At 42.2% G+C, this 115343-nt stretch carries 97 protein-coding genes and 2 pseudogenes (1 of these 99 running past the window's edge); 6 read left to right on the top strand and 93 right to left on the bottom strand.

Annotation, left to right across the window (positions count from 1 at the left end):
• From HGJ98_RS05845 to HGJ98_RS05740, 22 genes are all read right to left on the bottom strand, one after another.
• Positions 1–753, bottom strand: partial view of a thiolase family protein gene (locus tag HGJ98_RS05845; protein WP_291350122.1) — the 5' portion only. The gene continues 444 nt to the left of window position 1, outside the view; 753 of the gene's 1197 nt are visible here — the first part of the coding sequence; the start codon lies at positions 751–753; its stop codon lies off the left edge, out of view.
• Positions 754–789: 36 nt separating this feature from the next.
• Entirely contained in the window at positions 790–2613 is a 1824-nt protein-coding gene (locus HGJ98_RS05840; protein ID WP_291350121.1) for an acyl-CoA dehydrogenase, read from the bottom strand.
• 130 nt (positions 2614–2743) lie between these two features.
• Complete coding sequence (locus tag HGJ98_RS05835; protein ID WP_291350120.1) at positions 2744–3937, bottom strand: thiolase family protein; 1194 nt, start codon at positions 3935–3937, stop codon at positions 2744–2746.
• Positions 3938–3957: 20 nt separating this feature from the next.
• Positions 3958–5106, bottom strand: coding sequence for an acyl-CoA dehydrogenase family protein (locus tag HGJ98_RS05830; protein WP_291350119.1), 1149 nt, complete (start codon positions 5104–5106; stop codon positions 3958–3960).
• A 60-nt stretch (positions 5107–5166) separates the two neighbouring features.
• Complete coding sequence (locus tag HGJ98_RS05825; RefSeq protein WP_291350118.1) at positions 5167–6033, bottom strand: 3-hydroxyacyl-CoA dehydrogenase family protein; 867 nt, start codon at positions 6031–6033, stop codon at positions 5167–5169.
• A gap of 22 nt (positions 6034–6055) precedes the next feature.
• Positions 6056–6835 (bottom strand): enoyl-CoA hydratase-related protein, encoded by a 780-nt coding sequence (locus HGJ98_RS05820; RefSeq protein ID WP_291350117.1) that lies wholly within the window; start codon positions 6833–6835, stop codon positions 6056–6058.
• A 354-nt stretch (positions 6836–7189) separates the two neighbouring features.
• A complete protein-coding gene (locus HGJ98_RS05815) occupies positions 7190–7636 on the bottom strand; it encodes an ACT domain-containing protein (protein WP_291350116.1) in 447 nt (148 codons plus the stop codon).
• A 135-nt stretch (positions 7637–7771) separates the two neighbouring features.
• Positions 7772–8644: an enoyl-CoA hydratase-related protein gene (locus tag HGJ98_RS05810; RefSeq protein WP_291350115.1), complete on the bottom strand. Its 873-nt coding sequence runs from the start codon at positions 8642–8644 to the stop codon at positions 7772–7774.
• Between the two features lie 301 nt (positions 8645–8945).
• Positions 8946–9347: a hypothetical protein gene (locus tag HGJ98_RS05805; protein ID WP_291350114.1), complete on the bottom strand. Its 402-nt coding sequence runs from the start codon at positions 9345–9347 to the stop codon at positions 8946–8948.
• Between the two features lie 83 nt (positions 9348–9430).
• Complete coding sequence (locus HGJ98_RS05800) at positions 9431–11215, bottom strand: acyl-CoA carboxylase subunit beta (protein WP_367142673.1); 1785 nt, start codon at positions 11213–11215, stop codon at positions 9431–9433.
• Between the two features lie 60 nt (positions 11216–11275).
• Positions 11276–11488 carry an acetyl-CoA carboxylase biotin carboxyl carrier protein subunit gene (locus HGJ98_RS05795; protein WP_291350113.1) on the bottom strand — a complete coding sequence of 71 codons (213 nt, stop codon included), beginning with the start codon at positions 11486–11488 and terminating at the stop codon, positions 11276–11278.
• Positions 11489–11667: 179 nt separating this feature from the next.
• Positions 11668–12780, bottom strand: coding sequence for a sodium ion-translocating decarboxylase subunit beta (locus tag HGJ98_RS05790; protein ID WP_291350112.1), 1113 nt, complete (start codon positions 12778–12780; stop codon positions 11668–11670).
• A 16-nt stretch (positions 12781–12796) separates the two neighbouring features.
• Positions 12797–12943 carry an oxaloacetate decarboxylase subunit gamma gene (locus HGJ98_RS05785; protein ID WP_291350111.1) on the bottom strand — a complete coding sequence of 49 codons (147 nt, stop codon included), beginning with the start codon at positions 12941–12943 and terminating at the stop codon, positions 12797–12799.
• A 452-nt stretch (positions 12944–13395) separates the two neighbouring features.
• Positions 13396–14160 (bottom strand): CoA-transferase subunit beta, encoded by a 765-nt coding sequence (locus HGJ98_RS05780; RefSeq protein ID WP_291350110.1) that lies wholly within the window; start codon positions 14158–14160, stop codon positions 13396–13398.
• Positions 14161–14166: 6 nt separating this feature from the next.
• The gene (locus tag HGJ98_RS05775; RefSeq protein WP_367142672.1) at positions 14167–15126 is read right to left on the bottom strand and encodes a CoA transferase subunit A; all 960 of its coding nucleotides are present in this window, start codon (positions 15124–15126) and stop codon (positions 14167–14169) included.
• A gap of 113 nt (positions 15127–15239) precedes the next feature.
• Positions 15240–16418, bottom strand: coding sequence for an acetyl-CoA C-acetyltransferase (locus HGJ98_RS05770; RefSeq protein WP_291350109.1), 1179 nt, complete (start codon positions 16416–16418; stop codon positions 15240–15242).
• Between the two features lie 82 nt (positions 16419–16500).
• Positions 16501–17346 (bottom strand): 3-hydroxybutyryl-CoA dehydrogenase, encoded by an 846-nt coding sequence (locus HGJ98_RS05765; RefSeq protein WP_291350108.1) that lies wholly within the window; start codon positions 17344–17346, stop codon positions 16501–16503.
• Between the two features lie 149 nt (positions 17347–17495).
• The gene (locus HGJ98_RS05760; protein WP_291350107.1) at positions 17496–18653 is read right to left on the bottom strand and encodes an acyl-CoA dehydrogenase family protein; all 1158 of its coding nucleotides are present in this window, start codon (positions 18651–18653) and stop codon (positions 17496–17498) included.
• A 526-nt stretch (positions 18654–19179) separates the two neighbouring features.
• Positions 19180–21297 (bottom strand): acetate--CoA ligase family protein, encoded by a 2118-nt coding sequence (locus tag HGJ98_RS05755; RefSeq protein ID WP_291350106.1) that lies wholly within the window; start codon positions 21295–21297, stop codon positions 19180–19182.
• 85 nt (positions 21298–21382) lie between these two features.
• Positions 21383–23380: a TRAP transporter permease gene (locus HGJ98_RS05750; RefSeq protein ID WP_291350105.1), complete on the bottom strand. Its 1998-nt coding sequence runs from the start codon at positions 23378–23380 to the stop codon at positions 21383–21385.
• Between the two features lie 15 nt (positions 23381–23395).
• On the bottom strand, positions 23396–24397 hold the full coding sequence (locus tag HGJ98_RS05745) for a TAXI family TRAP transporter solute-binding subunit (protein ID WP_291350104.1): 1002 nt from the start codon (positions 24395–24397) through the stop codon (positions 23396–23398).
• A 230-nt stretch (positions 24398–24627) separates the two neighbouring features.
• Positions 24628–25785: an acyl-CoA dehydrogenase family protein gene (locus tag HGJ98_RS05740; RefSeq protein ID WP_291350103.1), complete on the bottom strand. Its 1158-nt coding sequence runs from the start codon at positions 25783–25785 to the stop codon at positions 24628–24630.
• 476 nt (positions 25786–26261) lie between these two features.
• Here HGJ98_RS05740 and HGJ98_RS05735 point away from each other — a divergent pair, with 476 nt between their 5' ends.
• Together HGJ98_RS05735 and HGJ98_RS05730 are read left to right on the top strand one after the other, a co-directional pair.
• Positions 26262–27068 (top strand): biotin--[acetyl-CoA-carboxylase] ligase, encoded by an 807-nt coding sequence (locus HGJ98_RS05735; RefSeq protein WP_291350102.1) that lies wholly within the window; start codon positions 26262–26264, stop codon positions 27066–27068.
• A 128-nt stretch (positions 27069–27196) separates the two neighbouring features.
• Complete coding sequence (locus HGJ98_RS05730; protein ID WP_291350101.1) at positions 27197–29296, top strand: sigma-54-dependent Fis family transcriptional regulator; 2100 nt, start codon at positions 27197–27199, stop codon at positions 29294–29296.
• 85 nt (positions 29297–29381) lie between these two features.
• Here HGJ98_RS05730 and HGJ98_RS05725 read toward each other — a convergent pair whose 3' ends face one another.
• From HGJ98_RS05725 to HGJ98_RS05615, 23 genes are all read right to left on the bottom strand, one after another.
• Positions 29382–30158: an energy-coupling factor transporter transmembrane protein EcfT gene (locus HGJ98_RS05725; RefSeq protein WP_291350100.1), complete on the bottom strand. Its 777-nt coding sequence runs from the start codon at positions 30156–30158 to the stop codon at positions 29382–29384.
• Positions 30151–31026, bottom strand: coding sequence for an energy-coupling factor transporter ATPase (locus tag HGJ98_RS05720; protein WP_291350099.1), 876 nt, complete (start codon positions 31024–31026; stop codon positions 30151–30153). The genes HGJ98_RS05725 and HGJ98_RS05720 overlap by 8 nt, the downstream gene beginning before the upstream one ends.
• A complete protein-coding gene (locus HGJ98_RS05715; RefSeq protein WP_291350098.1) occupies positions 31010–31579 on the bottom strand; it encodes a biotin transporter BioY in 570 nt (189 codons plus the stop codon). Before HGJ98_RS05715 ends, HGJ98_RS05720 begins: the two co-directional genes overlap by 17 nt.
• Before the next feature lie 227 nt (positions 31580–31806).
• Entirely contained in the window at positions 31807–32820 is a 1014-nt protein-coding gene (locus HGJ98_RS05710) for a biotin--[acetyl-CoA-carboxylase] ligase (protein ID WP_291350097.1), read from the bottom strand.
• A 35-nt stretch (positions 32821–32855) separates the two neighbouring features.
• Positions 32856–33254: a PaaI family thioesterase gene (locus tag HGJ98_RS05705; protein ID WP_291350096.1), complete on the bottom strand. Its 399-nt coding sequence runs from the start codon at positions 33252–33254 to the stop codon at positions 32856–32858.
• Between the two features lie 83 nt (positions 33255–33337).
• Complete coding sequence (locus HGJ98_RS05700) at positions 33338–34156, bottom strand: EFR1 family ferrodoxin (RefSeq protein ID WP_291350095.1); 819 nt, start codon at positions 34154–34156, stop codon at positions 33338–33340.
• Positions 34157–34191: 35 nt separating this feature from the next.
• Positions 34192–34716 carry a carboxymuconolactone decarboxylase family protein gene (locus HGJ98_RS05695; RefSeq protein ID WP_291350094.1) on the bottom strand — a complete coding sequence of 175 codons (525 nt, stop codon included), beginning with the start codon at positions 34714–34716 and terminating at the stop codon, positions 34192–34194.
• A 535-nt stretch (positions 34717–35251) separates the two neighbouring features.
• Positions 35252–36073 carry a methyl-accepting chemotaxis protein gene (locus tag HGJ98_RS05690; protein WP_291350093.1) on the bottom strand — a complete coding sequence of 274 codons (822 nt, stop codon included), beginning with the start codon at positions 36071–36073 and terminating at the stop codon, positions 35252–35254.
• 435 nt (positions 36074–36508) lie between these two features.
• Positions 36509–38206: an aldehyde ferredoxin oxidoreductase family protein gene (locus tag HGJ98_RS05685; RefSeq protein WP_291350092.1), complete on the bottom strand. Its 1698-nt coding sequence runs from the start codon at positions 38204–38206 to the stop codon at positions 36509–36511.
• A gap of 73 nt (positions 38207–38279) precedes the next feature.
• Positions 38280–39431 carry an iron-containing alcohol dehydrogenase gene (locus HGJ98_RS05680; protein WP_291350091.1) on the bottom strand — a complete coding sequence of 384 codons (1152 nt, stop codon included), beginning with the start codon at positions 39429–39431 and terminating at the stop codon, positions 38280–38282.
• 23 nt (positions 39432–39454) lie between these two features.
• On the bottom strand, positions 39455–40858 hold the full coding sequence (locus HGJ98_RS05675) for a hypothetical protein (protein WP_291350090.1): 1404 nt from the start codon (positions 40856–40858) through the stop codon (positions 39455–39457).
• Positions 40859–41190: 332 nt separating this feature from the next.
• Positions 41191–42606 carry a sigma 54-interacting transcriptional regulator gene (locus HGJ98_RS05670; RefSeq protein WP_291350089.1) on the bottom strand — a complete coding sequence of 472 codons (1416 nt, stop codon included), beginning with the start codon at positions 42604–42606 and terminating at the stop codon, positions 41191–41193.
• Between the two features lie 211 nt (positions 42607–42817).
• Entirely contained in the window at positions 42818–44302 is a 1485-nt protein-coding gene (gene spoIVA, locus HGJ98_RS05665; protein ID WP_291350088.1) for a stage IV sporulation protein A, read from the bottom strand.
• Between the two features lie 232 nt (positions 44303–44534).
• Positions 44535–45548, bottom strand: a complete 1014-nt coding sequence (locus HGJ98_RS05660) for an NAD(P)H-dependent glycerol-3-phosphate dehydrogenase (RefSeq protein WP_291350087.1) — start codon at positions 45546–45548, stop codon at positions 44535–44537.
• A 110-nt stretch (positions 45549–45658) separates the two neighbouring features.
• Positions 45659–46252 carry a glycerol-3-phosphate 1-O-acyltransferase PlsY gene (gene plsY / locus HGJ98_RS05655; protein WP_291350086.1) on the bottom strand — a complete coding sequence of 198 codons (594 nt, stop codon included), beginning with the start codon at positions 46250–46252 and terminating at the stop codon, positions 45659–45661.
• Between the two features lie 3 nt (positions 46253–46255).
• Positions 46256–47587 (bottom strand): ribosome biogenesis GTPase Der, encoded by a 1332-nt coding sequence (gene der / locus HGJ98_RS05650; RefSeq protein WP_291350085.1) that lies wholly within the window; start codon positions 47585–47587, stop codon positions 46256–46258.
• Positions 47580–48911 (bottom strand): DUF512 domain-containing protein, encoded by a 1332-nt coding sequence (locus HGJ98_RS05645; protein WP_291350084.1) that lies wholly within the window; start codon positions 48909–48911, stop codon positions 47580–47582. The genes der and HGJ98_RS05645 overlap by 8 nt, the downstream gene beginning before the upstream one ends.
• Positions 48912–49022: 111 nt before the next feature.
• Positions 49023–49652, bottom strand: coding sequence for a hypothetical protein (locus HGJ98_RS05640; RefSeq protein ID WP_291350083.1), 630 nt, complete (start codon positions 49650–49652; stop codon positions 49023–49025).
• A 56-nt stretch (positions 49653–49708) separates the two neighbouring features.
• A complete protein-coding gene (gene ftsW, locus HGJ98_RS05635) occupies positions 49709–50863 on the bottom strand; it encodes a putative lipid II flippase FtsW (protein WP_291350082.1) in 1155 nt (384 codons plus the stop codon).
• Positions 50864–51098: 235 nt separating this feature from the next.
• Positions 51099–53081 (bottom strand): bifunctional 4-hydroxy-3-methylbut-2-enyl diphosphate reductase/30S ribosomal protein S1, encoded by a 1983-nt coding sequence (locus tag HGJ98_RS05630; RefSeq protein WP_291350081.1) that lies wholly within the window; start codon positions 53079–53081, stop codon positions 51099–51101.
• 131 nt (positions 53082–53212) lie between these two features.
• Entirely contained in the window at positions 53213–53809 is a 597-nt protein-coding gene (locus HGJ98_RS05625) for a 1-acyl-sn-glycerol-3-phosphate acyltransferase (RefSeq protein ID WP_291350080.1), read from the bottom strand.
• Complete coding sequence (gene cmk, locus HGJ98_RS05620; RefSeq protein ID WP_291350079.1) at positions 53796–54491, bottom strand: (d)CMP kinase; 696 nt, start codon at positions 54489–54491, stop codon at positions 53796–53798. Before cmk ends, HGJ98_RS05625 begins: the two co-directional genes overlap by 14 nt.
• A 15-nt stretch (positions 54492–54506) precedes the next feature.
• On the bottom strand, positions 54507–55232 hold the full coding sequence (locus tag HGJ98_RS05615) for a type II CAAX endopeptidase family protein (RefSeq protein WP_291350127.1): 726 nt from the start codon (positions 55230–55232) through the stop codon (positions 54507–54509).
• A 79-nt stretch (positions 55233–55311) separates the two neighbouring features.
• On the opposite strand from HGJ98_RS05615, the gene HGJ98_RS05610 reads away from it, so the two are divergent.
• Positions 55312–55569 carry a hypothetical protein gene (locus HGJ98_RS05610; protein ID WP_291350078.1) on the top strand — a complete coding sequence of 86 codons (258 nt, stop codon included), beginning with the start codon at positions 55312–55314 and terminating at the stop codon, positions 55567–55569.
• A gap of 171 nt (positions 55570–55740) precedes the next feature.
• On the opposite strand, the gene HGJ98_RS05605 is transcribed toward HGJ98_RS05610, so the two are convergent.
• A complete protein-coding gene (locus HGJ98_RS05605) occupies positions 55741–56394 on the bottom strand; it encodes an HAD hydrolase-like protein (protein ID WP_291350077.1) in 654 nt (217 codons plus the stop codon).
• A gap of 90 nt (positions 56395–56484) precedes the next feature.
• On the opposite strand from HGJ98_RS05605, the gene HGJ98_RS05600 reads away from it, so the two are divergent.
• Positions 56485–56679, top strand: a complete 195-nt coding sequence (locus HGJ98_RS05600; protein WP_291350076.1) for a hypothetical protein — start codon at positions 56485–56487, stop codon at positions 56677–56679.
• Between the two features lie 116 nt (positions 56680–56795).
• On the opposite strand, the gene HGJ98_RS05595 is transcribed toward HGJ98_RS05600, so the two are convergent.
• The 23 genes and pseudogenes from HGJ98_RS05595 to HGJ98_RS05485 form a co-directional block, all read right to left on the bottom strand.
• Positions 56796–57773 carry a zinc dependent phospholipase C family protein gene (locus tag HGJ98_RS05595; protein ID WP_291350075.1) on the bottom strand — a complete coding sequence of 326 codons (978 nt, stop codon included), beginning with the start codon at positions 57771–57773 and terminating at the stop codon, positions 56796–56798.
• Between the two features lie 70 nt (positions 57774–57843).
• Entirely contained in the window at positions 57844–58236 is a 393-nt protein-coding gene (locus tag HGJ98_RS05590; RefSeq protein ID WP_291350074.1) for a PaaI family thioesterase, read from the bottom strand.
• A gap of 198 nt (positions 58237–58434) precedes the next feature.
• Positions 58435–60003: a BCCT family transporter gene (locus HGJ98_RS05585; RefSeq protein ID WP_291350073.1), complete on the bottom strand. Its 1569-nt coding sequence runs from the start codon at positions 60001–60003 to the stop codon at positions 58435–58437.
• A 281-nt stretch (positions 60004–60284) separates the two neighbouring features.
• Positions 60285–61088, bottom strand: a complete 804-nt coding sequence (locus HGJ98_RS05580; RefSeq protein WP_291350072.1) for a methyltetrahydrofolate cobalamin methyltransferase — start codon at positions 61086–61088, stop codon at positions 60285–60287.
• 48 nt (positions 61089–61136) lie between these two features.
• Positions 61137–61769 carry a B12-binding domain-containing protein gene (locus tag HGJ98_RS05575; RefSeq protein ID WP_291350071.1) on the bottom strand — a complete coding sequence of 211 codons (633 nt, stop codon included), beginning with the start codon at positions 61767–61769 and terminating at the stop codon, positions 61137–61139.
• Positions 61770–61820: 51 nt separating this feature from the next.
• Entirely contained in the window at positions 61821–63242 is a 1422-nt protein-coding gene (locus HGJ98_RS05570; RefSeq protein ID WP_291350070.1) for a trimethylamine methyltransferase family protein, read from the bottom strand.
• Positions 63243–63270: 28 nt separating this feature from the next.
• A complete protein-coding gene (locus tag HGJ98_RS05565; RefSeq protein WP_291350069.1) occupies positions 63271–64695 on the bottom strand; it encodes a trimethylamine methyltransferase family protein in 1425 nt (474 codons plus the stop codon).
• An 18-nt stretch (positions 64696–64713) separates the two neighbouring features.
• A complete protein-coding gene (locus HGJ98_RS05560) occupies positions 64714–65361 on the bottom strand; it encodes a corrinoid protein (RefSeq protein WP_291350068.1) in 648 nt (215 codons plus the stop codon).
• 73 nt (positions 65362–65434) lie between these two features.
• Positions 65435–66856 (bottom strand): annotated as a pseudogene (locus HGJ98_RS05555) (trimethylamine methyltransferase family protein).
• Positions 66857–66948: 92 nt separating this feature from the next.
• A complete protein-coding gene (locus HGJ98_RS05550; protein ID WP_291350067.1) occupies positions 66949–67599 on the bottom strand; it encodes a methyltransferase cognate corrinoid protein in 651 nt (216 codons plus the stop codon).
• Between the two features lie 37 nt (positions 67600–67636).
• Positions 67637–69028: pseudogene (gene mtbB / locus HGJ98_RS05545) on the bottom strand ([dimethylamine--corrinoid protein] Co-methyltransferase).
• A 397-nt stretch (positions 69029–69425) separates the two neighbouring features.
• The gene (pylSn, locus tag HGJ98_RS05540) at positions 69426–69749 is read right to left on the bottom strand and encodes a pyrrolysine--tRNA(Pyl) ligase small subunit (RefSeq protein WP_291350066.1); all 324 of its coding nucleotides are present in this window, start codon (positions 69747–69749) and stop codon (positions 69426–69428) included.
• A 58-nt stretch (positions 69750–69807) separates the two neighbouring features.
• On the bottom strand, positions 69808–70638 hold the full coding sequence (pylD, locus tag HGJ98_RS05535; protein ID WP_291350065.1) for a 3-methylornithyl-N6-L-lysine dehydrogenase PylD: 831 nt from the start codon (positions 70636–70638) through the stop codon (positions 69808–69810).
• A gap of 41 nt (positions 70639–70679) precedes the next feature.
• Positions 70680–71825 (bottom strand): 3-methylornithine--L-lysine ligase PylC, encoded by a 1146-nt coding sequence (gene pylC, locus HGJ98_RS05530; protein WP_291350064.1) that lies wholly within the window; start codon positions 71823–71825, stop codon positions 70680–70682.
• Positions 71826–71844: 19 nt separating this feature from the next.
• The gene (pylB, locus tag HGJ98_RS05525; RefSeq protein WP_291350063.1) at positions 71845–72906 is read right to left on the bottom strand and encodes a methylornithine synthase PylB; all 1062 of its coding nucleotides are present in this window, start codon (positions 72904–72906) and stop codon (positions 71845–71847) included.
• A 373-nt stretch (positions 72907–73279) separates the two neighbouring features.
• Entirely contained in the window at positions 73280–75040 is a 1761-nt protein-coding gene (locus tag HGJ98_RS05520; protein ID WP_291350062.1) for an aldehyde ferredoxin oxidoreductase family protein, read from the bottom strand.
• Between the two features lie 94 nt (positions 75041–75134).
• Complete coding sequence (locus HGJ98_RS05515; RefSeq protein WP_291350061.1) at positions 75135–75851, bottom strand: ABC transporter ATP-binding protein; 717 nt, start codon at positions 75849–75851, stop codon at positions 75135–75137.
• Positions 75851–76597, bottom strand: coding sequence for an ABC transporter ATP-binding protein (locus HGJ98_RS05510; protein WP_291350060.1), 747 nt, complete (start codon positions 76595–76597; stop codon positions 75851–75853). Before HGJ98_RS05510 ends, HGJ98_RS05515 begins: the two co-directional genes overlap by 1 nt.
• Before the next feature lie 40 nt (positions 76598–76637).
• The gene (locus HGJ98_RS05505; RefSeq protein WP_291350059.1) at positions 76638–77621 is read right to left on the bottom strand and encodes a branched-chain amino acid ABC transporter permease; all 984 of its coding nucleotides are present in this window, start codon (positions 77619–77621) and stop codon (positions 76638–76640) included.
• A gap of 15 nt (positions 77622–77636) precedes the next feature.
• Entirely contained in the window at positions 77637–78509 is an 873-nt protein-coding gene (locus HGJ98_RS05500; protein WP_291350058.1) for a branched-chain amino acid ABC transporter permease, read from the bottom strand.
• Positions 78510–78578: 69 nt separating this feature from the next.
• Positions 78579–79871: an amino acid ABC transporter substrate-binding protein gene (locus tag HGJ98_RS05495; RefSeq protein ID WP_291350057.1), complete on the bottom strand. Its 1293-nt coding sequence runs from the start codon at positions 79869–79871 to the stop codon at positions 78579–78581.
• A 189-nt stretch (positions 79872–80060) separates the two neighbouring features.
• Entirely contained in the window at positions 80061–81803 is a 1743-nt protein-coding gene (locus HGJ98_RS05490; RefSeq protein WP_291350056.1) for a sigma 54-interacting transcriptional regulator, read from the bottom strand.
• Positions 81804–82139: 336 nt separating this feature from the next.
• Entirely contained in the window at positions 82140–83906 is a 1767-nt protein-coding gene (locus HGJ98_RS05485) for a sigma 54-interacting transcriptional regulator (protein WP_291350055.1), read from the bottom strand.
• A 468-nt stretch (positions 83907–84374) separates the two neighbouring features.
• Between HGJ98_RS05485 and ald the strand changes: the two genes are divergently transcribed.
• The gene (gene ald, locus HGJ98_RS05480; RefSeq protein WP_291350054.1) at positions 84375–85487 is read left to right on the top strand and encodes an alanine dehydrogenase; all 1113 of its coding nucleotides are present in this window, start codon (positions 84375–84377) and stop codon (positions 85485–85487) included.
• Between the two features lie 33 nt (positions 85488–85520).
• Complete coding sequence (locus HGJ98_RS05475) at positions 85521–86900, top strand: aspartate aminotransferase family protein (protein WP_291350053.1); 1380 nt, start codon at positions 85521–85523, stop codon at positions 86898–86900.
• A gap of 74 nt (positions 86901–86974) precedes the next feature.
• Here the strand turns inward: HGJ98_RS05475 and gabT are convergent, their stop codons facing one another.
• The 24 genes from gabT to HGJ98_RS05355 all read right to left on the bottom strand — a co-directional run.
• Positions 86975–88309: a 4-aminobutyrate--2-oxoglutarate transaminase gene (gene gabT / locus HGJ98_RS05470; RefSeq protein ID WP_291350052.1), complete on the bottom strand. Its 1335-nt coding sequence runs from the start codon at positions 88307–88309 to the stop codon at positions 86975–86977.
• 515 nt (positions 88310–88824) lie between these two features.
• Positions 88825–90018, bottom strand: a complete 1194-nt coding sequence (locus HGJ98_RS05465; RefSeq protein WP_291350126.1) for a (Fe-S)-binding protein — start codon at positions 90016–90018, stop codon at positions 88825–88827.
• Positions 90019–90060: 42 nt separating this feature from the next.
• The gene (locus tag HGJ98_RS05460) at positions 90061–91470 is read right to left on the bottom strand and encodes an FAD-linked oxidase C-terminal domain-containing protein (RefSeq protein ID WP_291350051.1); all 1410 of its coding nucleotides are present in this window, start codon (positions 91468–91470) and stop codon (positions 90061–90063) included.
• 202 nt (positions 91471–91672) lie between these two features.
• A complete protein-coding gene (locus HGJ98_RS05455) occupies positions 91673–91993 on the bottom strand; it encodes an AzlD domain-containing protein (protein ID WP_291350050.1) in 321 nt (106 codons plus the stop codon).
• Positions 91994–92024: 31 nt separating this feature from the next.
• A complete protein-coding gene (locus HGJ98_RS05450; RefSeq protein WP_291350049.1) occupies positions 92025–92777 on the bottom strand; it encodes an AzlC family ABC transporter permease in 753 nt (250 codons plus the stop codon).
• 4 nt (positions 92778–92781) lie between these two features.
• Positions 92782–94068 (bottom strand): 3-phosphoshikimate 1-carboxyvinyltransferase, encoded by a 1287-nt coding sequence (gene aroA, locus HGJ98_RS05445; RefSeq protein ID WP_291350048.1) that lies wholly within the window; start codon positions 94066–94068, stop codon positions 92782–92784.
• A 53-nt stretch (positions 94069–94121) separates the two neighbouring features.
• Positions 94122–95039, bottom strand: a complete 918-nt coding sequence (locus HGJ98_RS05440; RefSeq protein WP_291350047.1) for a prephenate dehydrogenase/arogenate dehydrogenase family protein — start codon at positions 95037–95039, stop codon at positions 94122–94124.
• Positions 95029–96066, bottom strand: a complete 1038-nt coding sequence (aroF, locus tag HGJ98_RS05435) for a 3-deoxy-7-phosphoheptulonate synthase (RefSeq protein ID WP_291350046.1) — start codon at positions 96064–96066, stop codon at positions 95029–95031. Before aroF ends, HGJ98_RS05440 begins: the two co-directional genes overlap by 11 nt.
• Positions 96067–96553: 487 nt before the next feature.
• The gene (locus HGJ98_RS05430) at positions 96554–97045 is read right to left on the bottom strand and encodes an L-2-amino-thiazoline-4-carboxylic acid hydrolase (protein ID WP_291350045.1); all 492 of its coding nucleotides are present in this window, start codon (positions 97043–97045) and stop codon (positions 96554–96556) included.
• Positions 97046–97073: 28 nt separating this feature from the next.
• Entirely contained in the window at positions 97074–97952 is an 879-nt protein-coding gene (gene nrfD, locus HGJ98_RS05425; RefSeq protein ID WP_291350044.1) for an NrfD/PsrC family molybdoenzyme membrane anchor subunit, read from the bottom strand.
• A 12-nt stretch (positions 97953–97964) separates the two neighbouring features.
• On the bottom strand, positions 97965–98573 hold the full coding sequence (locus tag HGJ98_RS05420) for a 4Fe-4S dicluster domain-containing protein (RefSeq protein WP_291350043.1): 609 nt from the start codon (positions 98571–98573) through the stop codon (positions 97965–97967).
• 16 nt (positions 98574–98589) lie between these two features.
• Entirely contained in the window at positions 98590–101088 is a 2499-nt protein-coding gene (locus HGJ98_RS05415; protein WP_291350042.1) for a molybdopterin-dependent oxidoreductase, read from the bottom strand.
• Between the two features lie 295 nt (positions 101089–101383).
• Positions 101384–102724, bottom strand: coding sequence for an amidohydrolase family protein (locus tag HGJ98_RS05410; RefSeq protein WP_291350041.1), 1341 nt, complete (start codon positions 102722–102724; stop codon positions 101384–101386).
• A 129-nt stretch (positions 102725–102853) separates the two neighbouring features.
• Positions 102854–103723, bottom strand: a complete 870-nt coding sequence (locus HGJ98_RS05405) for a thiamine pyrophosphate-dependent enzyme (protein ID WP_291350040.1) — start codon at positions 103721–103723, stop codon at positions 102854–102856.
• A 7-nt stretch (positions 103724–103730) separates the two neighbouring features.
• Positions 103731–104888 (bottom strand): transketolase C-terminal domain-containing protein, encoded by a 1158-nt coding sequence (locus HGJ98_RS05400; protein WP_291350039.1) that lies wholly within the window; start codon positions 104886–104888, stop codon positions 103731–103733.
• The gene (locus HGJ98_RS05395) at positions 104885–106564 is read right to left on the bottom strand and encodes an NAD(P)-binding protein (RefSeq protein ID WP_291350038.1); all 1680 of its coding nucleotides are present in this window, start codon (positions 106562–106564) and stop codon (positions 104885–104887) included. The genes HGJ98_RS05400 and HGJ98_RS05395 overlap by 4 nt, the downstream gene beginning before the upstream one ends.
• Positions 106561–107106, bottom strand: coding sequence for a 2-oxoacid:acceptor oxidoreductase family protein (locus HGJ98_RS05390; RefSeq protein ID WP_291350037.1), 546 nt, complete (start codon positions 107104–107106; stop codon positions 106561–106563). Before HGJ98_RS05390 ends, HGJ98_RS05395 begins: the two co-directional genes overlap by 4 nt.
• A gap of 454 nt (positions 107107–107560) precedes the next feature.
• The gene (locus HGJ98_RS05385; protein WP_291350036.1) at positions 107561–109858 is read right to left on the bottom strand and encodes a molybdopterin cofactor-binding domain-containing protein; all 2298 of its coding nucleotides are present in this window, start codon (positions 109856–109858) and stop codon (positions 107561–107563) included.
• A gap of 20 nt (positions 109859–109878) precedes the next feature.
• The gene (locus tag HGJ98_RS05380; protein ID WP_291350035.1) at positions 109879–110340 is read right to left on the bottom strand and encodes a (2Fe-2S)-binding protein; all 462 of its coding nucleotides are present in this window, start codon (positions 110338–110340) and stop codon (positions 109879–109881) included.
• Entirely contained in the window at positions 110337–111203 is an 867-nt protein-coding gene (locus HGJ98_RS05375; protein WP_291350034.1) for a xanthine dehydrogenase family protein subunit M, read from the bottom strand. Before HGJ98_RS05375 ends, HGJ98_RS05380 begins: the two co-directional genes overlap by 4 nt.
• Before the next feature lie 284 nt (positions 111204–111487).
• Positions 111488–111640 (bottom strand): hypothetical protein, encoded by a 153-nt coding sequence (locus HGJ98_RS05370; protein ID WP_291350033.1) that lies wholly within the window; start codon positions 111638–111640, stop codon positions 111488–111490.
• Positions 111641–111707: 67 nt separating this feature from the next.
• The gene (locus HGJ98_RS05365; RefSeq protein WP_291350032.1) at positions 111708–113441 is read right to left on the bottom strand and encodes a sigma 54-interacting transcriptional regulator; all 1734 of its coding nucleotides are present in this window, start codon (positions 113439–113441) and stop codon (positions 111708–111710) included.
• Between the two features lie 158 nt (positions 113442–113599).
• A complete protein-coding gene (locus HGJ98_RS05360; protein ID WP_291350031.1) occupies positions 113600–114790 on the bottom strand; it encodes a thiolase family protein in 1191 nt (396 codons plus the stop codon).
• 116 nt (positions 114791–114906) lie between these two features.
• The coding region (locus tag HGJ98_RS05355) for an SDR family oxidoreductase (protein ID WP_291350030.1) at positions 114907–115343 on the bottom strand (437 nt) is incomplete at its 5' end.

Raw genomic sequence — 115343 nt, 5'->3', positions numbered from 1 at the left:
ATCGTTCATCTGACTGGAGTTACCCGCTGTTACAGTCGCCAACTCATCGTTCAAAAAGACTGGTTCCAGTTTAGCTAGTGATTCCAAGGTCGTCTCTGGTCTAATTCCTTGATCCCTATCAACCACTATTTTCTTCGTAGACCCATCCTTCTGAGGGGCTTCTACTTCGATAGGAAGAATCTCATCCTTAAACAAGCCCTCCATTGTTGCTTTATGGGCCTTGGCATGGCTTTCATAAGCCATTAAATCTTGCTTTTCACGGCTAACTCCATACTTGCGGGCCACCATTTCAGCGGTCCAGCCCATGCTGCTTGCATTCTTATCTGTAAACTCATTGAAACGCGGGTTGGGAAGGTTTCCTGTTCCCATTGGCACATGAGTCATGTGTTGAACCCCACCGGCAATAATCAGCTCTGATCCCCAACCCATGTTAATTTCAGCAACGGCGTTGAAAATTGTTTGTACACCTGATGAACAGAAGCGATCAACGGTACAGCCCGGTACACTGTAAGGAAACCCCGCCATAATCGTGGCATAGCGACCAATATTTCCCGCCATGTCATTGATAAGTGCTGTTCCGCCCATTATAACCCCGTCGAGTTCTTCTTTTTTGTCCTCCAGCCCGGCTCTAAGCATCAATTCATTCATCACTAATGCAGCCATATCATCTGCTCTTAAGTTAGTAAACCAAGAGGATTTACCCGCCTTGGCTATGCCAGTTCGAACACTTTCGACCAAATAGATTTCTCTCATCTAATTCCCTCCGGATCCTATTTCTTCTAAATTAAATCAACCGACAATCAAGACTTCTTCTGGAACTTCAAGGACAGTATCATCGGCATTTTTGATGATTTCAGCGATAGTGAACACATTGGGTAACGTGTTGTTAATATAGTAACGGGCGCTGGCCACTTTACCTTTGTAAAAGTTAAAATCAAAATGGTCTTCACTTAATCCGGCCAGGTTCTTACTCGCCACAACTGCCTGGTCCATCAAACACATAGCCACGAATAATTGGGCAAAAACGAACAAGGTTCTCAGAGCATATAAATTGATCAATTCACGTTTTTCTTCCTTTTCTGCTTGCCAGGATCCGATAGTCTGCCAAACTTCTTCCGCAGCTTGGTAGGCTCTTGCGAGAGTTCCAAATTCCTTTTCAAGCCCTGCAGCGTTTTTATTTGAGTCTATGAAATCCTTGATACTTCCCATCCACTTCTTGAAAGGTTCGCCGTTCTTCATGGTCATTTTTCGCCCTACAAGATCGTTAGCATGAATAAAAGAGGTACCTTCCCAGATGGTCAATATCTTTGAGTCTCTCATATATTGCTCAACAGGATACTCCTTAGTGTAGCCAACACCACCTAAGCATTGAATAGCCTCAGCAGTCATCAAAGCTGCAGTTTCACTACCATAGCATTTAATCAGAGGAGTCAATATGGCAGCTATATCTGCACACTCCTTGGCTTTTTCCTTATCCTTAGAGTTATTGGTCACATCCAGGTAATAAAATCCTTTATAAATCATAGCTCTTATACCTTCGGTATGAGCTTTCATGTCCATAAGCATCCTTCTTACATCCGCATGCTTAATGATGGGTACTCTCTCACCTTTGATATAGCCCTGAATGCGGTCGGAGGTGTATTGAGATGCTAAAGCATAGGCCTCAGACGCTTGATTATTGGCATTATGCCCGGTGCCAATACGGGATTCGTTCATCATGTTAAACATCATGGCCAATCCTTTGGATCGACCCATTTCATCAGGTGCTGATCCCAACATAATTCCATAGCATTCGTCATTTTCCCCAAAATTCAACATACAAGTTGCTGAACCATTAAGTCCCATCTTATGTTCGACTGCAATGGTGGTAACATCGTTGGGCTTTCCAAGACTGCCATCTTCATTAACCCAGATCTTAGGTACAATATAGAGACCCAAGCCGGCAGAGCCTTTTGTTCCCTGGGGCGGGCGTGCAAGTACCATATGAATGGTGTTCTCACAGATTGAACCGTCTCCGGCAGTAATAAACATTTTAGTCCCTTTAATTTTCCAAATTCTTGGGTCTTCAGTTGGATATGATTTTGTCAACGCATCTCCCACATCCGAGCCGGCTGAGGGTTCTGTTAAATTCATAGTTCCCTGCCAATCCCCACTAAACATCTTAGGCAAAAATCTTGATTTATCAGCCTCGGTTCCGAAATCAATGATAAGATTAGCTGCGCCGGTAGTAAGCTTGACGTTTGAGCCCATAGCGGGACAAGCTGCCACCATTGGTTCATTAGCAGCTTTGAACAACATTAATGGCATTCCGCCCTCGATTTCGGTGCACTCGCTGCTGGAACCCCAACCATTTTTCTGGATAAATTGAAAGACTTCTTTATATCCCGGAGGACTGGTAACCACTCCGTTTTCGAACTTAACCGGATTCTTGTCTCCTTGGGCATTAATAGGGCTTACGACCTCACGGGCCACTTTATAAGCTTCGGTTAGAATCGAATCAACATCATCGATACTGTATAAATCTTTGAAGCGGTCAAAATTTAACACTTCTTCAGTAGGCAGCCACTCTTTTAAAATAAACTTCAAGTCACGCATATTGTATCTATATTCCAATTTAAACTCCTCCCAATTTACCCGTACATCTATTTCAATTTAAACTATATTCATTTAATTAATAATGTTCAGAAATTGTAACGTGGACTTTTTGGATTCAAGGACTCAGGCGTGAGTTCTCTCCTTGTATCTAGAAAGCCAAGTTCTCAACAATGGTTGAAATGCCTTGACCACCACCGATACACATGGTTGCTAAACCATATCTCTTTCCAGTGCGCCTCAATTCATTGATTAACTTGATTAAAATAATCGCGCCGGTTGCACCCAAAGGATGTCCCAGAGCTATAGCGCCTCCATTAACGTTGGTTTTTGCTAGATCAAGTCCTAGCTCTTTGACCACAGCTAAAGACTGAGCTGCGAAGGCCTCATTCAACTCAATCAAATCAATCTGATCTAGAGTTAATCCAGCCATTTTAAGCGCTGCTTGCGTTGCCGGAACAGGTCCGATGCCCATGTATTGAGGAGGTACGCCTTTGGCTCCTATACCAATAATTTTAGCAATAGGTTTCACCCCAAATGTTTGTGCTTTTTCAGGGGTTGTTATCATCACAACTGCAGCTCCATCATTGCGCCCGCTTGAATTGCCCGCCGTCACCGTTCCGCCTTCTTTGAAGACAGGGGCCAATTCTTCTAACTGTGCCATACTGGTTGAACGTGGATGCTCATCGGTATCGAATAATTTAACCGTCTTTTTCTCTTTTACTTCGTAAGGGACAATTTCGCTTTTGAACAACCCTGTCTCAATAGCGTGCAAAGCCCGTTCTTGACTCTGTAATGAAAATTCATCTTGTTCTTGGCGACTAATATTATACTTTACCGCCAAGTTCTCTGCCGTCATTCCCATGGTTAAATGTCCATACTGTTCAATAGGCTGGCAACGAGGTTGACTCTCCGTATTAGAATCAAGAATTTCTGCATTTCCCATCCTATATCCGTAACGTGCGTTCCTCAGGTAGTACGGAGCAGTACTCATGCTTTCTGCGCCACCTGCCAAAATTAGTTCTGAAATCCCCGACCAAATTGACGCAACAGCATTATTAACGGCAGTTAGCGCGGATCCACACTGACGATGTACTGTGTAAGCTGGTACGTCTTCAGGCATTCCTGCTCTCAATAATGATAAACGGGCTACATTAGGATTGTCGGAACTTTGTTTGGTATGACCTAAGATAACCTCGTCTACCGTCTGACCCGGAATACCACTGCGACTAAGTACTTCTCGGATCACCTTTGCCGCCAAAAAATCTACTTCAACTTGTTTTAACGTACCACCTACTCTTCCAATAGCAGTACGTACGCCCTCAACAATAACTGCCTCTTGCATCAGCCTTACCCTCCTTAAATTTATAATGCGAATTCTTTTCTCAATTGACCAGCAATAATATTGCGTTGAATTTCTGAAGTTCCTTCATAAATACGAGCAATTCGTGCATCGCGATAGTATCGTTCCACTTCGCACTCTCGCATATATCCCATACCGCCATGGATCTGAACCGCTAAATCAGCTACCCGGCCATACACTTCCGAACCAAAGGCTTTCACGATAGCCGCCTCTTTGATCACTTTCTCTCCCCGATCAATTTTGCGAGCTACATCATAGGTTAAGCTTTTCAATGCTTCGATTTCAATCGCCATATTTGCTAAATAGTGTTGAATAATCTGGTTTTCAAAGATTGGTTTGCCAAATTGTATACGTTGTAATGAATATCTCATACTTATTTCCAATAGTTTCTCACAAGAACCTAGATTTCTAGCTGCCAGACCAGCCCTTCCATTGGCCAGAATTCTAAGAGCATTGACATATCCCTGCCCCAGCTCACCAAGGACGTTCTCTACAGGCACCTCACAGTCTTCAAAGATAAGCTCTGCCGTTTGAGAACCGTGTAATCCCATTTTCCTCTCGTTTTTGCCTACTGTAAAACCTTTAAAGTTACGTTCAACGAGGAACGACGTAATTCCCTTACTTCCCTTGCTCTTATCCGTCACAGCCATTACTGTAAATATGCCTGCAATATCACCGTTTGTAATGAACTGTTTAGTACCATTTAGGATATACTTGTTTCCCTTTAATACAGCTGTTGTCTTCAAACCACCAGGGTCTGAACCGGCAGACGCCTCTGTCAGGGCAAATGCCCCAATTAATCTTCCTGAAGCTATTTTCGGCAAGTAGCGCTGTTTTTGCTCTTCATTGCCACACTCCACAATTCCTACGCTGCCAATCCCATTGTGACAACCGATGACTGATGTAAAGCAATTCGGGCCACGACCTAATTCTTCATAAATCATCACTTTACCGACCATTCCCGCACCCAAGCCGTCATACTCTTGAGGTGTGCTCAGTCCAAACAAGCCAATTTCTGCAGCCTTGTCGAGCAAGCTCTGTGGGATTTTGTCCTCTTCTTCCATCTGTTCGGCTAAGGGCTCAACTTCCTTAGCCATGAAGGTGCGTACCGTTTGTTTGATAATGTTAAGCTCTTCTTGAGTTACTTCCACCAAATCACCTCCTACCTTGTTTTCGACTAAAGATTTAGCTAACCAGTAAGATCATACGTTTTATTCGTAGGAGTAAAAGCCTTTTTTTGTTTTCTTGCCCCATTCTCCCTTTATAAATTTCTCAATTACCAAGGGTGAAGGCTTAAGTTTTGGATCACCACTATTTTGGTAACGTTCCATAGTACGGTAGTAGGTAAGATCAATGCCGGTTAAATCCATTAAACGGAAGGGGCCCATGGGATGACCCAGAGCATTTGTTACGGCAATATCAATCTCTTCTGGGGTGGCAATACCCATTTCGGCTAGAAACAATGCTTCTTGAGAAAGTGCAGACAATATCCTGTTAACTAGGAAACCATAAATTTCTTTCTTGAGCCAAACTGCAATTTTACCAAGTTTAGCACTCAATTCCATGGTTATTTGGGCAGTTTCTTCAGAAGTATGAGGTCCTTGCACGACTTCAACCAATTTCATGACCAAAGCCGGGTTAAAGAAGTGCATGTTGCAAACCTTATCCGGACGCTTCGTAGCATCAGCTACTTGTGAGCTAACAATATAGGAGCTGTTAGTGGCTAAGATTGCATGGGGAGGTGCAATTCTATCTAAATCAGCAAAGAGCTTTCGCTTAATAGCCATTTTCTCAACGGCAGCCTCGATTATATAATCAGCTCTTCCAGCTGCTTCCTCTAAGCTCGGAGTAAAACGAAGATTGCCTAACGCCATGTCTGCCTGTTCCTGGGTCAGTTTCCCTTTAGTAACCCGCTCAGGCAAATAGGATTTTGCAAAGGCTTCTGCTTTATCCAACATTTCTTGGCTAATATCTGTGCAGGTCACTGTATATCCAGCCAAGGCACAACATACAGCTATTTGGTGCCCCATGTTGCCAGCACCTACAATGCAAATATTTTTTATATCTTCTATGTTCATTTTTTTACCTCCTCATTTGGCCCTATTTACCTTTAAAATTTGGTCTGCGTTTTTCAATAAAGGCTGTCATACCTTCTTTTTGATCCTCTGTTGCAAACAATAATGAAAAGCATTTGTGCTCATAATTCAAGCCCTTTTCCAACTCCATCTGTAGTCCTTCATTGATACAGGCTTTTGCTAACTGCAAAGCGATAGCTCCACGGGCTGCAAACTTCTTTGCCAATTTTTTAGCTTCCGACATTAAGTCAGAAACAGGCACGACCTTATTGACAAGACCAATTCTCCATGCTTCCTCTGCACTAATAATATCCCCACTGAAAATGAGTTCCTTTGCCTTTGCGGGACCTATAAGTCTTGGAAGACGCTGGGTTCCGCCTCCTCCCGGCAATATACCCAGCTTTATTTCTGGAAAGCCAAATTGCGAAGTGTCAGCAGCAATTCGCACGTCCGCCGTCAACGTTAGTTCACATCCGCCCCCCAAGGCATAGCCAGCAATGGCAGCGATGACCGGCTTTTTCATATTTTCTAACAGATGGAAGGCTTTTCTTGAGGGTCTGATACTTGTAGCTACATCTACTGCACTTAGGGTGGCAAGCTGTTTTACGTCTGCCCCTGCAGCAAATACCTTTTCACCCCCCGTTATAATTACAGCACGAACTGAATCATCATTTTCTAAAGTTGATGTCACCTCGGCTAATTCCAAAAAAACTTGAGAATTCAGGGCATTAAGTATTTCCGGACGGTTGAGAGTGACTATAGCGATTCCATCTTCAATCTCTACAATAACTGTTTCGTAGTTCAATTCCATTCACTCCTATCAGCTATTTACTTAACCAGGATCCGTTTCACCTCCGCCCCTTCACAATTGTTTAAATTAAAAAAATAGTTAGAATATACTAGTGCAATATTCATGCCAATTGGCAGCTACTAGTTTTAGGGGGATTTCCATACTCTACCGTTGTAATGTTTAAAAAAGAGTTGAAACTTACTAACGACAACTTTTAATAAAATTAAAAAAAGCATCTCCTTAGGAGGTGCTTTTTACTTTTAAAGTAAAGTTAATTCATTTAGTTAGTTCATTTCTTATAACTTATTACAAAGTTCTTTGCATATTTCCCACTGCTCTCTTTTTTTAATTAGACGTAAAATTAGGACCCTAAGTTTGACCAATTACTTCAATCTTACGTACTCCAATTATTTCCCCAAGCCCAGCCAAGAGGTTCTCTGGTGTGTCTGCCATTCCAGCGGTTTCAATAGATATCGAGACGTTGGCAACTCCTTGGAGAGGAATCCCTTGATTGATGGTCAGAACATTCCCTTTGAGCGAGGCGATGAAGTTAAGTACGTGAGAAAGCACTCCTGCTTTGTTCTCTAGAATTAAGGAAATCGTAATGATCCTCTCATGGCTAGCCTCGTAAAAAGGAAACACGCCATCCTTATATTTGTAATAGGCGCTTCGGCTAAGCCCTACACGCTCCACAGCATCATTAATCGTATTGGTATCCCCTTTTGCAAGGAGTTCTTTTACCAGGGCAGTTTTTAAAATAGCCTCGGGCAAAATACTCTTACTGACAATTAGAAAATCATTGGTCTTGCCAGCCACCAAATCGCTCCTATCTATTTCTAGATTAATCCTCTTCCTGTTTCATTATATGATGATTTAGTTGAGTATTGCAAGAATGACACCCGTTGTCACACTGTTGTTGATGTTTTTAGTTGAACCCTCTTATAAACGAGTTTACTGGCCTGTAAATATTGGTTTGCGTTTTTCCTTTAGCGCATTTATTCCTTCTTTATGATCTGACATTTCGGAAACAATCGCCATTTGAGAAGAAATAAGATCTAACGCTGTCCGTAAGTCATTCGTTCGTTGTGCAGAATAAACGGCTCTTTTAATCATTTGTACGCATACTGGAGGAGAGTCGGCAATTTTTTTAGCCATCTCCAAAGTAGCTTGTTCTAATTCTAAAGCTGGAACTACTTTGTTAACCATACCTATCTTTTCTGCTACAGAAGCTGAGATAAAGTCTCCCGTCCATAAGATTTCTAAAGCTTTAGCGACTCCAACTAAACGTGGCAGATAAAAGGCTCCGCCATCCCCCGGAACAATGCCTGCGTTGACATAACCGGCGGAAAGCTGAGCATCGTCTGCTGCTACTCTGATATCGCACATTAAAGCCATATCAAGGCCTGCACCGATAGCCATTCCATTGATGCCACAAATTACTGGTTTATCCATCGCTTCAAGGGTTAGAGCAATTTTATGAATATGATTTGTCAGAGATCGTTTACGATCGATGGCTTTATCTCCCCAGGTCTCACTATGATCGTCGCCCCCGATGAACCCTTTTCCTTCAATCATAGCGTCGATATCCCCACCAGCAGAAAAGGCCTTGCCATTAGCAGTTAGTACGATTACCCGAATGGATGGATCCTCTTGTGCATCTTGCAGCGCTTCAGACCATTTACGGATCATCGGCAAAGAAAATGCATTATATTTCTCTGGTCTATTCAAGATAATCCTTGCTATAAAACCTTCTTTCTGATAAAGCAAGTGACTATTCTGTTCTTTTCCAGGGGTTACGGACTTCAAACAAACCCGTCTTTCCATTGATTTACATCTCCGTTCATGTGCACTTAATATACAAATTACTTCCGCTCATTGACTTAGAATATATTAACCATTTGAATAAATCAAGCATTTGTGCCTCAACACTGCCCTGGAAATAAGTCTAGGTTAATGTCATCCTTGCGAAGGATCTAGATCCTTCAGTCGTTCCTCCTTCAGGATGACATGGCGCTTAAGTTGCTTTTATATCAATGATAAAAAAGACGCTAGATACTCACAAAGTGCGTTCTAACGTCTATAATTCATAACTAAGTTAATTCCATCAACTTAATAAACCAACAACTTACTTAAGTTGTAGATGCGAGCTCATAGATATTGCTGGTATTTTACGAAACTTTCTACTTATTTTCCCCTCTTCACCGACTAAGGTGTTAAAGGGACCGAGCTGTTCATCCCTCTGAAAAGGAAACCATCCTTGATTGCAGTCCAAACAGATACATTCAGTTCTGTTATAACCGACAAAACCAAAGACAGGACCAAGTGGACCGCAAACACAGGTGGCTAATAACGCCCGCATAAAGGCATAACCATATTTATGATAGACATAGTTTTCCGTCTTACAGGTTGGACATCGGCTATAAATTCCTGGAGCCCCAACCCCACAGTGCGAACAATGGTAGGCATTCTCTAAGACGGTGTTACCACAAGCCCTGCAATTTAGTTCTTTGCTTGTCACTTGGTACATACCAAACAACTCCTTTTTCACTCGATCCCCGCCAAAAAGATTTGAGTACGCGCAAAATTCTGTTTATCTCGAGTACTAAAATCTTAAGTTTCTCTTACGGTACATTTATTTACATAGACATCCATATGATCCTTTATGACTCTTGGAGTTATTAATTGATGTACTGGGCAAATCGATTTGGGATTTTGATATACTCCCCCTACGAAGGCCTTTATATAGTTACGTAAGGCAGACATTTTGACAATCTCATCCACAAAACCCTTCTTAGCACAGTAGGCTGGTCTAGATTTCTCACTGTAAGCCTTAATTAAGTCATTCATCTTAGCAATGGTACCATCCAACGATTTACCACTATCCTGGTCTTTTACCAATCTACGTGAATACATTGCCGCAGCAGCAGTTTCACCGTGCATGACATTGATCTCAGTTGCTGCAGTACCAATACTGAAAGCATTGGTTTTACCCCCTTGGGGTCCACCTAGTACATAGTGAGCAGCAGCGGTACCCTTTCTGAGGGTGATTTCCATTTGAGGAACATCCGTGTTTTGGATGGAGTAAATTAGTGACTGTCCTAAGCCTAACAATTCGGCGGATTCTGCAATATCCCCAACATCGATACCCGTAGTATCCTGAATCCAAACAATAGGCAATTTATCTCGGTTACAGAGGGTAACAAATTCACTCATTTTGATTAAACCCTGGTGATAGAGCTTACCGCCAATCCCAATATACTCTTTAGTGTATTCTGGATAATTCTTTAAAACCCCCTGTTTGTTAGCAACGAAACCGCAAAGCAAACCATCGATTTTGGCGATACCAGTATACATTTCTAAACCATAGTCTGGCTTATATTCGGAGTGCTCACTGTTATCAAAGAGGCGAGCTAATACGTCATATATTTCGTATCCTCTTCTTTGATTTGCAGGAACGATACTATAGAGGTCTTCGCCAGCAAATTTAGGTTCGGCCGGATCAGCCACTCTAAAGAACTCCGGATTGTAGGCAGGCAGAGCTCCAACGTATTTTTTGATCTTGTCCAGAACACCTTCTTCAGTTTCAGCTACTTCACGAAAAAAGCCTGTAACGCCATGGTGAATTTCAACTCTCCCTGGGGGCGCAGATTTAAATTGACGGGTAGCATCAATCAATGACTGGGCCGCTTCTTCATCGATATATCCCTTTGGACTCATGCCACCGACGATACCAGCGCCACCGACAGCCATGTTAGCTTTTTGATGAGCGATCAAAATGGTGGGGCTGATGCTGTGATATCCGCCGCCAGCTGGATTGGTTCCGTAGATGCCGACGATAATCGGCAGGCCTAACTGTTCCAGCTCATTATGTCTATAGAAGGGAGTTCCTCCTCCGATACGATTGGCGTAGACTTCTTCCTGGTGACTCAGTTTTACACCACTACAGTTTAATATCCATACTAAGGGAAGATTCATTCTCTTAGCTATGTCGGTCACTCTTGTAATATTATCAGCCTGTCCGGGAATCCAAGCACCTGCCAAGTATTTATTATCCGAAGCGATAACCACTACCCATTTGCCGTTCACTTTGCCGAGTCCGTCGATAACCCCAGTCGTACCCTCTTCGTTGGAGGTAGGATCATAAATGGTATGGAGCGGGCACCAAGTGCCGGGTTCGACTAAGTATTCAATACGCTGCCAGGCAGTCCATTCTCCACCGGCGTTAACCTTTTCGCTTGGTTTTCCACCAGCCTTAATCCGATCCACCTCAGCATCTATTTCAGCTTCAACTGCCAATAGTTCCTCGGAGTTTTTTGTATTGACCTTTTTCAATGCCTTACCCAGATCATCCATCTTTTTGAAATATCTAGGCATGGAATATTCGAATTCACTCACCACCAACCACTCCTTCGTTTAACTTCCCAAGTCCCTGTTCTACTTTACATTTTATTGAAACTATTCTAATGAAACTAATATATCCCCTTCCTCGACTTGCTGACCTTCTTTAACTAGGATTTCTTTTACTACGCCATCTTCGGGTGCAAATACGGGATTTTCCATCTTCAAAGCTTCGAGAATAATTACTTCATCATCTTCAGCAATAGCGTCCCCCACCTTAACCAGAACCTTCCAAACCTTACCTGCCATTGGACTTTCAATGTTAGCCATTTAAAATTCCTCCTTAAAAAATAATTTCATTTTTTATACTAAAGTTAAGAAATTACCCTCTGCACCCAATTATCTTTATCCTATTTGCCTATCGGCTTTAGATGCAGTTACCTCGCTTGTTAAACATATAAAATGTTTGAACTTTTGGATAACCTTAACCTCAGGAACAACGATTAAGTTCACTTCAATACACTGAGGAACATACCTGCTGCTACGGCAGTACCAATAACACCAGCGACGTTAGGACCCATAGCATGCATCAAGAGATAGTTCTTCTTATCTGCTTCCGAACCCACTTTATGAACTACTCGGGCTGCCATAGGAACAGCTGAAACACCTGCTGCACCAATTAATGGATTGATTTTTTCTTTTAGGAACAGGTTCAATAGGTGTGCTAACCCTACGCCACAAGCAGCGGCGCAAGCAAAGGCGACCATACCGAGGGCAAATACACCAATAACCTTAGTTGTCAAAAACACTTCTGCTGGCATAGTTGCACCCACGGATATTCCTAAAAATATGGTGACTATATTCATCAATTCATTCTGAGCTGTAAGACTTAGACGTTCAACCACACCAGATTCTCTCATTAGATTACCGAAACAAAACATACCCATCAGGGCTGCGGCATCCGGGACAATTAGGATAATGACTATCACAGTAATAATAGGGAAGAATATCTTTTCAAGTTTGGATACTTTACGTAAGGATTTCATGCGGATCTTCCGCTGTTCTTCCGTGGTAAGTAATTTCATCACCGGTGGTAGAATTACCGGTACCAGAGCCATGTAGGAATAGGCAGCTACTGCGCAGATACCCATTATTTCTGGAGCAAGCTTAGACGCTAGAAAAATAGTGGTCGGTCCGTCTGCGCCCCCGATAATTCCGATGACCGCCGCCTGATCAATATTGAAGCCCAAAGCCAGAGCCCCAAAGAAGGTAACATATACTCCACCCTGAGCGCCTGCACCCAGAAGCAAGGTCTTGGGATTGGCGATAACCGGGCCAAAATCCGTCATTGCTCCAATGCCCAAGAAGATCAGGGGAGGAATGATTGCCCACTCTTCGCCATAATGGTAGAAACGCCAGAGTAGTCCTTGATTTGGCGTCATGATATCCGAGGGAAGGTTAACCAAAAGAATACCAAAGGCTATTGGTAATAAAAGCAGGGGTTCAAAACCCTTTTTAATAGCTAGAAAAATAAATATAAAGGCTATGGCCCACATGACAAAATTACCCCAGTAGAGGTTATCGAAGGCCATTGATGTCCACATGCTTTGAAATAACTCCATGTTCGATACTCCTCCTTCAAGATAAATTCTGTTTAGTAGGTTCCTTTTTCTTCTCTATGGCAATTGCAAGTTTTGAGCCCAAGATGACCATTATTAGTAAAAAGGTCATAACTAGAAAAACTCCTGATAATCCCGAAATAAAGACGACTAACGGTAATGACATATTCTCCTCCTCACCTCTCTTGTTCCATTTCTTTACTAACTTTTAGTTATTTAGACAGCAGTCTATTGTAAAACATATTACAGTCTGAATTTTAGCAAGCTGAAATACCCTCTATTCACCTCCTGAATTAAATCATCATTCGAAGGTCTTCAAATTTCCCACACATACGTTTTATAATGCAATATGCATGCCAATTTCCCTATAATCCGCACCATATATCGGACACGTATTTAATTGACTTATGAAACGCCGTGACACCAAGAGTTAACTGTACATTATAATTTTTGATAATTTTATAATCAATTCTTAAGTGCAACTTGTTAAACCTTTTAAGACAATAAAAACCATTAGCTGTTGTTTTTTCTGTACACCTTTCTACAAGACAATTGACGTTTTGTTTAGTCACAACTAGCAGGGCCAAGCGGGCCGATATGCTCAGCTTTCAGCCTTAATTAAACCATTAGACGTTGAGGGTCGACTTTATTTAGAAGAATATTGAGGATCTCTTGACTTGGAGGTTCAGCTTCCACAGCTCTGCTTATATCCATTTCAAAACCCGTATTTTCTTGAATCTTCTGCGGCGTAATTCCTGGGAAGTATTCAGCCAAATACATACGTTTCGTCTTATCGTCAAAACGCATGATCCCTAGTTCAGTAACCACGGCTTGCGGTCCTACTTCGGGCAGACCAGTCTTTTTACGACCATCCGGCCCATCGATCCAACCAGGGCTTGTTAAATAATCCACTTTTTCACAAAAACGACATTTCTGATGTTTCATCAAAATAATCGTATTACAATTCGTAGCAATTCCATTGGCTCCGCCACTACCGGTAAATCGGGTCTTAGGATGCCAATAATCCCCAATGCAAGTGGAGTTTAGATTACCAAAAGCATCTATCTGAGCACCACCTAGAAACCCAATATTAATCTTATTTTTCTTATATGCATTAGCCTGAAAACCAATGTATCGAACTTGGGACCATAGAGCGGAAGCAGTGTAGGATATTCTCATATCACTTACACTGGTAGGTACCTCGATAGGACCTCCATCAATCATTCCAGTTTCGAAGCAAAGACATACATTAGGAGCAGTACTGTTCTTAGCCAGACTGGCAGCTACCAGAGGTAGTCCCGTCCCAACAATAATGGTCGATCCATCTATTACCTGGCGTGCCATAGCTACCACCATCATTTGACTACTAGTATACTCTGCCACAACTTATCATCTCCTCTTTAGTCCAGGTACATAGTTAAATCCATTCTTAACTTTTAGTCCCATTAGACGGCTGGCCCCAAGTTTATTTAAATATTCATTATGGTCTTTAGTGCCATGGATCCACTCGTTTAGAAATTCTTCAAAGAGTTCATCATCGGCACTAACCTTATCATACATACGTAAGTACATAGCATCATAATCATAATAGTTTGTACACTGACTAGGATGAGCACCATAGGGTACTTCGACCACTGCATCAGGTATTACATGAGGTAATTGATTTCTCCAAGGTTCTCCCCGCAGTTCATCTGGATGCACGATTTGTTCGCAAGTGACTATACAATGGGTAGCAGCCATAGCCACATCCGTATCCAGGAAGATAGGGCCATCAATTCTACAGGTTCCGTCAGGAGCAGCTTGTTGGACATGAATAATACCGACGTCAATTTTAGGTGCAGGCAATAAACAAACTTTTTCGTTGGGATTAAATGGGTTGTCTATCACTTTCAACTTAAAGGGCGGAAGTTTAGGATCACTCTTATAAACCTCTTCCGGAATACCCCAATGATCTATCAAGCTCGATCCGAGCATGTTTTTAACAGGGACAAAGGGCAGCCCCAGTGCTGCTGCATGGTACATCATTGGCTGTACGTCTAATGTGTAGTCTTCCCAAAGGATCTTACCTTGTTCAACATACCTGCGGAAACGACGACTCACCTGGGTAAAGCCAGAATTAGCCATATAGGAATTAAAGAGCACTTTGACGCAGCCCGCCCCAATAAGCATGTCAGTGTCTCCTCCCCCAGGCCCGCCTTCTAAATACAGATCTTTAATACCTTGTCGAATAATCTCATGCACCGCTGCATACGGTTTTTTATTAGTTACGAATCCGCCCAGTACTATGTGATCTCCATCGTGAATATACTTGCTGACAGCTTCTTGCATTGTCATCACTTTGCTAATCACGGAACCCACTCCAATCTAAGTAAGTTGCTTTCATAAATAAAACAAAGGGTCTTTGCAAGCAAAGGTTCCCCTCATTTTAAAACTTATTCTATTGATGATAATGCTTATAACACCTAACGTTCTAAAATCAAGGCGATGCCTTGTCCTCCACCAATACATAGGGTGGCCAGTCCACGATGAGCATTTTTACGTTTCATTTCATGCAATAATGTGACGAGAATTCGCGTTCCTGAAGCACCAACAGGATGACCGATGGCAATTGCTCCACCGTTAACATTCGTTTTAGCCATATCAAGTTGTAACCCTTTAGCGACGCTTAGAGTTTGAGCGGCAAAGGCTTCGTTAGCCTCAACGATATCGATGTCTTCAATTTTAAGCCCGGCTTTTTCTAATGCCTTACGGCTGGCTGGGATGGGGCCTGTTCCCATAACTAACGGATCTACACCTGCTGAACCCCATGAGGTAATAGTAGCAAGAGGGGTTAAGCCTAGTTCAACAGCTTTCTCTTTGGACATAACTACTACGGCAGCAGCTCCATCATTGATTCCGGAAGCATTCCCAGCAGTAACGGTTCCATCCTTTTTGAAAGCACCTTTCAGTTTAGCAAGAGCTTCATAGGTTGCACCAAAGCGTGGAAACTCATCCTGAGAGACAACAACGGAATCTCCTTTACGTTGGGGAATGGAAACGGATACAATTTCCTCTTCGAACTTACCAGCTTTAATAGCAGCCTCTGCACGGTTTTGACTTGACACCGAATATCGATCTTGTTCTTCCCGTGAAAAACCAAACTGTTCTGCGATGTTTTCAGCTGTTATACCCATATGAATATTGTTCATAGCATCGGTTAATCCGTCATTAATCATAGTATCAATGATGTTGCTATTGCCCATCCGATAACCTGTACGAGCTTTAGGAAGTGCATAAGGTGCCAGAGACATGTTTTCCATCCCGCCTGCAACAACAATATCGGCATCCTCCGCTATAATAGCCTGGGCGGCACAAACTACAGACTTAATTCCAGATCCGCATACTTTATTAAGGGTCCAGGAAGGAACTTCCTGAGGTATTCCTGCTTTAAGAGATGCTTGGCGGGCAGTATTTTGACCTAGCCCAGCCTGTATCACATTTCCCATGATAACCTCATCAACTTGATCTGGTGTAATACCGGCTCTTATTATAGCCTCCTTGATGACAATTGCCCCTAAATCAGCAGCCGATATTTGACCTAAAGCACCTAAAAAGGAACCAACAGGTGTACGAACAGCACTTACGATTACAACTTCTCTCACTATGGTCATCTCCTTCATCGATATTAAATGCCTTCACGAACTCGAGTTATAGTTGCTAACTGTTCTATCAAAGACGCGTGAATTAGGCTTGATAGTTATAGAAACCACGGCCAGATTTCCGTCCTAGCCAGCCTGCTTTAACGTATTTACGAAGTAATGGGCATGGACGATATTTATCGCCTAGACCCTCATGAAGAACTTCCATAATGGATAAAACAGTATCCAGCCCGATGAGATCCGCTAACGCTAGGGGACCCATGGGGTGATTCATACCTAACTTCATAACATTATCGATTGCTTCTACAGTAGCTATGCCCTCATTAAGTGTACAAATGGCTTCATTGAGCATGGGGATGAGGACCCGGTTGGCGACAAATCCTGGGGCATCATTGACTTCTACAGGAGTTTTGCCCATGTCTATGCTTAAGGTTTCGATTGTTTTGTAGACTTCGTCGCTGGTTGCTAAGCCGCGAATAACTTCGACAAGCTTCATAACCGGAACGGGATTCATGAAATGCATTCCAATGACCCGATCCGGACGTTTGGTGAATGCTGCAATCTCAGTGATCGGTAATGAGGATGTATTGGTCGAAAGGATCGTATGTTCTGGACAAATGACGTCGAGTTGAGAGAATACTTGGGATTTTATAGCCATTTTTTCCACAGCAGCTTCGATAACTAAGTCTGCAGATACTGCATCTTGCAAAGAAATCGATTTAGTGATACGACCCAGAATAGCTCCTTTGTCTTCAGCTGTTAGTTTACCTTTTTCAACATTGCGGCTGAGGTTTTTATCAATAATACCGAGGCCCCTTATTACAAATTCGTCCTTAATATCATTTAGAATAACAGAATAGCCTGCTTGAGCAGCTACTTGAGCTATTCCGCCCCCCATTTGTCCAGCCCCTATGACCATGATTGTTTTCATAATTATCCCTCCATTTACCTTTTAAGTCTTGAATTGTTAGATAATTTTATTAATATATTAGTCAGACTTTATTTAATAATTAATTGCAAGCCTTGCTCTGCAAAGGCTTGCAATTTTCTTGCCAACTCGAGATAAACTATTACCAAGTTTTATCGGTTAGGTTGGTAACCGAGTTCAATACCCGAGATAATCTGCATATGAATGTTGGAAGTCCCTTCGAGAGTTTCAAACTGCTTGGCATCACGGAGCCATCTTCCACAAGGATATTCCGTCGAATATCCATAGGAACCATATATTTTCATAGCCATGTTGGCACCATGAACAGCTGCCATACAACCATATAGCTTAGCAATTGATGTTGCTTGCTGACTGGGCAAATTATTATCTTTTAGCCACGCTGCGTGATAAACTAGATATTTAGCCGCTTCATCTTCTAGCTTCATTTCAGCAAGTTGTGCCTGGATCATTTGATACTTACCAATGGGTTTACCAAACTGTGTTCGTTCATTGGCATATTGTACTGAGCCCTCTAAACAAGCTGCTGCAAGTGCTGCTGAACCAGTAGCGCAACCCATGCGTGTGTTGTTTAACATCCACATGCAAATTTGGAAACCTTTATTTAGGGGGCCTAAGAGATTTTCCTTCGGAATTACGGCGTTTTCAAACACTAGTTCCGAAGTTGGTGCAGGCCACATTCCAACTTTCGTGTGAATAGGAATTCTGGTAACCCCAGGGGTGTTATTGTAGTCAACAATAAAGCAGGATATCCCTTTAGTGCCTGCGCCCTTTTCAGTGACGGCATAGAGAAGCCCGACGTCACAAGTATGTCCTCCGGAAATCCACATTTTAGAACCATTGATCAACCAGTGATCTCCTTTATCTTCAGCAAAGGTCTTCATGCTAGCTACATCAGAACCGGTATTGGCTTCGGTTATAGCAAAACTGCCTACTGAAGTACCAGCGACCAGTCCGGGGATATACTTTTGCTTTTGCTCTTCAGTACCATATTGATTGATTGTCATAGCAGGACCCCAGCAGTTGCCGCTCACGCTCAATCTCCAGGAAGTATGCACCTTGGATATTTCATACAGAGCTAGAACCGCTTCCATCCAGCCCATGCCGTTTCCGCCGTACTCCTCAGGTATACTCCAGCCTAACAGGCCTAAATCGCCTAGTTTGGTTAGGATTTCCCTACGATAATAGTGGTTTTCTTCATCCTGTTCAACGAAAGGAGCTATTTCCTTTAGAGCGAAGTTACGAGCCATATCTTGTATCATTTGTTGATCTTCGGTCAATCCAAAATGCATTATTTTCCACTCCTTAGTTTTATGATAGTTATTATCTTCATTTAGTAAGACTTTCGACGTAACACAAAAAATAGAAGTACCCAAGGACTATACTTAGCTTCGGTTTCACCTCCATCGATTTGCTAATTTGCTGTTAACCGTAAGTATAACTGTTTCAAATACATCCATAATGATACCTGCACCACCGAGCGCATGTTTGGGTATTAACAATACCCAACAATCAACCTACTATATTATTAATGCAATACGCGTGCCAACTTTTGGATTACCTTTATCCGAAGCCCCCATGACCTTTATTCATGTAGAAAGTTCATATACTTATAAATTATTTTGGTTGGGTGGACTCATAATGTGCTAATTAATTGTGTGGTTTAACGTACAATTTCCGGTTTTGTGAACAATTGCTTAATAGTAAAAGGAAATATAAATACAATTATCTTAAGAATAAAAGGCCAAAAACGTCCTGATTATGGGACGTTTTTGGCCTTTATGTTACTATAACCAAGGATTAACCCTTCGTAACTTATCACCAGTGGTCCGATAGGCTTACTAACACTCCATCTAAGATTTTCGCACCTTTTCCTTGGGGCAGTACCGTTACTGGGTTTATATCAAGGCTTAAGAGGTCTTCACCAGCCTCTACAGCTAATTGACTGACTCCTAGCAGTATTTCCACTAAGGCTTCTTTGTCTACTGCCGGCCTGCCTCTGACGCCATTTAATAGCGCTGCCCCTTTGATCTCCTTCAACATTTCTTGAGAATCCTCACGACTTAATGGTACTGGTTTTAGAACAACGTCTTTGAGAACTTCTACAAAAATTCCACCCAAGCCGAACATAATCTGTGTACCTAACACCGGATCTCTTTGTAAACCTATGATTACCTCTACACCTTGCGGCACTTGTTCTTGCATCAAGATTCCATTAATCTTGGCTTGAGGATTGTAAATAATGCCTTTTTCCATAATTTCCTTAAACTTTGCTTCTACTTCTTGTGCAGAATTGATATTTACTGCCACTCCGCCCGCCTCAGTTTTATGCAGAATATCAGGGGAGTCAATCTTCATAACAACCGGGTAACCCATTTTTTCTGCTATAACTACCGCTTCTTCTGCACTTTTAGCAACAAATTCTTTGGTAACTGGCAACCCATAAAGTGCTAATATTTCCTTGGTGGCGTGCTCAGTTAACGCTTTACTACTTTCCTTAAGGGCCAATTGGATTTTAGCTTGTCGAACTTGGTCAATTTCCTCTGCTTGGGGTTTTCTCCAATTACGTTGAAAATTAGCGTACCGGTATAAGGCCCCCATGGCCTTAGCTGCCCGAGCAGGAGAGTGATATAAGGGGACTTCTGCATTTTTCAGAACATCAAATCCGGGCTTAGCTACTTGGCCGACGCTCCAACATACTACAACAGGTTTCTCTGTCCCTAGAGCTGCTTCAGCAATGTCCAAGCCAATTTTTTCTGCCATTTTGCCAGTAGCCATAGTTATAGCAACAATGAGCATATCTAATTCATCGGAAGCTAAGAGGATATTCAGACATTTCTTGAACTCCTCTCCTTGGTTAAGGGATTGAGCAGTGACATCTACTGGGTTTTGAGCACACCCAAAGGCCGGAATAACCTTCCGTACTTCTTCCTGTAGAGCCTCGCTTAATTCCGGCACTTGCAAACCCCATTCTTCCGAACGATCAGCTAATAAAATTCCTACTCCACCTGACATGGTTACAATCCCAATCTTAGCACCTTGAGGTAGTTTACCTGGCAAAAAGGCTTGGGCCAAGTCGATTACATCATCACTGTCTTTGGCCTGAAGGATACCCATTTTGTCAAAGTAACTATTGTAGGCTGCTCCGGAACCTGTTAAAGCTGCCGTATGCGTCGCTGCGGCTTTTTGACCGCTAGCAGAGTTACCAACCTTCAAAGCAACAATAGGCTTGCCTGCTTCTGCTGCCTTTTCAGCAGTCCTCTTGAAAGATTCTCCGTCTCTGAGACCTTCCAAGTATGTCAGGATAACTCTGGTACTTGGGTTTTCCACTACGTAGGCCAAACCTTCACCCGCAGTTGCATCCACTTCATTACCTGTAGTGATAACATAGTTGACACCAACCCCAGCCTCTTGTAGTAGATTAAATAACATAAAACCAACTGCTCCACTCTGGGATACTAACGCAACCGAACCTGACTTGATGCTATCCATTTCCATTGACGCACTAAAAGAGGCGATTAGTCCGGAAGAAACATTAAGAATCCCTAAGCAGTTCGGGCCAATTAAACGCATCCCAAATTCTTGGGCTATCTTGAGAGTTTCTGCTTGAATCTCCTTACCTTCAGCACCAGTTTCTGCAAAACCAGAAGAAAAGATTACAGCCCTCTTAATTCCTTTGGCGCCACAATCCCTTAAAATACTTGGCACCCGAGCTGCGGCCACGGCGATCAAAGCTAAATCTACTTGTTCGGGAATAGCGTCTACGGTGGGATAACAGGTAATTCCCCCAATTTCTTTGTACTTTGGATTTACGGGATAAATTTTTCCTAAATAGTTGTGTTTCAACAAATACTTTAATATTTTCCCATTAATACTCTTGAAATCCTGGCTAGCTCCAATAATAGCCACGCCTGTTGGTTCCATGAAATACTGCATGACTGTTTCTCCTCTCGAAAGTCGTGGTTCCTTAAATTATCCTAATAGCTGCCATATCCTGGCAGGCTATTAGGATTAATAGCTTCTAAACACTAACACCCTCTGTCTTAAGAGACTTGCGCGTGTAACTCTGCCAGAGGAATACAATTACTAATACCGAAATACCCAACGTATCCGTGAATAATCCCGGCTTAATCAGCCCAAAGGCAGCTATAAACAACAATAACCTCTGAAAAATATTAGTGTTAATTAGCATATACCCCTGTACTGCACAGGCTAAGGAAACAACCCCCACAGTAGCAGTTGCGAGTGCCAAAAGAATCTCACTTAACGTCCCCTGGGCTATTAAGGCTGGTGAATAAATCCATATATAGGGGATAAGGAATCCAGCGGCGGCTAGGCGAGCTGCAGTCCATCCCACTTTACTAGGACTGGCACCAGCAATCCCCGCTCCTGTAAAGGCAGCTAAGGCTACTGGTGGGGTTACGTTAGAGATATTGCCGAAGTAAAATACGAACAAGTGAGCCGCTAAAGGCGCAACCCCCAACTTGAGAAGAGCAGGAGCAGCAATAGTAGCCCCAACAATGTAAACCGCCGTCGTTGGCATTCCCATCCCAAGAATAATGGCTGTAATCATCGTCAGAATTAAGGTAGGGAACAAGTAGCCGTGAGCCAAGGCCAGTATATTATCTCCTAGTGTAATGCCAAGGCTGGTTAGAGAGGATACCCCAACAATGAAACCTACAACCGCCGTGGCAATAGCAACCCCAACACTCCCTTTGGCCCCCATTTCCAAGGCAATTAGAAAACTTCGCCAACTCATCCGAGTCGATTTGCGCAAGAAGCTAGCCCCAATTGCAACCAGAATCCCATAAAAGGCCGCATAGGTTGGTGTTACCCCTTTAACAAGGAGGTAAACAATTGCTATCAGCGGTAATATTAGATGTCCCCGCTCTTTTAGGACTATTTTCATATCTGGTAATTTATCACGCGGTACTCCCTCTAATCCAGTCTTACGGGCTTCCAAATGTACCATTGTGAATACTGCTAAATAGTAGAGAAAGGCAGGGATTAGCGCGGCAATCATAATGTCTTTATAGGGGATATTCAAGAATTCAGCCATGATAAAGGCTGCAGCTCCCATAATGGGGGGCATGAACTGACCCCCAGTGGAAGCAACTGCTTCCACTGCGGCAGCAAAATGAGGCTTATAACCTATGCCTTTCATCAGGGGAATGGTAAACGCACCAGTTGTAGCTACGTTGGCCACCGCACTGCCACTGATGGTTCCCATGATCCCACTGGCTACTACGGAGACTTTAGCCGGTCCCCCCGGAGAAGTTCCTGCTAAAGCCATAGACGAATCATTGATTAACTTAGCCATCCCTGTTTCCCCTAGGAAAGCACCGAATAGTATGAAAAGGAATATAAAGGTGGCCGAAACACCCAGGGCAACGCCGAAAATCCCCTCCGAACCGACGTACATGTGGGCAATAATCCGTTTAAGGCTGAAGCCGCTATGCCCAAAGGAACCAGGAATGTGTTGTCCAAAGTAGGCATAGAGGAGAAATATTAGGCCAAGAATCGGTAATTCTTTACCTAAAGCCCGTCGTCCCGCTTCAAACACTACAAAGATACCTAGGGCACCCATGATGTAATCTCGAGTAATTGGCAGGCCTCCACGCATTGCCAATTGCTCGTTGGCAAATACCATATAGAGGCCGGCTGCAATACTAAGAGCAATCATTGCCCAGTCCAGAATGCCCGGTTTGCCCCTCATCCCTTTCTTGCGAGCAGGATAAAGCAGGAAAATCAGCACCATAACGAAGGTCAAGTGAATAGAGCGAAGTTTAATAGCCTCTATCGTGCCGAAACCCGCTACCCACAAATGAAAAACGGAAAATGAAATGGCTATGGCAGAGATTAATAGTCCAAGCTTTGATCTTGAGTCAAAGGCTCGAACTTGGGATTCTTTATCGTATTTTTTCAGAAGTTCCTGGACGACGGCTTCTTCTGAAACGCTTTCATCTACTGACGATGTATTTAGCTTTTTGTCGTCACTCTTTCCTTGGTTATCGTCCATGAAACTAACCTCCTTTTAGTTCATTGCACCGATTTCTTTGAAGTATTTAATGGAACCAGGATGCAATGGCAGAGGACCCATCCCTTTACTAGCATTTTCTTTCTTGATGTTCTTAGTGATGGCATGTGCGTTCATCAAGTCTGGTATGTTTTCATAAATACCTTTTGTGAGGTCATAAACTAAATCTTCACTGAGATCAGCCCTTGTCAGTAAGAGATTGGCAAGAGCAACTGTGTGCACATCTTCCTCTTGTCCCTTGTAGGTGCCCTTCGGTATTACATATTCGTAATAAAAAGGATATTTTTTAATGATTTGTTGGATCATCTCTGGTTCTAGGGAGATAAGCTTGATATCAATTGAATTGGAAACATCCATGATAGCTGCCAGGGGCATAGCACCTGAGAAATTCGCAGCATCGACCTGCTTATTCTTCAACAGCTCGCTAGCCTCTGTGAATCCGACATAGTCAGCTTTCACATTAGCTTTATCCTTATCCCAGAAATTCAGGTCATAACCATCAAGGACTTCCTTAGAGTTTGTTACTGTTCCGCTTCCCGTGGCCCCAGGTGCAAATCTCTTTCCCTTCAGATCTTTGACCGAGTTGATTCCCGAATCCTTACGCACGACAATTTGTGTAACATTAGGATATAGGAAGGTCATGCCACGAAGGTCTTTGTTGGCTCGACCAGTGAATGAATCCTGCCCTTCATAAGCATATACAGCGACATTAGCCATAGTAAACGCAACTTCTGCTTCCTTTTGTTGTAAGAAGTTCATGTTTGCTGCACTGGCTTCTGTTGACTGGGCTGAAGCTTTCACTCCTGGAACCTTATCTGTCCAGATCTTTGCCATGGCATTTCCTATAGGATAATAGGCCCCGGATGTAGTTCCTGTGGCCACGTTGACTTTTTGTTCTTTAACGGAATCTTGACCAGGGCTTGCAGTGTCCTTACTACCACACCCGGACATGACAAGGGCTAAAACTGCAATCATTATTAAGCTTAGTAATTTACGCATAAATTTACCTCCTCTTAATGGTCTAATTTGAACTTTTGCAACCGATTTCCTCATAAGTCTTTATAGAACAGTCATAGGACTGTAAAGATGGTTCGGGTTCTTAACTAATTATTCAAATTAGTTTAAAGTTTTTAATTAATCTGAAAATTTAACTTAAAAATATGGTTTTCTCTCATTGCTTTTTAATAGATACCCTGTTCTATGATTAAAAGTCCTATTTCCTCTTCCGCCTACCGATTAGGTTGATAGCCAAGTTCGATGCCCGCAATAATCTGCATATGAATGTTGGATGTTCCTTCTAGAGTTTCAAACTGCTTGGAATCCCGGAGCCATCTGCCACAAGGATATTCTGTTGAATAACCATAGGAACCATATATTTTCATGGCCATGTTGGCACTATGAACCGCTGCGATACTTCCGTATAACTTTGCCATGGATGTTGCTTGCTGATTAGGCAGTTTATTGTCTTTTAACCATGCTGCATGATAGACGAGATATTTGGCAGCTTCATCTTCTAGTTTCATTTCCGCAAGCTGCGCCTGAATCATCTGATATTTCCCAATGGGTTTGCCAAACTGAGTTCGCTCATTGGCATATTGTACTGCACCTTCTAAGCAGGCTGCTGCAAGAGCTGCTGAACCCGTGGCGCAGCCCATGCGTGTGTTATTCAACATCCACATGCAGATCTGAAAACCTTTATTTAGCGGTCCTAAAAGGTTTTCCTTCGGAATTACTGCGTTTTCAAATACCAGTTCCGAAGTGGGGGCAGGCCACATCCCCACCTTTGTAAGAATCGGAATTCTGGTAACACCAGGAGTATTGTTGTAGTCAACTATAAAACAGGATATTCCCTTAGAACCTGCACCTTTTTCGGTGACGGCATAGAGAAGTCCCACATCACTGGTATGTCCACCGGATATCCACATCTTAGAACCATTTATCAACCAGTGGTCCCCTTTATCTTCGGCAAAGGTCTTCATGCTAGCTACATCCGAACCTGTATTGGCTTCAGTTAGAGCAAAACTGCCTACTGATGATCCCTTTACCAGTCCGGGGATATATTTTTTCTTTTGCTCCTCAGTACCATACTCATTTATGGTCATTGCCGGTCCCCAGCAATTGCCGCTGATGCTCAGTCTCCAGGAAGTATGAACCTTGGCTATTTCATAAAGAGCCAGAACCCCTTCCATCCAACCCATGCCATTTCCGCCGTACTCCTCAGGGATACTCCAACCCAACAGTCCCAAATTACCCAATTTAGTTAGAATCTCTCTACGGTAGTAGTGATTTTCTTCATCCTCTTCAACGAAAGGAGCAATTTCCTTTTGCGCAAAATTACGGGCCATATCTTGAATCATTTGTTGATCTTCAGTTAAACCGAAATCCATCGTTCGTCACCTCTAGTTACGCTTTTTTCCTTGAGTTATTGCTTTCAGACGTGATGCAAGAGTTAAATGCTTAGATTATTTTCAATTTCACCTCCTTGTATTTGTTGATCTGCGTTTGCCGTGTAAGTAGTCTAGTTGTTTCAAACTATAGATACCTGCGCCACTGGGTTCCAAATAATTGGGTACACGAATCGCAGTTACCACGTTTATTGAATATTGCAATAATTATGCCAATTCTGATTTAATTCAATAGACATCGGGTGAAATCCTCTATTCATCCCCAAAATTTTGAATTATTTCTTATTATATTTGTATGAGGCACACTCAAATCATTGAATAGATTGTATGGTTAGGAAGACAGCTTTCCGGTTTTACGAACACATTTTCTTTAATGTTATTAAATTATTTGACTGCAAGCATAGTAGGTGGTATTTTAATTCCAATTATTAATGTGTTCTAAAAGGGGGATTAATCTGATGAACTATAGATCCGTAAAGGAAGAGACTTACTTGCCACATAAGCATATCAGCCTGTTGGGCAAGGAACTATATCTATATCGGGAGGTCACTTCAACTAACAGTATCGCAAAACACATGGCTAAGTACGGGGCTGGCGAGGGCACTATAGTTATGAGCAGATCCCAATCCTCCGGGCGTGGCAGAATGCAACGCCACTGGTCCTGCCCACCTGGGAAAGGGCTTTTACTGTCCATGATATTAAAACCCGAAATCAGCGTGCAATTTGTTCCTCAGTTTACCCTTTTAACCGCCGTAGTTGTCGCCGAAACAATTAAAACTGTTACTGGCTTTAGAGCTGGAATCAAATGGCCTAACGATATTTATATAAACGGTAAAAAGGTCTGCGGAATACTTGCAGAGAGTAGTTTTTCAAGAGCTAAGATTGAGTACTTAATCATCGGCTTAGGCATAAATGTAAACCTAAGCATCCATCATCTTCCCCCTGATTGCCAGGACACCAGCACTTCACTAAGCTTAGAACTAGGCCAAAACGTTTCCCGTATTAAGTTGCTCAAACAGTTTATTATCAGCTGGGATGAACATATCCGAGGCTTTTTAAAAGCTGGCCACCCCTATCTTCGCAGTAAGTGGATTGAAAATAACGTAACCTTAGGACAAAATGTTACTGTGAACAAGGGCAATCATTCCATTAATGGACTGGCCCTAGATATAAGCGAAAAGGGTGGGCTAATTGTGCGATTATCTGACGGATCACTCCATGAGTACCTTGCTGAGGACGTCAGTTTAAGGAAAATTAATAAGTAATTATTCCAAATCAGCCGCGATAAGACTACATATTAGTCATTTTATAATACTTAAAAATATAGTATAATTATTCTGAAAATATAATCGACCTATAAGTACTGAGCAACGAGAGGGAGGAGAATAGCATAATGATGGTTCCCGAGAACTTAAATTACACTTCATGGCTAACCGTTAAACAGATGATGAATAAGCATTTTAGGGTTATTCATCCAGGGGATTCTCTTCGGACTGTAATCCAGTATTACCAGGATTCCAGGCTGGATACGCTTCCAGTTGTTGATAATAATAATAAGTTAATTGGCGTTTTCCCCAAGAAACGATTATATAAGGCCCTACTCGATGGTTCTAGCTTAGACGATCCTTGCACACCTTACATTGTGAATAAACCCATTTCTGTATCCTGGGACCTATGTTATGACGAAATCTCTATGGTAGTGCGTTCAAGCAAAAGCCTTGTTGATTATGTGGTGGTGGTTGACAATCATAGTAAGCCCGTTGGTATGATTGGAACAGCAGAATATCTTCGAGGAAGTCAGAAGGTAATTATGACGTCACACGTTCTGCTTGAGTCTATATTCAATGCAAATTATGAAGGTATTATCGTTATAGATAATAACGGTAAGATCTTAAGGATAAATCCTATCGCTGAAAAAATGTTTGGACTAAAGGCCTCGAAGATCAAGAATTCACACCTGGAACGCGTCCTCCCAGATCTTAAAATATTTAGTAAAGGAAACCGAGGAATTAAGCAGACCATACAGTCACTCCCAGTCATTGTCAGCCAAATGCCAATTATAGCGGATGATGTGCAGATTGGCACAAAAATTGCTTTTGTGGATATATCTGATATGGAAGAAATGGCTCGAGAATTAGAAATCATTAAGGACTTGCAGACCAATCTTGATGGAGTTCTGAATGCTTCCTCAGATGGTGTATTTGTTTCTGATGTAAAAGGTTTAATAAAGTATGTGAATGAAAGTGGCTGTCGACTTATTAATGATTCTGCAGAAGCAATGACTGGAATACCGATCAAAAAACTCTTATCGGAAGTTCCCGCAGAGGTAAGTAAAACCGGTGTTGCCGAAGTAGAAGAATGCATTATTAACGATAGAAATTGCATCGTTTCACATATACCTATTAACAAAGATATCTATGGTGAGACTGAGACCGTAGGTGTCGTCAGTACTGTCTATCTTGATGATAATAGACTTACTGAAGAAATCGCCCGTAAATGGCTCTCCTTAAGACAACAAGTCCAATATTATCGCGATGAACTTGAAAAGCGTGGTAATAGCTTTGATAATCTAGTCTCGAAAAATCAGGCCTTTATGAAAATGAAAAGTGACGCCCAGCGGATTGCTCGCAGTAGTTCAACGGTTCTTCTGACCGGAGAAAGCGGTGTAGGTAAAGACATGTTTGCTCATGCCATCCATGCCGCCAGTCCTCGTGCAAACCATCCATTTGTCAAAGTGAATTGCGCCGCTATCCCAGAATCTCTCTTAGAATCCGAACTCTTTGGCTATACTCCGGGTTCATTTACCGGAGCCTCCAAGAAAGGAAAGATTGGATATTTCACCCAAGCCCATGAGGGAACGATTTTCCTTGATGAAATTGGCGATATGCCTCTATCGATCCAGGCAAAGATATTGCAGGTCTTGCAAGATAAACAATTTATGCAGGTGGGCGGAGTCACCCCCGAAAAGGTGGATGTTCGTATTATCGCGGCCACAAATAAAAATTTACGGGACGCTATAAAAGAGGGAGCTTTTCGATTAGATCTTTATTATCGTCTAAATGTAATACAGTTTAATCTTCCTTCACTTCGGGAACGCTCCGAAGACATATTGCCTTTGGCCGATGTTTTTATAACAAAATATAATGAAATCTTAGGAGCTAATGTAATTGGCATAAGCCAAGCTGCACAAGATGCTTTACTGGTCTATTCTTGGCCAGGTAATATAAGGGAACTCGAAAACGCCATTGAACGAGCTGCTAACTATGTATGGGAGGGCGAGATTGGAATTGAACACCTCTCAGCGCAGATTTTTCAATTTGGCCAGAAGGTCCATGAACCCTCCTCCTATCGAGCGGTGTTGAGCGATGTTGATAAAGAAATGCTTATGGTTGCTCTAAAAAAAGCAAAGGGTAACAAGAGTGCAGCTGCTCGTCTACTTAAAATGAGCCGCTCCGCATTTTATGAAAAACTGGGCAAATACAATTTATCTTAAGAGTGAACTCGTTCAAGTTAAAAGAAAAACCGAGGCATGCGCCTCGGTCCTTTGTGTAGGAACTATAGTTAGATGTTTTTGGCCTTTATGTGACTATAACCGTTATTAATAATAGAAGGATCCCCGCTATGAGGCAATAATCACTACGGGATAAGACCAGCTCACGCAGGTAGGTACGGTGGCCCTGCTGATATCCCCGAGCTTCCATGGCTTCTATCAGCTCATCACAACGGCGGAAGATATTTACTGCTAAGGGCACAGCCAGATGACTCATGGCCCTAATTTTCCCACTAATTCGGCGCGGATTTAAATTTGCCCCTCGAGCCAATTGGGCTTGCTTGATGAGATTCAGTTCATCCATTAGGGTGGGCATAAACCTTAAAGCTAGGGACACCATCATAGCTACATCATGAGAGGATATTCCAGTAATTCTAATGGGCCGCAACAATCGTTCCAACCCCATAGTAAGTTCGGATTGCGAGGTTGTCATGGTCAAAATCGAGGCAACCAACACCAATAATAGAAATTTCCATACCTGTAGGACCCCAAGGGTTAACCCTTCAAAACTAATCAGCACCGGACCAATAGGAAATAGCGGCAGTGGGCGTCCTGGTGTAAAAAAGAGATACATCAAGAATAATAAGGCAAAAAAAGGCAGGACTGGGTGAAGTGTTCTTAGCAATGAGCCTAGGGGGATCCGGGCAAGCAGCGCGATTACTAGGGCTGCTGCGCTGGCTATCAAGAGGCCCACAAAGCCTACGTGAAAAATGATTATGCTAAGTGCTATCACTGCGATTAGTTTAATCCGGGGATCTTTTTTATGCACAGGGGATTCCAGAAAAACGTATCCATACTTATACATAACCATCCGCCTTCCGGATCATTTTCGCCTTTCGAGAACTCTTGAGGCGCTCTAGCAGGTTGCTTATTTCTTCAACTGCAGCGTCTACTGTAAAACTATTAGTTCCTACAGATTCCCCGCGTTGCTGCAGTTGCCACATCAACTCAGTGATCTGGGGTGGGGCTAAGCTGAGGGACTTAAGCCATTCCACCCTTCTTAATATATCGCCGGGACTTCCATCTGCAACTACTTCCCCTTGATTCATCACCAGTATCCTACTAGCTAAAGCGGCCTCCTCCATACTGTGAGTGACATGTATAATGCCTATCCCTTGGCGGTTCAAGGTTTTCAATAAGGTTAGTACCTTCTTCTTCCCTTCCGGATCCAACGAGGCGGTAGGTTCATCGAGCACAATAATTTTTGGTTCCATGGCCAGTAAGCCGGCCAAAGCTAGAAGCTGTTTCTGACCTCCGGAAAGGGTATGTGGAGAGTGGGTTTGCAACCCAGTCAGACCTACCATCGCCAGAGCCTGATCTACTCGTCGGCGTACCTCAGCCGCTGGTAACCCCAGATTGCCAGGACCGAAGGCCACGTCCTCTTCAACACTCATACCTACAATCTGATTATCAGCATTCTGAAAAGCCATCCCCACCCGTCGCCGAATTTCCAGAAGGCTTTTGGAATCACGGGTATTGAGTTCAGCCACCTGCACCTCACCTACAGAAGGAATAAGTAAGGCATTAAAATGCCGAATCAGGGTGGTCTTGCCACAACCGTTGGGACCGATGATAGCAATATACTCACCCTCATCTATGCCTAAATTGAGGTCTTTGACAGCAGGTGGCCGTCCCTTTTCATAGGTATAAGTCAGGTTATAAACCCTGATCATAGTCTTCAGGGTCCTTTCCTATTTTAATCGTATTGCGTAATTTAAGGGCAATTAGGGCCGCAGTCACCAGCTTAATCAGGTCGCCCAATAGAAAGGGAACAACACCTACTAACAGAGCTTTTGTTACGGATAAGTGAGCCACTAAAGAAAGTTGTGCTACTCCCAGGGTATAAATGACTAGATTTCCTACGACTAGAGAAAATCCGAACCAGGCTAAGCCAGGTTTCTTACGGCTTTCAACTAGTTTTCCAATAATGTAGGCTCCTACAATAAAACCAATGAGATAACCACCTGTAGGACCCAATAGAGTTCCTAGACCTGCTTTGCCGCCTGCAAAGACTGGCAGACCCATAACCCCCAAAAGAACATAGACAATTTGGCTCATTGCTCCCGTAACTCCGCCCAAAAGGATTCCTGCCAAACTTGTAAAAAGGGTTTGCAGCGTCATTGGTACCGGCTGCATGGGGATGACTATTAAGGAACCGATCGCAGTCAAGGCTCCGAACATACCTGCGTAAACCATCCGCCGCAAGGGACTATTTGTCTTAACCATCTGTTTAAACTCCCTCTCATTTTCTTTAGTTTAAGAGTTCACTTGCCAAGTATGTTGAAGGGCTTGAGCATTCGCCAAAAGCAGATCAAAACCTGACAAGGGACTTGCGACAGGAAACTATCCCTCTCGCAAGTCCCCAGTCACTTTACTACTATGTAGTTATAGTAACGGTGTTCTGCTGTTATTATAATATTTGCTAATTTTATTGTCAACTAAAAAACAAAAATCTACTTAACAATACCCTGGGCGGATGACGATGAGGGTATGATTGTTATTTCACCAGAAATTATAGTGTGTACATCACCGGACTTGTCGCGAAGCAACAGAAATCCATTATCATCAATATCAACTGCCTGACCGACGAGAACACCATTAATGGTATCCAGGCTTAACTCTTTCCCGATGACCACTGATAGGTTTCTTCCCTTTTCAAGGGTATTTGCAAACCTACCTGCCAGCAAGTCGAAATAGTGGCTCTCTAACCGTGCCAATAAGCCTTGCAACACCTTAACTCGGGAAACAGGTTGCTTATCTTCAACCTGGGCTGAGGTAGCGAGGGTACGCAGGTCGCTGGGAAAATCGTGAAGCTGGTTGTTGATATTCAAACCGATTCCCACAACGATGTATTCGATGCCGTCCATGTCAGTAACAACTTCCGCTAAAATACCAGCTATCTTCTTGTTGTTTATTAAAATATCATTGGGCCACTTAATACGGGCCGGCAGGTTTAGCTCCTCCTGGAAGGTTTCTGCTGCTGCCACTGCAGTTACCAGAGAAATTCTTGAAATTTCCTTCAAGGGCAAAACCGGGCGAAGAATTACGGACATATATATCCCTTGGTTGCTCGGTGAGTACCAACTCCGACCGCGACGTCCCCGTCCAGAAGTCTGCATATCCGCAACGACTAGGGTTCCCTCGGGGTACCCCTTAGCTGCCAAGTCTCGGGCGCGGCTATTCGTAGAATCGGTTTCTTGATAATATATATACTCCTTCCGGCCAAATACCTCTGAAGTCAATCCAGGACACACTTCTGCAGAGGACAAAATATCCGGAGGAGAACTAAGACGATAACCCTTTTTCGGGGATGATTCTACCTTATATCCTTCGGCAAGCAGCGCCTTGATTTGATTCCAGACGGTCGTTCGAGATACTTTCAGACGTTCACTCAAGGTTTCTCCCGAAAGCCATTCTCCATTATTATTTTCTTTTAATGCCTGTAACACTGCATCCCGTAGAGTCATTAACTTCACCCCTTATTAGTCCCACCCAGCTACAACTAACGAGCTAGCTTCCTCACCATAAAGGTCGCGGTACCTATGGCCAGTAGTCGACCTTCTTCATCCTTGATTTCACCTTGGGCAACCACAATACTTTTACCTTTTTGAATGACCTTGCCTTCCCCCCACAGAGTTCCCTTACTTATTGGACGCAGATAATTGATTTTCAGTTCCACAGTCGAAGCGCCTTCGTCCGGGTCTAACTGTTGATTGACCGCCACAGCAATCGCTGTATCAATTAAAGAAGCAATTACCCCTCCATGCACATTCCCATAGAACTGCAACAGGTTCTCGTTGATGGTTAATTGAACTCGAATTATTCCATCGTCCCCGACAACTGTTGTCATGCCCATGTGCTTCCAATAGTTGCCTGTTTCTAGGTCGGCGACTCGAACCACTATGTATCATCTCCTAATAACAAACTTTAAAGATTATATCATATTATCCTGTTATTATCATTCCGCGTCCCAGTTCTTGAGGATTAGATGAATAATTCAGGTTCTCTTCGAGCGGCAAATTCAGTTTCCAATTCATATTTATGTCTTAAATAGTCTTCACTATCGTAATACTTTGCCTGAGCAGGACATTTTTTGATACAAGCACCACATTTAATACAAATACCATTTAATTTAGAGACATCTTCATGATCAATAGAACCCATTGGACAGACTTCTGCACAAAGTTTACAATCTATACAATCACTATTTGTTTTTGGAGTCACTTTTCTAATATCGACAGGGCTGCCATCGACATTTTTAGGCATATAATACTTTCGATAAGGGGTATTTCCTTTTACCGAAATACTTGTCAGGTAATCTGGATTTGTTATTTTTTTGGCTATTTGTCTAGCAAACTCCCTGGCTATTGTGATATCTTTTTCATCGGGTCTGTCTTTGCCGAGAATTCTAGAAAATGAATGTTCACCAACAAATGCTCCACCAGCAATAACTTTAAAACCGTTCAATTCGAGAATATCTTTTAATTCTATTAAAGCATCATCATAATTCCTGTTTCCATAGACTACGATAGGAATTGCTAATGCACCGTCACCTGTAATAGAGTTTAGATAGTTTAATAATACATTAGGAACTCTTCCCGCATAGACTGGAACTCCTAAAACTAAGACGTCATCTTTAGTAAAAGACATAGGGTCTTTGCGAGCATCAGGAAGAGTAAAGTCAATTATATTAACGATTAATCCCTCGCCAATATTCGCTGCAATGCTCTCCGCAATCCCAGAAACAACCTTTTTAGTAGTGTCGGTGGCGCTAAAATACATGGCATTGATCTTTTTCTCCATCTTCTCATCTCCATTGATTAATTACTGTGGCCCTATTACATTCCTTCAATTTCTACTTCCGTGTTTTCAAGGAATTGAGCAACCATGTTATAAAAACCAATAGTAAGGGTTAGTTCTACTATTTCTTGGTGACTGAGGAATTCGGATAGTTTCTCGAAAGCTTCGGCGCTGGATTTAACGTTAGTAATAACTTCTTCAGTGTATCTCAGAATCGCTAGTTCTTGAGGATTAAAGACTGAAGGATCCGGATCTTGGCTTAAAGAGGATATTTGCTCCTCCGGCACTCCAACCTGCCTGGCAATAATTACATGCTGATGCCACTCATATTTCGAACTGCATAACTTAGCTATACGAAGAATAACTAGTTCCCTCAGGCGAGGGTCAAGCTTTGCTTGGGTTAACAATGAGTTTCCTAAACGCATAAAATGACGTACACTATTTTCCGCATGAGCCATCATTCTGTTAATGTTTAAACCACTTAGTTGAGATTTTCCGCCTGTAATCATATTCCGGGTCTTATCCGGCATTTCCTCCAATGATAGCACTGGCAATCTAGCCATTACTGTTTCCTCCTCCGCAATCGTTTTAAGAATAATATCATATGGAACTGGTTAAGTTTTAACATATTCCTAACTATTGCAATAGTTGTGCCAAATCTAAAAAATTTGCAATATTATTAACAATTCTATCTCACAAACATCCTTTGAAAAAAACCTTTAGTCTGTGTTTTCAAGGCATCGGGCAACTATGTCGTGTTTTCCGTACATTTGTTGATACTTATACCCTTACACACCCCATAATAAGAGATGCTAGATTTTTCATCCACGATTTCTAAGGATTCTGAAGGAATAAACTTGAGTTCCGTCGTCGTGATCATTCTTCCATCCCATTTTATTTTCCTGAACTTTATGAACTGACTGCACCAATTCTTGCAGTGCTTCTGATTTTCCATCAAAGAAAAAGAACGCAGGATATGCTCAGTTGCAATTCATTGCGTTCCAAATACTTTCCTATTTAGGAGCTCCTCAAGAATCTTGATGTTTTCATCAAGATTGAATTTTATATTGCTCTTTTGTTACCTGGATTCCTATTGAGTTAATTATTAAAATCTTTTTCATCGTGCTTAACAAGTTGCTCTGCCATTCGTGTAATATGTAATATAGCATGGGATAATTCAGTGGCTGCAATAGCTTGAGAATCAGTAACTCCACTAAGTTGTCTTATAGACTCTATTAAACTACTAACAGACTCTTTGACTCTATTGAGATCTGATGCAATTTCACGAGTTGAGCTCTTTGTAGATTCAGCTAACTTTCCGATCTCATTAGCAACCACAGAAAAACCTCGACCATGTTCCCCTGCGCGTGCAGCCTCGATCGATGCATTAAGACCGAGAATATTACTTTGTGCCGAAATTTCTCTAATTCGAGTGGTCACTTTATTAGTATGTTCTACATCCACAATAACCTTATCTGTTTCTTCAATCATTATCTTAGCTGTTGCCGCAAGTTCCTCGGCATTTGCAGAGAAATTTTCAGACGTGGCAGAGATTTCCTCCACTGCAGCAAGGATCTCTTTCCCAATCGTTAAAATATTTTCGTATTCCTCGGTCGATACACTTACAGAAATAACCCCAACTATAGTTCCATTTTCTATGATTGGCTGGGCAATTCCCACATAAGGTACACCAAAAACCGATTTCGAAACAGGTTTGACAATACGGCGACCGGTTGTTAGGGCTTCATAAGCAGCTGTGCCTTTTGTTTTGAAAAGATCTCCGGGTTTAAGCTTTAAGTTAATACGTGGTCCGGGATAAGCAGCTAATACCTTTTCTGTATCTAACAGTGTGACAGCTGTCTCAGTATCATAGAGGTTTTGTATTATATCCGCAATTTCTAAAAAAGAATCTAGTTTCAAAATATAACCTCCTGACCAATTAATTTGTTATTTTCGTCTCTCCATATAGAAACTGGAAATATGCTTTACCAAAGGCATTAACGAAAATCCTTCTAGAGATAGTCCATTTTCTATCGGAACCCAATTTTGAGGAATTTTTCTTAATTTTAACATAATTTTAGTATAAAAAACTAAAAATTTTATTATTCTCTAAATATTTTTTTAATAACTATATTTGAATAATTTTACAAATATCGCTACTTTTAAATGACATTTTTATTAGATTAAGAAAAAAGAGAACGATGGATACTGCACAGCATTCCATACGTTCTTTTTGAATTATATTATTCTCAATTCAGTTTAACAGATAATTATGCAGATAAGTCCTCCGCCGCTGTCGATCCCTAGATCATTTCTCAGTTCTGTAGTTTATAAAAGAATTCTTAATACTAAGGTCTATACTTTTCTAAACGTAAAGCCCATTAAATCCTCTGTCGATATATCAAAGACATGCCCGTTGTTCGGTAAAGGTTCCTTTCGGAAAAAATCTGGTAGGTCATTATGCTCTTTTCCGATTCCTGCCATGGAGTTAAACTCTTCTTCTTTTTCTAGGATCGATCGACTTAGTTCATATAACGTTTCCTCACTAATTTCTTCGCCTACAAAGGAACTCGCTAATGCCGAAAAAACCGGCATGTATTGTGGCACTGGACCAACAAAAATACAAATCCCCAAGAAATCACAGACCATGGTTATTATTTGTAAATTTCTTGATAAGTCGATTTGCCCATCTGATTCATAAGGTTTTAAGCCTCCACGACCCGGTAAGCAGTTACCAGCCGTATGATCTGCTCCCATTGGAGAAGTAGCATAAGTAACACCTGTACCTTTTAGAGCTCGTGGATCATAGGCCGATAGGGCTTGGCCTTTAACTGCGGGGACTCTGCTAACTCCTAGTATTTTTCCGGTAGCTACAGATCCTTGTCCGACTATCTTGCCTATTTCCTCACCCGATACAATATCATTGACAGCTCTTTTCATTTGTTCAAAGTCACCGAAGCTTAGGGCACCCGCTTCCATAGCAACGCCTAAAGACACCCCCGTCTCCATCGTATCCAAGCCCAAGTCATCACATAGTCTATCTAGCTGAGCAATTTCATCTAGATTATTAATACCACAATTTGAACCTAATAAGGCAATAGTCTCATATTCTAAACCTGATGTTACATAATTATTGTTAACATTATTAAAAATGTTTGAGCATCGTACAGCACACCCCCTTGAGCAGGCGTGCCCGGTTTTGCCCTTTCTTACTTGACATAATTCATGAAGCTTTTCTCCACTAATCTCCTCGGCTTTTTCATTATACCCCGTACTAAAGTTACGTGTAGGCAACCCTCCAGTTGCGTTAATTGCATTAACTAACATGGCAGTTCCATAATCTCTAAGTACTTTTTTCGTTTGGTGTAACTCAATAGAAAACTTTTTAACAGTTTCCATGAATTTCACTTTATCATGGGGCTCACAAATGGGATCATTTGGTCTATTAATAACAATTGCTTTGATCCCTTTACTTCCCATCACTGCCCCCAAGCCACCTCTTCCGGCATGCCTCGAGGGTCTTCCTTCTAGATCGCTGAAGGCTATTGTTGACATGGCTGATCCCGCTTCTCCGGCTGGACCAATTGAGATAATCGAACATTGGTCACCAAATTCGCTGCGAAGTTTTGCTAAAGTATCGTAATTGCCCAGTCCTCTTAGGTTATTACGAGCCTCAATCTTTAAGGTATTGCTTTCAATAATAATAACCCAAGAATTTTCTTGCTTTGGAAGATGTTCAATAATTATTGCCTTGATTTTATGACCAGCTAAATATTGACCCGCGGTTCCTCCAGCGTTACTTTCTTTAATGGTTCCAGTTAAAGGGCTTTTTGCACCAATTGAAGTTCGCCCTGATGATGGAGCAACTGTACCAGTCAGTAATCCTGGGGCTATTACAAGTATATTTTCTTCTCCTAGAGGAGAAGCCTGGGGATCTAATTCATCACTTAATACAAGAGAGGTTAACCCTCTTCCACCTAAATGTTTATATCTTGGGGGAACATTTTCCTTTTTTATCGTCGTATCGGCCATATTTATTCGATAAATATACATTTTCTAACATCCTCTCCTTAGAGTACTTAAAGAAAGAGGTACCGAAATAACTTCCGTACCTCTTAAAGAAGATTTACAGTGCTTTTTGATAAAGTACCTCTATATCAGCTAGAGTCGTCTGTCGTGGATTTATAAGTACATTACCGCTTTTCATGGCATCCACCGCCATATCATGAATTAATTCCTCTTTTACTCCAACTTCAGTTAGTGTTTGTGGGACACTTAATTGATATAATAATTCCTTAATCTCTTGCACTAAAGTCTCCGGAACAAATGAATTATTATTCTCAGCGTGTTTAACATAGTTATAGATTTTTTTATACTTTCCATTATCTGCGATGGCATTAAACTCTAACACTGTAGGCAACAATATTGCATTAGCAATACCATGCGCAACCCCGAAAAATCCACCTAAGGGGTGTGCCATAGCATGGCAATTTCCCAACCTAGCCCACGAAAAAGCAACCCCGGCAAACATACTACCTAACAACATTCCCGACGCTGCTTCGGCATCACTACGGTTAGCCACAAAAAGTCTTATGTTTTTTCCAATTAACTCCATTGCCTTTTCCGCCATTGCATCAGAAAAAGGAGAGGATGCTCGTGAGATGTAGGACTCTACGGCGTGGGTAAGGGCATCCATACCAGTGGCTGCCGCGACTAGGGGGGGTAGTGTAGCAATCATATCAGGATCTAACACAGCGACCTCAGGCACAATTTCGTAACTAAATACCGTTAGCTTGTAATTCTTTTCCTTGTCTGTTATAACAGCAAACGGAGTTACCTCGCTCCCTGTGCCAGCAGTAGTGGGTATAGCCACTATTGGTACATTAGTACCTTTAAATTTATTGGCTCCCTCATAATCTTGTATTTTTCCTCCATTTGATGCTAATACTGCTATGCCTTTAGCAGTATCCATCGGGCTTCCACCCCCTAAGCAAACAATTCCGTTCAAACCTTGCGATCTGTATAGCGCTGTACCATTATCAACAGTTTCACATGATGGATTGGCCTCGACATCAAGAAACAATGCATAATTAATTGACGCTTCTTCCAAAATATCTATTATTTTCTTAACCATTCCAGCTGCTTCTAAACCACGATCCGATATAACTAATACCTTCGTTAGACCCCTGGCCATAAGTATTTCAGGTAATTTTGAAATACTACTCTGACCATATATAACTTCACCTGGAACTTTAAATGAAAAAGGGTTTAAAGTCATATTATTATTCGCCTCCAAATAAGCTACTTTGCTATCCTATCAACTTGATTTGTAATTTTCTGTCCGCTTACCCCTAGCCTTTGAACTACAATATACAGGACTATCCCGGAAACCAGCCCGTAAATAGGACCTCCAATAGCCAAGATCGCCCCAACTACTCCCGCTACTCCCTGTTCCTCTTTTGTATCAACCATTTGCATCGCAATATAGAAACAGGCAAAACCTTGTACCATGATCGTCAATGCAATAGCAATCGGGAGTATAGGCCTAAAGCAGGCTACTAAAGGTAAAGACAAAACACACATCCATTTTACAATATTAAAGGTACCCGACCCTCCGAAGATGGAATCCATAGCTTGACGACCTTGTTTATATCGTTCTGCGATAGATACCGTCATGGCAGCCCAAAGTGGACCAGCTAGAGTAAGGGTAGGAAAGAACACTCCTTCTATCATGTTTCTGATTCCGCACAAAATATTGGTCCGATTTGGGTTCATATCAATATCTTCATCATCCCGAAACTCATTAGCTTTTTCTATTATCGTCTGACCGATTACGATATCTCCAAAAGCAATGATGTAGGCTACTATAGCCATTGGCAAGGCGGCGATAAAGATTGAAATACTAGGGAAACCGATTCCAAAAGCATTAAAGGTTTGAAATACTTCACCAATATGAGGTACAAAAAAGCCCCATTCAGTAATTACAGGAATCGGAACCTCTCCAACTATCATGCCTATGATCATGGCACTGATTATTCCTGGAACCATTCCATACTTTGCAAAGGCAGCAATTACTGAACCACCTTTTTCCTTCATCTGCTTGAACCCTAGGGCATAGAGCAGGAAGAAAGCTATAACAATCCCCACCGACATTGATATAGGATATTTAGCAAATCCAACTCCACCAGATGCAAGTGGTAAAAATCCATATTTACCGGTAACTGCAGCTATACCTGCTCCAAGAATAATTCCAGCTTTCATTGAATTAGGAACAACATCTATTAGTTTCTTAGCTAACCCGGTAACACCTAATAAAAGGAACAATAGACCTAAAGTAACTTGTAAGGCTATGAGTGCCTCGATTCGATCCACGCCCATAGCATACTTAGAGAGGAATCCAATAGTTAGCGGAATTGCAGGGGTAATCCAGCCAGCTATGATAGGATCTCCAAATAATTGGTGCAAACAGTAGGTTATTTCGTGAAACAGAACGATAGTGAGAGCTACCTCAAATGAAATACCAAACATATCCTGCAAAAACGCTGTAGCCGCTAATCCTGTAACAAACATGAAAATAGCTTGAATTATTTCCGGTAACTCAACCCCGTAATGAATAAAAGGCAGTCTGATTTTAAATAGTCCCATTGGAATATATGGCTGTTCTTCTCCATGTTTTCTTCGTGCTGTTGGCAACATAAATGCCATAAATTTTCCCTCCTCTAAAAATAGTATTGTACCCTTTATTAACCCTCCTTCCTCACAATTATCGGTTTTCAATATTCAAAACATATTGCAATATTTATGCCATTTAGAAAATTCAGTTAATTTACTGCAGTCTACAACCATAATTGTAAATAACTTATAAGGAGATGAGTCTATTTGTAATCAAATATCAAGGCAAAATATTAATTCTTTAAGAAAATGGTCCTCTGCTCCAACTAAAACAAACCATAACAAATAATACTCATCTATACCAAATTACATTTTTTAACTGAAGAAATATAATCAACGAATCCGTTTGGACTCATAAAAATCTCTTACTTCTCCGTAGACCAAGAATTCTTAAAATTAATCTCATATTTCTTAGCTTTTTTCATTAGGCAGGATTGACTTATTCCTAATTCTTTTGCGGCTTTTCTAGTTGTTTTTTGCTCCGTTAAGGCTTTCAAAATCAGTTTCCTTTCCAAACATGCTACTGAATCAATTAATGAATTACTAATATTAAATTCGTTAATTTGAATTTGGGAGAGGAGAATTTGGGGCAAATCTTCTGGCTCTAAAGTACCGCGATCTACCGTAACCACTAGTCTCTCGAGAGTATTAATTAGTTCCCTTATGTTGCCTGGCCAAGAATACGCCATCAAGCAATCCATAGCTTTAGGAGAAAGATATTTTCTAATTTTATGCTTCTTAGAAAAATAATCTAAATGATGTAAGGTTAGTGGCAGGATATCTTCTATTCTTTCTCGTAAAGGTGGTATTAGCAGCGGAACTACATTAAGTCGATAATAAAGATCTTCACGAAATAATTTTGATTTTACCATCTCATACAAATCTTTATTTGTTGCAGAGATAATTCTGACATCTGGCTTAATAGATTTTGTCCCTCCTAATCTGGTTAGTTCTTTTCCTTGAAGTACTCTTAATAACTTAGATTGAAGTTTAAGGGGAAGTTCTGCAATTTCATCTAAGAAAATAGTTCCTCCATCAGCTATTTCAAATAGCCCGGCTTTCCCACCTTTACGAGCACCTGTAAACGCTCCTTCCTCATAGCCGAAGAGTTCCGATTCCAGTAAATCCTCTGGTATTGCTCCGCAATTTATCTTTACATAAGTACCTTTTAAAGACCTAGAACTATTTTCATGAATCAATTCTGCTATCAATTCTTTTCCTACCCCTGATTCCCCCTGAATTAATACAGTTGTATCTACTCTCGAAAGACGTTCCGCCATTTCAATGACCTTTTGCATTTGCCCACTTTTAAAAATTATGTTCTTTTGACCCTCACGTTTGTTTTTGAGCTGATGAATTTCCCTTTCATAATATAATTGTAATTCCTTCGAATGTTCTAATTTCTTCTCTAAGTCGTTAAGCTCTGTCATATCTCTTACGTTGCTAACAACTCTAATAATTTCCCCTTGATTGTTAAAAATCGGGTTTCCTGTAACTAAAATTTCCTTTCCAGTACTTATTATCTGTTTCATAGTTATTCTTTTTTTCTGTTGTAAGACTTTAAAGGTTATGGATTCACTAATTAACCCCTGATCCACTATGTCTTTAATGTTCTTACCTATTAGCTGTTCAAGTGATAAACCTGTTATACGCTGATAGGCACTATTTACGCGTAAGGTGTTTCCTTCTGAATCCGTTACATAGATACCATCGTATGAAGATTCAAAAATTGCATTTAGTTCAACTGCCAGTTCTTCTAAATCATTGCTTTTTGTACTCATAGTAAAATCTCATACTCCTTCAACGATTTAATTCTCACGGACCGGAAAATCTGAAATACATTTAACAATTTCTGCAATCTATCTATTATTGATATTTTATACTTAATATCCAAATAATGAAATCATTTGGTAGTAGAACTCAAAAGGACGCTGGTTCCGCATCATTGCAGTCCCAACGTCCTTTTTAATACCTGTATGCTTTATCTAATCACTAAATAATTATGCAGATAAGTCCTCCGCTGCCATCATTGACAATCCGCTGTAACGTATCTTGGAGCTTATTTTGGGCATTTTCTGGCATACGATAGAGTTTATTCTGGATTCCTTCACGAACTAAGTCATGCAGGGATTTGCCAAAAATATTCGATTGCCAGACCTTTTTGGGATCACTTTCAAACTCATCGAGCATATACTTAACGAGCTCTTCTGCTTGCTTTTCTGTGCCAATCAGAGGAGTAATTTCTGTAGTGACGTCCGCTCTGATGATGTGCAGTGATGGAGCACTTGCCTTGAGTTTAATTCCATAATGTCCGCCTTGCTTTACAAGCTCCGGCTCATCAAGGAACATCTCCTCGAGTTGAGGTGTGACCACGCCATAACCGTTGACTCGAACTTCTTCAATGGCCTCCGCCAGTTTATCCCATTCCTTCTTGCCCTTGCTATAGTCTAAGACCAAACGAAGTAAGGAATGATCTCCCTCAATTTCAATCCCTGTAAGATCTTGCAGGACTGTTTTAAAGAGTCCCTCGACTGCAGTGATTTCGACATTAGCAACGCCAGTACCTAAGTCCATCTCTTTAAGGAGAACATCTTGTGCATATTGGCATTCTGCTAAGGCATCTAAGGCCTGATCAATATCGCGCAGACGCCGTACTCCATCAATAGCTTTACGAACAGTTTCTTCAAAGGCAGCCCGGACTGCATGGGAGGGGTCTAGTTCCTCAACCCATTTTGGCAGGTCAATATTTACTTCAGCTACAGGGAATTCATAAAGTACTTCTTCTAGAATTTGTGTAATATCTTCCTGTACCATCTCTAGACAGTTCACCGGGATAACGGGTATAGCATATTTTTCTTCAAGTGAACGGCTTAATTCGAGTGTATTTTCTGCATAGGGGCGAGTGGTATTGAGAACGACTACGAAGGGTTTTCCTAGTTGACGGAGCTCAGAAATAACCCGTTCCTCAGCCTCTAGGTAAGCTTCTCTAGGTATATCTGTAATTGACCCATCAGTCGTTACTACAACACCGATTGTGGCATGATCAGAAATGACTTTACGAGTACCCATTTCAGCTGCATCCTGGAAGGACATGGGATCGTCACTCCAGGAAGTTTTCATCATACGTGGCTCTTCACCATCTTCTGCTTCGTACCCTAAGGCGCCTTCCACACTGTAACCTACACAGTCAACCAACCGAACATTCATATGAATTGTTTCTTTTACAACGATTTCTACGGATTCTGAAGGAATAAATTTGGGTTCTGTCGTCGTGATTGTTCTTCCCGTCCCACTTTGAGGAAGCTCATCTTTGGCCCGCTCCCGTTCGAATGCATCTTGGATGTTGGGCAAGACTAGGAGGTCCATGAATCGTTTGATAAAGGTGGACTTTCCCGTACGGACTGGCCCAACGACACCGAGGTAGATATCGCCCCCAGTTCTCTCTGCGATATCCCTGAAAATGTCTAATTTTTCCATTAGTAATTTCCCTCCCTTTTGAGTGCTGTCCCAAAATTTGGGGAAGGGCCTCCACCTTATCTCCCCTTCCACCTCCCTGTAACACGTGGATTCCCAATCGCTGGACTAGCACATTAAGCAGTATAAGTATATTGACTGATTAGGGTAAATATGACACAACAACAAAAAACGTAGAAAAGGCATTTAAACAACCTCTTCTACGTCTATGTTCCTTAACCTGAAAATATGTATGTTATCTTAACCAACTCATCTCGACAACTTCTTCAAGTTCGTGGCGTTTCCCGCGTAACATCAAGTCTGCGACGGCAATTTTGGGATCAGCGCCTTCAAATAAAACTTTATAGGCTTGCTCAGTAATTGGCATCGGAATGTTTTTTTTGATTCCAAGGTTGTGAGCAATACGCGTTGCCCTTACCCCTTCAACAACCATCCCAACCTCTTTCAGTACTGTTTCTAAAGGTTTGCCCTGTCCGAGAGCGACACCCGCCCGTCGGTTACGGCTATGAAGACTGGTACAAGTAACAATGAGGTCCCCAACTCCTGATAATCCGGCAAAGGTCAGTGGATTTCCTCCTAAGGCAACACCTAAACGCGCAATTTCTGCTAATCCTCTAGTCATAAGGGCTGCTTTTGTATTATCTCCAAACCCTAAGCCCTCCGCAATACCAGTGCATAAGGCAATAACATTCTTTAAGGCTCCTCCCAGTTCAACGCCGATGATATCTGGATTTGTATAGACCCTAAATTTAGGTGTCATCATCATGTCTTGAACTGCTTTTGCCGTCTCGACTTCCGAGGCCACAACGACAGTTGTCGGCATATCTCGACCGACCTCTTCTGCATGGCTGGGACCCGATAAAACGGCAATGGGGTTTTGGGGAAGTTCCTCGGTCAGGACCTCGGAGAGGCGAAGATGAGTTCCCTCTTCCATCCCTTTAGCCGTATTGACAACAATACACCCTTCCCCTAGATAAGGCTTGACCAAACGTGCAGCTTCGCGAACACTATGGGAAGGCACACTGAAAACTACCAAATCTGCGTTTAAGAGGGTGAGATCTGTGGTAGGCAGCAGATTTGAAGGCAAAATAACACCGGATAAATAACGCAAATTTTCCCGTTGCTGTTTCATTTTCTCCATTTCGTCAGCATGACGCCCGATCAGTGCAACCTGATGCCCGGCTTTCGCCAGAAGAACTGCTAAAGCGCTGCCCCAGCTCCCCGCACCATATACCGCTATGTTCGACATTTAATCCCCCCTATACTCGAGGTACGATGCTCGATGCACGAGGCACGAACCTCTGACTTAAACTTAGAATTCAGATCTCAAACCTCGAACCTCGAACTTCGAGCCTCGCCTTACTTCTTAGTCCCAAATTTATGCTCGGTTCCTTGTAATACTCGCTTAAAGTTGGCCCGATGAAGAACTAGAACTGCTAAGACGGCCACTACTGCGAAAACTCGATAGGCAAAGGGTTGAGGGAAGACGAAGACCATAATCAAAACTGTGAGTGCACCAGTAACCGAACCCATGGAAACATAACGTGTAAGCCATACAACCAGTACAAACACCGAGATTGCAATTAACGTGACTTTGGGCATCAAGACCGTAACAATTCCAAATCCAGCTGCAACCCCTTTCCCGCTGGGTCGAAAGCCAAAGAGCGGATTCCAGCTATGACCTGCCATTGCTAGTAACCCGCCAACAATTCCCCCCCAAGGTTCAAAGCCAAAAGCCCATAAACCCAGGTAGGCGGACAACGCTCCTTTCAGGAAATCTCCTAAAAGCACCAGGATTCCCAGTTTGGCTCCTAGAAGGCGAAAGGCGTTAGTTGTGCCGATATTTCCGCTACCATGCCGACGTACGTCAATTCCTTTAAAAAGGCCTGCTAAGTAGGCAAAAGGAATGGCACCCAAGAAATACGCCAAGATAAAAATTAGGTAACGTGACATAACCTACTCCTTCTCTTCGTCTTTTTGTCGAACGACAATTCGGATTGGAGTTCCCTCAAACCCAAAGTGTTTCCGCATTTGATTCTCTAAATATCGTTTATAGGAAAAGTGCATAAGTTCCGGATCATTGACAAAGAAAACGAAGGTCGGCGGCTTAACGCCTACTTGAGTCAGGTACCTCACCTTTAAGCGCCGTCCCTTGTCAGAAGGAGGAGGATTAAGATGAACCCATTCTCTCAGCAGGGTGTTCAACGTCGCTGTCGTCACACGAGTTGAATTTTGTTCGACGACGAAATCCACCAAGTCCAGAATTTTATTGACCCGTTGTCCTGTTTTTGCGGAAATAAACATTGTCGGTGCATATTGCATAAACCCTAATTCTTCGCGAATCGACTTTTCAAACTTGTTAATAGTCTTCTCATCTTTTTCGACCAGGTCCCATTTGTTGACAACTAGAATAATTGCTTTACCCGCCTCATCAGCATAACCAGCAATTTTTTTGTCTTGTTCTGTAACCCCATCTACGGCATCGATAAGCATGAGAATTGCGTCTGAGCGATCAACGGCGCGCAGAGAACGTACAACACTATATTGCTCTGTTAGTTCTTCTATACGTGCTTTACGGCGCATTCCAGCCGTATCAATCAGTATGTAATGCCTGCCTTCGTGTTCAAAGGGAGTATCGATAGCATCTCGGGTGGTTCCCGGAACATTACTGACGATAACTCGTTCTCTTCCCAGCATTGTGTTGACCAAGGACGACTTCCCGACATTTGGACGTCCTATCACCGAAATTCGAATGACATCAGGATCGTACTCTTCTTCATCATCCTCCGGCAGCTTTGAAATCACTAGGTCAAGCAGGTCTCCCGTATTCATGCCATGAACTGCAGAAACAGGAATAGCTTCTCCTAGCCCCAAACTTAAGAGTTCATAGAGCTGACCTTCAGCTTTAGTAAAATCTTCAACCTTATTGGCTACAAGCAAGATGGGTTTACCTGAACGACGCAAGGTTCGGGCGATCAAATCATCATCGGGGGTCGGAGAGATTTGGGCGTCCACTACAAAGATAATGACAGACGCTTCCTCCATGGCAATTTCTGCCTGTCTTCTCATTTGTGACGAGATTGGCGTACCTTCATCCTTAAACTCAATTCCACCCGTGTCGATTAAGGCAAACTTCCGTCCGAGCCATTCTGCATCACGATACAAACGATCCCTTGTCACTCCTGGCATATTTTCCACAATCGCTACCAGTCCGCCTGTAATGCGGTTAAATAACGTCGACTTGCCAACATTCGGCCGACCGACTATAGCTACAATAGGTTTACTCAAAGCGTTCCACCTCCAAAGAATATCCAATTACATGCTCTAAAAATGCAAGTCCATCGTTCTCAACAATGCTGGCCTTGCCATTAACCTTCTTCTCTAACCATTCCACGCTTAGATCATCCAGAAAGATATCTTCATCCGCTTTGAGCATTGTGCGAGGAATAAGAAACTTTTCTCCTTGTAAATCCCCTAATTGCTGAGCGATATCTTGTGCTGTCAGAAGTCCTGCAGCGGTGACTGTTAATCCAAAAAAATCATTACGTACTATATGTAAAGTAAGACTTAAACCTTTGATCCGCTCCATCAAACGCTTGCGCCAGGTTTCAAAAAGACCTTGGGCTGCTGTTCCGGTGATAATATGCAGAGAGCGTTCCGGAACCTCCTTCGGTAATAAATCCCAACCGGATTCAATCTCGCTGATAAATTTTCGAGCCATGCCTACACCGTTTTCTAATTGTGGAAAATCATCGTAGACCGAGATTGCCGGAAACTCTCTACCCGCTAATACGTAAAATTCATCCGAAAAATACACTAGATGCCGCCCCGTCCGGCTAAAAAAGTCTTTCTGCCAGATTTCAGCTTGATCTAGAATCTGATCTGCTTCTTCGTTTGTGAATCCACGCAGGGGAGTTAGTTTTTCTCGATAGCGAGTCAAGCCTACGGGTACAACTGCAATGGATTGGACGGAAGGATAGAGTTCACCCAACCGTTCGATGGTTTCTTTTAAAACTTCTCCATCATTATGCTCTGGTACCAAAACAATCTGGGCATGTACCACAATTCCAGCCTCTGCAAAGCGTCGAAATTGCTCAGGTAGTTTTCCAGCTTGCGGATTTTTCATAAGTTTTGAGCGAACATCAGGGTTCCAGGCATGGACGGATACATACATAGGAGTAAGATGCAGCGACGTAATCCTCGATAAATCTTCTTCACTCAGATTCGACAAGGTGATAAAACTTCCTTGGGTGAGAGATAAGCGGTAATCATCATCTTTATCGTAAAGCGAAGGTCGCATTCCTTTGGGCATTTGAGCCACAAAACAAAAGGTGCAATTATTACAACATTTTTTCAGACCCTTAGCACTGACCGTCTCCACCTCTAAGCCTAAGAACTCTCCTGGTCCCTTCTCTATCTCAAGCTCCCATAGTTCCCCATCTGGTTTTTCAACTAGCAGGGTAAAATCTTCTTCGGATATTCCAAACTGAAAGTCAATGAGATCATTAAGTTCTTCTTCGTTAACTTCCAGAACACGATCCCCGACTTCTATCTCCATTTCTTCAGCGATACTCCCTGAATGGACCGCTGCGACCACAAGCCCTTTAGACAAAATATTCCATCCTCCTGACATTTAGATCAAGGGCCTATCCTCTCAGCCTTAATCGTTTACAAGTATACTACAAGTGAACTCGTTGAGCTAGGGCTGAACGCCGGTCTTCGGTTACTGCCGAGGCTTTCGTTCTTCCGAGGCTTCATAAGTTGCAAGGCCATTTGACGGTATCAGCTCAGCATCTGTTTTAAGTTGCTCCCTTCCAGCATAACTTTGCCAGACCAGACTTAGGCCTGCCCAAGCCGTAAACAAGCCCACGCCCACATTCCAAACATAATCATTAGGTAAGTCTATATATCTGATAATGCCATCATAGGTAAAACGCACGAAAGCTAGGTTCAAAAGAGCGCTTCCAACGAGGGCAGCCGCAGTTCCCCAATAGGACTTAGCGCTTAACCAGGCTACTAAGACTAACACAATGGCAAACAACCAGGATACATATGGAAAAACTCCGGGTTCATTGACAATAAATAAGGTCTCCACAAACACAATCAAGCTGGTAAAAAGCAAAGGTAGTAATCGGTGTTTAGCTCGCTGCAGCGCCCAAACCCAAAAAACCAACATAACAGCTATACGTGCAAAGTGCCAGTTCCACGGCATGGTTGCTGTGAAAGCTATTTCTAAAGATTTACCTATAAGCCAAGCTATGGTCAAAATGAGGAAAAAGCGCCGGGAGGTTCGTTTTTCAGTCCAAGCTAATAGGGTTAAGAATAACAGAACCCACTCTCCATACGGAAACATCATAATTACCCCTCCTAAAACGGGTCTTTTCCATATTATCCCCGTTTAGAAGGGGTTTACACAGAAATGTTTGAGAGGTTTTTTGAAATTTGCCCTTTGGGAACTTTTTTTCGATATCTAGAAAGATTTAAGATCAATCCAAGTTTTACTAAGGTTATCACTAGGGAAGCTCCGCCATAGGAGATTAGTGGAAGGGTAATCCCTGTCACCGGTAATACTCCGGTCACGACGGCCAAATTAATGGTCGTCTGGATTGCCAAAGAGGAGGTTAGGCCATAGCCTACCAGCCTGCCAAAGCGATCAGGACATTCCCGGATGATATGATAGGCTCGGGCGTACAAAGCCACGAAGAGAAATAACAAGAGCAGGGTTCCCATTAAGCCCAATTCTTCGCCAACAATTGCGTAAATAGTATCAGTGTGGTTTTCTGGCAAGAAACCATATTTTTGCAGACTTCTTCCCAACCCGACTCCAAAGAATCCACCTGAACCAAAGGCAATCTCAGCATTAGTAATTTGGTAACCTAAATCCATTGCGTATTTCCAAGGATCCAGCCAAACTAAAATCCTCTTCCATTGGTACTCTGTTGAATGAATGAAATATAGCAGGGGTAGACCCAAGGTCGGAACAGCCGCAACGAACCAGATGGTACGAATTTCCGTCTGTAACAGCATTACTGCACAGGTTAGAGCAATAACCATGGTCGTCCCTAAATCCGGTTGTTTATAAACAAGAGCCAGGACAAGAGCTGTCGTGGATAAGAGTATTCCCAAAGGGATACGCTGATCACAGCCCTGTTTGATGGGATAACGATCTAGGATATGTGCGTAAAAGAGAACCATGGCCAGTTTGGCGATTTCTGAAGGTTGGATTGTGATTCCGGCAATTTCGATCCAACGAGCAGAACCGCCTGCCGTAATTCCCGCGTCCGTAAACATTACTGCCATGAGCAATCCTATACTAACAAAGACTCCAATCCCCGCAAATTTCCGGATTAACTTAAAGGGGAATTTAATAGCTATAAGGGCAAAAAAAGAACCTACGAATGTCCATTTTAGCTGCTGAGAGAAATAAAAATATGAATTTTGGGTTGCATTAAAGCCACGTACTGCCCCGGCACTTAAAACCATAATTAACCCAAAAGCTAAAAGTGCTAAGGTTATATATAATATTGGGAAATCAATAGGCTGCATCGGTTGTCGTTTAGCCATCGAGATCTCCTTTCTTCTTAACCAAACCCAAAGTTGGCTTAACATCGTCATCCCAAGTGATGGCGAAGGATCTAGATCCTTCAGTCGTCCCTCCTTCAGGATGACACAGCCCTTGAGTGCTTTCATAGCAGTCGCAAAGTACCGGTATCCTGCAGACGTGGACGGTGTAAAATGACTTCCTGCGGTTGAGGCAGGAAGTCATTTAAATTTGATCACAATTTAACACCAAAGAAGTTCACGACTCTTGGGGAAGGTCGTTTCCTACTGCATCTCCGATGGTTACTGGTTTAATGTCTGATTGGGAAGCCAGGGCTTCCTGATCAATTTCTTTAGTTGATTCGGCAATAGCCTCCCGAATACTTAAACTGATTCGTTTTTCCTCTGGCTTACAATCAATAACTTTAGCAGATACCATATCCCCAACTTTAACCACATCTTCTACTTTATTAACACGGTGATCCGCTAATTGGGAAATATGAACCAACCCATCGACTCCTTCTCCAAGTCCCACAAAGGCACCAAAGGGAGTGATGCGCACCACTTTACCATTCACAACACCGCCAACTGGGAAGTTTACAGCGGCCTTTTCCCAGGGACTTTCTTTTAGTTGTTTCAGTCCTAAGGAAACTTTCCCGGTTTGTTGGTCGAGCTTTAATACTTGAACTTCCACTTCATCCCCTATCTTAAGCATGTCCGAGGGATGCTTAAGTCGAGTATAAGCCATATCTGAAATGTGAAGCAGTCCATCTAACCCGCCAATATCAACAAAAACACCGAAGTCAGCCATGCGTCGGACGGTTCCGGCAACCACGTCACCCTCTTTAAGGGTTTCTAGTAATTGCTTACGCTTAATCGCTCTCTCTTCTTCTAAAATAACTTTTTGCGAAAGAACCACTTTCCGCTTGGCAGGATCATAATCAATCATCCTTAAGCGCAGGGTCTGTCCTAAAAACTGATCCAGATCTTCAACATATCCCGGTTGAATTTGGGATGCTGGAACAAAACCACGTAAACCCACATCGACCACTAAACCGCCCTTTACGACTTCTACAACTTTGGCCTGTATTTCTTCCTTAGTCTCTGCTATTTTTTCTAGTCGATCCTTAGCGCCTTCTTCATCAGCTTTTCGTTTTGAAAGAACTGTATGCCCTTCCTCGTTCTCCACTCGAATAACGACAGCACTAATTTCGTCCCCAATCTCAACTGCGTCCTCAGGGCGCGTTTTTCTTGACACTGCCAACTCATTGATGGGAATAACACCTTCACATTTCCAACCAATATCTACAAAGACTTCTTCCCTTGTAATTTTCACTACAGTACCAGTAACTTTAGTGCCCTGATGAAGTTCTGGACAACTATCAAACCAAGTTGCCATATCCATTTCTTGCTCATTCATTTCTGTCATTTTGTTAAAAACCTCCTCGATTATCCAATCTGGCGTAGAAGCACCTGCGGTCAAGCCAGCACCGTTAGCTTCTTCAAACCAAACGTTTTCTAATTCATCTGCAGTCTCAATTAAATATGTTTTTGTGCGTTCTGCACAGATACTTGCTAGTTTCCGGGTGTTAGCACTATTTCGCCCACCAACAACCACCATAACATCTACCGTTTCAGCTAATTCACGGGCAACTTTTTGTCGTTCCGCCGTGGCATTACAAATGGTATTATGGACGATTAGGTTGTCTGTATGTGATTTCAATTCATTGACAATCCCTGCAAAATTCTCGGCTAGTTGTGTTGTTTGGGCCAAAACAGCTAAATGAGGATAAAACGGTAGTTGTTTGGCTTCCTCAACTGTCTGGATCGGTATTGCCTGTTCACCAGCCCACCCGAGGATTCCCTGCACCTCAGGATGATGCTTGTCTCCCATTACGATGACCTGTTGCCCCTTCTTAGCAGACTCAGCTGCCAATCGTTGAGCTTTCTGTACAAAAGGACAAGTAGCATCTACCACTTGAATACCTTTATTTTCAGCCCCTTGATAGACCTTCGGTGCTACACCATGGGACCGGATAATTAAGGCTTGTTGGCTTGTTAGCTCGTCCAAATCTTCAACAACTTGAATTCCACGTTCTGCTAAGCGTTTCACAACCTGTTGATTGTGGATGAGCGGCCCAAGTGATACAGCATGTGACGTTTCCGACGTTCGTTCAGCCATATCAAGAGCGCGCTTTACGCCAAAGCAAAACCCAGCTTTTGCTGCGCGTTTGACTTTCAAAACCTAGGACCTCCCTAAAAATTGTAAAGAACTAATTCTCTGTTGTCCTCTAAAATTCCTGCAATATGTTGAGTTAATTTAGGAACGAAGTAGGAATGTCTCAAGTGCAATTATTTAACTAAAGCTAAAGGTTACTTAGCTTCTGGTAATTCAATCATAGCCTGCATAATTCGATCAGCAATCCATTCTCGACGTTTTTCCACACCTTCAGGAGGCTTAAGCATTTGATTGGTTAGTGGTTTGCCAACGACAACAGAAATTCTCCCCCAGCCTTTTGTGAACATGTTCGAAGTTCCCCTCACCTTAACTGGGACGATAGAGGCTTGGCTTTTTTCCATAAGCAAAACCATTCCCGGCATACCCTTCTGAATTTCACCGGTCTTGGAGCGTGTTCCTTCCGGAAAAAGCCCTAGTACGCCTCCTCCCTTTAATATTGTCAAAGATTGCCGAATTGCATTCATATCCCCCTGTCCACGTTTCACAGGAAATGCTCCAAGCTTAGAAAAAATTCCCCCTAAAACAGGTATTGAAAACAGTTCTTCTTTAGCCATAAAGGAGACCTGGCGCGGAACACTACAAGCTGCCACAACAGGATCCCAAATACTGACATGGTTAATAGCAAGAATAACCGGGCCCGTTGTCGGCATATTCTCTTCGCCTATCACAGTCCATTTCATTAAACGAAATTGTAAACGAAATACTTTTTTTAAAAAACTATATAGTGTCATCCTTAATAACCTCCTCCGCCAAGACTAAAATTTTAGCTACCAACTCTTCTACACTTAACCCCGTCGTGTCAAGAATGATTGCATCTTTAGCAGGCTTAAGGGGAGAAACTTCACGCTCTGTATCAACACGGTCACGTTGTATCATATCTTGAGCTACTTCTTGAAAGCTAATATCTTTTCCTGCCTTTTTTAGCTCTATCCACCGTCGCTTTGCGCGTTCCTCAGGAGTGGCTGTTAAGAAAATTTTTAGATCCGCTTCCGGCAATACATGCGTGCCAATATCTCGTCCATCCATAACGACTCCACCGCGTTTAGCCTCCATACGTTGAAGTTCCACTAAACGTTCTCTAATCTTAGGATAGGCTGCCACGACAGGAACAGCCCGGGATACTTCTGGACACCGAATTTCCTGGGTAACATCTTCTCCATCACACCAGATGCGCCGTGCTTCAGAATGATCTAGAACAACCTCTGTTCGCTTCGCAATTTGGCTTACTGTGGCCTCATCATCCATTGAGGCTCCCTTTTTAAGGGCTTTATAAGCGATTGCCCGGTACATCGCCCCTGTATCTACATAAAATAGCTGTAGCCGGTTTGCTACAATCTTGGCAACGGTGCTTTTCCCTGCGCCTGCAGGACCATCTAGAGCAATCTGTAATGCTTGATGTTGCCTTTTCTTCATCTTATACTGCTCCTTTTATTCAATTATTACGCTAGCCGCAATCAATGTAGCCACAATATTATTTAATGCATGTAAGGCAACCGAGGGATAGAGGGATTTATATCTATCATAAAGATAGACAAGAACCATTCCTAAAACAAAGCGCGGGAAAAATCCATATGCTTGAAAATGAAGAGCGGAAAAGATTACGGCACTAATAACTGCTGCTGTCCATTTTCCAAAATAGGCTTGTAAACTGCCGAAGATAACTCCCCGGAATAATGTTTCTTCCACAATGGGAGCTAAAACACCTGCTAAAAGTAAATTAAGGATTAATGTGTACCAGGTGACATTTCCTAATAACTTCGAGTAAACATCCGTTTCTGGAGGATTAAAACCATAGTTAAATAGGGCAAAGAGATAAACTATATTAATGACCCAAGTAATTATGTATAGGGACAAGACCTTTGCCAGAATCGTTTTGAGTGGAACACCCTGCCAGCCAAAATCCGCCCATTTCCAATGACGGACTTTTTTTAGTGTCCAGATTAATAACCCAAACGCTAACTGAGTCATAAACGCATTTAAATACATTAAGACACGTTCATGCGGCCACTGCTCCATTAACCAGAACGTTCCAAACGCCAAAACGAAATATATGCCCCCAACTCCACCCAAAACTAACGCTAAATCTACCCAGTTTAATCGTCTATTTGGTGGTGGACTCTCACTATTTTCTAAATTTATCTCTAGCTTCTCCATAGCCACTCACCTTCTTCCTCGGTTGGACACATATTTCTCTGATTTTTTTCCTAGACTAACCCTTAAAGGGGGAATTCTTATGCATTCACCGGATATGACCTTACAAATTTATCACCATTATCTTAAAATCCCCATAGAAACCTATTTCAATACAGTTTCTGATTTTATGGATCCCTGGGATGAACGTGCTTACCAATACGTTGTCCATCAATACCTAGAAAAAGCAAAGGATAACGGTATCGTAGGCATGGTACGTCAAGAAAGAGACGAAAATTATGTTTATTTAGACGCCGCAGTCCGGTATCCGCAGGCCATGGACGGCCAAGTGTCCCTGTAGCCAAGGATGTCGAGAAGGGACCGCAGGCCATGACTCAACCAAGGACGGTTGAGGTTAGTGCGCCGCCATGACTCGAACATGGACGTTCGAGGTTAGTGCATCGCCATGGATGGCTAGATGCCGTGATGGCAAGGCGCCGTGACGGCCAAGTGTCCCTGTAGCCATATATGTTTAATTGAAAAGTAATCTCTCTAAATCCTTTACGCTGGACACTATAAAATCTGGTTTTGCATCCTGTAACTCTTCAATGGTCCCATATCCATATCCGACAGAAATAACATCAATCTGGTTGGCCCTAGCGCCTTCAACATCATACTTGCGGTCTCCTACCATAACGGTTCTAGACCGCAAATTAGTGGGCGCTTTCTTCAAAACTTCCCCTATTAAAGCGTCTTTCTCCACAAATTGGCCACTTAACTCACTTCCCATAATAACATCAAAATACTCCTGTAGCGAAAAATGCTGGAGGATCTTCTCTGCAAAGACTCTAGGTTTTGAAGTCGCTAATAAATTCTTACAACCTTGTTTTTTTAACTTAAAGAGTAATTCCGCAATTCCGGGGTAAACGAAATTTTCATAGAGTCCTAACTCCTGGAATCTCTCCCTATACAACAGGACCGCTTGGGTTAGCAGATTATCATCTGTACTTTGAAGTAATAGTTTAAAACTCTCTTTCAAAGGTGGTCCAATGACCCAATCGAGGTCATCTGCTTCTGGAATAGGATAATTCAACTGTTTTAGAGCGAATTGAACTGAGCGGGTAATCCCTTCCTTTGGATCTGTCAGGGTTCCGTCAAGATCCCACAATATGATATCGTAACGCATAACGACTGTTTAACCCCCTAATTTTTCCCTTAAATTTCCGGGATGAATCTTATCTACAACGGTAATTCTAAAACTGAAGGAGGGATTTAAATGTTTTTTCATCAAAGACACTATCACGGCCATGGAATGTTGTTTCTGCTTAGTCTTGTTATAGCCTTTTTACTTGGACGCAAATCAGAAAGGTATGGTTTTTCTATTGTATCACGCGGGTGTGATTGTTATGAAGACGAAGACGAGATGGATATGATGAACGATCCCACACCAAGCAGTACCTATCCTCAATAAGATTGTCTATAGTTCTCTAACCTTAATCTTTGGTCTGTTTTCTTCTAGTATATCATTTTAACGACATGAACCAAACGGAAACTCCGAGATAATTCTCGGAGTTTCCTATTGTTATATCATACCCTTAATTTGTGTTCAATGGGCTCCGTGGCGAAATACTTCATATTCTTGACTGGTACATACGATAATCCGCTGTCAAGGGATAGTGGTGGCAGCTCTTGGAGGAGAACCGGCCAATCTTCGACTGAATGCACCCCAAGTAGATTAAATAGTTTGATGACCTTCTTAATACTTAAATTATAAAGCTCCTTTAAGGTCATTTTATTCCCTTCGCCGGTTACAGGGTGCCTCCAATATAGAGTTTCATTCAAATAGGATAAATTTAATGGCTGTGAGTAAAATAAAGCTTCTAGTTTTTCAACCGCTGGATACCCATGACGACGATAATGAGCTAATATCCGACAAGGGAATGACCAACTAAAAGCATTCTGCAGAAAGCGATGATTGCGCCATGCTTTCTTAAAATGGACTTGTGTGCTTTTATCTCCTTGATGAGTGTAGTATGTGACTAGTAGTTTAATAACTTGAGGCCCTTGTTCGCCTGCCTCACTCCATAAATGGTTCAAATCTACTGGATATTCTATAGGATCGAAAGTCTGTAACCAAAGATCAATAGCTGTCTCCAACAAGCGATGCCTAAAAACCGCTTTACCTCGTTCTTCAGGGTTATCCGCAAAATAATTTCCGCTCATATAGTAAACCATTGGGTGAAAGATACTATCCACGACAAAATGTGTTAACATGCCTAGTATAAAGGCTAAAGAGGCCTGTTTATTACTCTGACGAAGTGCCGACTCTAAGATTTCAATAAGCGGGACTAACGTGTCCTCACCATTAACCCCATGTAACTGGTTTGCCAGACGCTCAATGTTGGCTTCAGAGGGTTTGGATAAATCATAAAACCCAATGTCGTGAGCAACGGCACCAATATAATAAAGTGCAGGATTGCTCGCTATGATCCCCCCAACCTCTATAGGGATTCCTCTTTGCAAAGCTTCGCGAGCGATATGCCAGTGTGTTAATTCTTTTGGCACAAATTACCCCTCCACTTATCAGGCAGTAGTTTTACCAATCTTTTAGTTACCCTAACATGTGGTGTAGTAACTAGCCTTTCGACTTTACCATATATGTAACAATCCCGATAGCCACAACATTAGACAGATCGTCAAAGACTTCCACTGTTGTCACAATGAGCTGCTTTCCTCTTTTTACAATCTTGGCATAGGCAAATATGTCTGAGTTAACTACAGGTAACAAATAATTAACTTTCAATTCTACTGTTGAAGCTGCATAATCCCTGCCAATGCACTTATTAACAACCACTCCTGCCGCTGCATCCACGGCGGTTGAGATGATTCCCCCATGCATGGCCCCATATACCTGGCGCAAGTTTTCTGAATCTTTCACATGAACACCAGCGCGCCCCTCAGAATCATGCATAATTTTTATACCAAGGTATCTCCATACATTTGCTGACTCAAGCGAATTAAGATCCACTGTCGTTCCTCCTACCCTTCTATTTCTACTTTTGTTTGTTTTCTAGAAAATTTGCACAATGTTTTGTGAAACCATTAGTGAAGATTAGTTCCACGTTAGAGGTGTAAAGAATACACTTTTTATTTTAACAGTATTTTTAGAAGCCTGCCAGTTTCCTGGCAGGCTTCTAAAGTACGCCTGTTTAGATGCTTTTATCTACTATTTAGCGGATATATTATTATTTCTTCCTGACGACTTGAAGGTTATTTCTTTAGGTTTACACTCAACTCCATGGTCTTCACGAAGCATTTTCATGAAGGACATGGTTAAAATTACCAGAACTAATATTAGCGGAACCGCAGCGACTACAGAGGATGTTTGAATGGCACTTAAACCACCTAGAGAAAGAATCGCTACGCCTACTGCGGCTAAAGCTAATGCCCAGACGATCCTGTTCCAGCGAGCAGGTTGTTCATTTTCTGCCAGATTCTTAGTCGCCATTGAAGCACACACATAGGCCGAGGAATCCAAACAGGTAGCTAGGAACACAAATTCCAACAACAGGAATAAAACTAAAACCACCTGAGGCATGGGTAGTGTATTAAGAACCGCTATAATGGTTGCAGGCCCTCCGCTCTCTGACAAAAGAGTGGATAATGGTAATATTTTGTTAAATTCAAGGTGCAAAGTATAACCACCTACGACTCCAAAGAAAGCCCAGCAGCCTAAAGTCCCCCAAAGCAGCTCTGCAACGATTAATTGCTTTAAAGTTCGTCCCTTAGAAATTCTTGCGACGAATAAGCCCATATAAGGTGCTAGGGCAACCCACCATGCCCAATAAAAGACAGTCCATGACTGGGGGAATCCACTCTTAGCAATGGGGTCGGTATAAAAACTCATGCGGAAGAAGTTATTAAATAACACCCCTATGCTATCTGTGAATACTGACAAGATAAAAACAGTTGGTCCAGCTAATAGAATTAAAACTAACATAGCCAAAGCAAGATAAACATTGATATTGCTTAAGACCTTGATTCCTTTATAAAGTCCGGTATAAACGCTAAAACCAAAGATCAACGTCCAAATTGCTAGGATTGCCATATTTAAGCCCATGGACTGTTGCAAACCAAACAAACTAGAAGCTGCTTCCGCCAACAAGGGAACCCCAAGGCCCAAAGAGGTGCCAAAACCACCAACGATACCAAACATAACTAAAATATCGATGACCTTACCCAGCCAGCCATCTATTTTATTGCCTAGGATAGGCCTGCATGCAGTACTGGCCCTAAGTATTGTATCCTTACGAACGTAATAGGCATAGGCAATTGGCAAAGCTGGGATAGCATACAAGGCCCATGCACTAAATCCCCAGTGGAACATACCATAGGTAATGGCCCATTGGGCTGCCTCTGGCGAACCTACGGCGATACCAAAAGGTGGCCCTTGCAGATAGTAGAGCGGCTCAGCTACTGACCAATAAATCAGACTGGAGCCCACTCCGGCACAAAATAGCATTCCTATCCAGGTTATCGTAGAAAATTCGGGCTTGTCGTCAGGTCCACCTAATTTCACGTTGCCATATCGACCAAACGCCACCCACATTAGGAAAACAAATACCAAAAAGGTCCCTGTCTGGAAGAGCCAGTCTAGTTTATAGGTCGCCCAGGCTAAAGCTGCATTTACAATTTCCGTACCAGCTTCGCGATTTGTAATAATGGCTAATGATATACCAAAAATCACGATAAAAGCAGGCCAAAATACTTTATGGTCCAGTTGTGGTTTTCCCATTAATCTTCCTCCTTATAAGCTAATTTGTTTAGCTATTTTACATATAAGCTTTTTGTTATGTTACCTCTCTACTTAATCACCTCATTCCATGTTTCATTTCATTCTGATAGTTACCTGTAGCAACAAGCAATTTTTCTTGGTTATTGTTTTACTATTCATAATTATCAGATATTAATTAGCGCTACTATTTCTCTATGTGATTTTCATAGGGAAATAGAATACAAAAAGCAAAATAGTCACTAACACGTAACCGAGAACAACAACTATATTTGGACTGAGCCTTATTCATAGAGCCTCTTACGATGGGCATTAAGATAACCTGTACAATATGAATCTTTTCCCAACAAAGTCTGTGAACCCTGAACAGCGCCCATCATACTTTTGTCAAGTGGGTTTAATATATAACTATCCATCCCCATTGTCATGGTTTGAATCATAAACAATTGATTAAGAACTTTTCGGTTCGGAAGACCGAAGGAAACGTTACTTAACCCACAAACCATGTGAACGTTTGGATAGTTTTCTTTTATTAGCTTTATTGTATCAAGGACTTCCAGCCCTGCTTTATCCCCCGTACTTACTGGTTTGACAAGGGGATCAAAATAAATATCGTCTTCAGAAACTCCGGCCTCTATTAGTCTTTGATAGAGGTTTTGGGCTACAGCCATCCTGTCCTCGGCCGTCTCAGGCATCCCGTTATCGTCCATACAAAGAGCTACAACCTTGGTCTTATAGTTTAGTACTAATGGGAGAATCTCTGAGTAACGTTCGTTTTCACCAGTAATAGAGTTAATAAGGGGTTTCCCGTTACTGTTACGCGCGATTTTTAATCCTGCTTCTATTGCTTTGGGATTGGGGCTGTCTATACATAAAGGCACTTGAACAACTTCTTGAACAGTATTAACCAGCCATTCCATGGTCTCTACTTCATCGAAAATCATTGTGCCACAGTTGATATCAATATAATTTGCCCCGGCCTCAACTTGATCAATAGCAATTCTTTTAATATAGTCAGCATCCTTTTTCTCAACCGCTTCGCTGATTAACTTCCTACTAGTATTAATTAATTCCCCGATTATTAACACGTTCAGTCCTCCTCTTAATGTTCTAGGTCACAGTTAACCACTGAAATATTATCCAACAAGCTGTAAACATAACTCCTTAGCTGCCATGGCATCTGCTCCGTAACCATCTGCTCCAATTTCGTCAGCAAAACTCTGGTATACGGGTGCTCCCCCTATTATCACTTTTAGTCCATCTCTTAAACCCTCTTCTATTAATAGTTCAATGGTACTTTTCATATTTAACATAGTTGTCGTCAAAAGAGCTGACAAACCAACAATATGTGGCTTATGCTCCCTAACCGCTTGAACAAACATTTCAGGTGATATGTCCGTTCCAAGATTAATCACTTTAAAACCGCCACTTTCCAGGATCATACAAACTAGGCTCTTGCCAATGTCGTGTAGATCCCCTTTAACCGTTCCTATGACGATGGTCCCTGCCGAGGGCATATCCGTTTCTGAGATAAGTGGCTTAATCAACTCCATGCCAATAGCCATGGATTTTGCTGACATCATCACTTCCGGAACGTACATATCTTCAGCCTTAAACCTGACACCGACCACATTCATTCCGGATATAAGACCCTCGTTAATGATACGCAGGGGGTCTACCTTGTTGTTGATCATTTCTATGGTAATTTCTTTAACCTTTGCGGAATTACCGTTAATCACTGCATCTGCTAATTCGTTAAACTTACTCACTAGGAAATCCCTCCTCATATTAGGCTCTCGAGAAAATCGAGATTAGTCCTTCTAATGCGGATTATGTTCTTGAGCTCTTTTTAAGATTTTATCAATTTCAGCATTTACTTCCTGACTTATAGGCTCAGCCTGGTGGGTTGCAAGTAATTCTTTAGCCTTAACCCTAGCTTTTTCTTCGATCGTTTCTTTGCTTAAGGCCCATTTCTCATAGGTTTGCCTGTCACTAAGGACCGGTGTCCACAGTTCGCCAGCTCTCAGATGTTTTCGGGTATGCTTATGTTCAAGAAAATTACTTTGGGAGTTGATAACTTCGGCAATAACATTAACAGCCAATTTGTCTTCAGAAACTTCGATTCCTCTAACCGTCCGCTGAATAACTGAAGCAAGCTCATTGTCAATAACCAACATAGCAAAACATGATGTCAGGACATTTTCTAAAGAACCCGCAGCGGCGAGAATGTCTGTCCCAATTAAAGCAGGCATCAGGGCATTATATAAGTGTTCGTAACCGCTCTGGGCATCGGCAATTTTAGATGCACCCGAGAAACCGGTTGCCGTAGAAGGTATCCCGTAAAAACGCGCAAGTTGGACCGACGCGGCGGCGGCAAGACCCATTTCTGGCATTGCCCAAAGGCCTACTCCCGAACGCATATCCATGAATGTAACACGCGGTGACATAATCACTGGGCTACCCGGTTTTAAGAGTTGACTGGCAACAACTCCAGCCAAAATTTCGGCATTATGTTGGGCCACGGTGCCAACTAAGGTCATTGGTCCTGTTGAACCCATCATGGGACAGGGTACAATTCCCAAGGGCAATCCGGCTTCTAAAATATCGATCATTGCTTCAGCAGGGTCAAAACCGTATTCTAGCGGACTAATCGGAGATACTTCAATATAAGCCAGGGGCCTCTTTCTTAAATTCTCTCTCCCTCCAGCGACCGCACTCAACAGCTCAAGAATGTATTTCATTTCGTGGGAAGATTCTGCCGTAATGCGAAGAGGTTTAGTTGTATTACGCAGCATAGCTGCAGTCTCAACCGAGACGATGGCTTCCTGGGGAACGTCCCTAGGAAAAATTGGCGAGACAATATTAATAAATTCTAAAGCGTCTGCCAATCTAGTAAAGTCTTCTAAATCCTTAAGGTTAGCATCTCTTTTTTCCCCTGTGTCAATATCAATAATTGAAGGGGTTCCCACACAGGTTTGAGAATAAGCCTTATTGGAACCCATCTCAACGGTATATTTATCACTGCGGCCGTAAATTTGGCATCTGGAAGGAACCGTTTTAAGAGCCGTGTCAACAACATCTTGAGAAAAAACAATTCTCCCGTTTTTCTCCCGGCATCCACGCTCTAACAATAATTCCTTTAGCCGTTTTGAACTGGTATGAATGCCAAGTGATTTTAAAATTTCCAGGCTTGCTTCATGGACCTTCTCTAGTTGGCCATCTGAGAATAATTCAAACTTCACTAGCTTCACCCCCTTTTAATAAGCTTTATTAACTTCCTATTTCTGTTTTACGGGCTCGTTCAAGTACTCTTTCGAATTGAGCATCTACTTCAGCACTGGTCGTTAAACCTGGATGGTTCGAAATTAACTCTTTAGCGATTCTACGAGCTTTATCTTCAATTCTTTCCCCTTTGTCCGCCCACTTTTCGTAAGTTTGCCTATCACCAAGGGATGGAACCCATAGTTCACCAGCCCTTAAATGTTTTCGAGTGTGTTTATGTTCTAAGAAATTACTCTGAGTTTCGATGACCTCGGCTATAACATTGACTGCTAACTTTTCCTCCGTCACTTCAACTCCCTTTATCGTCCTTTGAACCACGGATGACAATTCATTATCAATAACTAACATGGCGTAGCACGAAGTTAGGGCATTGTCTAACGATCCAGCCGAACCAATGATATCACTCCCTATTAAAGCTTCCATTAGTGCATTATATAAATGTTCGTATCCGCTCTGCGAATCGGCAATCTTTGAAGCGCCGCAGAATCCGCCTGGCGCAGAGGGAATACCATAGAACTTAGCCAGTTGATTCATGACTGCTCCTGCCAAGCCCATTTCTGGCATAGCCCATAAACCAACTCCAGAACGCATATCCATAAACGTTGCTCTGGAGGACATTGTTACAGGAGCTCCAGGCTTTATCAGTTGACTTGCAATAACCCCTGCTAAAATCTCGGCATTATGCTGAACCGCAATACCAGCCACTGTCATTGGTGCAGTTGAGCCCATCATTGGACAAGGTTCGACTCCTAAAGGTAATCCCGCTTCGACAACGTCTATTAGAGCCTCCGCTGGATCATAGCCATATTCGAGTGGACTCAAAGGAGATACAGGAAGCATTGCAATCGGCTTTTCCCTCAAAGCCTCTTTTCCTCCTGCAGCTAAGGCTAATAATTCAAGAATGTAGGGCAATTCACGCGAAGACTCAATACAAATACTTAATGGTTTCGAAGTATTTCTCAGAAGGGTTGCCGTTTCAAATGTTAAGATTATTTCTTGGGGGACATCTCTTGGGAAAATAGGAGAAATAATATTGATAAACTCTAATGAATCCGCCAACCTTGTATACTCTTCAAGATCTTTTACTGTGGCATCCCGCTTTTCGCACGTTTCGAGATCCATCATCGATGGAGTGCCTACACAGGTTTGGCAATAAGCTTTCTCTTTCCCAATTTCCAAAACAGGTGAGTTGTTCCTGCCATAGAGTTTAAATTCCCTCGGAACTGTTTTAAGGGCGTTACTAATAACATGGCGTGGAAAAAGGATTCTACCTTTTTCCTCTTTACAACCATTATCCAGTAGTAACTTCTTAAAGCGCTCAGATGTAGTATGAATTCCTATTGTCTCTAGGACTTTCAAGCTCGCTTCATGTATTTGAGATAATTCATATTCCGCTAAAAGCTCGAATCTCATCTCTTTCCTCCTATTGCTTTAAGCTCTACCGACAAGTTTTTTAGCGATTACAACAGAACTTAAAGCATCCTCTGCATAACCGTCAGCCCCAATCTTATCTGCCCAAGCTCCATTGATCGGAGCTCCACCAATGATCACTTTAACCTGATCCCTTAGCCCCTCTTCGAGTAAAAGCTCAATGATCTCCTTTTGCCTGCCAATGGTTGTTGTTAGTAAGGCCGATATGCCCAGGATGTCAGGTTTGAGCTCCTTTACCTTTTCAACAAATTTGCTGGCTGGTACATCAGTTCCCAGATCTATGACTTCAAAACCCGAGGTTTTAAGCATCATCCCGACAATATTTTTGCCAATCTCATGTAAGTCCCCTTGAACTGTCCCCATTAAAACCTTGCCATAAAACTCACGTACCGTTCCTACCAACAAAGGTTCTAGTTTCTTGACACCTGCATCCATAGCTTTAGCTCCTAATAGAAGATCCGGCAAATAATAATGTCCAGAACCAAAATAGTCACCAACGATTGTAATCCCTTTCGTTAGTGCTTCATTAAGAATCATTATGGGTTCGATCCCTTCACTGATGGCAGTTTCCGTCAATTCCACCACCAGTTCAGGTTCTCCCTCAACCACTGCTTCGGTAATATTCTTGAGAAGTTCTTCATTTGCCATTCCTAACGCCCCCTATTCAGTGTCCGAAGAACCCACCCCCACTGCTAGAAGTGGGGGGCTAGATTGCTCGAGGTTATTTATTAATTCCGTACTCTTTTTCTGCTTGTTCCACAATCTCCCGAATTTTCTCTGCTGCTCCAGCCGGCAACGGGTCTGGCTTATGGTTTTCTAGGATAGAAATTGCTACTTCATATGCTCTTTCAGTAAAATCCTTGCCGCCCAGGCCTAACCACGTGTCGCGCATTCTTCTGTCGATTAATTTTGTCTGAGAGTGTGCTGTCTTAAAATGTTGGAACGTATGATCACTGGTCACGAACTCACCGCCGGCACCTACCTGCTTAATGACATCCACCGCCAAAGTCTCTTCAGTCACCGAAATTCCCGAGACAGCTTTTTTAATCATTTTAGCCATTTCATTGTCCATGACTAACTGAGCAAAATCAAAGGTAATGCCGAGTTCAAGCATACCCAAACCATAGATTAAGTTTGCTCCACCTAGAGCAGCCATTAATCCCGTTATGGTTTTTTCGTGGGCAGCTTGAGCATCGGGTACTTTACTATCTGCCTATCCGCCGGCTACCCAGCTCGGTAACAAGTAATATTGGGCTAATTTGGCCACACCCGCATTAATCATTCCTAATTCAGGCGATCCGACAGGGGCTGTGGTATATTTCAAATCCATAATCGTTGTTGAACTACCATAAATTACGGGAGCCCCTTTAACTGTTAGCTGACTTAAGACAATACCGCTCAAAACTTCAGCATTATGAGTAACTAATGTTCCAGCTAACGTGACAGGTGAAGATCCACCTGCCATTGCCATAGACAGAATGTTGACTGCGATACCCGCCTTAGCAGCCTCAGTAATAACTTCTGTACAATCAGTAACCAACTGTAAAGGGCTGGTCGGACAAACGATCGTACTATAAATGGGTCGTTCTCTTAACTTATCCATACCTCCAACGATAGCAGCAGCCATCTCTACAATTTTCTTGAAGTTTTTGCCATTACTCGCGCCTGAGAAGCAATGCTTTGAAGTATTAGTAAAGTAGGCTTCCGCTTCATGTAGTGAGCCCACCTTGGCATTTTCATCTTGAGCGGCTACCGCTCTTTCGTAAACATCGATTTCGCTCATGGCGTCACAGATAAGAGCAGTATTAGCAACGTCCTGCTTGGTCGTTTTTCGATACTCTTTAGTGAAAGGATCAATAACACGGATGCCCTCACCGAAATTCGTAAAACCTACCCGGTTAGCTTCTAAAATTATGTCATTTTTAGGATTTCTGCCTGCTAGGAAAATGGTACTAGGGGCAGAACGAATGGAGTCTTCAACTAGGTGCGCTGGAAACTTAACCATGTGTGATTTATTGTCGACGACAGCTCCTCCGTTGGCGAAGATCTCCCTAGCGTCTTCACTCTCCACCCTAATACCGGTATTTTTCAGAACATCTAAAGTGGAACAATGGATGGCATACAGTTCGTCCTCTGTAAACATATTAAGCCCTATTCCCTCTTGTCGGCTTGCTCCGGCAAATAAGTTCCTTTTCAATCACACTCACCTCCACAGATTCCGTTAATTTGTTAACTTTAGGTTCTATTCAAGAGCAAAAGCGCCTTTGTTACTGCTTCTGCCGCATCTTCTGCATAAGCGTCTGCACCGATTCTGTCCGCCCAACGTTGGGTTGCAGGAGCGCCGCCTACCATCGTCTTGAACTGGTCACGCAGTCCGTTTTTGCGAAGCTCATCCTCAAGCTTTTTCTGACTCATTAAAGTAGTCGTAAGCAAAGCACTAGTACCAATAATGTCAGCTTTAACTTCCAGAGCTTTTTCGATTATTTTGACGTTGGACACATCCCGGCCCATATCATAGACTTGAATACCCTGAGTTTTTAGGAGTGATACCACAATTCCCTTGCCAATGTCGTGTACATCCCCTTCAACCGTAGCAATTACAATGGTTCCTTTATATTGAGTTGTCTCACCCTGAATAATGGCTGCATCTAAAATCTGGACTGCTGCCTTCATCACTTCAGATGACATAATTAATTGAGGAAGGAAAACTTCTCCTCTTCCAAAGAGCTCTCCCATTTGTCTAATCCCGTAGCTAAATCCTGAACTAATAACTTCAACTGGATCGTATCCTTCTGCAAGGGCACGCTCTGCTAATCTTACTGCCCTTTCTTGATCACATTGCAAGATAGTCTCCCTAGCCTCTAAAAAAATATCTTCAATACTCAAAGGTTAAACCTCCTTTTTGTTTGACTCCTGATTTCGATCATTTCAATCCAGTTAGCCGTTTGAAGTTTTCTACTGACCTAATATCTATACCTAATAGTTTTGCAATATTAAATTTAGCCTGGATTCCAATTGAGGCTCCATCACGTGCTTGAACGTGACCGATATCTAAGCTTTCTCTGATCTCCTGCATGACGGCCTCGTCACATAGTTCGAAAGTTGAAATTCCTAGTTTACCGGCAACGTATTCTTTTGCTTCTTTAATTTTCATGCCTTTAGCCATTTGCATACGTGCTACCAGATCTCCGGCAGTCCGTATTCCGCCCATGCCCGCAGACGTCTCATGTGTTATAGCCATACCATAAGGATCGCCATGACCTATCTATAATCCGTCGGCCTTACCAATCTCTACCAGAGCCTTATCTGCCCTTGATACAGCATCTACTGCCGGGGTATTAGAATTAGGAATAGCTCCTACTCCCATACCAACGTTCACATGTACTGGTATACTGGCTGCTTCAGTACAAGCCTTAACGAAGGTAACGGTACGCGCCAGATTCCAGGCAAATGTCCTGCTGCTATTCGTATTTATGACTGCCCCAAATATTGTTGCGCCAGCTTTTTCCGCCACTTTTACCTGTTGATGAGGATAGAGTCCTGCTAAGCGCTTTCCGTCAAAGAACAAATCTCCATGCATACCGAGGATAAACTCTCCAGACATTCCAAACTCAATGGCAATATCCGGGTATTTGTTCTTAAGAATTTCAACCGCCTTCAAGGATGCTAGAACATCAGCATCCCCCGAAGCCCCTACTGTGTCAAAGTTAATCCCGTCTGCCCCAGCCTCATACATACGACTAGCAACATAGACCATATCTTTAATGGCATGCTCCATTGCTTCTTCTTGAGCCGCTTTGGCTTCAGATATTTTCGCTAGCGGAAGCAGTTCAGACCAGTTTTCAATAGGACCATCCGGCTTTGTATAAAGGCCAAGGTTTGGCATAGCCCCATAAAAGATAGGTATTATAGTATTAAGTTGGACGTGCTCCATTGCTGCCGTCTCTTCGTGAATAATTGCTTTCAGTTGTTTATAACTATAGTCAACATGAGCTAACTCCATCGTATCCGAACAAAATGCCCGTTCGTGGGTCAAGATCGCAGATGACCGATCCATGGGAACGCCTGCCCGAATCGGCAGCTTTAACGTTCCTGCATCAAAGGTTACAACGACTTCGTTTCCTCGCTCTACACTCACCGTCTTATCCGGTCTCGTACAAATATCAAAAAGATGATCAAGCTCGCTTTGGCTAAGCGCTGGGATTTTGCCACGATCCGCTGCATCATTGGTTCCCACTTCAAGATCGCGGCGCATCTCATCTGCGCTTACTCTCGTCGGAGAACCATCACCATATCTAGTGTAAAATTCGCTCATTCATTTGCCTCCTTATAAGAATTTTAAGCTGATATTGTTCTAAACTTTCACAATATTCTGTAGTGCAAAAGTTATGCCAAGTAGTTTTTTGGCTGATGATCTAATTATCAGAAAAAATCTTACATTTAACTAATGATTTTTTTCATCACTCAAGAACAAAATATTTTTAAATATTCAGATTTTTTAGGTAACAGCTCTGTTTAATTTGCCAATGAAAATTTTCATTACCTAATTATGAATATTTTCATTGGTTCGACTAAACCTAAAGCCATCGTCCCTGTTGGCTCCGAAGAAAAAGGACGCTTCTCCATAAAAACTTAACATTTCTATGGAGAAGCGTCCTTATATTCAGAAAAACCTATTGGAGAGATCCTTTTCTCTTAAATTAATTCGTTTCCTACAAACGGGAACCATAGTTTTGATTAACGTAGGTTACCGCATATTTCTTTAATTTCCAGTCAGGTATTTTGCACGTAGTACAGGCATGAAAAAATAATTTATTTCTAAGGCAACGAGCAGCACGACTATGCTTGGAATTATATATTTGAAATTTCTCATTGCAATGGGTAGTAATCTCAGCAGTATTTCCTCTGATTGTCATGCTTTTAACACCATGAAGTATTCCACTTCTGGAAGGCCATAACTTAAGCTTTTCTACAAACTTGAAAAAGTCAATATTTTTGCGATAATATCGCTTCTTTTTGGCAGAATCAACAGTCATTCTTACAACTCCATTCTAACCTTAATTTCAGCGATTCTAGTCAAATGCGCGTCTCAACTCAAGGAGAACATTCCAAAACATCAAAAATCATAGTAGCTACTCCTATTTGTAAAGGATCATGAAGCAATTGGTTTGATAGTTTGGCTAAGCCTGCCGCCTGGACGCCTAAAGGAATACCAGGGGCTGCAATCATCGTATCCTCTGAGATGTGCTGCGGCATGATAAAATCTGCTGATGGACAGGCATCCACCAAAATGTTATGACTCCCCAAGGCCTCGTTTAAGTCAGTCTCCACTTTTATGGCATACCCCTGGTTCATTAACTTCTTAGATAATAAACGGCTTGCTGACAAATCAATATCATATATTGAAACCTCCGCCCCAAAGCGTTTTAAGGCTAGCGCTGCACTACTGCCTACAGGGCCAGCCCCGAACACCAATACGTTCTTACTTTCTAATCCGTCGCACATATGAAATAAGCCAGATACATACCCCTTGCCAGTGGCATCTCCATTGTCAGATACCTTACCAGTTCTCAGGTTAATGGCCACAAAACGATCATCATCCGCCATAAATAAAATCTCTGAGCCATTCTGTACTGCCTCAGCCAAACCACCTGCATCCCGACTCTTTGTAATAACAGCATCAAATCCTAGAAAACATATGATACTCGCTACAGATTCTACAAAACCTTCGATAATACCTTGCCCACAGGTCATTGGAATCACTGCAACCCTCGGTTTGAGAGTGCTAGCTTCGCTAGCTCCCTTACCTGCTGCATGAGCAGCGATTTCCCGTAACGAGCAACCTGTAATTCTCACTAACTCAGCATTATATTCCTCTAGTGCAGTCGGAATCATAATTACGTCGTTCTGTTTAAGTCGAGTCAATCTAATCACTCCCTAATTAATCCGTCGCTGGTTTCGATCACCTAATACCTATCCTGGTAATGTCTAATCCCGAATTCCTTCTGGATCTCTTGAATTACACTATTGCGTTTATTCCACGCTGCTTGGCAGTCCTTCTCGGTAATAATCAGAGTTGCCACCCACTCTGTTTTTCCTGGAAGATAACTAGTTACTGCTTCATCTGCACCAAAGAAATCCGTATAATGACGGAGCGGCCCGTGGTCAGTCATTACATGTTCGCCAGATACTTCTAGGAGATTATCCCTGACATGGATGTGTTCACATATCACGCCACGCTTTTCAGAGACGTCAAAGGCATGCCAAGGCTTACCTTGTACAAACGCTTCTCCGAGGATTTTCAACATATTTATCCCAGTAGAATGATAAACTGCTATGGGGGTTTGACTAGGAAGTCTGGCATCTATTTCTAAGACCTTTAACTGTCCCTGATGGAGTATTGTTTCGATGTCCATGATTCCATTTAATCTGAGGCTATGAGCTAAACCCAGACCGATCTGTTCAAATTCCTCTCTAAGTTCGTCTGACAGCATCACCGAACCTACTACACGTTTACAGTCATAACTCTCGTCCATATGAAGCTCTGTGATTTTCAATACCTTGTAAACTCCCGAGAAACCGATCACCTCTAATGAATAGGAGGGTCCGTCTAAATACTCCTCGATAACCCAGTTCGTTAAATCCTCTTCAGCAAATAAACGCTTGAATTCCAGAGCACTATCTATTTTAACGACTCCTTCACTACCGCTTGCCTCAGAAGGCTTCACAATAATAGGAAAACCACATTCTGGCCAAGAGACTGGAGATGGGACTCCTGTTTCAGCAAACATAGCGTTAGAATTGATCTTTGATGAGGATATCCTATAAGCATTCTCGTCAAAGATAATGGGTACACCAGCATAATTTGCACTCCGAACAAGGCTGTCCAAGGCTTCCAAATTCTCTAAAGCGGGTATGATAAGATCAATTTCTCTCAAAAATGGAATCCACTCAACAACTTTTGTTACATCGAAGAGGTAAAATTGATCACAAACCTCGGCAGCAGGTACATTCGTTTTTTTATCGACCAAAATAACTTCCCAGCCAGCCTTCTTCGCCAGATAGGCTGCTTCCAATCCTTGAAGTTTTCCACCTACAATTACTACCCGCATACCATACTCCTTCCTAGGATTAACGAATCTTATGGTGCAAAATCCACTCAGCATATTCTTCACGGCTCGCTCTGATCAATCCACACTGTTCTAAAACGGGGAGAATTTTACTCACCGTTCGGTTACCATCTTTGATATCTAAAGATTGATTCGATACTCCAGCTAAGCCAGATTGAGGGGGTATAACCGAAGTTACTACGTTTGCTCCCGCGTTGAGACGCTCTGCTAAACCATTTAAGCCATCAACATCCAATGAGGCCGGGATCAAGCGATCTGGAAAAACTATACGCATCACTGCAATAATTAACATCTCCCTTTGACGAGGTACAGACGGAAACTTTTGCATAGGCGTGTTCTTCTGAGGAACAAAGCTCATCACCCGAAGTTGGTCCGCCTCTAAAGTCTTCATTTCTTCCAGAGAATCAACCAAATCTTCGTCTGTATCTCCTACTCCGGTCAGCAATCCTTCCTCTATAAGAAATCCCATTTTCCGAGCTAACTTTTTTCGTTCCATCCGTTCAGCGAAGTTCTGTCCTAGTCTTAGTTTATGGAATAAATCCTGCGCATGGGTTTCTTGATAAGTGGCATACCAATCAACACCTGCATCCTTGAAATCTTTAAGAATATCCTCTGGAATAACACCCATGGAAATCATTATTGGGATATCAGAGCGTGTTTTAATCAGTTTCACAATTTTTATTAAGTTATCAAATCCTAGCTTTGGATTATCATAATAGAAGGGATCTTCACCCATAGTCAAGTCAAGCAAATGTACCCCTGATTTCACAAGACTCATAGCGGTCTCCATAATCTCCGAATCAGTTTTACGGTAACGTGCCAAAGATAAATTCGACTTACGATATAAGCAAAAAGAACATTCGTTCCGGCAATAGGTAGAGAAATAAACAAAGCCATAGATGAATACTTTGTCCTTAAAGTAGCGAGTCCGTAGAAACCTAGCTGTTTTAAACACTTTAATAAGGTCTTCTTGTTCAGACAACCCTAACAAAAACAGGAGTTCCTCTCTCCCTAAGGGGACCTCCATTGTTGCCTTTTCTAATATACCATCTAATTTAGACATAACCTGCTTCATGACCTAAACTCACTTTCATTTTAATTAGATTAAGGGCCGTCCTTACCTAGCCTAATTGCAATACCTATGCCAAGCTTCAAAGTGGTGGATTTACAAAAAGAAAAGGCCCGGTGTCAAAGATCACCGAACTATGTTACGTTATCAAAAATATATCCAATTTATTGGCGAGGAGTGCGGGAGTTTCACCCGCCTACGTGAATTTAGAGTCCACGCGATCAATCCGATCTACCCCCCATGCAAACCTTCTAAGAGAAGCATACCTTAATCCTTTTACAAATTCAATGCTTAAACGACAAAAATACCCGGCCTTCCTTTCTGACCTCCCTTTCTGTCAGCGGAAATTCGCTTACTTGAACGAGTTTTACTTATATTGTTTAGGTCGACCTTGACTATCCCACCCTCTTAAATTGTAATACTCATCAAGCATATAGTTAAGTTCTTCAACGTTGATAATATCTCGGCCCTCGTTCAGAGGCTCTTTGAACATCCGTTTGGGCAGTGTATCCTGTTCCCTCGTCGCACCCTCACGAAGATTAAATACCTTTGCTAGAGTTACAATCCTATTGGCAATCTCTTCGAGTTCTATTTGAGTATAATCCCAACCAGTAAGTGCCTTTACTAATTGACTAAGTTCTGGCCAGAGGATCATGTCCCTATAAAAGGCACATAAGATTTGGGCATTAAAAAGGGTCAATCTGTTTTCGAAATCTATGAACATTTTAGCTTTGCCTTCAATAATTGCCGGGTCGATCATTCCGCTTAATTCTGCCTTATAAAACGTTGCCCTCAGGTGACAGGCTCCCCTAGACGAAGTTGCATAAGCCAGGCCCATCCCCTTAAGCACTCGAGGGTCATAGCCAGGAGGTTCCAAACCTTTAACATGTATTGCAACATCTTCGAGATCCCAGGCTTTAGCAGCATACTTAATCCCTTGGGACAAGATAACCCCTAAGCCTCTTACATTGGCAATATCGTTAAGTAAGTCTTCTACCCCTTTTATGTCACCATAGCTCAAATCCGCTTGAACTCTACCACGTTCTACTGCTTCAATTGTAAAAGCTACTAAATTTCCTGCCGTTATCGTGTCAATCCCTAACCTATCACAAAGATCATTTAAGTGAAGGATTTCAGCCAAATCCTTAATACCGCAAAGCCCCCCAAAGGCATAGATAGTCTCATATTCTGGGCCTTCTACTTTCAGCCCATTATGCTTACCTTTTGTTACGGTTGTAAGCTTGCCACATGCTAAGAAACAAGCGGGACAGGCATTCGGTTTAACCTCATGTTCAGCGAGTAAAGTATCCCCACTAAGTTCTCTCCAATTCTCGTAAACCCCTTTGGACCAGTATTTTGTTGGAAAGGTTTCTGAACAGTTCATGATTTTAACCATTTGAGTAGTACCATAAGTTTGATAGGCTTTTACAGCAGCATTTCCTTTTGCTTTGGCCGTTATAGACTTAATTAAGTCCTTAAGTAGCTCTGGGTCAGCTATCTCTGCTTGGGCATGACCGTGAAAAACAATTGCTTTTATCTTTTTCGAGCCCATTACTGCGCCCATACCAGTCCGACCAGCCGATCGCCAATAATTATTTTCAATACAGGCAAACCGCACTAAATTTTCTCCTGCCTTACCTATGACAATGGCTTGGGCATCAGGTACTCCAACCTCTGCCAAGATACTATCCTCTGTCTCGTAGGTATCTAAGCCCCATAGATGCGAAGCATTTCGGAACTCAACCTTGCTATCGGATATCTCTAGAGAAAGAGGTATATCTGATGCTCCCTCTAAAATTATAGCATCGTATCCAGTTTTACGTATAACTGGTGCAACCTTGCCCCCTGAATAGGATTCTCCATATAATCCTGTTAGCGGCGATTTACTATATACTCCGTAACGGCTTGACCCCCACATCGGCGTTCCTGAGGCAGGACCAGCAATAAAAATAAGTTTATTGTCATCTGAAAGAGGGTCAACCCCAGGGCTTACGTTTTCTAACAACAAGTAGGAACCTAGGCCTTTCCCCCCAAGATATGTTTTTAATATTTCCTCCGAAATCTCATTGACCATGTATGACTTTGTCGTAAGGTTAATTCTTAATAGTCTACCGAAAAATCCTTTCATCTCGTCCTCCATTCTAGTCCATCAACTAAATTTTTTTAAACGAAACAGTGCACCTGTCCCCCTTTTTCCATCAACTAAAGTTTTTTTAAACGGATTAGTACCCACCTAAATAAGCGGCTTTAACTTCCGGATCACTGATAAGGTCGCTCGCTTTACCACTTTTCAGTAACGTTCCATTTTCCAGGATATATGCACGGTTTGCAGTGCGTAGGGCGGTCATAGCGTTTTGTTCGACCAGTAAAATCGTTTTTCCAGCCTGGTTGATGCGTTTGATCACTGCAAAGATCTCCTGAACAATTAAAGGTGCTAAACCCATGGAGGGTTCATCCAAGAGCAAAGTATCGGCTCCCGTCATAAGAGCACGGGCAATTGCCAACATCTGCTGTTCTCCGCCAGACAGGTTGCCCGCAGCCTGCCTCTTTCGTTCAGACAAACGGGGAAACTGGTTATAAACGTTTTTCATATCTTCTTTAACCTGACTATGATCTTTTCTGTTATAGGTAGCTAGTATTAAATTCTCCTCGACGGTCAATTTAGTTAGCATACCTCGCCCTTCCGGAACATGGGATAATCCCTGGCGAGCAATTATATGGGATGGAGTATTAGTAACATCCTTATCTTTAAACCTTATCTTGCCGGAGCTAGGACGCACCATTCCCGAAACAGCTCGCAATGTACTTGATTTACCTGCTCCGTTTGCTCCGATAATGGTCACGATTTCCCCTTCATCGATATAAAATGAAATTCCTTGCAATGCTTTTATCACACCGTAAACTACTTCGAGGTTTTCAATTTCCATTATTTTGGTCATTATCCCACCTCCGTTTCACCTAAATAAGCCTTAATTACTATTGGATTGCTTTGAACCTCCCTGACAATCCCATTTGCAATAATCTGGCCAAAATTCATAACTGAAACGTACTCACAGAGACCTTCTACCAATTTCATCTGGTGTTCGATTAGTACAATCGTTATATCAGGGTATTGATTTTTTACTTCTTTGATTAGATTAACTAAGCCCATTACCTCTTTTGGATTCATTCCGGCGGCAGGTTCATCCAACAATAATAATTTCGGATCCGTTGCCAAAGCTCTGGCGATTTCCAATTTCCTCTGCATTCCGTAGGGTAAATTTCCTGCCTTTTCCGTCGCACGCTCATCAAGCCCAAAGAGTTCTAATAGCCTTCTAATTTCACCTGGCAGATCCTTAGTCGTTTTATTCTTTCCTCGTCCGCGGTTCGTATAGATTTGTCCAATATGGATATTTTCAATAACCGTAAGATCATTGAACAGGCGCAAATTCTGAAAGGTCCTTGCTACTCCAAGACGAGAGATTTCGTAAGATTGTTTACCCACTAAGCTTTTGCCTTCTAATAGAATCTGACCGACAGTGGGACGATATATGCCTGTGATTAAATTGAACAATGTTGTTTTACCGGCCCCGTTTGCCCCAATCACTCCATAAATCATCCTCGGTTTAACTTTAATATTCAAATCGGAAATAGCTTTTAATCCGCCAAACATATGCTGCAGATTCTTGATTTCCAGTAACTCCATAGTCAGACCTCCTTAGTAAAGTGCTTAGCTTAACATTAGTTTAGATCCTAGTTTTTTTTGGAGGTGAAAGTAGACGTGCAAAGGCGCCTTTTGTAGTACTCTTAAAAACTCTAGGTAAACTTAAGAGTCCTTCCGGCAAGAAGAGAATAACTAAACAGATCGCTAACCCAAGGATAATTAAATAAGCAGAACTTTGCCCCCAGGCGGCCAACATATATTGATTTCCAACGTATAGTACAATTGCACCGATAACTGGTCCAAACAAGGTCCCAATACCGCCTAAGAGCACCATTATAACCATTTGATCAGCAATAAGTGGTCCCAACACGCTATCTGGGTGAATATACGTAATCCAATAGGCAAAGGCTCCGCCAATGATTCCTGCAAACATTGAGCTAAGAGCAAATACCTGGTTTTTAATCCAAGTTGTATTAAGCCCTAAAGTACGTGCGGCAACTTCTTCCTCCCGAACTGCCTTAACTTTTAGACCGAAATCACTATTTTCAAAAAAGAAATACGCAGCAAGAAAAACAAGTAAAGCTAAACCGAACATAACAAAATAAAAGAAATTATCGTTAAGCATTGGTGGCAAACGTAAGCCCTCTGGCCCACCTGTAGTATCCAAAACTAGTACCAATTGTCTCATCATTTCTGCGAAGGCCCAAGTGCCTATAGCAAAGTAAGAGCCGCTTAGACGCAAAGTAGGATAACCTACAATCATAGCAAAAATATAGGTGATAACACCCGAGATTATCAGGGCAACAAAAAACGGCAAATGTAGCAGCATCATTAGCAAACCCGTCATATAGGCACCGACACCAAAAGAGGCCCCATGACCAAAACTAATATAGCCCATGTAACCGCCTAACATGTTCCAGCTTAAGGCCAGGCCAATCCACATCATTATGCCAGTAGCTATTCTCAATATAAAGGATGAAACAACCCATGGTAATGTGCATAAGACGATTAAGGAGAGAATGAATATGAGCACTCTGGGTTGACTTAATTGTTTTATTTTCAACATGTTGACCTCTCCTTTCTACCAGCCTTTACCCAAAATACCTTTGGGGAAAAATACCAAAATCAAATAAAGGATGAAGAATAGGATAAGGAAAACGTAGGCACCACCCATGTAGACTGATACAAAACTTGATATTAAGCCTAGCATTAAACCAGCTACTATCGCTCCGGAGAAAGAACCCATTCCTCCGGCAACCACCACAAAGAAGGCAAAGGCGGTATAACGCAAACCCATATCTGGAAAGACTGAGAAAATTGATCCAATAAAGACACCGGACATAGCCGTTAACCCAACATAAATTGAATAAACTAACCGAGAGATGCGGTGACCGTCAATCCCCATTAAACCAGCAACGGTCTTATTCTCAGCTGCAGCACGAATTGTAATTCCAGTCTTAGTACGATAAAGGAAATAGGCAAAAGCTGCCGTTACTAAGATAGAAAACACCGTCGCCCCAGCTCTAATGGCAGGAACGGTAATGCCAAACAGATCAACATTCTTTTCCGATAACACTGTAATTAGGTTACGATTGTTAAAACCCCATAAAGTTAGGGCAGATCCTCTAATTAACGTTGAAAGACCAAACGTGAAGGCTAAGGCCATCATAGCTGCACTTCTGTGCTTAATGTTAACCACTTTCTGTATTACGGGTTGAAATAAGTAACCGATCAAGGCAAAAAACAGAGCAATGAAAGGGATTAATAGTAATGGGTCAACATTAGTGTACATGTTCAGCCAAAAAGCGGTAAAAGCACCTAGCATTATCCATTCCCCAACTGCAAAATCTACAATGTGCATAACGCCATAGGAAATAGAGAAACCAACAGCTATTGTTATAAAGATACCACCGATAAGGATACCATTTATTAAAGTTTGCATAAATAATCCCATAAAACATCTCCTGTCCAATATTTGAGGGAACCGAGAAACCTCGGTTCCTCAAAATTAGTCTATTGGGGGTTATCGAACATTGAAGGCAGGAACTGGATAAACTGGGTCTTTAGCTTTCATTGCTTCTGGCCCAACGATGACTTGTTCGCCGTTAATCATTTGGATTACTAAAGCTTTTAAACCCACGTTATCATGGTACCAGTTCCCATCAGTCGCAAATTTTATGGGGCCATAGAAGGTATTTACCTCTATCTGTTCAAGTGTTTTTGTTAACTCTTCCCTCTGCTGGTCAGAAAGTGGTGGCTTTGCTCCAATCTTTGCTAATGCGGCTGAAAAGGATTCTCCAGTTGCCGAGCATGCTGCTGCCGTATAGTCTGGAATAGCATTATATTTATCTTTGTAAGCTTTGACGTAATCCTGAGCAGAACCGAACAAATCGTCCTTTAGATCCAAATCAGGAGTCCAAACCGCTGCGCCAAAAGTATAGTCTGCGTCTTTTCCAAGATTCTTTGAAAAGTCCGGGTTTGTAATCCCATAATGCATAACAAATGCCTTAGGCATAAAACCTAAAGATTTAGAGGCTTTGATGACTTCCATATGTTCATTTTCATGACCACCTACAGCAAGCACATCTGGATTGAGTTGTTTAATAGCACTAATTAAGGGAGTAAAATCGGTACCAGCAGGTACAACATCAAACTTAACCACGGTGATTCCATTTTTTTCAGCACTCGCTTTGAAGGCTTCTGCAACTGCTTTTGAAAACGCATCATTTACTCCAAGGACGGCGACTGTCTTCGGAGGATTTGGCAGTTTAGAAAGGGTTTCCAAGGGTGAAATTGCTGTCAAATCAGCAGCAGGAACGGAACCAAAGGTATATTTGAATTTTTGGGTCCAAATAGATGGTGATTCAGCTGACCCTGTAATCATGGGTACTTTGTATTTATCTAGGATTGGAGCAACTGCCTTTGTCACACCGCTAGTGTATGGCCCAAGAATAAAATCTACCTTTTCGGAGGTTATCATTCTTTCTACGGCATTGGCACCCGCTGCAGGATCACTTTGATCATCCGCGTAGACTAATTTAACTTGATAACCTTTATCTCCAACCTTAATGCCGCCTTTATTATTAACAGTTTCAGCCCACAAATCATAACCATATTTAGTGATATTCCCGCCTTGAACTTCTGCTCCCGATAAGGATGTAATTACACCTACTTTATAATAGTCTCTTGCCTCTGTACTGGCACTATTACCTGCATCAGCACCAGTTTTCGCACCGCCACAACCAGTTAAAGATAATATCAAACAAGAGATAGCCAACACTACTACGGCTCGCCTAATTGGTAGTTTTTTAAACATGGTTTCTTCCTCCTCAATTATCTGTTAGAGAGCTATGGGGTGATCAAGTATTATGTCAGAGCTTATATTCTATAACTAGCCCTATCTCCCCCCTTCCATAAGATCTATTACTAACAAAGGCACCATATTTAGGTAATCTTCAAAAAGTACCTTGGCTAAGCAAAATGATAATAATTTAAAGAATTCCAATTACTCTAACTGATTCGCAGGCACTGGTAGTTTATTTTTAAGAATTCCATACCTATGCATCTTCCTAACGACCGTTGATTGATTAACTTCTAAAGCATCAGCCATCCTATACGTATTATGGAATTTAATAAAAGCCTTGTTTAATAATTGTCGCTCTAATTCTTCTGTCGCATTTTTCAAAGAACAGATATCCAAAACAAAAATTTTCTCCTTACTCCCATCTGCGTGCAAGATATAATCTGGCAAATGAATCGGCAATACTTCCAACGTGTCTACTGTCACTACTACACGCTCAACTAAGTTCTCTAATTCCCGTACATTACCTGGCCAATGGTAATTCATCAATAGTTCCATAGTCTCTGAAGCAATTAGTTTGTGCAAATCGTACTTCTCAAGAAAAGCATCTAAGAAATGCTCAATTAAGACTGGTATATCCTCTTTGCGGTGTCTCAAGGGTGGTACAATTAGGGGTACAACATTTAATCGGTAATAGAGATCCTCTCTAAACTTTCTTTCTTTAATTAGACGTGGTATATTTCGATTTGTTGCTGCCAGAATCCGTGCATTAACATCAATGAATTCATTTCCCCCAACCCGTCTTAACTTTCTATCTTGGATAACATGCAATAGCTTAACTTGAAGATTCAGTGGAAGTTCGCTAATTTCGTCCAAGAAAACCGTTCCATTACCTGCCACTTCAAAAAGTCCTTTTTTACCTTCTTTTTTAGCCCCAGTAAAGGCTCCTCCATCATAGCCGAATAATTCTGATTCGATCAAATTTTCTGGAATAGCACCACAGTTAATAGTTATAAACGGAAATTCACTTCGCTTACTTAACTGATGAATATTCAGAGCGACAACACCTTTACCAACACCGGACTCTCCCTCAATCAAAACTGTAGAATCTACGCCTGCCACCTTTTCAGCAAGCGCCAATATTTGCTGCATTATTGAACTCTTACTAATGATTTCGGATGTTTTCATCCTCTCTTTACGCAATTTTGCAATCTCCGATCGATAATTATCCATTAACTTCTCAGTATCTTCTAGGCGTTGGCGTAAGTTGCTAAGCTCGGTTATGTCTCGTGAGTTCGTAACCACACGAATAATCTGGCCTTTTTCATCAAATACAGGGTTTGCCGTAACGATGATTTTTTGACCTTTCTTAGTAGTTTGTATTAAGGTAGTACGTTTCTTTGTCCTCAGAACTTGCGGTGTTATACTAGGTGAGAATAGCCCCAATTCCTCTAATTCCGAAACATGTTTACCTATCATCTCTTCTGCTTTCATTCCGTAAAAGCGTTCACCAGCTTTATTTACTCTAAGTGTATAGCCCTCTCCGTCTGTGACATAAATTTCATCGTAAGAAGAGTTGAAAATGGCCTCCATTTCTGTATTAAGCTTTTTAGTAGCTTCCAATTCCTGAGCCACTGAATCCAAATCTGTTATGTCCTGAAAGGATGTAATAACTCCAGCGATCCTACTCTCTTCAAAAATTGGTTTATGATTAGAAAGAATTACTCTGCCTCCAATGTCAACTTTATTATTAATTACAGGAGTTCCCGTTTCTAACACCTTATACATCGTTGAATCTGGAAGTAATTCTCTAGCCTGTCTCCCTATGACCTGGCCGTCAATATTTAGCAATTCATTGGCTGCTTTGTTGCAAGCTACAATGCTTCCATTGGAATCTACCAGCATAACACCATGGTATAGCTCCTGAAATCCCGCTTCTAATTGCAAAGTTCAACACCTCCGAGTACATATAACAGTACTAGCAACTTTTGTGCCATTCTAAACCTTTATTGAATATTTAGTTATTTCTGAATATTTAAAGGACCTGGCAACTTATGATTTAGATATTTAATGCATGTAAGCATTAAAATGTCTTGGCTAATTTAGTATAAATTGTTTCTAATGGACTTCTGGGTAAGACTTAATATAAAATGCCGCAATGCATCTTATTAATGCAATTCTGCAGAATAAGAGCGCATGATACTTTTAAAATTAGCTAATAACTCTATATATAAACGAAAAGGACAAGAAGGAGCTCTCTCCTTCTAATCCCCTCCTAGGGCTTCAGCGATATCTTTTCATAAGTTTGACAACTGTAGACTGATCAATTTCAAGGACTTTTGCTACTTTGTAAGTAGACTTGTATATATTATAGGCATTCTTAACTAGTTGTTCCTCTATTTTTCTTTTTGCAAGTTTTAAGGGCATTATTTCGTTACAAATAATATTATAATAGTTGGCCTTTCGTTCTAATAAACTCTGTAAATACTCATGGGTAATTACATCTGCTTCGCTTATAACAATTGCCCTTTCAACTACATGTTCTAATTCCCTTACATTACCAGGCCAATTGTAATTATACAGAGCTTGCATTGCTTCTGGGGCAATTTTTTTATTCATCTCGTATTTACGATTAAATATATTTAGGAAGTATTCTACTAAAACAGGAATCTCTTCCTTCCTTTCCCTAAGAGGCGGTATGTAGATAGGTATAACATTAATCCGATAATATAAATCTTTTCGAAAAAGTCCCTTTTCAACCATGTCCTGCAGATTGCGGTTGGTGGCTGTAATAATCCTTGCATTTATTTTTATCCGCTTAGTACCACCGACCTTGCAAATTTCCCTATCTTGAAGAAATTCAAGTAATTTAACCTGAATCAGTAGTGGCACCTCACCAATCTCATCCAAAAACAGTGTGCCGTTATTCGCTAATTCAATCTTACCAATTTTTCCTCCCTTTGTAGAACCAGTAAAAGCCCCACTTTCGTAACCAAAAAGCTCAGATTCAATTAAATTCTCGGGAATCATACTACAATTAACTTTTATAAAGGGTTGGTTTCTTCTTGGACTCGCATTATGAATAGCCTTTGTGATAACTTCCTTACCTACTCCAGAATCCCCTTGAATTAACACGGTTAAATCCAATGGTGCTATTTTAGAAATAGTATCTCTTATACTTTTCATTTCTTTGCTTTCATATATAAAGTTAACATTAGAGAAAATTTCCTGGCGCAAAAGTGAGATTTCTTGATTTTTCCTTGCCAATTCTGTAATCTTTTCATCTAACTCAGCTTTTAGTCTAATAATTTCTTGGTAATCTTTTGATGTGCAGATTACCCTATCGATTTGACCTTCTTCATTAAAAATAGGGATGGCAGTACTAATAATTGTTTTGCCGGTTTTTAATTGTTGCATCATATTTACTTTCTTCTTTTGGTGAAGTACATGCATAGTTATGCTGGAAGATATTATCCCTTCCTTTTCCAGTTCTCTGACATGTTTACCAACTACATCTCTGGCAAAAACACCACATACTTTTTCGGCAGCTGGGTTAAGACGCAAAATATAGCCATTTTGATCGGTAACAAATATCTCTTCTTCAATATTTTCAAAAATCTTTTCATATTCTAATAAGGTTGTTTTCATATCAGGAGTATAATTAATGTAATCATTTAAAATTTTATCAAGTAAACTTTGTGTATTAATAAATCCTACAGGATAATTCTCATCGTTTACTATTATAATGACCTCAGAACAATTATTGTTCAATTCTGCAATCGGTAGGTCTTTAGAAACAACAGTAAACGGTACTCCGCTCTTCAAATTAGAAATAGAAATACTTTTGCTAGTTATAATATCTTTTTTTCCTTCTCTAAGTTCATGCAAAAGTCCATTTACGGTCAATACCCTATGTACAACATTCTCACTAAAGACTATAATCACCTTTTTGTTCTGTCCGAATATAAACTCATCCATAAGAGACCCTAGATTAGCTTCGTTTGAACATACAATAAACTCACGGGAAGCAAAATCAAGAAGATTAAGCATAAATATTCCTCCCAAGTTTATTTTGAATTTTTTTACTTTTCTGACTAGGAAAGTATTCTATATAACTCCATTGATTCCTTCTTTATATATTAAAATTATCTCATTCTAGGAAAACGAACAAAAATTCGAATATGCATTTTTCTAATGCAAGCCTAAATATGCGCTTGGCCAGAAATATGCCCATACCTCAGATGCAGTTATGCATAGTTAAGAAAAACGCTACGCGTCTTTTTACTATACATGTCTTTCTGAGACATAGCCTAAGAATCTTGACTTCTGCACTATTCCACACAAGTTAAGATCCTTCAGTCGTCCCTCCTTCAGGATGACACAGTGCTTAAGTTGCTTTCGTAGCAATTAAGCATTTACATGGTTTCTGAATCCATAGATAGGCTGGCACGCACTTTGCATTGTTAGTAATTTATTAGACGTTGAGACGGTTCATTAGAATAAAGGAGGCTCATAAGTATGATCGTTGGAATTATTAAAGAGATTAAAAACAATGAGAACAGGGTCGCAATCACACCTGCCGGGGTAGAGGCCATGACCAAGGCAGGCCACGAGGTAATAATTGAAAACGAAGCGGGCACGGGTAGCAGGATTAGCAATGAACACTTTATTGCTGCCGGTGCAAAGATTATCCCTAGCCCTGAAGAAGTGTTCCAAAGAGCTGATATGATTATGAAAGTAAAAGAACCCCAACCGCAAGAGTATGACCTTTTCCGAGAAGGGCAAATTCTATTTACTTATTTACATCTCGCACCGGAACCTGAGCTAACTCAAGCACTAATAAATAAAAAAGTCGTGGGCATCGCTTATGAAACTATTCAATTGGACAATGGAACCTTACCACTTCTAACCCCTATGAGCGAGGTTGCTGGGAGAATGTCCGTTCAGATCGGAGCGCGGTTCCTTGAGTGTCCAGAGGGCGGTAAAGGTATGTTATTAGGAGGGGTTCCCGGCGTTCCGCCGGCAGAAGTGGTAATCATCGGCGGAGGTGTAGTAGGTACAAATGCAGCAAAAATGGCTTTAGGTATGGGAGCTCATGTAACTATACTTGATAAGAATGCTGATAGGTTGCGTTACCTCGATGATATTTTTGCTAATAGGATCACTACGATTATGTCCAATACTTATAATGTTGCCAAAGCCGTTGAGAAAGCAGATCTACTGATTGGTGCAGTTTTAGTTCCAGGAGCAAGAGCTCCTCGTTTAGTTTCAGAAGAAATGGTCAAAGCAATGGAACCAGGCTCAGTTATTGTGGACGTTGCCATCGACCAAGGAGGATCTATTGCTACCATTGATCACGTTACTACCCATCAAAATCCAATATACGAGCGATATGGTGTTATTCACTACTCAGTTGCAAACATGCCCGGTGCGGTCGCTCGAACGTCAACCTTTGCTTTAACTAACGCCACGCTGCCTTTTGCTTTATTATTAGCCAATAAAGGTTTAGCTGCCTTAAAAGAGAATAAGGCTTTATCCTTAGGGGTGAATGTAATTGAAGGCAAAGTCACCTACGCTGCGGTTGCCGAGGCACTTAATTTAGAATATACACCTTTGGAAAAACTTATTTGAGCTTTTATATTGAAAGAAGAGAAGGTGATTAAAATGACAGGCTATACTAAGGACCAAATCGACCAGATGAAAAAGGATGATATGAGGTATTTTCTACATCCAACAAGTTCAATAGCTGACATGGAATCATGGGGTGGTCCTAAGATTATTGAAGAAGGCAGTGGAATTCGGATAAAGAGTGTTGAGGGTAAGACCTATATTGATTGCGGCTCAGGTCTTTGGTTGAATAATGTTGGTTTTGGCAGGACTGAATTGGCAGAAGTCGCCAAACAACAAATGAAAAAGTTGTCTTACTTTCAAACCTTCAATGGCTATTCTCATCCATTAGCCATAGAGGTGGCCAAAAGAGTAGCCGGCATGATCCCAATGGATAACCCCAGGATCTTTTTTACCAGTGGAGGTTCAGAGTCCAATGATACCGCTTACAAACTGGCTCGGATGTATTGGTATTTGCAGGGAAAGCCTAGCAAAAATCATATCATTGCTAGGACGAAAGCCTATCATGGAGTTTCATACGGAGCAGTTAGTGCCACCAGTTTACCTGGATTCTGGGACGGCTTTAGACCTCTAGTTCCTGGGTTCCACCACATTGAACATCCTCACTGTTACTTCTGCCCCTGGGGGAAAGAACAAGGCAGCTGTGACTTAGAATGTACGGATGCTCTTGAACAAAAAATTTTAGAACTTGGCGAGGACAATGTCGCTGCTTTTACAGCGGAACCAGTCATCGGAACCGGTGGTGCAATCGTTCCTCCGGAGGGTTATTACCAAAGAATTAGAGAGATTTGCGATAGGTATAACGTCTTGTTTATAGCTGATGAGGTCATTACCGGCTTTGGTCGGACGGGTAAGATGTTCGGTATGATGCATTGGGAGGTAAAACCCGATATTATGATGATGGCTAAAGGGATTACCAGCGGTTACATTCCTATGGGTGCTGTTGGAATTTCAGAAAGAGTGTTTGACCCAATTAAAACTCATGGCATTTTTATGCACGGTTATACCTACAGCGGTCATCCTGTAGCCTGTGCTGTAGCCTTAAAGAATATTGACATCGTCGAAGAGGAAAACCTAGCAGTAAATGCCCATGTTAAAGGTGAACAATTGCGTACCGGAATTCGAGACTTGATGTTACCCTGTATCGGCGAAGTTAGGGGTATCGGTCTAATGAATGCCGTCCAGCTCGTCCAAGATTCGGAAAATAGGACCAAGTTTAAATCAAACATAGGATTCGCCAAGCGTGTATCAGCTATTGCTTGGGAAAACGGATTGGCCTTACGCCCGTTGGTTGACGACGGATTACAATTGTCACCGGCATTAGTTATTACCGAAACGGACGTCCTAGAGTTAGTTGAAAGACTAGGCAGATCCATAGAACAAGCTCATTATGAGTTTTTAGGAAATCAACTCTAGCTTCATATAATAATTCAGAAGGCACCCTTTGTATGGAAACATTCCAGCATACAAAGGGTGCCTTCTCAGGTTTATTAGTTCTTTCCATTCTGAACCTTGTCAAAGGCTTCATCTAAAATGTTAAGCGCTATCTCAAGCTGCTCATTTGTGATCACCAGCGGCATCAACATCCGAATTACATTTCCGAATACTCCTGCCGAAATGATTATTAACCCTTGACTCAAGCATTCTTGAGTAATCTGAGCAGTTTCTTCTTTAGCAGGTTCTTTTGTCTCACGATCCTTGACTAGCTCAATTCCAATCATAGCACCTAGACTTCGGATATCCCCAATCAACGGATATTTTTCCTGCATCACCTTCAATCGATTTACAACATAATCTCCGATTTTTGCCGCTCTGTCCGGAAGCTTTTCTTCCTCGATATAATTTATCGTTGCTAAACCTGCGGCACAAGAGAGTGGATTACCTGCGTAAGTTCCGCCTAACATTCCCGGCCCCGGTGCATCCATGATTTCAGCTTTGCCAACTACTACACTTAGAGGCATGCCAGCAGCAATGGACTTCGCCATTGTTATTAGATCAGGCTCGACACCGTAGTTTTCAACCGCGAACATCTTGCCAGTTCTACCAAAACCTGTTTGAACTTCATCTGCAATAAATACGATACCGTATTTTTCGGCAATTGTTTTCAGTCCAGGCAAGAACTCCTTAGGTGGAACTATAAACCCACCTTCTCCTTGAACGGGCTCAATAATCATTGCGGCAATGGTTTCTGGTTCAACCTCAGCAGCAAAGAAACGTTCGAACTGTTCTAAACAGTGCATGCCACAACTTGGATAGTTGGAACGATAAAAACACCGATAGCAATAAGCAGAAGGAATTTTATAGATTTCAGGTGCAAAAGGCCCAAAGCCGTATTTATAAGGCTTGACCTTACTAGTTAAGCCCATAGCAAGATTTGTTCTACCATGGAAGGCCATTTCAAAAGCAATAACTCCCGTTCTTTTAGTATGAGCACGAGCAATTTTTACGGCATTCTCTACTGCTTCCGCACCACTGTTAACGTATGTTGCTTTAAGATCTCCCTTAATAGGTGTGATTTGTATCAATTTCTCTGCCAAGTCTACCCAACCTTCATACATAGATGCCATAAAACAAGTATGTATCAATTTTTCAGCTTGTTCCTTTATAGCATTAACAACTGGTAGGGGACAATGACCAGCATTCAAAACCCCGATACCACCGTAAAAATCGATGAACTGGTTACCATCGACATCCGTCATCACAGCACCTGAAGCATTCTCAATAAACAAAGGAGTTCCCTGAGAGATCCCTCTCGCTGTACACTTGTTTTTTCTCTCAATTAACGCTCTGGATTTTAGTCCTGGAATTTCAAGTTTTTCACTCATCCTATCATCCCCCTCGTATTTCCTTCAAAAAAGTATAAATCAAGGCCTCTTACGCTCTTTCTTTGCTAATTTGTTATGCAATTTTCACGCCAAGGTTTTCATCTATTTCAAAGGGATTTTCAACGGTTCCAAGTTAATCTATAAGTCACAAAATGCACTTAGACATTTTGTATTTCTACTCTGAAAATAAATTCAGGTTAATATCCTCCTGAGCGAAAGCGAAGGATCTAGATCCTTCAGTCGTGCCTCCTTCAGGATGACACAGTTTAGGATGATGCAAACGGACATTAGACTAATGTATGGTTGCAGTTATTTTGGGAATCTTCTAGGCGTTAAAGTTAAAAATGACCCGTTGCTCAAGGCTAGGTGCTGTAACGAATCACAGATTCGCTACAGTACCTCCCTTGTGAATTCTGTTTTTGTCCGAAAATTAAAAAGGGTCTGGTAGAAATTTATCGCCCTAATCCTACGAACCGAGTTTTTCTGAAAGGCACCGTAATAAACAGTGACTTGGTCTATTTCATTAGATGATCAACAAACTCCACTAGGTTTAGTACCTCAACGGAGTTTTCCTGATCTTTTAAATTCTTGTCTAATTGTAACTGACATGCCGGACAACTGGTTATAACTTTCACTACTCCAGAATCTATAATTGCTTTTGCACGTTGCATTCCAAATGTTTGAGTGGTCTCCATATGACTAGTTATAAAGGTTCCTGCAAACCCGCAGCATCCTGGATCATTTAGCTCTCTTAATTCGAGGTCTGGAATGAGCCTAAGAACATTTCTCGGCTGATCGATAACTTTTTGTCCATAACGCAAATGACATGGATCGTGGTATGAAATGGCTCCTTCGTAAGATCTTAAAAAACTGGGGTCTAAATAGTTACATAAAAATTCACTTATATCCATTACTTTTGCCTGGAACTGTCTACCCTCTTCTTTCAAGAAGAATTCTGGTAGATGCTTTAATGAATGTCCACATGAAGCACAATCGGTTACAATAAAATCGACACTTGAGTTGTTAAACGTAGAGACATACAATTGTACAAGCTCCTCAGCTAACTTTAAATCCCCATTGGTCCAGGCAGGCATACCACAACACTTTTGGTCGGGAACGACAACTTCGAAACCTAACTTCGTGATAATACTATATGTGGACCACCCAACTGACTGATTGATAAAATTGTTCATACATCCTATGAAATAGCCAACCTTTTGTTTTTTGCTTTGTGAAATCTCGGTTACTTTAGGCAAAAATTCCGTAAGAGGCCGCTTTTTTAAATTTGAGGTAATTGACTTATAATACGGCCAATAAGGTTTCATTTTACCAACCCATTGTAAGGGCTTATCAAGTCTCATCTTGCGTGTAAAATAAAGACCATGGAAAGAATACTTCATTCGCTCTTTTCTGAGCATATAGCGTATCAACTTATGTTTAAATTTTGGAATACTTTGGTTAACCAAAGCCCTGCCTAAAACAATAAGAATGTCCGAGGGAACACCGTTTTGACACAAGCTCGAACATCTCCCACATAAAAGACAAAAATCCAAAATCTGTTGAAGTCTAGAACTTGGGTTTATCTCACCCCCTATTAAGAGAGAGATTAAGTGCAACTTTCCTCTAGCCACTGCGGTTTCCTGTTTTTCTTCCGCATATAGAGGGCAGATTTGTTGGCAATTTCCGCACCTACTACATAAATCAAGCATCCCTTGCAACTCGTTAATATTTACCATACACCATCCCCCAATTCATTCCTGAGAGAATGGCAAAGCCACCGAATCTCGGAAAAATATTTTTCCAGGATTCAAGATCCCTTTAGGATCCATGGCATGTTTGATGGCTTGCATTACTCCAATCGTATCCTTGTTCAGTTCTTGACTAAGATAGGGCGCTTTCGTTGTTCCAATACCATGTTCTCCAGATAGGGTCCCTCCAAGGGAAATCGTGAGAGCAAACAATTCTCCTACTGCTTTCTCAACCCTTTCCATCTCGTCACGATCCCGAGTGTTAACAAGGAAGTTGGGATGCATATTACCGTCCCCAGCATGCCCTGCCAGGGCAAGTTTTAAGTTGTATTTTTTAGCAATCTCTTTAACGCCCTTAATAAATTCAATCAATTTGTCTCTTGGAACGGTGGCGTCTTCGCTTATACGGGTTGGATTTAACTTAAGTAATGCCGGGCCGAAAGCACGGCGAGCGGCCCAAAGTTTTTGACTTTCCTCATCGTTTTGAGCAATAGTTATCCCTTTAGCACCGCATTTAATACAAACCTCCCTGATGAGTTGAATCTCTCGCTCAATAGTTTCACGGAAACCATCAACCTCAATGAGAAGAATGGCTGCTGCATCAAGAGGGAGTCCTATACTGAGGGTTTGCTCAATACAACGAAGAGAAACGTCATCTAAAAATTCAAGTGCTGCCGGGACAATACGGTTTGCTATAATTCCAGATACGGTCTCTGCGGCCTGTTCTATTAGGTTAAATACGGCCATAATGGTCTTCCTCGCCTCTGGCTGAGGGATGAGCCGCAATGTAGCTTGGGTAATTATTCCTAAAGTACCCTCTGAACCAACGATTAGGCTGGACATGTCATATCCTGTAACGTTTTTCATAGTTTGACCACCGAAATTCCATGTTTTCCCTGATGGTGAAATGACCCTTAAACCAAGAACATAGTCTCGGGTAACACCGTATTTGAAACATCTCGGGCCGCCGGCATTTTCGGCAATATTTCCCCCTAGTGTTGATGTATTAAAGCTTTGTGGATCGGGGGGATAATAAAGTTTTTGTTTTTCAACTTCCCTTTGAAAAACTCCAGTGACTACACCGGGTTGAACAATAGCTGTCAAATTCTCTGAATTTATAACCTTTATTCTATTCATTCGAGTGAGAGAAAGTACAATACCCCCTTTTACAGGTACTGAACCGGCGGTAAGACCTGTACCAGCCCCACGAGGTACAATGGGTAACTCTTCCTCATTGGCGAGAGTCAAAAGCCTTGCAACTTGATCTTCATTAGTTGGAAAAACAACCAGATCCGGAATATGTCGATGAAAGCTGGCATCGTAGGCATATGTTAACCTATCCTCAATTTTAGTCATGACCGATTGCTTTCCAACGATGTTCTCGACTTGATGAAGTATTTCTTTACTTGGCAAAACCTCACCCTCCTCCCCCAGACGTCAATACTATAGTCTGAAATTTCTAATTAATTATATCACTTTTTCCCCTCATATTTCCAACTTGAACTGACTTGTAGGAAGAATACAAACCTCATCTTTTGAGAATCTCTTTTTAGAATTTAAAAAAGGTTAGGAACTATTATTTCGTTCCTAACCTTTTTTCTGATATTTTTATCGTTTACAGAAGTAATTTATCCAGTCCCCAAAACATCGTCATCCCAAAGACGATCCCTAAAAAAAGATTGGGCACGAATCTAGAAAAGAGAAAGGTCAAAATACCTGTCCATAAATAAGGATTTTGTATCAGTACAATTGTTCCAGCCGGTGTTACCAACTCTGGAACAACTAAGGCTGCTAGTAAAGCAATGGGAACCAGTTCGATAAAATCCCGGGCAAAGCCTTGAACATTCTTCCCTTTGAACAAAAGAAACGGTAACACCCGCGAACCATATGTGACTAAAGTCATTAATAAAATGGTTAGTAAAAGCTGGTCTGACATAAGTACCTTCCCTTCTCTGCTAGGGCTTTACTCAGGGCATGCTCTTAGGAACGTCAAACCCGGGCTGATGGGCTTTCCTCCCACGCCACCATGCCCCAATACCTGCGGCAAGGACGACGCTCATGATTAAGTATAGTTTCCCTGGAATAAGTAGTTTGAAAGCAACGGCTAGTAAGGCCGCTAGAAGATACGTCATATAGTTCTTTTTAGACAAGGATGATGCCGTTAATATAATGAACAGAGCCAAGAGAGCAAATTGAAAACCTGAGAACTGCACTGGGAGCCATTTACCAATCAGACCACCTATAATTGTAAAGGTGACCCAAGTTGTGAAAGCCCCGATATTAATCCCTAACATGACTCGACGACGATTTTCTTCTCTGTCGATATCCTTCAAAACATTTGTATTTAGTACAAAGGTTTCATCTGTAAGCCCTTGGGCCAAACCCAAAGACCAGGGAAGTGTTCTTTCTGGGAAAAAGGGGACAACGGATAAGCTCATCAACAGATGTCGAATATTGACAATCAGGGTGGTAACACCGATCATCAATGGGGTCGCTCCTTGATGGATCATTTCAATGGCAATGAACTGCGAGGCACCTGCGAAGACAAAGAAAGACATCAGCCCAGCTTCCCAAAAGGTTAAACCGAACTGAGTCGCTAGGATTCCAAACGTTATTGCCACTGGCGTATATCCGATTACAATGGAGAATGATTGACTCAGGCCGTACAGAAAGCCCTTGTCCTCAGTTACTCTTTTCTGTTTCTCTTTCTCTCTAAGCATTTGATTATCCAGCTACTTTCTTAATGACGGTTAGAAATTCAGGGTAAGAGACATCTGCAGCGGCCATGTCCTCTACGCTAACCCCTTGCTCTGATAGCATACCAGAAATAGCCCAAGCCATGGCTAAGCGATGATCTCCAAAGCTGCTGGCTTGGCCTCCGTACAAGGAAGTCTGACCCTGGATGTGCATTCCATCAGGGCGTTCCTCAACCTTAGCTCCTAAGGCATTCAACCCCTCAACTACGGTTTTGATCCGATCTGTTTCCTTAACTCTTAATTCCGCAGCATCTCGAATCAAGGTTTCCCCTTCCGCTAGGCTTGCTGCTACAGCAAGTATAGGGATTTCATCAATTAAACGGGGTATCATATCCCCTGAGATTTCAATCCCTTTAAGTTTTGCCGGGCGGACTCGTAACGTCGCCCTCGGCTCTCCACAGATTTCCGAGGAGTCCAGCAATTCAATATCCGCACCCATGGCTTTTAAAACATCTAGGATTCCAGTACGAGTTGGGTTCACACCTACATCCGGTAAGACGATCTCCCCTTGACCAACTAAACTCCCCAAGACAAGGAAAAAAGCCGCCGATGAAATATCCCCAGGTACGGACACAGCCTGCCCGTTTAAGCGACTACCCCCATGAACTCTGACCAGGGTTCGGTCACTCTGAACGTCGACGCCGAATCCCCTCAGCATGCGCTCAGTATGATCCCGAGAGAGCGCGGGTTCTTCAACGCTGGTTTCCCCCCTTGCTCTTAATCCGGCAAGAATGATGGCTGACTTGATTTGAGCGGAAGGGACAGCGGTTCGAAAACTTTGCCCCTGTAATTGCCCACCCATCATTGTTAAGGGAGCAAAGTTACCGTCCCCACGTCCCATTATCTGAGCACCCATTTGCTTTAGAGGATCTGTAACTCGCCGCATGGGGCGTGAGCGAAGAGATTCATCTCCGCTCATTGTTACGGTAAACGGACTTCCTGCTAAGGCTCCCAGCATTAGCCTCATGGTCGTCCCAGAATTACCTGCGTCAAGAACATTAATTGGCTCTTGCCATGTTTCCATGCCTTCGCCGCGAAGCCAAACCTCCGTTCCCTTTCTCTCCCAGGAGACTCCAAGTTGTTTTAAGCACTGAAGCGTACTTAAACAATCCTGTCCCAGAAGAAAATTTGATACATGTGTTTCCCCATAAGCCATGCCTCCGAAGAGCGCAGCCCTATGTGAAATCGACTTATCACCAGGAACCTTGATTTCCCCTCGTAATTTAGAGACCGGCTTTATAAACACGCCCCCCATAGATGTTTTCCCCCTAGCTATGATTACTCTTTGAACTTCTATGCTAACGTACCCTAATTTATAGTTTCTTTTCGAGCCCTATGGGCTTTTCGAAAGGCTTCAGCTATCATCTCTCCGTCTCCCTGTTCAAGGGATTCCCTTAATTCGTTAATTCGTTGTTCCCAAAGAGCAAGTCCCCCTAGGATTGCATCAGCATTTTTCACCATAATCTCTTTCCACATCTCTGGGGAACTGTCTGCAATACGTGTTAAATCTCGGAAACTCCTACCCGCTAATGCCAGAGGAGATTCACCCTCTTTAGAAGCATCCTGGGCAGCTAGGGTTAACGTTACTGCTAATAGATGAGGAATATGACTGACCATTGCCACTTCTACATCATGATTATCAGGTTCTCGGAACACGACTTTAGCACCAAAGCCCCGTACCGTATCAACCAGTTTTTGAACCACTTGCTTAGGGCAATCCTTGCCAGGGGTTAGGACGTAGGGATATCCCCGAAATAGGTCAGGATCAGCGACCCCAAACCCGGATTGTTCTGAACCCGTCATAGGATGCCCGCCGACAAAATGGAAGTTATAACCCATTTGATTATCCAATAGTTTCTTGCAAATCTCTGTCTTTATACTTCCCACATCCGTTACAATCGTCCCCTTGGGGATCTTACCTACTAATTGATCAAGACCTCTTGCTAAGACATGAAGAGGCAGAGCTAAAACGATTAAATCCACGTCTAAGAACTCCGGCATAGATGTCCACCCGGTTTTCAGCCAGCCTCTTCTCACGGCTTCATCGATACTAGCCTTTTCCGAGTCAACTGCACACACATCCCAGCCAGCCTGATGCAAGGCTCCGGCCCAAGACCCGCCAATCAGCCCCAATCCAAGGATACAAGCCCTAGGTATCCGCTGGCCTGACCAACCGGGTGTTAAAATTCTCTCATCCTCCGGAATTACAAATTTTTCAGTCAACATGATGACTCACTTCCCCTAACTCACGATCTAATGCGGAAGTAAGTCTTACCAGATCAGCCATCATATTTTTAAACTTTTCAGGTGTTAAGGACTGCTTTCCATCTGAAACAGCCTTTTCGGGATGAGGATGAACTTCAACGATTAAGCCATCCGCTCCTGCAGCAAGGGCTGCTTTCGCCATTGGATGAACTAAATTCCATTTTCCTGTTCCATGACTGGGGTCAATAATGACTGGTAAGTGGGAAAGAGCGTGTAAAGCGGGAACCATACTTAAATCGAGAGTATTTCTGGTATAACTTTCAAAGGTTCGGATCCCCCGTTCACAGAACATAACTTGGTAATTTCCCCCGTCCAGGATATATTCGGCCGCCATCATCCATTCTTCTAAGGTTGCCGAGGGGCCTCTCTTAAGAAGAACTGGTTTTCCACACTTTGCTACTTCTTTGAGAAGGATAAAATTCTGCATGTTCCGGGCACCAATTTGAAGAACATCCGCATAATCTGCTACCAAAGAAACATCCCGTGCATCAATAACCTCTGTAATTACCAGCAAACCGGTTTTCTCTCGAGCTTCTGCCAAATAACGTAATCCTTCTTCCTCCAGCCCTTGAAAGGAATAAGGAGAGGTACGCGGTTTGAAGGCACCTCCGCGCAAGAAGGTCGCTCCTGCTTCACGCACTGCTTGAGCTGTTTCTAAGATCTGAGCTCTACTCTCAACGGCACAAGGCCCTGCCATGACATGAACCTTGTTTCCGCCAATTTCCTGGTTGCCTATCCGAATAATACTGTCTGCCGGGTGAAACTCCCGACTAACTAGTTTATAGGGTGCCAAAATGGGCACAACTTTTTCTACAAAAGGGAGTGCTTCTAGATCAAGCGCTTCAAGTCGTGTGCGATCCCCAATGGCCCCCATAATGGTTTTTTCTACTCCCTGAGAAAGATGGACTTTGAATCCCTCTTCCATTAAGCGTGTGGAAACCTCTTCAATCTGTTCTACCGTTGAGCCCATTTTCATAACAACAATCATCTTTCCTACCCCTTTCTACCATCCTACATCTTTTACATTTTACCTACATTCATATGCATTAAACTAGCTTTGAGAGCTAAGTTACTGCCTGGGAGTTTAGAGATGGGTTCGCGGCAAGCTAGGTTTTACTTTCCGAATAGTAAAAAAGCACCCTGAATAGAGGGTGCTCTAACTCTTAATCGCGCCCATCCTACTATCCTACACTCTTTGACCTAGTCCTTATACAGTGGAAACAAGGATACCGTTCTACGTAAGCTTTGCCAGACAAAGCTTGCTAAACCATCATGAATTTTTAATTAAATTTAAACTATCTTACCATAGAAAGGGCTCTTCTCACAACCCCTATTTTATACCTTGATGATTCATGGGATAAAAGCCCTATCAAAGGTTTAGAAAATGTCTGCGCTATGAATACTGCTTTAATAATTAAGTAAAAAAACAGTATGTCAAATTGTAGCCAATTGACATACTGTTTTTACACTATTCACTAATTTTTTTTGGAATAACGTCTGGTACAGGTGCTTTCACCCGCTGCCAAACAACTATCAGTTTGGATTGAAAAATCAGATGATATTGTCTTTAGGGCAGTCTCAAACCACTTATCGCATCCTTCTTGGCATTGCCCCGGTGCTCCGTAATCCTTGTAGGAATCGATCCATGGACAGGCATCATGGATGACTAGAATGTCATCTCCATCTTTAGCTAACCTTGCATTTTCTCCCATGACAAGACTTGCTCGCACAAAGGACATTGCTATTTGTTCAAGGTTTGCTGTATCCCGACCACGCTTTAGATAGCTTTCTGCCGTACCCTCCCCGACTGATTCCCAAAAGCGGTTAACCAGGTCGGCCGTTTCTTCTGCCCCATACTTCTCCTCGAGAACCATCCTCCATCGATGAAAAAAATCATGGGAAATAAAAATCATTGAACGCCAATCACGTTCCAGTTTTTTCATAACGTCATTATTAACTTCTGTCAAAGCCGTTTCCTCCTCCTTGAACCTAATCCTACATTGTTAACTGACCTAATACAGGTTTGTAAACACCAACCCTTAACAGGAGGTAAAATAGGAAGTAATGTCCTACCAGATCAGCGGCAGTGATTAAACCAACTACTCCTGCGCCACCGTGTGTACCCACAAAGTAAGACATTAGGAGAGTAAATACAAGCCCAATGCCTAGGACCAAAACATAAAATGGCAAGGCGAAAGTTCCCCTAACTAGAAGGCGTAGCGACTCTTTCGCTGCGGCAGTTGCATTGGCCATACTTAGCAAATAGAGTATCATAATAATCAAATTTGTTAACAACAAGACTATTTCCATATTACTTAAGAAAATAGTTTCAACTGCCACTTCGGCAAAACCAAATTCAATCAGAAATAGCGTAAGTGTGGTTCCCCCAAGCAAAGAATAAAATAAGCAGAGCACTGGCATCATGGCTGTATTCCATAAAGGAATAGAAGGCGAAGAGTTCATTAGAAACCCGTCATAGATCGCCACGACAAAGGCACTTATTCCTGCAATTACTGCGAATACCGAACTTGCAGTACTTCCTACTGGAGAGAATAAATAGATTGTTCCTGAGACCATCATTATCATCATAGCCCAAAATCCGCGAGCAACCCAGGATGTTCCAGGTTTCGTAAGACCTCGCCAAAATCGTTCTGGTCTCCCTAGATAGAGCAGATGGGCACCACCTTTACCGATAAGCACAATCAGCAAACCCACTAGGGCTCCCACCCAAGAATTGATAAAAAGTGACATTAGGAATAGACCTGAACCAATTTTTCCAAAAAAGAACGCCGCAGCTATCAAAGTTGCCCATTCTGTTTGTAGACGAAAACCGGAAACAAATTCCTTACCTACCAAAGGCGTAGTTTTTGCCAACTTGGTCACCCCCTATTCTATATAATAAACGGAAGGTTCTGTATTATCCTCAGATAAGGGCTGAAAGCCCCCCCGCTGACGGATCAATCGACTTACCTTACTTTCTGGGTTAGATAGGTCACCAAAGATACGCGCATCAGCAGGACAAGTCTGAACACAGGAGGGATCCAATCCTTGATCCACCCGTTCTACACAGAAGGTACATTTCAGTACAACACCTTCCTGCCACTTAGGATATTTCACTTTTTCAAAGGGTGTCAGTTCTTTGCCGAAATAACCATTTTTCAGGGAACCTCTCTTCAAAAATATCCTATTTTTATACGGGCAAGCTACGTAACAAGCTCTGCAACCTATGCATTTTTTATGGTCTACCAGGACAATTCCATCTTCACGCTTGGTAGTAGCCCCTGTCGGGCAGACACGGACACACGGTGCATCGTCACAATGATTACATAATATAGGAATGAACTTTTTCTTAACTATGGGATATTCCCCAGCCACTTGCTCCAAAACTTTAGTGAAGAGTACTTCTGGCGGAGTACCATTCTCTGCCTTACAGGCAATGGTACAGGCTTGACAGCCTACACACCTTTTTAAATCAATAACCATTCCTAAATGCATCAGCGTTAACCCCCCCTCAAATTTTAAAAATTTTAACCTTTGTCGAAGTCTCCAAGTGCCCTGTCATCCCATCTGTCCATTTGACATCCGCAGGCAGTAAGCGATTAAAATGAGTATTATTCTTCTTTGGTATAGGATGATTCGACCAGCGGCTGATCCCATTTGACAAAGCTATACACCCAGGATGGATTTCCTCAACGACACTCGCCCGACCAGTTACTTCACCAAAAGGTGATTGGATCCGGATAGCGTCACCATTTTTAATTCCTTTGGCTTTAGCTGTTTTAGTATTAATCATAGCGCCCATATGCATAGGGATATTTTCCATTGCCTCGTTAATCCAAGGTATCGAAGTGCTTTCCGAGAAATTGAGTAAGGTCTCTTTAAAGGCAAAGGCATAAAGATCATATTCTGATGGCAGGTTGTGCAAAGGATGACTATCCCGCCATATAGGAATCGGCAAATAACTGGAAGTATCCCATTTTCGTCCAGCTGCTTTCATTTTAGCTTGGAGGTCATCTCCTGTTTCTTTGAAGAAATTGAAATAAATAGGGATCCGAAGGTCTCCATAGGGCATATACATTTCTTCTAGGGTCTGATGTCTTACCGTATGTCCATTCTCTTGGAACCAATCGAGACCATGATCAGGGCCATAAATACTCTTAGCCATTCGATCTGTAAGCTCGAGATTCGTATACTTTTTATCCGGTTGCAAGTAATATTCGGGTTTTAAGAAGACTGTGAAGTTCAATAGGCCATTCCACTGCTCCAAGAAGCCAATGCGCGCTGCCAGTTCGGTTAATATATCAGTAGCGTCCCGACTATCATATAAAGGTTCGATAACTGGACGACGATAAACGTGGCCGGTGACGACCGGAGGCTCAATATCTACAAGTAGATGGGATTCAAGATAGGTATGATCAGGGAAGACAATATCTGCCCATTCAGTCGATTCATTAAGGACAACATCGATGGCTACGATAAAATCTAAACGTTTAAAAACTTCCATAACTTTATCTGTTGCCGATAGATTCCACATGGGGTTAGAATGCTCAATAATTAAGGCCTCTGGCTTAAAGTCAAAACCATGTTTCTCTGGGTATAAAATGTTATCTGCACTAAGGTGACCAGGGTCAATTCCTATCGGGAACCATTCCATCAGTTGGAAGCTGTAAGGATTGTTGGCATAATCGTAGGGTGGGTGCAATAGATGGGGCTGGGGCTTAATCATCCCGTCCGCTCCCGGTTCCACAATTAAACAACGATGATCTAATCCGACCCCAATGTGACCTCCAGGTACATCAATGTTGCCGATAATTAGATTAATTAATTTCATGGCCAGAGAATCCAAACCACCGTCGACATGGCCTATGGCTCCGCGGTAATAGTTAACGCCTGCCGGGCGATAGGGATATTCCTTACCATCAATAACAATGGTACTACCAATCCGAGCAGCTTCCCCGTATTCACGAGCGATCCGTCTAATGGTTTCAGCAGGTATAGTGCAGATCTTGGACATGCGCTCCGGTGTATGATTCTTTAACGTATCTTTAATTAGCTGAAATGACGGTCGGCATTTGATTCCATTTACCGTATAATTTCCTTCAATAGCATATTCTTGGATACTGTTATCATCAAAACCTTTGGGTGAGCCAACCCCAGCATCCCAAACCAGCGCCTTCCCAGTTTCAGGATCGCGAACCAAATTACCATCCGGCCCTACAAGGTAAGGACCATTTGTATACTTTTTAATAAATTCCGCATCATAGATATTGAGTTCGTGAAGTAGAACATTAACCATACCTAAGACGAAGGCCCGATCGGTTCCGGGTAGCACAGGTATCCATTCATCGGCCTTAGCAGCTCCAGTCGACATTCTTGGTTCGACTACAACGACCTTCATTCCTCGATTAACCCTAGCCTCCGCCATACGTTTAATGGATCCAGCCACATGCAAGTGGGAAGAAAATCCGTCGCCTCCACCAATTTGAATCCAATAATTGCAATATTCATAATCATTAGTGCAGGCAAAGGAGCCGTCTAGTGTTCCATTGATGGGGTGATAAGCAGCCCCGCAATATTGCCCAACCGTTGAGAAATAATTTGCTGATCCAAAAGCTGCACCCCAGCCCCAAATGTGAATACGATGAAAATCATTGATTGAAACTAACAGTTTACGAGGGTCTTCGTCTCGTATCTTCTTAAGTTTTTTAGCAGTTATATCGTAAGCTTCTTCCCAGGAAATTGCTTGCCACTTAGGATCAACACCTATTCCCTTTTCAGGGTTTGTTCTTTTTAAAGGAGTTTTGACCCGGTTAGGATCGTAAAGACGCATGATTCCCGCTTGGCCTTTGGGACAAAGCTTCCCCTTATTGTTCTCGTTATCGGGATCCCCTTCAATTTTAACAACGATCCCATCTACAACGTGAACCCTAATTGCGCAACTATGAATACACATTTTACAGGCGCTTTTTGCCCAGTAATCCTTCTGGGCTGTTAATTCTGCTTGACGCAAAATCCATACCTCCTTCTTTAACTCCTCAGCTTTATTCCCGTTTGACAAAACACTTGTCATCAAATTTATAATTATCAAGATAATCTGTTTCAAATAATTCTTTTAGGGCCAAAACTCTTGTGGTACAATAGTTTCAGTCTAGGGAAAGCCGCAATTTTCATTTACAGGAAAATGCGTGGTACATCCTTTTGACCTCCTGGAACCCTTCCGTTACAAGGGTTCCAGGTTTTTTTAACAATCAAAAAAATTCTAGCTTTATCGAGCCTTGCTCCACCAGCTCTCTTCTTTTCACATTCTATAGGCTTCTCTTAAGGAAACGACCTTCAGCCTCAGAGACCATTTTTCCATCAATGACTGCAACCTGCCCTCCTTTGATGGTCATAACCGGCCATCCCTTTAGCTCCTGTCCGTCATACAGACTAAAGTCGGCCCTTGAGCCTAGTTCCTCATGACGTACGGTTTTAACCAAATCTAGATCTATAACCACAAGATCGGCATCACTGCCCGGTGTAATGGTTCCTTTACGTGGGTAGAGACCATAGATCTCTGCAGGGTTTTTGCCCATAACTTCAACCAGACGAATAAGATCAAGCTTACCACTATTGACTCCATAATGAAGCATTACCGGTAAACTGGTACCTACTGCTGGATAACCGGGCATTGCGCCCCAAATTCCTTTTTCCGCACCCTTCAGATCTAGCGTCAACGTAACATTGTCCGTACCGACTGTATCCAATAAACCGCTTGCTAACCCCTGCCAGAGGGCATCGACACTTTCTGGCTCTCGGAAAGGCGGAACCATGTGGGCAACTAGCCCTAAAGGACTGAATTTATCGATAGATAGGTAAGGCGATGTTGTTTCGGCAAAAAGTTTTGGGTAGCGCGGTTTCAGTTCCGCCAATGCCCTTACACTCTCAGCAGTGGAAACATGAACTATATACATGCGGCCCCCTGCCAGATCATTGAGATAAGCGGCCCTGCGTACTGCATCTTCTTCGGCAGCATTAGGATGTGTATCCGCCCAATCAGCAAGGGTTTCACTACCTCTAGCCTTTACTTTTTCAGTAGCTACTCTAATAAGATGAGGATTTTCCGCATGCACACAAACAATTGCCTTGTCCCCTAAAGCCGCTACCGTTTCCAGAGTTTGAAGCATAAAACCATCGTCAACATCTGGTATAAGCCCGGGGATCCCTGACATGTACATCTTGAAGGAGGTAATACCAAGTTCCTTAGCATAGCTAGTGATTTCACTTTGCTGTTCGGGAGTCATAATGGCCAAGTGGAAAAAGACATCAGCAGCAGCTTTAGCATCGGCGAGATTAATAACATCTTTAAAATAAGACATATATGGATTAGGACCACCCATAAAAGCACCTACAGTCGTTATACCGCCCAATAAGGCTGAAGCTGTTTCTTTTTCCATCTCTTCTGCTAAATCACCAAAAATACCTAAATGGATATGAGGGTCAATGAGACCAGGTAATACATATTTTCCAGCTACAGAAATTTCTTTCTCACCGCTTAGACCTGTACCAATTGCCACAATCTTACCGTTTTCCATCGCTACATCTGCCTCAACAATACCTTGGCCTGGAATGACTAAACGACCATCTTTTAATACTAATTGGCCCACTCTTAATTACCTCCCCTTTTTAGTAAATAGATTAATTATTTAAAAGATTCAGAGAATTCGTATCCTTTTCACTGAAATTCTCTAAATCAAGTACCCGTAAATCAGTAAAATCTCAAGAACTAAATATAATCAAGTTGAAAATTTGCGATGTAAGCGTTGCCAATTTTTATTAACCTCTATTTGAATTTCCTCGATCTGAGCTTGATTAAGATGTCTATACCTTTTTTGAAGAGATAAATACTGGTTAATTGGTGTACCTTTAGAACCGTAATTTAACGTATAATGGTCACCATTTTCTACTTCATACAAGGGAAAAACCCCTGTTTCTACTGCAAGACGAGAAACTTTTGGTCCAGCATTGTCTGCCAAGCCCCAGCCATCTAGACAGGGAGTCAAAACTACGATAAATCGCAACCCCCTTATTTCCTTGGCCTTAGCAACTTTCCGCGCCAAATCTTCTGGATAACCTGTAGTAGCAGTAGCCATATAGGGAATACGGTGGGCCGCCATAATTTCTGCCAAGTTTTTCTTTGGCGTCGGCTTCCCGGCGGGAGTAGACGCTGTGTATGCTAGGTAGGGGGTTGAGGAGCTTTTCTGAGCTCCAGTATTCATATACCCTTCATTATCTAAACAAATGTAAATAAAATCTTCATTCCTCTCTGCCGCAGAAGATAAAGATTGAAAGCCAATATCATAAGTTCCACCATCACCAGCAATAGCTACAACTTTAGTATGGTCATTACCTTTGGCCTTCAGTGCACGAGCAATACCTGTTGCTGAGGCCGCACTTGCCTCTAGAGTCGTCTGATATACTGGCATCCGCATCGAGCTTAAGGGTTGGGGACCGGAAATTATTGCGATACAAGAAGGAGGCACTACTCCGATGGTATCAGGGCCTAAAGTATTAACAATATAACGCATAGCCAAGGCTTCACTACAACCTGGGCAGGCAGCGTGACCGGAATTAAACACCTTTTCTTCATTGATTTGATAACCCATATTCGTATCACCCCTTCCAAACAGAGCTAGCGATTGGTGTAGTACTCATGGCTTCTCGAACTAGAGCTGCAATATTATTTGGTGAAATATTCGTACCACCTACACCGGTCAAATAACCATGTACTCCGGGTCCATCGTCCACCCCATATAATGCTGCCTTTAGTTCTTGATGAAGAAAGCCACCTGTACCAGGAGCAAAATTACGGTCCAAAACCATTACTTTAGGAACAGACATCAAGGCCTGGCGCACCGCTTCAGTTGGAAACGGCCTGAATAATTTAACCTTTAATAAACCAACTGGGACTCCCTCCATGCGCAGATTATCAACTGCATCTCGGGCGGTTCCTACCATACTTCCCATTGTCACTATCACTAATTCAGCATCATCACAACGATACTTTTCAATAATTCCATACCCGCGTCCCGTCAGTTCCTGCCACTCAGTATCAGCTTCTTGAGCCACATCAATGACACTTTCCATTGCCAAACCTAGATCTCGACGATGACGATAGAACATCTCTTGATTGACAGTATTCCCCCAAGACTCCCCGATCTCTGGATCTAAACGGTGGAGGGGATTAAAGGCTGGCAAGTATTGATCAACATCCTTCTGAGCTGGAACCTCAACAATATCTAGGGCATGTGACACATAAAAAGCTTCATGCATAACCATAGCTGGAAGCATAACCTTTTCGGCAACTCGATACGCTTGGAGAACTGTATCCAGGGACTCTTGACCATGTTCACAATAATAATGAATCCAACCCGTGTCCCGTTGTGCCAAACTGTCAGTTTGATCGGGCCAAAAACCCCAAGGAGAACCAATTGTCCGATTGACATTAAACATGACAATGGGCGCTCTAGCTCCGGAAGCATAATGTAACATCTCATGCATTAGCATTAAACCCTGAGAAGCAGTAGCCGTAAACACTCGAGCACCGGTTAGAGAAGCTGTGATACAAGCAGCCATTGCGGAATGCTCTGATTCGGCAGTCACCAATTCAACGACCATTTCGCCGGCAGCTTGAAACTCCGATATTTTTTCAACAATAGGGGTTTGAGGGGTAATAGGATAGATAGGTACCACTTGTGGTTGAGCCAGTTTCACACCATAGGCAACAGCATGATTACCATTAACTAAAATGCGGTTGTTTTTTTCGTTCATCGTCCTGTCTCCTCCTTCAATACAACCGCTCCTCGTGGACATTCCTGGACACAGCTTCCACAGCCTTTACAATATTGATCTAAAATGCGGTAATGTTCTGCTAAGGAAGAGTCCTTAACCACTGCCATATCTGGACAAAAGTAGAAACAATTGTCGCACTCAACACAATTTCCACAACTAAAACATCGCTCAGATTGGGACTGTGTTTGTTCAAAGTTAAAACTTATTCTGACCTCATCAAAGTTTTGAAGCCTTTGTTCAACTGGGACTAGGCCTTTACGCTCCCGAGCCTTCTCTGGGAAATAAAACATATTAATTTCTTGGTAAGCCACTTTATCTTCTGAGTTTTCCGTTTTGCTAAGGGATTGACTATCGGAAGTTTGTTCTGTTAAATAACGATCGATACTTGATGAGGCTTTTTTACCTTGACCAATTGCTGTTGAAACAAAGCGCTCTGCTGGAGTAACATCTCCGCCTGCAAAAACTCCAGGTCGACTAGTAGCTAAGTCAGCACCTACTTTAACTAGTGATTGTCCGATATTTATTACGCTATCCCATCCTGTCAATTCAGTTTCTTGGCCAACAGCCAATATAACACTGGTTGCTGAAACGTTGAATTCTGTCCCAGAACGTGGGATTGGCCTAAGTACTCCTGCTGGGAAAGCCTCATCTAAAGTAACCTTGATACAATCTAAGCTAATTCTTTCAGGACCTAAGTTTACTTTCTGAACCATCACTCCTGCATAAATCTCTACGCCTTCTTCCAGAGACTCCGTAAGCTCATCAGGCTGAGCGGGCAGTGAATCCATAGCTTCTAAGGCTAGGACCTTAACCTGACTACCTAACCGTCGGGCTGTACCCGCTACATCTAAAGCTACACTACCACCACCGATTACGACTACTTCTTGCCCTAATTGAGGGACTTCTCCTCGATTAACCTTTTCCAGAAATTCATAACCTTTAAATACTTTGAGATCGTCCACCGAAAATTGAGGGAGTGTTTTAGAGTTCTGAGCTCCTAAAGCTAGAAAAACGGCTGAATAGTCTCTTTCCAAACTACTTAAATCATCTGCTTTAACTAAATGATTCACCTTAATTTCAATGCCTAACGCTAGTAATCGTTTTAATTCCCCGTCCCAGATCTCCTTTGATAACCGATATCTAGGAATCCCATAGCGTAAGACACCGCCAAGTTCGGGTCGAGACTCAAAAATCGTAACTTTATATCCAAGTTGTCTTAATTGATAAGCGCAGGATAGTCCCGCTGGTCCACCGCCGATCACCGCTATCCTCTGGTCTAGTTCTATTGTTGGGTGGGGTAAGGTCCAACCCTCGCTCAAAGCTAAATCGCCAATATATTGTTCAAGAGCATTAATAGCGACTGCACCATCGTATTCACCACGATTACAGGCACCCTCACAGGGATGGTGACAAATTCGCCCAGTTACTGCAGGAAAAGGATTGTTGACCACTAGAGCAGACCAAGCCTCGTGATAGAGTTGCTTCCTCGCTAACATAATCCAAGTAGGTATCTCACCGTCAACGGGACAGGCAGAGTGGCAAGGTGCTAAACGCTTCTGATAAATGGGTATTGCACTACGCCAAGTCCCTGTGTTCAAAATGTCCGTCCAACCGGTCGTCCAGATTGAAGGAACTTCCTTAAACGTTTCTTTCATTTAGCACCCTCCTTTCTTGTCAATCTATACCCATCCTTACAGGATTTAACATTTTGTTCCACTTTAACCGGACTCATATCTGAGACAACTTCACATAAAACGTCTAGCGAAGGTCGTCCTAGCAAACCCGCAACTGCCCCAACCAAGGTTGTATTAACTATCCGTCCTAGCTTATTTTCTTGAGCTATAGCCATGGCATCAATTGTAACAATCCGAAACCTCCCTAAACCGTTAAAATATTCGGGTGGTTGAGCTGAGTTGATTAAGACCAACGTATCCTCTTTAGCATCTTTTAGTAGAACATCATTGAGTAGACTAGGATCGAAGCAAACTATAACATCTGGGTCTTCAATGTTACAGCGTAAACGAATGGGCTGGTCATCAACTCTAATGAAGGAACTTACAGCTGTACCCCGTCTAGCCCCTCCATAAGTGGCATAGGCCTGGACATACTTGCCTTCACGGAAAAACACGTTAGCCAAAATATCTCCAGCCATTTGAGCTCCTTGACCACCACGTCCCTGAACAATAAATTGCAGCAAACTTTACACCTCCTCCAGTTTTAACTAGTTTTATTTCAGTAATGTATTGCAAGTTTACTTCCAGCTCCTCCCTTTGAGCTACGATTTGTCCTCAAAAGCTTATTTTTGAGTGCCAACGGTACATTTATAAGGTTGAACGTTTTAAATTATTATAAATATTATAAATATTCTGATTATATTGAACGAAATCGGTTCTCTATTGTACCACTCTCCTTCTCAAACACGCCAGCCTACGAACACTTTCCCTCTTACAACCCGTTACTAGGTTGGTACAGTAATTTACCAGTACAATTTTGATTAAAATCGGCGACTTTCTAGTTAGTTGACACCTCAGCAATTTGTTTTTGGTATATTTACGTACCAAAAACAAATTGCTAACGTGGTATAGCTTCTTGTATATAGCGTGGAGCCCTCTTCTTTAACGGGTTCCACGCTATTAAAAGGAATCTCCCGCCTACTTATTTTTATTTTGCAATGCAGCCAACACTCGTTCCGGGGTCATCGGTAACTCTTTGAATCTGATACCAATGGCATTGTAAACAGCATTTGCAATGGCTGCTGCCGTAGCAACTAAGCCAGACTCTCCTACACTCTTTGCTCCAAAAGGTCCAGTATCACAAGCTGCCTCTACTAAAATTGTTTCAATTTGCGGCATGTCTACAGAGGTTAGAATTTTGTAATCCGATAAATTTGGATTCAGAGGTTTACCACTTTCCTGGTCGTAACAATACTCCTCCGTTAGGGCGTACCCTATTCCTTGCTGAATTGCTCCTTCGATTTGACCCTCAACTATGGCCGGATTAATTGCTGTGCCGACATCATGAGCAGCTACCACTCTGAGAACTTCTACTATTCCGGTTTCAGTATCAACTTCAACTTCTACAAATTGGGCTGCATACACTGGAGGATTACCTGGCGGTTCTTCACTTACTACTCCGATAATTTGATTTCCATGGCTGCCAAAATGTGCACGGTGTGATATTTCTGCTATACTTACAGATTTAGCAGGCTCTTCAGAGGATTTATTACTTGCCCAGACTCTGCCATCCTTCACAACAAGTTCCGAAACCGGAGTCTCCATCATTTCAGCAGCCATTTCTAATATTTTTTGTTTAGCCTTAGCAGCAGCATTCTTTACTGCATTCCCACCGGAATAAGTTTGGCGACTGGCATGGCTGCCAATATCAAACCCTGCTACATCCGTATCGGCAGTTTTGGTAATCATCACATCCTCAAAAGGAATTCCAAGTTCTTCGGCCGCAATCTGGCTTAGGGATGTACCAGCCCCTTGCCCGCAATCAGAATTACTGTAAATTAAATTAGCAGTACCATCTTCGTTTATTTTAATCATTGCCGCCGATGTTTCGTGAAGCATAGGACGTGCCCCGCTTACATGCATCATGTACCCCATCCCGACTCCACGTTTCTTGCTTCCTTGATGACTGCTTTCGTTTCCTATTTTACTTCTCTTATTAGTCCATTCAATGGCCTTTGCCCCACTAGCGATACATTCCTCAAAGCCACAGCTTTCTATAACCCAACCGCTCCACAACCAAACCTCTCCGGCACATGGATGATTTTTGAGTCTCAGCTCCAGTGGCTCTATACCTAATCTTTCTGCAATATCGTCTATCTGTGATTCTACCGCAAATACCACCTGAGGGTTTCCATAACCGCGAAAAGCACCACACTGGGTGGAGTTTGTATAAACAGAATAGTTATCTACTTTTATATTCGGAGACTTATACATAGCCAAAAACCAACCAGCCACAGGACCAGCTAAGGATGGGGTGTGGGTCGCATACGCACCACCGTCAATATAAGAAGTTAACTGTCGTGCTGTAAACGTACCATCTTTTTTAACTCCGGTTTTGATGGTCATCGTTATGGGATGTCTAGATTCTGTCGCTAAAAAGGCCTCTTCTCTCGTATACTTAAGCATTACCGGTTGACCAACCTTCATAGCCAATAAAGCGGCGATGGGTTCGTTAACCACTCCTAAACGACTACCAAATGCTCCTCCCACCGGTGGTTTTATGATTCGAATTTGTCCAGTCTTTAAACCTAATGCATGGGCTGTAATGCTTCGAACCAAATGAGGCATTTGGGTCGAAGTCCAGATCGTTATTCGACCGTCTTTATCCGGTGCCGCCATAGATACACCACAGGGTTCCAAACTTACTTGATTAACCTTTGGCACGTAATAAGTGTCTTCAAAGACAAAATCAGCATCGGCAAAACCGGCATCAATATCTCCTATCACTACTGGCGTATGACCATAAATGTTTTTTTCAGCCTCATGTATTAAGACTGCCCCATCTGACATTGCCCGCTCTATATTCATTAATGCGGGCAACACCTCGTATTCTACTTCAATTAACTCTAAGGCTTGAACAGCAGTCGCTTCATCAACAGCGGCTACTGCCGCGATACCGTCGCCAACATAGCGAGCCTTATTTGTGAGAATATATTGATCCTCTACTAAAATCGCTCCTGGAGAAGGAGGAAAACCTGCACTGTTCCACAAAATCTTGGGTGTATCCTCATAAGTAAGAACAACCTTTACTCCTGGCAATTCCTTGGCTTTTGATGTATCAATACTGATAATCTTGGCGTGAGCGAAAGGACTGCGCAACACTTTACCAATTAACATATGAGGTAACATCATATCGCCAGTGTATAAAGCGCTCCCACTGACTTTTTCCCTCGCGTCTACGCGTGGTACTGACTGACCTACAACAGAATAACTCATAAATGTTTTCCCTCCTTTCCCTATCGACGACTTACATCCATAATGGCTTCGACAATCTTAACATAACCTGTACACCGACAGAGGTTTCCTGTTATTCCCTCTCGCACTTGGCTTTCTGTAGGATGAGGATTGCTATCCAATAACGCCTTAGCTGTCATAACAATTCCCGGAGTGCAATAACCACATTGAATTCCCCCGTGAGCAACTAGAGCTTCCTGAATAGGATCTAATTCCGTAATCCCACCTATACCTTCAATGGTGGTAATTTGCTTACCCACTGCATCAACCGCTAAAACTATACAAGAGTTGACTGGTTTCCCATCCATTAATACAGTACACGCACCGCATTCTCCGCTATCGCAGCCCTTTTTAGTTCCAGTCAGTGCAAGATCTTCTCTAAGCACATCTAGTAAGGTCTTCTTATGAGGAACATTTACTTGATAGGTCTCGCCATTAATCAGTAAACTTATCGACATTTTCATAGTTCTTCCCCCCAAGCTTCAACAAGTGCTCTCCTTGTTAGAACACCTACCATTTGCTTACGGTAACTGGCGGTGCTGCGAACGTCGTCAATTGGATTAACTGCCTCCTTAACTAATTCCGCTGCCTGCTCAAAAGCGCTTAACGTAGCTAAAGAATTAGTCAAGCTATCCTCCGCATCCTTAATTCTCAACTGAGTAGAAGCTACAGAACCAACTGCAATCCTTGCCTGGGCAATTTGCTTTCTTCCTGGATGAGGCGTTAAAAGCACCGCTACATTAACTAGGGCAATTTCATGACTTTTTCGTTTACCATGTTTAAAGAACACACCTTTACTGTTAAGAGGTGGAAGATCTATTTCTATCGCCGTCAGTATTTCCCCTTGTTGTAAAACCGTTTGACCGGGCCCAACATAGAACTCCTGAATTGAAACCTGGCGTGATCCATTTGGGCCCATAATTAGGAGGCGCGCCTCATACATTAAAAGAACCAAAGCAACATCAGCGGCAGGAGACGCATTGCACAGATTACCCCCAACAGTCGCAAGATTACGCACTTGAGGAGTACCCAAACTCCTCGCCGCATCAACCAAGGCAGGAAAATGAAGACTAAGTAACGGGTTATCAATAAGGGCACTTATTTGTGTTAAAGCCCCAATCGAAATTGTTTGGCCCTCATAGATAAATCCCTTAAGTTCAGTCAAACCTTTTAAATTAACGATACCCTTCCAGTTCGTTAGGCCTTTCTTCATTTTAACTAACAGATCAGTTCCCCCTGCTAAAGCCCTGACCTGATCTGCCCTATCAGCTAGTATAGAAACTGCATCTGTCAGGTTTTCAGGCTCCCAGTAGTTGATATCCGACAAAGACTTCACCCCCGAAGTTCAAATTTATTTCATTGATCATTCACAGGAAATTAATAAATTTAATATTTTATATTTTCTTACTATTTTTTTGAAATAAAAAATAGTGTCTATGCTCAATGCCCTTTTCGAGATCACTGAGACTCCTTATCTACTATCACCACCTTGCAACTTTACTCTATTTAAGTCAGAGCCCCCTAATAGAGTCACAAGATTGTATATATGCAAGATCAGTTCCTAATTTGAATAAAGACGTCGATATTAGCCTGAACATCTTAAGTAGGGGCTCAGACGGTATAATCTTGGCTCTTAACGGTCCTCTTACCATGATTGACACAGACTTCAAGAATAACCTTGGTACATTTTAACACCACTTTGTTTCCTTCACTTTTTGAAATGCTGTTCCCACCCGATGACTCTTCAACTTTTACGTCACACATTATTTACCACTCTTTCCAAGAAGGTACCACCTTCTTAAGGCAAATGACACTTGCTTAGATTTTCATACTAATCAACTGACATGATTTTATATTTATGAATTTTACGAAGAACCGTAGGATGGGAAACACCTAAAACCTTGGCTGCTTGTCTTATGGACGGATAAGTCTGCAGAGTTTTACGCAAGAGTTCTATTTCCAACATTTCGACGGCTTTTTCGAAAGGCATAGGATCGTTAACCTGTATTATTAGAGCCTGATGTTTGGGAACTATACTCAGGTTAAAAGGCAAATGTTTAAGAGTCAAAACCTCATCTTCATTCATGATCAGCATTCGTTCAATCAGATTTTCTAATTCTCGGACATTACCTGGCCAAGGATGTCGTTCAAAAGCCATTAAAATTTCAGGTTCAAACCTAATATTTCTTCCATATTTTTGGTTAAATCTCTCTAAGAAGTGGATAGCCAAAGGTACAATGTCATCAGTGCGCTCTCTCAATGGAGGGAGATGAATTGGTACGACGTTTAATCGGTAAAAAAGATCGGCCCGAAAACTATGTTGGGCTACCATGTCTTCTAGGTTTTTATTTGTAGCTGAAACCACCCGCACATTAAATTTGACAGGTTTAGCTGCACCTACTCTAAGCACCTCCTGCTGCTGCAACACCCGCAATAGTTTAACCTGCATATTCATGGGCATTTCCCCGATCTCATCAAGAAGCAACGTCCCGCCCTCGCAAAGTTCGAAAATACCTTTTTTTCCCCCACCACGTGCGCCTGTAAAAGCCCCATCTTCATAACCAAAAAGTTCTGATTCCAGCAAGTTTTCTGGAATGGCCCCACAATTGATTTGCAAAAAGGGCCCGTTGACACGTGGACTTAACTGGTGAATTAACGTAGCCACAATTTCCTTTCCTACCCCGGACTCCCCTGTGATTAAGACGTGAGAATTGACTTGAGCCAAACGGACTATTAGTTTATAAACTCTCTGCATACTCACACTTCGGAATACAAACTCCTCATGTCGCTGCAGCTTTGTTCTCAATTCCTTAATTTCGTGGGCATACCGAATGTTTTGTTGTTCGGTATTTTCAATCCGTTCACGCAAAAGATTGAGTTCAGTCATATCACGAACATTACAAACTACTCGCAAAATTTCCCCTTTTTCGTTAAAGAAGGGACTGCCAGTTATTAAGATCTCTTTACCAGTTTTAATTATCTGTTTAATTGTTACTGGTTTTTTTTGGCTAAGAACCAGTAATGCTACCGCTTGAGAAACCGTCCCGTCATCTTGAAGCTCTCTGACATTACGACCAACGCCGTTGTCATGTTTAGACAAACCTGTAATCCTTTCATAACTGGTATTTACTCGTAACAGAGTCCCATCGCCATCAATAATCCCAACGCCATCGTAAAAGGATTCAAGAATAGCCTCAAATTCATTATTTAACTCTTTAACCTTACATAGCTCAGTCGCCAAAGATTCTATCTCAGAAACATCTTGAAAGACAGCAATGGCTCCAATAACCTGGTCATCTTCAATAATTGGCGTATGATTGGTGACCATGATGAGGTCACCTCGTTCAAACTTTTTTCCGAATTGGGGTTTACCACTATAGAGTACCGACGTAAGCCCTGCCGGTAATAAATCACCGATTTTCTGCCCAATAATTTTGCCAGCTGGTACTCCCAGCATGCGCTCTGCTTGGCGATTAAAGATTGTAACCCGCTCTTCGGCATCAATAGCTACAATTCCATTATGTACAGCGTTCAATACCTCTTCTAATTTATTAAACCAAGACACCTCTTTCACCTCCGTAGCAGATCGAGTGTTGTTCGATGATTCGTCTGGAAACACGGGTGCAGGAAGAAAGGTTCTCCTACACCCGTGTTTTCTATGTTTTTTCGTCAGAGCGTGGTATAGACGATCCGATTGTATTTATCCCCGTTACTTGGCTCACGTTAGTACAGCGCCTCAATAATAGTAGCCATACCTTGCCCTCCGCCTATACAAAGGGTAACCATTCCATATCGTCCCTTGCGTCGACGCAGTTCGTAAAGAAGAGTCGTCATTAAGCGCGCTCCAGTCGCTCCAACGGGATGACCTAGTCCAATTGCACCACCATTGACATTTAGTTTCTCCTTATCTAACCCAAGTTCCCGAATAACGGCTAAGGATTGGGCTGCAAAGGCCTCATTCAGTTCAATCAAGTCAATATCGTTCAGTGTCAGTCCGGCTTGTTTTAAAGCCTTTCGCACAGCTGGTACAGGACCTATTCCCATGATTTGTGGCGGTACGCCAGCCAACGCATCTGTAATAACTCTGGCCATTGGTTTAATACCGAGTTCCTTGGCTTTATCAGAAGACATTAGAACCAGAGCCGCTGCACAATCATTTCGACCACAGGAATTACCGGCAGTAACTGATCCGCCTTTCTTGAACACTGGTTTCAAACTTGCTAGTTTTTCCAGCGTCGAAACTCTAGGGCCTTCATCTGTATCAAAAATAGTCGTGCCTTTCCGTGTCTTAATTTCAACCGGAATAATTTCATCCTTAAAAACCCCTGAAGCTAAGGATCTTTGACACCGTTCCTGACTTTGAAACGCGAATTTATCCTGGTCCTCCCGAGAGATATTAAACTGTTCAGCTACATTTTCTGCGGTATCACCCATAGAAACACTGCCATAAATTGAGTGGGGTTGCCCACCAGGTCCCGCTTCTGTTAAAGAATCAACTAAAACCCCATCTCCAGCACCAAAACCATAACGGGCATTTTTAAGGTAGTAAGGTGCTCGGCTAAGACTTTCTGTTCCGCCGGCAACAACCACTTCAGCCCTTCCGGTCTGGATTTCTTGGGTTCCATTACTGATAGCTTTTAAACTGGCTGCACATTGACAATGCACTGTATATGCAGAGGCTGCTTCCGGAATGCCCGCCAAAAGCGAACTAACGCGGGCTATATTTGCTGCTTCAGTCGTTTGTCGGGACCAACCCATGATAACTTCCTCTACTAAATCAGGACTTATACCTGCCCGAGTAACAGCCTCTTTTACGACAAGGCCCCCCAGATCTTGGGGTGTAACGTCTTTAAGTGTCCCACCAATGGTGCCAATTGGAGTTCTCACGGCACTAACGATTACAACTTCTTGCATTCTGGTCCTCCCTTTTCTCCTATTTTCTCAATATTCAATCTTTAGGAATCGTGTAATGGCATACAATTAACCGATACTTCCAACTAAGGCTTTCTTAGCAGCGTAAGTATCGTCGCTTAACGCATGATCATACCGCCTTCAATACATAGAATCTGTCCAGTAATATAACTCGCATCCTGAGATGCCAAAAAGACAAAACCACCAGCCATTTCCTCCGGTTGTCCGAATCTACCCATAGGGATTCTATCAATATATTTGACACTCAAGACCGGATCTGTTGAAATTTTCTCAGTCATTTTTGTCACAGCAAAAGGAGAGATTGCATTAACAGTAACTCCATATTTAGCTAATTCACGAGCTGCAGATTTTGTCAAAGCATTTATTCCGCCTTTTGCGGCGCTATAATTCACTTGCCCGATAGTACCTTGCAATCCAGCGGATGATGTCACATTTATGATTCGACCATAACCATTAGCTTTCATGTCTCCTGCCACAGCTTGCATGCAAAGAAATGTACCTTTCAAGTGGATATTTATAACGTCATTCCACTGCT

The sequence above is a fragment of the Desulfosporosinus sp. genome (assembly GCF_014237355.1).
Classification (GTDB): domain Bacteria; phylum Bacillota; class Desulfitobacteriia; order Desulfitobacteriales; family Desulfitobacteriaceae; genus Desulfosporosinus.
The sequence above is the reverse complement of the archived record's forward strand: the minus strand, read 5'-3'. Positions and strand labels throughout refer to the sequence as shown.

Coding starts and splice junctions, on each gene's coding strand:
- HGJ98_RS05615 (WP_291350127.1), bottom strand. CDS start 55,232: ATGGAGAAGCTAGAGATAAATTTAGAAAATAGTGAGAGTCCACCACCA.
- HGJ98_RS05605 (WP_291350077.1), bottom strand. CDS start 56,394: ATGCGTTACGATATCATATTGTGGGATCTTGACGGAACCCTGACAGAT.
- HGJ98_RS05510 (WP_291350060.1), bottom strand. CDS start 76,597: ATGGAGTTACTGGAAATCAAGAATCTGCAGCATATGTTTGGCGGATTA.
- HGJ98_RS05730 (WP_291350101.1), top strand. CDS start 27,197: ATGATGGTTCCCGAGAACTTAAATTACACTTCATGGCTAACCGTTAAA.
- HGJ98_RS05810 (WP_291350115.1), bottom strand. CDS start 8,644: ATGGAAAGACGGGTTTGTTTGAAGTCCGTAACCCCTGGAAAAGAACAG.
- HGJ98_RS05805 (WP_291350114.1), bottom strand. CDS start 9,347: ATGTACCAAGTGACAAGCAAAGAACTAAATTGCAGGGCTTGTGGTAAC.
- aroA (WP_291350048.1), bottom strand. CDS start 94,068: ATGGGGGGCGTGTTTATAAAGCCGGTCTCTAAATTACGAGGGGAAATC.
- HGJ98_RS05495 (WP_291350057.1), bottom strand. CDS start 79,871: ATGTTTAAAAAACTACCAATTAGGCGAGCCGTAGTAGTGTTGGCTATC.
- HGJ98_RS05760 (WP_291350107.1), bottom strand. CDS start 18,653: ATGCATTTTGGATTGACCGAAGATCAACAAATGATACAAGATATGGCT.
- spoIVA (WP_291350088.1), bottom strand. CDS start 44,302: ATGGAAAAATTAGACATTTTCAGGGATATCGCAGAGAGAACTGGGGGC.
- HGJ98_RS05710 (WP_291350097.1), bottom strand. CDS start 32,820: ATGACTCTACGGGATGCAGTGTTACAGGCATTAAAAGAAAATAATAAT.
- HGJ98_RS05485 (WP_291350055.1), bottom strand. CDS start 83,906: ATGCTTAATCTTCTTGATTTTGCTTCCCGTGAGTTTATTGTATGTTCA.
- plsY (WP_291350086.1), bottom strand. CDS start 46,252: ATGTCACGTTACCTAATTTTTATCTTGGCGTATTTCTTGGGTGCCATT.
- HGJ98_RS05450 (WP_291350049.1), bottom strand. CDS start 92,777: ATGCTTAGAGAGAAAGAGAAACAGAAAAGAGTAACTGAGGACAAGGGC.
- HGJ98_RS05370 (WP_291350033.1), bottom strand. CDS start 111,640: ATGTGTGACGTAAAAGTTGAAGAGTCATCGGGTGGGAACAGCATTTCA.
- HGJ98_RS05680 (WP_291350091.1), bottom strand. CDS start 39,431: ATGACTTTAAACCCTTTTTCATTTAAAGTTCCAGGTGAAGTTATATAT.
- pylB (WP_291350063.1), bottom strand. CDS start 72,906: ATGTCTAAATTAGATGGTATATTAGAAAAGGCAACAATGGAGGTCCCC.
- HGJ98_RS05825 (WP_291350118.1), bottom strand. CDS start 6,033: ATGAACATAGAAGATATAAAAAATATTTGCATTGTAGGTGCTGGCAAC.
- HGJ98_RS05725 (WP_291350100.1), bottom strand. CDS start 30,158: ATGTATAAGTATGGATACGTTTTTCTGGAATCCCCTGTGCATAAAAAA.
- HGJ98_RS05500 (WP_291350058.1), bottom strand. CDS start 78,509: ATGGGATTATTTATGCAAACTTTAATAAATGGTATCCTTATCGGTGGT.
- ald (WP_291350054.1), top strand. CDS start 84,375: ATGATCGTTGGAATTATTAAAGAGATTAAAAACAATGAGAACAGGGTC.
- HGJ98_RS05720 (WP_291350099.1), bottom strand. CDS start 31,026: ATGATCAGGGTTTATAACCTGACTTATACCTATGAAAAGGGACGGCCA.
- HGJ98_RS05835 (WP_291350120.1), bottom strand. CDS start 3,937: ATGCAAGAGGCAGTTATTGTTGAGGGCGTACGTACTGCTATTGGAAGA.
- HGJ98_RS05560 (WP_291350068.1), bottom strand. CDS start 65,361: ATGGCAAATGAAGAACTTCTCAAGAATATTACCGAAGCAGTGGTTGAG.
- cmk (WP_291350079.1), bottom strand. CDS start 54,491: ATGAAGAAAAGGCAACATCAAGCATTACAGATTGCTCTAGATGGTCCT.
- HGJ98_RS05745 (WP_291350104.1), bottom strand. CDS start 24,397: ATGCGTAAATTACTAAGCTTAATAATGATTGCAGTTTTAGCCCTTGTC.
- HGJ98_RS05610 (WP_291350078.1), top strand. CDS start 55,312: ATGCATTCACCGGATATGACCTTACAAATTTATCACCATTATCTTAAA.
- HGJ98_RS05640 (WP_291350083.1), bottom strand. CDS start 49,652: ATGTTTCCGTATGGAGAGTGGGTTCTGTTATTCTTAACCCTATTAGCT.
- HGJ98_RS05735 (WP_291350102.1), top strand. CDS start 26,262: ATGAACTATAGATCCGTAAAGGAAGAGACTTACTTGCCACATAAGCAT.
- HGJ98_RS05475 (WP_291350053.1), top strand. CDS start 85,521: ATGACAGGCTATACTAAGGACCAAATCGACCAGATGAAAAAGGATGAT.
- HGJ98_RS05455 (WP_291350050.1), bottom strand. CDS start 91,993: ATGTCAGACCAGCTTTTACTAACCATTTTATTAATGACTTTAGTCACA.
- HGJ98_RS05505 (WP_291350059.1), bottom strand. CDS start 77,621: ATGTTGAAAATAAAACAATTAAGTCAACCCAGAGTGCTCATATTCATT.
- HGJ98_RS05765 (WP_291350108.1), bottom strand. CDS start 17,346: ATGAAAACAATCATGGTCATAGGGGCTGGACAAATGGGGGGCGGAATA.
- HGJ98_RS05785 (WP_291350111.1), bottom strand. CDS start 12,943: ATGTCATTACCGTTAGTCGTCTTTATTTCGGGATTATCAGGAGTTTTT.
- gabT (WP_291350052.1), bottom strand. CDS start 88,309: ATGAGTGAAAAACTTGAAATTCCAGGACTAAAATCCAGAGCGTTAATT.
- HGJ98_RS05515 (WP_291350061.1), bottom strand. CDS start 75,851: ATGACCAAAATAATGGAAATTGAAAACCTCGAAGTAGTTTACGGTGTG.
- HGJ98_RS05380 (WP_291350035.1), bottom strand. CDS start 110,340: ATGAAAATGTCGATAAGTTTACTGATTAATGGCGAGACCTATCAAGTA.
- ftsW (WP_291350082.1), bottom strand. CDS start 50,863: ATGGCTAAACGACAACCGATGCAGCCTATTGATTTCCCAATATTATAT.
- pylC (WP_291350064.1), bottom strand. CDS start 71,825: ATGCGGGTAGTAATTGTAGGTGGAAAACTTCAAGGATTGGAAGCAGCC.
- HGJ98_RS05600 (WP_291350076.1), top strand. CDS start 56,485: ATGTTTTTTCATCAAAGACACTATCACGGCCATGGAATGTTGTTTCTG.
- HGJ98_RS05660 (WP_291350087.1), bottom strand. CDS start 45,548: ATGTCGAACATAGCGGTATATGGTGCGGGGAGCTGGGGCAGCGCTTTA.
- HGJ98_RS05750 (WP_291350105.1), bottom strand. CDS start 23,380: ATGGACGATAACCAAGGAAAGAGTGACGACAAAAAGCTAAATACATCG.
- HGJ98_RS05405 (WP_291350040.1), bottom strand. CDS start 103,723: ATGGGTTATCAAATCAATGAAGAAAAGGTGTTTAATTCCGGTCACGCT.
- HGJ98_RS05715 (WP_291350098.1), bottom strand. CDS start 31,579: ATGGTTAAGACAAATAGTCCCTTGCGGCGGATGGTTTACGCAGGTATG.
- HGJ98_RS05385 (WP_291350036.1), bottom strand. CDS start 109,858: ATGAGTTATTCTGTTGTAGGTCAGTCAGTACCACGCGTAGACGCGAGG.
- HGJ98_RS05565 (WP_291350069.1), bottom strand. CDS start 64,695: ATGAGATTCGAGCTTTTAGCGGAATATGAATTATCTCAAATACATGAA.
- HGJ98_RS05790 (WP_291350112.1), bottom strand. CDS start 12,780: ATGGAGTTATTTCAAAGCATGTGGACATCAATGGCCTTCGATAACCTC.
- HGJ98_RS05670 (WP_291350089.1), bottom strand. CDS start 42,606: ATGAGTACAAAAAGCAATGATTTAGAAGAACTGGCAGTTGAACTAAAT.
- HGJ98_RS05695 (WP_291350094.1), bottom strand. CDS start 34,716: ATGGCTAGATTGCCAGTGCTATCATTGGAGGAAATGCCGGATAAGACC.
- pylSn (WP_291350066.1), bottom strand. CDS start 69,749: ATGACTGTTGATTCTGCCAAAAAGAAGCGATATTATCGCAAAAATATT.
- HGJ98_RS05625 (WP_291350080.1), bottom strand. CDS start 53,809: ATGACACTATATAGTTTTTTAAAAAAAGTATTTCGTTTACAATTTCGT.
- HGJ98_RS05685 (WP_291350092.1), bottom strand. CDS start 38,206: ATGTATATTTATCGAATAAATATGGCCGATACGACGATAAAAAAGGAA.
- HGJ98_RS05420 (WP_291350043.1), bottom strand. CDS start 98,573: ATGCATTTAGGAATGGTTATTGATTTAAAAAGGTGTGTAGGCTGTCAA.
- HGJ98_RS05795 (WP_291350113.1), bottom strand. CDS start 11,488: ATGGCTAACATTGAAAGTCCAATGGCAGGTAAGGTTTGGAAGGTTCTG.
- HGJ98_RS05440 (WP_291350047.1), bottom strand. CDS start 95,039: ATGTTGACTGAAAAATTTGTAATTCCGGAGGATGAGAGAATTTTAACA.
- HGJ98_RS05700 (WP_291350095.1), bottom strand. CDS start 34,156: ATGGAGAAAAAGATCAATGCCATGTATTTTAGCGCCACCGACACTACT.
- HGJ98_RS05675 (WP_291350090.1), bottom strand. CDS start 40,858: ATGGCATTTATGTTGCCAACAGCACGAAGAAAACATGGAGAAGAACAG.
- HGJ98_RS05520 (WP_291350062.1), bottom strand. CDS start 75,040: ATGAAAGGATTTTTCGGTAGACTATTAAGAATTAACCTTACGACAAAG.
- HGJ98_RS05395 (WP_291350038.1), bottom strand. CDS start 106,564: ATGAAAGAAACGTTTAAGGAAGTTCCTTCAATCTGGACGACCGGTTGG.
- HGJ98_RS05465 (WP_291350126.1), bottom strand. CDS start 90,018: ATGCTTGATTTATGTAGTAGGTGCGGAAATTGCCAACAAATCTGCCCT.
- HGJ98_RS05585 (WP_291350073.1), bottom strand. CDS start 60,003: ATGGGAAAACCACAACTGGACCATAAAGTATTTTGGCCTGCTTTTATC.
- HGJ98_RS05740 (WP_291350103.1), bottom strand. CDS start 25,785: ATGGATTTCGGTTTAACTGAAGATCAACAAATGATTCAAGATATGGCC.
- HGJ98_RS05360 (WP_291350031.1), bottom strand. CDS start 114,790: ATGCAAGAAGTTGTAATCGTTAGTGCCGTGAGAACTCCAATTGGCACC.
- HGJ98_RS05400 (WP_291350039.1), bottom strand. CDS start 104,888: ATGAACGAAAAAAACAACCGCATTTTAGTTAATGGTAATCATGCTGTT.
- HGJ98_RS05755 (WP_291350106.1), bottom strand. CDS start 21,297: ATGCAGTATTTCATGGAACCAACAGGCGTGGCTATTATTGGAGCTAGC.
- aroF (WP_291350046.1), bottom strand. CDS start 96,066: ATGATTGTTGTTATGAAAATGGGCTCAACGGTAGAACAGATTGAAGAG.